Source organism: Pseudomonas bubulae (assembly GCF_037023725.1).
Taxonomy (GTDB): Bacteria; Pseudomonadota; Gammaproteobacteria; order Pseudomonadales; family Pseudomonadaceae; genus Aquipseudomonas; species Aquipseudomonas bubulae.
Window position 1 is genome coordinate 2,299,108 of record NZ_CP146077.1, and the last position, 115,343, is coordinate 2,414,450.

101 protein-coding genes (1 of these 101 running past the window's edge) are annotated in these 115,343 nt (G+C 58.4%); 39 read left to right on the top strand and 62 right to left on the bottom strand.

From position 1 onward, the window contains the following. Positions 1-35: 35 nt before the first annotated feature. The gene (locus V6L81_RS10740) at positions 36-317 is read left to right on the top strand and encodes a GNAT family N-acetyltransferase (RefSeq protein WP_019827604.1); all 282 of its coding nucleotides are present in this window, start codon (positions 36-38) and stop codon (positions 315-317) included. A 115-nt stretch (positions 318-432) separates the two neighbouring features. Here V6L81_RS10740 and V6L81_RS10745 read toward each other — a convergent pair whose 3' ends face one another. Further along, positions 433-1,509, bottom strand: coding sequence for a 3-deoxy-7-phosphoheptulonate synthase (locus tag V6L81_RS10745; RefSeq protein ID WP_095002271.1), 1,077 nt, complete (start codon positions 1,507-1,509; stop codon positions 433-435). Positions 1,510-1,640: 131 nt separating this feature from the next. Next, a complete protein-coding gene (locus V6L81_RS10750) occupies positions 1,641-2,087 on the bottom strand; it encodes a PilZ domain-containing protein (protein ID WP_095002147.1) in 447 nt (148 codons plus the stop codon). 57 nt (positions 2,088-2,144) lie between these two features. Between V6L81_RS10750 and V6L81_RS10755 the strand changes: the two genes are divergently transcribed. The 4 genes from V6L81_RS10755 (at position 2,145) to cysB (ending at position 5,110) form a co-directional block, all read left to right on the top strand. Next, on the top strand, positions 2,145-2,471 hold the full coding sequence (locus V6L81_RS10755; protein WP_095002146.1) for a thioredoxin: 327 nt from the start codon (positions 2,145-2,147) through the stop codon (positions 2,469-2,471). A gap of 38 nt (positions 2,472-2,509) precedes the next feature. Continuing rightward, complete coding sequence (locus V6L81_RS10760; protein ID WP_095002145.1) at positions 2,510-3,427, top strand: 5'-nucleotidase; 918 nt, start codon at positions 2,510-2,512, stop codon at positions 3,425-3,427. Positions 3,428-3,521: 94 nt separating this feature from the next. Then, a complete protein-coding gene (locus V6L81_RS10765; RefSeq protein WP_095002144.1) occupies positions 3,522-4,022 on the top strand; it encodes a universal stress protein in 501 nt (166 codons plus the stop codon). A 113-nt stretch (positions 4,023-4,135) separates the two neighbouring features. Continuing rightward, a complete protein-coding gene (gene cysB, locus V6L81_RS10770) occupies positions 4,136-5,110 on the top strand; it encodes an HTH-type transcriptional regulator CysB (protein ID WP_016780131.1) in 975 nt (324 codons plus the stop codon). Between the two features lie 140 nt (positions 5,111-5,250). On the opposite strand, the gene V6L81_RS10775 is transcribed toward cysB, so the two are convergent. Continuing rightward, on the bottom strand, positions 5,251-6,390 hold the full coding sequence (locus V6L81_RS10775; RefSeq protein WP_095002143.1) for a catalase family protein: 1,140 nt from the start codon (positions 6,388-6,390) through the stop codon (positions 5,251-5,253). Positions 6,391-6,433: 43 nt separating this feature from the next. Further along, entirely contained in the window at positions 6,434-8,248 is a 1,815-nt protein-coding gene (locus V6L81_RS10780; RefSeq protein ID WP_296302170.1) for a di-heme-cytochrome C peroxidase, read from the bottom strand. Between the two features lie 247 nt (positions 8,249-8,495). Here V6L81_RS10780 and V6L81_RS10785 point away from each other — a divergent pair, with 247 nt between their 5' ends. From V6L81_RS10785 to V6L81_RS10800, 4 genes are all read left to right on the top strand, one after another. Then, complete coding sequence (locus V6L81_RS10785) at positions 8,496-9,215, top strand: FKBP-type peptidyl-prolyl cis-trans isomerase (RefSeq protein WP_095002141.1); 720 nt, start codon at positions 8,496-8,498, stop codon at positions 9,213-9,215. A 415-nt stretch (positions 9,216-9,630) separates the two neighbouring features. Continuing rightward, on the top strand, positions 9,631-9,972 hold the full coding sequence (locus tag V6L81_RS10790) for a helix-turn-helix transcriptional regulator (protein WP_095019103.1): 342 nt from the start codon (positions 9,631-9,633) through the stop codon (positions 9,970-9,972). Continuing rightward, the gene (locus V6L81_RS10795) at positions 9,969-10,337 is read left to right on the top strand and encodes a hypothetical protein (RefSeq protein WP_095002139.1); all 369 of its coding nucleotides are present in this window, start codon (positions 9,969-9,971) and stop codon (positions 10,335-10,337) included. Before V6L81_RS10790 ends, V6L81_RS10795 begins: the two co-directional genes overlap by 4 nt. Continuing rightward, entirely contained in the window at positions 10,338-10,781 is a 444-nt protein-coding gene (locus V6L81_RS10800) for a tetratricopeptide repeat protein (RefSeq protein WP_095019105.1), read from the top strand. Between the two features lie 55 nt (positions 10,782-10,836). Here the strand turns inward: V6L81_RS10800 and V6L81_RS10805 are convergent, their stop codons facing one another. Beyond that, positions 10,837-12,918 carry a carboxy terminal-processing peptidase gene (locus tag V6L81_RS10805; RefSeq protein WP_169916690.1) on the bottom strand — a complete coding sequence of 694 codons (2,082 nt, stop codon included), beginning with the start codon at positions 12,916-12,918 and terminating at the stop codon, positions 10,837-10,839. Between the two features lie 139 nt (positions 12,919-13,057). Here V6L81_RS10805 and V6L81_RS10810 point away from each other — a divergent pair, with 139 nt between their 5' ends. Beyond that, a complete protein-coding gene (locus V6L81_RS10810) occupies positions 13,058-14,020 on the top strand; it encodes an NAD(P)H-quinone oxidoreductase (protein ID WP_095002136.1) in 963 nt (320 codons plus the stop codon). 989 nt (positions 14,021-15,009) lie between these two features. On the opposite strand, the gene V6L81_RS10815 is transcribed toward V6L81_RS10810, so the two are convergent. From V6L81_RS10815 to V6L81_RS10840, 6 genes are all read right to left on the bottom strand, one after another. Further along, complete coding sequence (locus tag V6L81_RS10815) at positions 15,010-15,663, bottom strand: HAD family phosphatase (protein ID WP_095002135.1); 654 nt, start codon at positions 15,661-15,663, stop codon at positions 15,010-15,012. 34 nt (positions 15,664-15,697) lie between these two features. Continuing rightward, a complete protein-coding gene (locus tag V6L81_RS10820) occupies positions 15,698-16,687 on the bottom strand; it encodes an ABC transporter ATP-binding protein (RefSeq protein ID WP_095002134.1) in 990 nt (329 codons plus the stop codon). Beyond that, positions 16,684-17,484, bottom strand: a complete 801-nt coding sequence (locus V6L81_RS10825; protein ID WP_095002133.1) for an ABC transporter permease — start codon at positions 17,482-17,484, stop codon at positions 16,684-16,686. The genes V6L81_RS10820 and V6L81_RS10825 overlap by 4 nt, the downstream gene beginning before the upstream one ends. Continuing rightward, positions 17,471-18,307 carry an ABC transporter permease subunit gene (locus V6L81_RS10830; RefSeq protein WP_095019107.1) on the bottom strand — a complete coding sequence of 279 codons (837 nt, stop codon included), beginning with the start codon at positions 18,305-18,307 and terminating at the stop codon, positions 17,471-17,473. Before V6L81_RS10830 ends, V6L81_RS10825 begins: the two co-directional genes overlap by 14 nt. Further along, complete coding sequence (locus V6L81_RS10835) at positions 18,304-19,119, bottom strand: alkaline phosphatase family protein (RefSeq protein WP_296302324.1); 816 nt, start codon at positions 19,117-19,119, stop codon at positions 18,304-18,306. The genes V6L81_RS10830 and V6L81_RS10835 overlap by 4 nt, the downstream gene beginning before the upstream one ends. Before the next feature lie 136 nt (positions 19,120-19,255). Next, positions 19,256-20,323 carry an ABC transporter substrate-binding protein gene (locus tag V6L81_RS10840; RefSeq protein ID WP_095020261.1) on the bottom strand — a complete coding sequence of 356 codons (1,068 nt, stop codon included), beginning with the start codon at positions 20,321-20,323 and terminating at the stop codon, positions 19,256-19,258. A gap of 346 nt (positions 20,324-20,669) precedes the next feature. Here V6L81_RS10840 and V6L81_RS10845 point away from each other — a divergent pair, with 346 nt between their 5' ends. Then, on the top strand, positions 20,670-21,389 hold the full coding sequence (locus V6L81_RS10845) for a UTRA domain-containing protein (protein ID WP_095002129.1): 720 nt from the start codon (positions 20,670-20,672) through the stop codon (positions 21,387-21,389). Positions 21,390-21,499: 110 nt separating this feature from the next. Here V6L81_RS10845 and V6L81_RS10850 read toward each other — a convergent pair whose 3' ends face one another. The 7 genes from V6L81_RS10850 to minC all read right to left on the bottom strand — a co-directional run bounded on the left by V6L81_RS10850 (position 21,500) and on the right by minC (position 28,363). Then, positions 21,500-23,659 (bottom strand): mechanosensitive ion channel domain-containing protein, encoded by a 2,160-nt coding sequence (locus tag V6L81_RS10850; RefSeq protein ID WP_095002270.1) that lies wholly within the window; start codon positions 23,657-23,659, stop codon positions 21,500-21,502. Between the two features lie 116 nt (positions 23,660-23,775). After that, a complete protein-coding gene (locus V6L81_RS10855; protein ID WP_095002128.1) occupies positions 23,776-23,958 on the bottom strand; it encodes a hypothetical protein in 183 nt (60 codons plus the stop codon). Positions 23,959-24,163: 205 nt separating this feature from the next. Next, complete coding sequence (locus tag V6L81_RS10860; RefSeq protein WP_095002127.1) at positions 24,164-25,453, bottom strand: M18 family aminopeptidase; 1,290 nt, start codon at positions 25,451-25,453, stop codon at positions 24,164-24,166. A 173-nt stretch (positions 25,454-25,626) separates the two neighbouring features. Further along, positions 25,627-26,262, bottom strand: coding sequence for an RluA family pseudouridine synthase (locus tag V6L81_RS10865; RefSeq protein WP_095002126.1), 636 nt, complete (start codon positions 26,260-26,262; stop codon positions 25,627-25,629). Between the two features lie 90 nt (positions 26,263-26,352). Next, positions 26,353-26,607: a cell division topological specificity factor MinE gene (gene minE / locus V6L81_RS10870; RefSeq protein WP_016780154.1), complete on the bottom strand. Its 255-nt coding sequence runs from the start codon at positions 26,605-26,607 to the stop codon at positions 26,353-26,355. 3 nt (positions 26,608-26,610) lie between these two features. Next, positions 26,611-27,423, bottom strand: coding sequence for a septum site-determining protein MinD (minD, locus tag V6L81_RS10875; RefSeq protein ID WP_029611321.1), 813 nt, complete (start codon positions 27,421-27,423; stop codon positions 26,611-26,613). A 199-nt stretch (positions 27,424-27,622) separates the two neighbouring features. Then, positions 27,623-28,363: a septum site-determining protein MinC gene (gene minC, locus V6L81_RS10880; RefSeq protein WP_095002125.1), complete on the bottom strand. Its 741-nt coding sequence runs from the start codon at positions 28,361-28,363 to the stop codon at positions 27,623-27,625. Between the two features lie 119 nt (positions 28,364-28,482). Between minC and V6L81_RS10885 the strand changes: the two genes are divergently transcribed. Both V6L81_RS10885 and V6L81_RS10890 read left to right on the top strand, forming a co-directional pair. Beyond that, on the top strand, positions 28,483-29,415 hold the full coding sequence (locus tag V6L81_RS10885; protein WP_095038538.1) for a lipid A biosynthesis lauroyl acyltransferase: 933 nt from the start codon (positions 28,483-28,485) through the stop codon (positions 29,413-29,415). A 15-nt stretch (positions 29,416-29,430) separates the two neighbouring features. Next, on the top strand, positions 29,431-30,576 hold the full coding sequence (locus tag V6L81_RS10890) for a patatin-like phospholipase family protein (protein WP_095002123.1): 1,146 nt from the start codon (positions 29,431-29,433) through the stop codon (positions 30,574-30,576). Positions 30,577-30,680: 104 nt separating this feature from the next. Here the strand turns inward: V6L81_RS10890 and V6L81_RS10895 are convergent, their stop codons facing one another. Together V6L81_RS10895 and V6L81_RS10900 are read right to left on the bottom strand one after the other, a co-directional pair. After that, positions 30,681-31,469 carry a VacJ family lipoprotein gene (locus V6L81_RS10895; RefSeq protein ID WP_095002122.1) on the bottom strand — a complete coding sequence of 263 codons (789 nt, stop codon included), beginning with the start codon at positions 31,467-31,469 and terminating at the stop codon, positions 30,681-30,683. After that, complete coding sequence (locus tag V6L81_RS10900) at positions 31,462-32,760, bottom strand: serine/threonine protein kinase (protein ID WP_095002121.1); 1,299 nt, start codon at positions 32,758-32,760, stop codon at positions 31,462-31,464. The genes V6L81_RS10895 and V6L81_RS10900 overlap by 8 nt, the downstream gene beginning before the upstream one ends. 231 nt (positions 32,761-32,991) lie before the next feature. On the opposite strand from V6L81_RS10900, the gene V6L81_RS10905 reads away from it, so the two are divergent. Continuing rightward, positions 32,992-33,354, top strand: a complete 363-nt coding sequence (locus V6L81_RS10905) for a hypothetical protein (RefSeq protein ID WP_095002120.1) — start codon at positions 32,992-32,994, stop codon at positions 33,352-33,354. 98 nt (positions 33,355-33,452) lie between these two features. Here V6L81_RS10905 and V6L81_RS10910 read toward each other — a convergent pair whose 3' ends face one another. Next, entirely contained in the window at positions 33,453-35,003 is a 1,551-nt protein-coding gene (locus V6L81_RS10910) for a glycosyl hydrolase family 17 protein (RefSeq protein ID WP_169916684.1), read from the bottom strand. Between the two features lie 291 nt (positions 35,004-35,294). On the opposite strand from V6L81_RS10910, the gene V6L81_RS10915 reads away from it, so the two are divergent. From V6L81_RS10915 to V6L81_RS10925, 3 genes are all read left to right on the top strand, one after another. Further along, on the top strand, positions 35,295-36,152 hold the full coding sequence (locus V6L81_RS10915; protein WP_095019110.1) for a glycine betaine ABC transporter substrate-binding protein: 858 nt from the start codon (positions 35,295-35,297) through the stop codon (positions 36,150-36,152). A 222-nt stretch (positions 36,153-36,374) separates the two neighbouring features. Then, entirely contained in the window at positions 36,375-36,686 is a 312-nt protein-coding gene (locus V6L81_RS10920; protein ID WP_095002117.1) for a DUF485 domain-containing protein, read from the top strand. After that, a complete protein-coding gene (locus V6L81_RS10925) occupies positions 36,683-38,341 on the top strand; it encodes a cation acetate symporter (protein WP_095002116.1) in 1,659 nt (552 codons plus the stop codon). Before V6L81_RS10920 ends, V6L81_RS10925 begins: the two co-directional genes overlap by 4 nt. Before the next feature lie 187 nt (positions 38,342-38,528). On the opposite strand, the gene gltA is transcribed toward V6L81_RS10925, so the two are convergent. After that, the gene (gltA, locus tag V6L81_RS10930) at positions 38,529-39,818 is read right to left on the bottom strand and encodes a citrate synthase (protein WP_095002115.1); all 1,290 of its coding nucleotides are present in this window, start codon (positions 39,816-39,818) and stop codon (positions 38,529-38,531) included. Positions 39,819-40,169: 351 nt separating this feature from the next. Between gltA and sdhC the strand changes: the two genes are divergently transcribed. The 10 genes from sdhC (at position 40,170) to brnQ (ending at position 53,346) form a co-directional block, all read left to right on the top strand. Then, positions 40,170-40,556, top strand: coding sequence for a succinate dehydrogenase, cytochrome b556 subunit (sdhC, locus tag V6L81_RS10935; protein WP_019828563.1), 387 nt, complete (start codon positions 40,170-40,172; stop codon positions 40,554-40,556). Then, on the top strand, positions 40,550-40,918 hold the full coding sequence (sdhD, locus tag V6L81_RS10940; RefSeq protein WP_003446906.1) for a succinate dehydrogenase, hydrophobic membrane anchor protein: 369 nt from the start codon (positions 40,550-40,552) through the stop codon (positions 40,916-40,918). The genes sdhC and sdhD overlap by 7 nt, the downstream gene beginning before the upstream one ends. Before the next feature lie 3 nt (positions 40,919-40,921). Then, on the top strand, positions 40,922-42,697 hold the full coding sequence (gene sdhA, locus V6L81_RS10945) for a succinate dehydrogenase flavoprotein subunit (RefSeq protein ID WP_016780168.1): 1,776 nt from the start codon (positions 40,922-40,924) through the stop codon (positions 42,695-42,697). 11 nt (positions 42,698-42,708) lie between these two features. Continuing rightward, complete coding sequence (locus V6L81_RS10950; RefSeq protein WP_016780169.1) at positions 42,709-43,413, top strand: succinate dehydrogenase iron-sulfur subunit; 705 nt, start codon at positions 42,709-42,711, stop codon at positions 43,411-43,413. A gap of 260 nt (positions 43,414-43,673) precedes the next feature. Further along, positions 43,674-46,505: a 2-oxoglutarate dehydrogenase E1 component gene (locus tag V6L81_RS10955; protein WP_020467780.1), complete on the top strand. Its 2,832-nt coding sequence runs from the start codon at positions 43,674-43,676 to the stop codon at positions 46,503-46,505. A 41-nt stretch (positions 46,506-46,546) separates the two neighbouring features. Beyond that, entirely contained in the window at positions 46,547-47,767 is a 1,221-nt protein-coding gene (gene odhB, locus V6L81_RS10960; RefSeq protein ID WP_083369842.1) for a 2-oxoglutarate dehydrogenase complex dihydrolipoyllysine-residue succinyltransferase, read from the top strand. Between the two features lie 105 nt (positions 47,768-47,872). Beyond that, on the top strand, positions 47,873-49,309 hold the full coding sequence (lpdA, locus tag V6L81_RS10965) for a dihydrolipoyl dehydrogenase (protein ID WP_016780172.1): 1,437 nt from the start codon (positions 47,873-47,875) through the stop codon (positions 49,307-49,309). A 226-nt stretch (positions 49,310-49,535) separates the two neighbouring features. Then, positions 49,536-50,702 (top strand): ADP-forming succinate--CoA ligase subunit beta, encoded by a 1,167-nt coding sequence (sucC, locus tag V6L81_RS10970; protein ID WP_016780173.1) that lies wholly within the window; start codon positions 49,536-49,538, stop codon positions 50,700-50,702. Beyond that, positions 50,702-51,583, top strand: a complete 882-nt coding sequence (gene sucD / locus V6L81_RS10975; RefSeq protein ID WP_095002114.1) for a succinate--CoA ligase subunit alpha — start codon at positions 50,702-50,704, stop codon at positions 51,581-51,583. The genes sucC and sucD overlap by 1 nt, the downstream gene beginning before the upstream one ends. A 449-nt stretch (positions 51,584-52,032) precedes the next feature. Beyond that, positions 52,033-53,346, top strand: coding sequence for a branched-chain amino acid transport system II carrier protein (gene brnQ, locus V6L81_RS10980; protein WP_095002113.1), 1,314 nt, complete (start codon positions 52,033-52,035; stop codon positions 53,344-53,346). Positions 53,347-53,517: 171 nt separating this feature from the next. On the opposite strand, the gene V6L81_RS10985 is transcribed toward brnQ, so the two are convergent. After that, positions 53,518-53,787, bottom strand: a complete 270-nt coding sequence (locus tag V6L81_RS10985) for a hypothetical protein (protein ID WP_095019112.1) — start codon at positions 53,785-53,787, stop codon at positions 53,518-53,520. Between the two features lie 232 nt (positions 53,788-54,019). Here V6L81_RS10985 and htpG point away from each other — a divergent pair, with 232 nt between their 5' ends. Beyond that, positions 54,020-55,924, top strand: a complete 1,905-nt coding sequence (gene htpG / locus V6L81_RS10990) for a molecular chaperone HtpG (RefSeq protein ID WP_016780177.1) — start codon at positions 54,020-54,022, stop codon at positions 55,922-55,924. A gap of 58 nt (positions 55,925-55,982) precedes the next feature. Next, positions 55,983-56,711 carry a dienelactone hydrolase family protein gene (locus V6L81_RS10995; protein WP_095019113.1) on the top strand — a complete coding sequence of 243 codons (729 nt, stop codon included), beginning with the start codon at positions 55,983-55,985 and terminating at the stop codon, positions 56,709-56,711. A gap of 108 nt (positions 56,712-56,819) precedes the next feature. On the opposite strand, the gene yegQ is transcribed toward V6L81_RS10995, so the two are convergent. The 8 genes from yegQ to V6L81_RS11035 form a co-directional block, all read right to left on the bottom strand. Then, positions 56,820-58,160, bottom strand: coding sequence for a tRNA 5-hydroxyuridine modification protein YegQ (yegQ, locus tag V6L81_RS11000; RefSeq protein ID WP_130871754.1), 1,341 nt, complete (start codon positions 58,158-58,160; stop codon positions 56,820-56,822). Positions 58,161-58,226: 66 nt separating this feature from the next. After that, positions 58,227-59,138, bottom strand: coding sequence for a DMT family transporter (locus V6L81_RS11005; RefSeq protein WP_095019115.1), 912 nt, complete (start codon positions 59,136-59,138; stop codon positions 58,227-58,229). 80 nt (positions 59,139-59,218) lie between these two features. Continuing rightward, positions 59,219-60,499, bottom strand: coding sequence for a TRAP transporter large permease (locus V6L81_RS11010; RefSeq protein WP_095002109.1), 1,281 nt, complete (start codon positions 60,497-60,499; stop codon positions 59,219-59,221). Then, the gene (locus V6L81_RS11015) at positions 60,500-61,027 is read right to left on the bottom strand and encodes a TRAP transporter small permease (protein WP_095002108.1); all 528 of its coding nucleotides are present in this window, start codon (positions 61,025-61,027) and stop codon (positions 60,500-60,502) included. Positions 61,028-61,088: 61 nt separating this feature from the next. Continuing rightward, entirely contained in the window at positions 61,089-62,072 is a 984-nt protein-coding gene (locus V6L81_RS11020) for a TRAP transporter substrate-binding protein (RefSeq protein WP_095002107.1), read from the bottom strand. Between the two features lie 49 nt (positions 62,073-62,121). Next, on the bottom strand, positions 62,122-63,009 hold the full coding sequence (locus V6L81_RS11025; RefSeq protein WP_095002106.1) for an SMP-30/gluconolactonase/LRE family protein: 888 nt from the start codon (positions 63,007-63,009) through the stop codon (positions 62,122-62,124). A gap of 44 nt (positions 63,010-63,053) precedes the next feature. Beyond that, positions 63,054-63,881 carry an NAD(P)-dependent oxidoreductase gene (locus V6L81_RS11030; protein WP_095031728.1) on the bottom strand — a complete coding sequence of 276 codons (828 nt, stop codon included), beginning with the start codon at positions 63,879-63,881 and terminating at the stop codon, positions 63,054-63,056. 244 nt (positions 63,882-64,125) lie between these two features. Beyond that, positions 64,126-65,421, bottom strand: coding sequence for an OprD family porin (locus tag V6L81_RS11035; RefSeq protein ID WP_095031729.1), 1,296 nt, complete (start codon positions 65,419-65,421; stop codon positions 64,126-64,128). 146 nt (positions 65,422-65,567) lie between these two features. Between V6L81_RS11035 and V6L81_RS11040 the strand changes: the two genes are divergently transcribed. Continuing rightward, positions 65,568-66,650 (top strand): AI-2E family transporter, encoded by a 1,083-nt coding sequence (locus tag V6L81_RS11040; RefSeq protein WP_095002103.1) that lies wholly within the window; start codon positions 65,568-65,570, stop codon positions 66,648-66,650. Here V6L81_RS11040 and V6L81_RS11045 read toward each other — a convergent pair. Then, positions 66,647-68,731, bottom strand: a complete 2,085-nt coding sequence (locus V6L81_RS11045; protein ID WP_307988259.1) for a TonB-dependent receptor domain-containing protein — start codon at positions 68,729-68,731, stop codon at positions 66,647-66,649. The two genes, V6L81_RS11040 and V6L81_RS11045, sit on opposite strands and share 4 nt — an antisense overlap. 429 nt (positions 68,732-69,160) lie before the next feature. Between V6L81_RS11045 and V6L81_RS11050 the strand changes: the two genes are divergently transcribed. Beyond that, positions 69,161-69,430 carry a short-chain dehydrogenase gene (locus tag V6L81_RS11050; RefSeq protein ID WP_095019118.1) on the top strand — a complete coding sequence of 90 codons (270 nt, stop codon included), beginning with the start codon at positions 69,161-69,163 and terminating at the stop codon, positions 69,428-69,430. 564 nt (positions 69,431-69,994) lie between these two features. Here V6L81_RS11050 and nuoN read toward each other — a convergent pair. The 23 genes from nuoN to V6L81_RS11165 form a co-directional block, all read right to left on the bottom strand. Further along, complete coding sequence (gene nuoN, locus V6L81_RS11055; RefSeq protein WP_095003304.1) at positions 69,995-71,464, bottom strand: NADH-quinone oxidoreductase subunit NuoN; 1,470 nt, start codon at positions 71,462-71,464, stop codon at positions 69,995-69,997. Positions 71,465-71,471: 7 nt separating this feature from the next. Further along, positions 71,472-73,004 (bottom strand): NADH-quinone oxidoreductase subunit M, encoded by a 1,533-nt coding sequence (gene nuoM, locus V6L81_RS11060; protein ID WP_095003303.1) that lies wholly within the window; start codon positions 73,002-73,004, stop codon positions 71,472-71,474. Between the two features lie 38 nt (positions 73,005-73,042). Further along, complete coding sequence (gene nuoL / locus V6L81_RS11065; protein WP_095003302.1) at positions 73,043-74,896, bottom strand: NADH-quinone oxidoreductase subunit L; 1,854 nt, start codon at positions 74,894-74,896, stop codon at positions 73,043-73,045. Beyond that, the gene (gene nuoK / locus V6L81_RS11070) at positions 74,893-75,201 is read right to left on the bottom strand and encodes an NADH-quinone oxidoreductase subunit NuoK (protein WP_019412103.1); all 309 of its coding nucleotides are present in this window, start codon (positions 75,199-75,201) and stop codon (positions 74,893-74,895) included. The genes nuoL and nuoK overlap by 4 nt, the downstream gene beginning before the upstream one ends. Before the next feature lies 1 nt (position 75,202). Then, positions 75,203-75,706 carry an NADH-quinone oxidoreductase subunit J gene (nuoJ, locus tag V6L81_RS11075; protein WP_019412102.1) on the bottom strand — a complete coding sequence of 168 codons (504 nt, stop codon included), beginning with the start codon at positions 75,704-75,706 and terminating at the stop codon, positions 75,203-75,205. Positions 75,707-75,715: 9 nt separating this feature from the next. Next, a complete protein-coding gene (nuoI, locus tag V6L81_RS11080) occupies positions 75,716-76,264 on the bottom strand; it encodes an NADH-quinone oxidoreductase subunit NuoI (RefSeq protein WP_016780194.1) in 549 nt (182 codons plus the stop codon). Between the two features lie 12 nt (positions 76,265-76,276). Next, positions 76,277-77,284, bottom strand: a complete 1,008-nt coding sequence (nuoH, locus tag V6L81_RS11085) for an NADH-quinone oxidoreductase subunit NuoH (protein WP_016780195.1) — start codon at positions 77,282-77,284, stop codon at positions 76,277-76,279. Continuing rightward, on the bottom strand, positions 77,281-79,995 hold the full coding sequence (nuoG, locus tag V6L81_RS11090; RefSeq protein WP_095024123.1) for an NADH-quinone oxidoreductase subunit NuoG: 2,715 nt from the start codon (positions 79,993-79,995) through the stop codon (positions 77,281-77,283). Before nuoG ends, nuoH begins: the two co-directional genes overlap by 4 nt. A 132-nt stretch (positions 79,996-80,127) precedes the next feature. Beyond that, entirely contained in the window at positions 80,128-81,483 is a 1,356-nt protein-coding gene (gene nuoF / locus V6L81_RS11095; RefSeq protein WP_086796175.1) for an NADH-quinone oxidoreductase subunit NuoF, read from the bottom strand. Further along, positions 81,480-81,977 carry an NADH-quinone oxidoreductase subunit NuoE gene (nuoE, locus tag V6L81_RS11100; protein ID WP_088379405.1) on the bottom strand — a complete coding sequence of 166 codons (498 nt, stop codon included), beginning with the start codon at positions 81,975-81,977 and terminating at the stop codon, positions 81,480-81,482. Before nuoE ends, nuoF begins: the two co-directional genes overlap by 4 nt. Before the next feature lie 2 nt (positions 81,978-81,979). Next, a complete protein-coding gene (nuoC, locus tag V6L81_RS11105) occupies positions 81,980-83,764 on the bottom strand; it encodes an NADH-quinone oxidoreductase subunit C/D (protein ID WP_095003300.1) in 1,785 nt (594 codons plus the stop codon). 74 nt (positions 83,765-83,838) lie between these two features. Further along, positions 83,839-84,513: an NADH-quinone oxidoreductase subunit B family protein gene (locus V6L81_RS11110; RefSeq protein WP_016780200.1), complete on the bottom strand. Its 675-nt coding sequence runs from the start codon at positions 84,511-84,513 to the stop codon at positions 83,839-83,841. Positions 84,514-84,523: 10 nt separating this feature from the next. Beyond that, on the bottom strand, positions 84,524-84,937 hold the full coding sequence (locus V6L81_RS11115) for an NADH-quinone oxidoreductase subunit A (protein ID WP_003446990.1): 414 nt from the start codon (positions 84,935-84,937) through the stop codon (positions 84,524-84,526). 636 nt (positions 84,938-85,573) lie between these two features. Then, positions 85,574-86,899: an isocitrate lyase gene (gene aceA / locus V6L81_RS11120; protein WP_048365296.1), complete on the bottom strand. Its 1,326-nt coding sequence runs from the start codon at positions 86,897-86,899 to the stop codon at positions 85,574-85,576. Between the two features lie 241 nt (positions 86,900-87,140). Next, positions 87,141-87,884, bottom strand: coding sequence for a secretin N-terminal domain-containing protein (locus V6L81_RS11125; RefSeq protein WP_338659926.1), 744 nt, complete (start codon positions 87,882-87,884; stop codon positions 87,141-87,143). Between the two features lie 190 nt (positions 87,885-88,074). Then, positions 88,075-88,497: a GNAT family N-acetyltransferase gene (locus V6L81_RS11130; protein WP_095003299.1), complete on the bottom strand. Its 423-nt coding sequence runs from the start codon at positions 88,495-88,497 to the stop codon at positions 88,075-88,077. Further along, positions 88,490-89,656: a cupin domain-containing protein gene (locus V6L81_RS11135; protein WP_095003298.1), complete on the bottom strand. Its 1,167-nt coding sequence runs from the start codon at positions 89,654-89,656 to the stop codon at positions 88,490-88,492. The genes V6L81_RS11130 and V6L81_RS11135 overlap by 8 nt, the downstream gene beginning before the upstream one ends. 83 nt (positions 89,657-89,739) lie before the next feature. Continuing rightward, positions 89,740-91,110, bottom strand: a complete 1,371-nt coding sequence (purB, locus tag V6L81_RS11140) for an adenylosuccinate lyase (RefSeq protein WP_271350297.1) — start codon at positions 91,108-91,110, stop codon at positions 89,740-89,742. 127 nt (positions 91,111-91,237) lie between these two features. Then, entirely contained in the window at positions 91,238-91,861 is a 624-nt protein-coding gene (hflD, locus tag V6L81_RS11145) for a high frequency lysogenization protein HflD (protein WP_095003297.1), read from the bottom strand. Continuing rightward, on the bottom strand, positions 91,858-92,991 hold the full coding sequence (gene mnmA / locus V6L81_RS11150) for a tRNA 2-thiouridine(34) synthase MnmA (protein WP_095003296.1): 1,134 nt from the start codon (positions 92,989-92,991) through the stop codon (positions 91,858-91,860). Before mnmA ends, hflD begins: the two co-directional genes overlap by 4 nt. Before the next feature lie 59 nt (positions 92,992-93,050). Next, positions 93,051-93,497, bottom strand: coding sequence for an NUDIX hydrolase (locus tag V6L81_RS11155; protein ID WP_095003295.1), 447 nt, complete (start codon positions 93,495-93,497; stop codon positions 93,051-93,053). Positions 93,498-93,691: 194 nt separating this feature from the next. Further along, positions 93,692-95,914, bottom strand: a complete 2,223-nt coding sequence (locus tag V6L81_RS11160) for an NADP-dependent isocitrate dehydrogenase (protein WP_322213231.1) — start codon at positions 95,912-95,914, stop codon at positions 93,692-93,694. Positions 95,915-96,354: 440 nt separating this feature from the next. After that, positions 96,355-96,633, bottom strand: coding sequence for a cold shock domain-containing protein (locus V6L81_RS11165; RefSeq protein ID WP_095019122.1), 279 nt, complete (start codon positions 96,631-96,633; stop codon positions 96,355-96,357). 230 nt (positions 96,634-96,863) lie between these two features. On the opposite strand from V6L81_RS11165, the gene clpS reads away from it, so the two are divergent. Together clpS and clpA are read left to right on the top strand one after the other, a co-directional pair. Further along, positions 96,864-97,226, top strand: a complete 363-nt coding sequence (clpS, locus tag V6L81_RS11170; RefSeq protein ID WP_016780211.1) for an ATP-dependent Clp protease adapter ClpS — start codon at positions 96,864-96,866, stop codon at positions 97,224-97,226. Positions 97,227-97,255: 29 nt separating this feature from the next. After that, positions 97,256-99,526: an ATP-dependent Clp protease ATP-binding subunit ClpA gene (gene clpA / locus V6L81_RS11175; RefSeq protein WP_095003293.1), complete on the top strand. Its 2,271-nt coding sequence runs from the start codon at positions 97,256-97,258 to the stop codon at positions 99,524-99,526. Between the two features lie 207 nt (positions 99,527-99,733). Here clpA and V6L81_RS11180 read toward each other — a convergent pair whose 3' ends face one another. The 6 genes from V6L81_RS11180 to aat form a co-directional block, all read right to left on the bottom strand. Next, the gene (locus V6L81_RS11180; RefSeq protein WP_095024122.1) at positions 99,734-101,362 is read right to left on the bottom strand and encodes a Na/Pi cotransporter family protein; all 1,629 of its coding nucleotides are present in this window, start codon (positions 101,360-101,362) and stop codon (positions 99,734-99,736) included. A gap of 78 nt (positions 101,363-101,440) precedes the next feature. Next, positions 101,441-104,155, bottom strand: coding sequence for a magnesium-translocating P-type ATPase (gene mgtA / locus V6L81_RS11185; protein WP_218722859.1), 2,715 nt, complete (start codon positions 104,153-104,155; stop codon positions 101,441-101,443). Positions 104,156-104,382: 227 nt separating this feature from the next. After that, positions 104,383-104,622 carry a hypothetical protein gene (locus tag V6L81_RS11190; protein WP_338659927.1) on the bottom strand — a complete coding sequence of 80 codons (240 nt, stop codon included), beginning with the start codon at positions 104,620-104,622 and terminating at the stop codon, positions 104,383-104,385. 516 nt (positions 104,623-105,138) lie between these two features. Further along, a complete protein-coding gene (infA, locus tag V6L81_RS11195) occupies positions 105,139-105,357 on the bottom strand; it encodes a translation initiation factor IF-1 (RefSeq protein ID WP_002553999.1) in 219 nt (72 codons plus the stop codon). 98 nt (positions 105,358-105,455) lie between these two features. Further along, positions 105,456-106,163 carry an arginyltransferase gene (locus V6L81_RS11200; RefSeq protein ID WP_095003289.1) on the bottom strand — a complete coding sequence of 236 codons (708 nt, stop codon included), beginning with the start codon at positions 106,161-106,163 and terminating at the stop codon, positions 105,456-105,458. Between the two features lie 57 nt (positions 106,164-106,220). After that, the gene (gene aat, locus V6L81_RS11205; protein WP_095003288.1) at positions 106,221-106,898 is read right to left on the bottom strand and encodes a leucyl/phenylalanyl-tRNA--protein transferase; all 678 of its coding nucleotides are present in this window, start codon (positions 106,896-106,898) and stop codon (positions 106,221-106,223) included. Between the two features lie 368 nt (positions 106,899-107,266). On the opposite strand from aat, the gene ftsK reads away from it, so the two are divergent. Genes ftsK through cysG form a run of 6 tightly spaced genes read left to right on the top strand, consistent with a single transcriptional unit; the run spans position 107,267 to position 114,745 of the window. Beyond that, positions 107,267-109,669, top strand: a complete 2,403-nt coding sequence (ftsK, locus tag V6L81_RS11210) for a DNA translocase FtsK (RefSeq protein ID WP_095003287.1) — start codon at positions 107,267-107,269, stop codon at positions 109,667-109,669. Between the two features lie 38 nt (positions 109,670-109,707). Further along, the gene (gene lolA, locus V6L81_RS11215) at positions 109,708-110,328 is read left to right on the top strand and encodes an outer membrane lipoprotein chaperone LolA (protein WP_046809214.1); all 621 of its coding nucleotides are present in this window, start codon (positions 109,708-109,710) and stop codon (positions 110,326-110,328) included. A gap of 28 nt (positions 110,329-110,356) precedes the next feature. Continuing rightward, entirely contained in the window at positions 110,357-111,682 is a 1,326-nt protein-coding gene (locus tag V6L81_RS11220; RefSeq protein ID WP_095019126.1) for a replication-associated recombination protein A, read from the top strand. Further along, positions 111,679-112,053: a fluoride efflux transporter CrcB gene (gene crcB / locus V6L81_RS11225; protein WP_095003285.1), complete on the top strand. Its 375-nt coding sequence runs from the start codon at positions 111,679-111,681 to the stop codon at positions 112,051-112,053. The genes V6L81_RS11220 and crcB overlap by 4 nt, the downstream gene beginning before the upstream one ends. A 16-nt stretch (positions 112,054-112,069) precedes the next feature. Next, positions 112,070-113,350: a serine--tRNA ligase gene (serS, locus tag V6L81_RS11230; protein ID WP_095019127.1), complete on the top strand. Its 1,281-nt coding sequence runs from the start codon at positions 112,070-112,072 to the stop codon at positions 113,348-113,350. Continuing rightward, positions 113,351-114,745 carry a siroheme synthase CysG gene (gene cysG / locus V6L81_RS11235; RefSeq protein WP_095003283.1) on the top strand — a complete coding sequence of 465 codons (1,395 nt, stop codon included), beginning with the start codon at positions 113,351-113,353 and terminating at the stop codon, positions 114,743-114,745. It begins immediately after the preceding gene. Between the two features lie 52 nt (positions 114,746-114,797). Here the strand turns inward: cysG and V6L81_RS11240 are convergent, their stop codons facing one another. Beyond that, on the bottom strand, positions 114,798-115,343 hold the 3' end of the coding sequence (locus V6L81_RS11240) for an osmoprotectant NAGGN system M42 family peptidase (protein ID WP_095003282.1). Its footprint extends 642 nt past the window's final position; 546 of the gene's 1,188 nt are visible here — the last part of the coding sequence; its start codon lies off the right edge, out of view; it ends in the stop codon at positions 114,798-114,800.

A 115,343-nucleotide genomic window follows, 5' to 3' on the forward strand; every position in this document is an offset into this window, starting at 1 on the left:
TAGGGGTCACACTACAAGACCCGCGAGGAGCAATGATGAGCGAGGCGTTGTCTATCCACCATGACCAGGCAGGTCACCAGTTTGAGACCACTGTCGACGGTCATCGTGCTTACCTGACCTACATGGATCTGGGCAAGCAGACTCTGGATATCTATCGCACGTTTGTGCCTAACGCCCTGCGTGGTCGGGGTATTGCGGCAGCCTTGACGGAGCAGGCGCTCGATTACGCAGACAAGATGGGCTATGAGGTGATTCCCTCGTGTTCATACGTTGAGCGCTATATGGAACGCCACAAGCGCCCTCAGGCCAATACCTGAAGAACACGCACACAAAAACGCCGGGCATGCCCGGCGTTTTTGTGTGCGTCTGCAACCGTGCGGAACTGGCGCCAAACTATTGTGGGAGCGAGCAAGCCCGCTCCCACATGGGGTGTTAGCCGCGGGTGCGCTTTGGCAACACATCCTTGAGCTTGGCATGCATGCTGCGCAAGGTGGTCTCGGTAGCCGACCAGTCGATGCAGGCATCAGTAATCGACACGCCGTACTGCAAGTCTTCAAGGTTTTTAGGAATTGCCTGGCAGCCCCAGTTCAAGTGACTCTCAACCATCAGGCCGATAATCGACTGGTTGCCCTCGACGATCTGGTTGGCCACGTTTTCCATGACCAGCGGCTGCAGGGCCGGGTCCTTGTTGGAATTGGCGTGGCTGCAATCGACCATGATGTTCGGGGTGATCCTGGCCTTGGTCAGTGCCTGCTCGCAGAGCGCAACGCTGACGGAGTCATAGTTCGGTTTGCCGTTGCCGCCGCGCAATACCACATGACCGTAGGCATTGCCCTTGGTGGTGACGATCGACACGCCGCCTTCCTGGTTGATACCCAGGAAACGATGCGGGCTTGAAACCGACTGCAAGGCATTGATCGCAACCGTCAGACCGCCATCGGTACCGTTCTTGAAGCCTACGGCCGAAGACAGGCCGGACGCCATTTCACGGTGAGTCTGGGACTCAGTGGTGCGTGCGCCGATGGCCGACCAGCTGATGAGGTCCTGCAAGTACTGCGGGGAAATCGGGTCGAGGGCTTCAGTTGCGGTTGGCAGGCCCATTTCGGCCAGGTCCAGCAGCAGCTTGCGACCAATATGCAGACCGTCCTGGATCTTGAACGAGTCGTCCAGATACGGGTCGTTGATAAGGCCTTTCCAGCCCACGGTGGTACGGGGCTTTTCGAAATAAACCCGCATGACCAGATACAGCGTATCGCTGACTTCAGCCGCAAGCACCTTCAGGCGCTCGGCGTATTCATGGGCAGCCTTGAGATCGTGAATCGAGCAAGGCCCGATGACAACGAACAGTCGATGGTCAGTGCCATCCAGGATGTTGCGAATCACCTCGCGCCCTTTGGTCACGGTCCGCAGCGCTGTTTCGCTGAGAGGAATCTCGCGTTTGAGCTGTTCAGGGGTGATCAGGGTTTCGTTGGAGGCAACGTTTAGGTCGTCGATCGGTAAATCAGCCATCGTGTTACTCGTCAGGTCACGGGTGCCGGCCGCCAGCGATCCCCGTGCGGCGGAGCACAGCTTGATTGAGCGCATCGGGGAGCCGAACCTTAACGCGTTATCCGGTAGGTCGACAATGGGCAGGTACAGCTTTAATCCAGCACGGCCTGCGCCATTGCGTGGTCCATGGTGGCTTGCGAGAACTCCACGGCGTGATGAGTGACCCATTCCAGAGCCAGGGCTTGCAGGTCCTGGGGGCAGGGGCTTTGTTGCTGCTGCAGGCGTGAGAAGTGTTCGATCTGACAGACCTGTTCGCCCATTCGCGCGCCAAACAGGGTTTGTTCATCAATCAAGGCAACGCCGATGCGGTAACCCTCCTTGCGCTTTTCGCACCAGGCTATATAGCCCGGATAACGTGCGTTTTCCCCCAGGGTAGGCATGGACATATCAACGGCGGTGCCGCATCGCCAGCTTCTGTCGCTGTTGCATGCCACGCCGCCGAGGCTGATAGAGTGCAGCTTCTGGCGCGGCAGTGAAGGTTGGTTGCGTAGCGTTATCTCAACGGGAATATCATCTGGGTGAGGTAAAAAACGACCCATGAATTCGGACTCCAGGTGCCATTAAATTAGTATTGTCTTATGAGTATAGTGACTGCGATGGAACTGACTGACTTTGATGCCGACCAGCTACTGCTGGCACTTCCCGGCACCTCGCTGGTCATCTTTACCGGTGCGGGCTGTTCGGCGTGCCGGGTGGCCCGGCGCATGCTGCCCGGCATGCAATTGCCCGTTGAACGGTTGTGCTGGATTGATGCCGGGAACAACGGCGGGTTGGTCGAGCGCTACGAAATTTTTCATCTGCCTAGCCTGTTTGTGGTGCACAACGGGGCCTTTTACGGTGAGTTGAAATCGCGCCTGAGCGAAGGTGAGCTGGCACATCATGTTCGGCTGGCCTTGATGCTTGAGCCTGACGAGCTACCGTGAAGCAACGTTTGAACCCGCTTTAGTGCTGTGGAGGCGATATGAGCAAAGGCTTAAAGGGCAAGCTGGTGCTGGCCATTTCTTCTCGGGCCCTGTTCGACTTGAGCGATAGCCATCAGGTGTACCTGGCCCAGGGGATCGAGGCGTACCGGCAATACCAGATCGAACATGAAGATGAAGTACTGGCCCCGGGGGATGCCTTTGCGCTGGTCAAGAAGCTCCTGAGCTTTAATGCCAGCCTTGGCCGGGAGCGGGTCGAGGTGGTGCTGGTCTCGCGTAACAGCGCCGATACCGGGCTGCGGGTGTTCAATTCGATCCAGCATTACGGCCTGAATATTTCCCGGGCAGCGTTCTCGGGCGGGCGCAACCCCCATCCCTATCTCAATGCTTTTGGTTGTGATCTGTTTTTGTCGACCCATGCCGAGGATGTGCGCAGTGCCCTGGATGCGGGTTTTGCAGCAGCAACCATTCTCTCGGGTGGCTCACTGCGTGCCGAAAGCAATGAGCTGCGGATTGCCTTTGACGGTGATGCGGTGCTGTTTTCCGACGAGTCGGAGCGGGTTTTCCAGTCTGGAGGCCTGGAGGCATTTCAGTCCCTTGAGCGCGAATCTGCGCGCAATCCGCTGCGGGGCGGGCCCTTCAAGGGCTTTCTGGAGGCTTTAAACCTGTTGCAACGTGAGTTCCCCGATGACAACTGCCCGATTCGCACTGCGCTGGTCACTGCCCGTTCGGCTCCTGCCCATGAACGGGTGATCCGCACGTTGCGTGACTGGGACATTCGTCTGGATGAATCGCTTTTTCTGGGCGGGCTGGATAAATCGGCCTTTCTCGAAGCCTTTGCTGCGGATGTATTTTTTGATGACCAGGCCGGTCATTGCGAGAGGGCGCGCCAGGTGGTGGCGACCGGCCATGTGCCTCACGGCATCAGCAATGAATCCAGGGATTTCGCCCCCGAATAAGCATTGCCGGCGAGTTGCCGAGCGGAGCATCGCACTTGTCCCGACGCTGCTAAGCTCAACTTACTTCGTATATTGACGCTGTCGGGAAGGTCGCATGATTCGCTCAATCCTGTACGCCACTGACCTCGGCATTTACGCGCCCGTTGTGATGCAGCATGCGCTTGGAATGGCCCGCAGTTTCAGCGCCGATCTGTTTGTGTTGCATGTGGTCGAGCCCATGGGCCTGTTTGCCGAGTCGGTACTGCAAAGCTATCTCGATGAGCAGGCGTTGAGCGAGTTGCACCAGCAGGGCATGAGCACAATGCTTTCCAATATCGAGTTGCGGGTATTGGAGAGTCTTCGCGAAGAGTTGGCGGGGTGGGAACAGGAACTGGCCTTGATTCGATCGGTCAAGGTTATTCAAGGGGAGCCTTCACACGTCATTCTGGAGCAGTCGCAAAAGCTTTCAGTAGACCTGCTCATACTGGGCAGTCATGCCCAGCCCTCGGGGGGCGAATCGCATTTGGGGCGAACGGCCGCCCGAGTTATCGAGCTGGCCAAGATACCGGTGTATCTGGTGCCCCTGATGCAGCGCCGGCGCAGTGCTGATGTGTAAGGCTGATGAATCAATAAAAATGATAAAAAAGTTCTAGATTTCTTATTCCAACCTTCCATATAGTTATATATCGCCGCCGATGCCTTGGCGCCTATCAGCTTTGAGGGATGCATATGAAGCTTCAACAATTGCGCTACATCTGGGAAGTGGCGCACCACGACCTCAACGTTTCGGCCACCGCGCAGAGTCTTTACACCTCACAGCCGGGTATCAGCAAACAGATCCGCCTGCTTGAAGACGAATTGGGCGTCGAGGTATTTGCCCGCAGCGGCAAACATCTGACTCGCGTCACTCCGGCTGGCGAGCGCATCATCACGACCGCTGGCGAGATCCTGCGCAAGGTCGAAAGCATCAAGCAGATCGCCCAGGAATTCTCCAACGAGAAAAAGGGTACGCTGTCGATTGCCACCACCCACACCCAGGCGCGTTATGCATTGCCGCCGGTGATCAGCAACTTTATCAAGCAGTATCCGGACGTAGCCCTGCATATGCACCAGGGTTCGCCCATGCAGATCGCCGAGATGGCCGCCGATGGCACTGTCGATTTTGCCATTGCCACTGAAGCCCTTGAGCTGTTCGGCGACCTGGTGATGATGCCGTGCTACCGCTGGAATCGCTGCGTCGTGGTGCCTCAGGGTCACCCGCTGACCAAACTGCCAAAGCTGACCCTCGAAGCGCTGGCCGAATACCCGATCGTGACCTATGTGTTCGGCTTTACCGGTCGCTCCAAGCTCGACGAGGCGTTCAGCCATCGTGGCCTGACCCCTAAAGTGGTATTTACCGCTGCCGACGCCGACGTGATCAAAACCTATGTGCGTTTGGGCCTGGGTGTTGGCATCGTGGCCAAAATGGCCGTCGACACCAATCTGGATAAAGATCTGGTGGTCCTTGATGCCAGCGAGCTGTTCGAGTCCAGTATCACCAAAATCGGTTTCCGTCGTGGCACTTTCCTGCGCGGATTCATGTGCGACTTTATCGAGAAATTTGCCCCGCACCTCACCCGTGAAGTGATGGCCAAAGCGATTGCCTGCCACAACAAGCAAGAGCTGGAAGAGCTGTTTGAAGGCGTGGAATTGCCGGTTCACTGATTCGCCGGCCCTGAACTACCCCTGTGGGAGCGGGCTTGCCCGCGATGGCATCGACGCGATCTGATTCAAGGATCGCGCCGTCTGCATCGCGAGCAAGCCCGCTCCCACATTTGGTTTGCACCCGTTGTCGAATGAGCGGGTTATTGCTGCTCGGCGTTGCGTGCGTGGCGGTAGTCGCTGACCGCGTCATACACCGCCTTGCGCAGGCGGTTGATCCCGCCAATCGGCCGGTGTTCCTCAATGCCATGCCATGGGCTGAACGACAGGTTGTCACAAGCCAGATTCTGGCCTGGTGTGTCAAAGTCCTGAGCTGGCACCTTGACCCGTGCGACGGTTTCAAAGGGCGCGTCCGATTCTTTCCACTCGATGCTGGTGTCTTCGATCGGCATAAAACGATTGGCGTCCTGACGCTGGATCTGCAGTACAAAGCAGGCGGGCACCCGATCCGTTGACAGTTGCTGATTCAAGGCGTTACGCAAAAAATTGGGCAGCGCCTCATTCTGCTTGGGCAGGCTGTAAGCCGGGCAACTGTCGGGGTCAGGGGCTACGCGGTACTTGGCATTGGCTGTGCCGAACTTGTAGGGCGACACAGAAAAATATGTCGTTTGTGTCGGGCTGGCCGGGGCAGGCGCCAGGGTAGCCAGGGCGATAAACAGATGGCGCACTTGCCAGCTGCGCGGGTCCCAGGACGGGAAAAACGCCAGGACCTTTTTGCCATCAGCCTGCGCGCCGATGTTCTGGCGGTATTCAGCGACATCGCTGACAAAGAAATTGGGATGGTTGAACATCACAAAGTCCTGCTCGGTGCGCCCTTGCTGGCCTGGCATCAGTTGAGTGCCGGGCACGTCCTGCAACTTGATGGCCATGCCGCGGGCATCGCGAATGCTGTCGAATTGTGGGTAGGCGTTGCCATTGGACAGGCGCATCACCGCTTGCCAGGTTTTGCCCGGCGTGGCAAACACACCCTGGCGCAGCGCCGGGTCGAGGTCGGCTAGTACCTCGACTTCGGCCTTGACGCAGCCGTGGGCCTTGGCATGGGCATCGCGCAAGTAGCGGGTGTTTTCGCGGTGCTGGTCGACGATGCGGATTGCGGTCTGGATGGTGTCCCGGGTCATGGCGGCTTCACCGTCCGGGATCTGCTCGCGCGCCGAAACCGGCCCGCGATGTTGCCAGGCGTACCAGCCGGAGGCCAGCGCCCAACCGAGCAAGCCCAGGGCAACGAGCAGTAAAAGCAGCTTGCCCAGCCATTTGCCGAGTCGAAGCCAGAAAGTGGTCAGCATGCAAACATCCTTTTAGCGATTTTTTTCAGATGACGGAGATCTTTCATGGCTGTGGCAATTCCTGCTCGAGAGGGCCGCCGAGCACTTTCAGGTACTCCAGCAATGCCCAGCGTTCTTCGGGTTGCAGCAGGCGCCCGATGACCCCGTTGCCGCGAGGGCCGGCGCGGAACTCGTGACCGCTGTTGTGGTTGCCGCTGATGCGGGTATCGAGTACAAAACCGCCGTCAAAGGCCTCGGTGCGATAGCCCAGGTGGCGCGGGTCATATTCAAAACTGCCGCGATAAAAGGTCTGATCACGCTCGGCCTGAGGCGAGAGCAATTGGTACACCGTAGGCACCGAACCATTGTGCAGGAAGGGTGCTGTGGCCCAGATCCCGTCCAGCGGCCGCGCCTTGTAGGCACGCACCTCCAATACGCCGATCGGCAAGCCAAAGCCGTTGAGGCGATCCTGTTCTTCGCGGCCGATATTGGCATCGTGATAGGCACGCTTTTCAACAAAGGCGGTGACATAGGCCAGGCCCTTGGCCACAGACAGCTTGCTCATGTCCAGAGGTGCGTCGGTCCTGGGGTACAGGTCGACGTTCATCCTGGCCAGCTCCTCTGCGTCCCATTGCAGCGCACTGAGGTCGTAGCGGTTGTCGGCGATATTATTGGCGGTATTGGGGTCGGTACCGATCACTTCCACAGGCAGCAACTTGAGTTGCTTGACCATCCGCCCGTTTTCTTCGACTTCAGGCGGTACATGGCAACCGGCGCAGTTTTCGCTGAACAGGGTTCGACCCTTGGCCGCCAGTGGGCGGTCAATTTTACCGAACAGCGCTTCAGGCCAGACCGGTGGTTTGAGCTTTTGCAGGGTTTCTTCGATCAGGTGCAGATCGTTGACGCGAACACTGGACGGATAACGGGCATCGCCCTGCAGGGGTTGGCCATGTTTGTCGAAAAAGTTCAGGGTCGCGCCCACGCCAAGCGCCTCACCGATGTTGCGTGCCATCGGCTGCTTGGCTGACCCGTTCCACTGCACCCAGTCGAAGGTCCACATGTCCCACAGATGCGGATAGTCTACCGGGGCATTGGCCACGCGATAGTTGTCGGGGGAAATCGCGTCGCCGAAACTGGCGTTGGCGATCCGGCCGAAGGCATCGGTACGGCCCGGGCCTTCGAGTGTCGGATAAAGGCCGCGATGGGTATCGTTCCAGGCCACGCCAAGGAAGGTGTCCAGCGATGCCTTGAAGTCCTTGCGCAGTTGCTGGTGCTGCGCATCATATTGATCGCCCAGTACGGTGCGGGCGAATCGTTCGAATTTCCACGGGTTGTAGTAGGTCGCTGCGAGGCTGGCGACCAGCGCCTGGCCGAAGCTGCCGCCGCGCAGGGTTGGCACGCTCGATGGCAGCACATGCTGTGCCGGAGCCCCGTCAATGCGCACCGCCTGGCCTTTGAAACGCAATTCGCCGGTGTGGCAGGCCGCGCAGGTGATATCCAGATACTCCACGTTGCTGCCGGGGTTCTGGTGGCGGGTAAAGCCTACTGGCAGGTTACCCGGGTTGGCAGCACTGGCCTGCTGCTTGGGGTCCACCAGAAAGCCGAAGCGCGCCAGGTACTCGGGGGCCGCGAAGGGTTGTTTGGAAAACGGCAGCTCCAGGGCGCTGAACCAGTCGTAATGCAGGCCTTTAACCTGAGTGCCCTGGGGGGTGTAGTAGTAGGTCTGGCGCTCAGCAGGACTCCACTGATCCAGGTAGTGCAGTTGCTGCACAGGCTGGTAGGCTGGCAGTTTTGGATTGGCGACAAAATAGATCACCAGGCCAAGGCCCATGGCTACAGCCACCAGCAGCCCCAGCAGAACACGGTAAAACAGACGCACAGTAACGCTCCTTGTAAAAATAATTACAGCCTTATGCCTCAGCTGCGGTCAGGCATCAAGAGAGCAGGGGGGTGCATTGCCGGGTTTACCGATGTGTTAACAAAAGTTGCGGCTAAAATGAATTGTTATTAATGCATGAACTTATCCACCAATTGCCTCTCTTATGCCGGTAGCCATTGGTCGCGGCCGCCTGATAAGCTCGCGGCTTTATTCGATTGCCCATTTGGCGCATGAACAAGGAAATAGCATGAAACAGCATCGGTTGGCGGCAGCTGTGGCCCTGGTAAGCCTGGTACTGGCGGGTTGTGATTCGCAGACCAGCGTAGAGCTGAAAACTCCGGCGCAAAAAGCCTCGTACGGCATTGGCCTGAACATGGGCAAGAGCCTGGCTCAAGAAGGCATGGATGATCTGGATTCCAAGGCCGTAGCCCAGGGCATCGAAGATGCCGTCGGCAAAAAAGAGCAAAAGCTCAAGGATGACGAACTGATCGAAGCGTTCGCAGCCCTGCAAAAACGTGCCGAAGAACGTCTGACCAAAATGAGTGAAGAAGCCTCTGCGGCAGGCAAAAAATTCCTCGAAGAAAATGGCAAGAAGGCCGGTGTTGTCACTACCGCTTCCGGCTTGCAGTACGAAGTTATCAAGAAAGCCGATGGCCCTCAGCCAAAAGCTACCGACGTAGTCACTGTTCACTACGAAGGCAAACTGATCGACGGCAAGGTGTTCGACAGCTCGGTTGAGCGCGGCAGCCCGATTGATCTGCCGGTTAGCGGCGTGATCCCGGGTTGGGTTGAAGGCCTGCAACTGATGCACGTTGGCGAGAAGTACAAGCTGTATATCCCTAGCGAACTGGCTTACGGCGCGCAAAGCCCGAGCCCGGCTATCCCGGCCAATTCGGTGCTGGTATTCGACCTGGAGCTGCTGGGCATCAAAGACCCTGCAAAACCGGCACAAGACGCTGCCCAGTAAGCAGCTTCTGGTACAGGCAACGCCCCGTCTCGACGGGGCGTTGTCGTTTATGTAGTCCACCTTTTGTTTCTGTAGGCTTTGTCCTGCAGTATTTTCAATACCCATAAGTTCTCTTGGCTAGTAGTTGCTGACTGCCAAGTCAATGAATTTATGGGTTTTTTTATGTGTGTAAAAAATGCCCGATCTGAGTACAGCCCTTATGGGACGGGCCTTTCAGGGTTGAAAAACAGCTCTGTTCACAAGGTTATCCACAATTTGTGTGGATAACATTTTCAGCAAATGACGGCTTTTTCGGTTGTTTTCACAAATTATTCACTTTTGAGTGAAAACCCCAGAGACCTTCGCGGCTGATAGGATTAAGCTCAAAGGGAAAGTTCTGACTCGATTTACGAAAAAAGTCTGACGGGGTTTAGTAATGGATCTTCAAATCATCAAGCGTAATGGTGAGCCTGAATACGCCGTTCTTTCATGGGAGAGTTATCAGGCACTGCTCAAGGCTGCTGGAGTCCAGGAGCCAGTTGCCGAGCCTGACAAGGATCTGCAGCCACCGGCACCCGAGCAGGTGCACCCCGGACTCGATCAGTTGCGTCACTTGCGCGAGAACAAGGGCCTGGCCCTTGAGGTGCTGGCACGCACGGTAGGCATTAGTCCGTCATATCTGGGAATGATCGAAACCGGCGAGCGTCTGCCAGACCTCGCTATCCGTCGCAGCTTGGCCTGGGAGCTTGGTATCGCAGGCTGGAGGGAAGCATCATGAACGTGCGCATCAGTCGTCAACACTGGGATGGGTTGTTGGCTGAACTCGATCAGGCGCGTCGACAGCGCCACTTGCTGACTTACCGTGCATTACTGGAACGGTTGCAATTGCCGAGCCCCGCCATGTTGACCCTCACCGCCGCACTTGAACATCTGGCGGCGATGGATGCCAAGGCCGATCAGCCATTGCGCAGTTCGCTGGTGATCAGCCAGGGTGCAAGCCGTCTGCCACGTACCGGTTTTTTCGAATGCGTGGAGCGCCTCGGGCGTTTCCCCGGCCCGCCGGACGGGATTGCCGCTGCGTCCTGGCATGCCTCTGAGGTGGTGCGGGTGTTCGAGTATGTTTACGAGCACGAGGAGGCTTGAGTGCTCTGGCGGCTCAAGGCGCGCCTGAGTTACTGGCTGGCGCGCAAGTTGTTTCACTGGCCATGGTGTGTCCGTCAGCCGCGTATCTGGCGCTGGATGGAGGGCCAGTTCGCACGCATGGCCAACCTCGGCAGCACCAGTGCCCAAAGTTTCTACGGGCATATCCTGGCCTTTCGCGGTCAAGGGATGGGCGCCAGGGAGGAGGGGGTGCGTTTGTTGCGTCTGGCGGCACTCAGTGGTGACGCCAAGGCAGCCTACCAGGTAGGCGTTTTCAGCCTGGCAGGGACGCTGAGCAAGACGCCTGACGCTGCCGAGGCTGCACGCTGGTGGACGATGGCGGCAAAAGCCGGGCACCCGCTGGCAGGGCACAAGCTGGCGGTGCTGTATCAACAGGGTGGCCCGGGGTTGATGGCTGACCCGCAGATGGCCAGGCTTTACCGTTAGCCAATAAAAAGGGCGGCCCGCATCATGCGGGCCGCCCTGTTTTTACCGATCTGACTTACTTCTTGGCCACCTGTGAGGTGAGCTTGAGGTAGTCCAGCAGAATCCGCCCGGTTTCACTCAGATAGGCGTCATCTTCCGGCTTGGTCTTTTCAGGCTCGACCGGCAGTGCATCTTCGTCTTCTTTCTTCATTTCCTTGAGCGGCGCTTCGCCCTTGGCCTGGCGGCGGGCGTTTTCCATCACCAACTGCTTGGCATCGATATCGGCGTGCTGGGCGCGACGCTCGGCTTCGTTGAGGCTGACGGTCTTTTCGGCCATCAGCTTCTCGGCCAGGGCCAGTTTGTCCCGGATAAAGATGAACTCGGCATCCTTGGCCACCCGGGCTTCGTGCTCGGCCTTGAGCTTGTCGATATAAGGCTTGAACGGGTCGACGGCGGGCTTGATCGCAGGACGGATAGTGTCCCACGGCATGGCTTCGGGCAGTGCGCTTTCGCCGATTTCCTTGGTGTCGATAATCGACGGGAAGGCGACGTCAGGCAGAACGCCCTGATGCTGGGTGCTCTGGCCGGAAACCCGGTAGAACTTGGCCAGGGTCAGTTTCAGCTCACCGTGATTCAGCGGCTGGATGGTTTGCACCGTGCCCTTGCCGAACGTCTGGCCGCCGATAATCAGCGCGCGGTGGTAGTCCTGCATGGCACCGGCGAAGATCTCCGAAGCCGAAGCCGACAGGCGGTTGACCAGCAATGCCATCGGGCCTTTGTAGAACGCCCCCGGGTTTTCGTCTTCAAGCACGTCGACCTTGCCGTCTGCATTACGCACCAGCACGGTCGGGCCTTTGTCGATAAACAGGCTGGTCAGTTCGGTGGCTTCCTGCAACGAGCCGCCACCGTTGTTGCGTAGGTCGATAATCACGCCATCGACTTTTTCTTTCTGCAACTCGGTCAGCAGTTTTTTAACGTCACGGGTGGTGCTCTTGTAGTTCGGGTCGCCAGCACGGAACGCCTTGAAGTCCAGGTAGAACGCCGGAATTTCAATCACGCCCAGCTTGTAGTTCTTGCCATCCTGCTTGAGGTTGAGGATCGACTTTTTCGCCGCCTGCTCTTCAAGCTTCACCGCTTCACGGGTGATGGACACGATCTTGCTGGTCTGGTCATTGGGTGCGTTGCTCGCCGGAATCACTTCCAGGCGCACCACGGAGCCTTTAGGGCCACGAATCAGCTTGACCACTTCATCCAGACGCCAGCCGATCACGTCGACCATCTCTTTGTCGCCCTGGGCAACGCCGATGATCTTGTCGGCCGGTGCGACCTGCTTGGTTTTATCGGCCGGGCCTGCCGGCACCAGACGGACAATTTTTACCTGGTCGTTATCGCTCTGCAACACGGCGCCTATGCCTTCCAGCGACAGGCTCATATTGATATCGAAGTTTTCCGCGTTATCTGGCGACAGATAGTTGGTGTGCGGATCGTAAGACATGGCGAAGGTGTTGATATACGCCTGGAAGATGTCTTCGCTGCGGGTCTGGTCAAGGCGCGACAATTGATTCTTGTAGCGCTTGGTCAACAGTTCCTGGATTTTCGCAGGCTCTTTGCCGGCGATTTTCAGACGCAGGACTTCATCCTTGATGCGTTTGCGCCACAGGTTGTTGAGTTCGGCTTCGGTCTTGAGCCATGGAGCGTCCTTGCGGTCGATCTCCAGGGTTTCCTTGGCATTGAAGTCCAGCGAGTCAACGCCCTTGTTCAACTCGGCAAGCGCAAAGTCCAGGCGCGATTTGACGCGATCCAGATAGCGTTTGTAGATAATGAAACCGGGGTTCAGATCGCCGCTTTTGAGGAAGTCGTCAAACTGGAATTTCCATTTGTCGAATTCGGCAATATCGCTGGCCAGAAAGTAACTGCGCGAAGGGTCGAGCAGCTTCAGATAGCTGTCATAGATGATTGCCGAGCGGGCATCATCCAGTGGCGGCTTGCTGTAATGATGGCGCTTGAGCAGCTCAACAACGTTAAGACTGGCAATTACCTCATCACGATCGGGCTGAAGGTTATCCCAACTGTTAGCGGCGAACGTATTGGCCGAAAACGGCAAAACGCCTAGGCCAATGAATAGGGCAAGTGCGGTGCTAGGGAATAAATGCTTCATGCTGATTCGACGCGGGGGCAATTGATAACGCATATTAGGCCGTCTTTGAAGTCGCCGGTTCCATCAAGGACCGGTCGCATAATGCAAAAAGCCCGGTGCAACAGCTCCGGGCTCAGTCCAGACTCACTATGGAGGCACTGTGAAAGCATTGCAAGGCGTTGAAGGTCAAGTGAAGTGGGTTGAAGAGCCAAGCCCCACCTGTGATGTAGGGCAAATCCGTATTCGTGTGGCGGCAGCCGGACTCAATCGGGCCGATCTGTTGCAAAGCGCCGGCTTGTATCCGCCGCCGCCGGGGGCCAGTGAGGTATTGGGCCTGGAGTGTTCAGGTGTGGTCAGCGAAGTAGGGCCAGGGTCGTCCTGGCAAGTGGGTGATCGCGTCTGTGCCTTGCTGGCCGGGGGTGGCATGGCCGAGGAAGTGGTGGTTGATGCCCGTCATGCACTGCCGGTGCCTGAAGGTTTGTCGCTGCTGGAGGCTGCGGCATTGCCCGAGGTGTACAGCACGGCATGGCTGAACCTGTTTCAACTGGCCGCGCTCAAGCCGGGCGAAAAAGTATTGCTGCACGCGGGGGCAAGTGGTGTTGGTTCAGCGGCCATTCAGCTGTGCAAAGCCTTTGGCAGCCCGTGCTGGGTGAGCGTGGGCTCGGCCGAGCGCCTGGCTTACTGCCAGGCGCTGGGTGCCCAGGGTGGCGTGGTGCGTACCGAGGGGCTGGACAGTCTCAAGGCGCTGGGGCCTTTCGACGTGGTGCTGGACCCTGTGGGGGCCAACTATGCCGAATCCAACCTCAAACTGCTGGCCCAGGACGGGCGCTGGGTGTTGATTGGCCTGATGGGCGGGCGCAAGGCCGAGCTGGATCTGGCGCTGGTCCTGGGCAAGCGTATTCAGTTGCTGGGCTCGACCCTGCGCAGCCGCAGCGATCAGTTCAAGGCGGATTTGCTCAGTGATCTGGGGCAGCAGGTATGGCCATTGTTTACCGAAGGCCGCCTGAGTCCACAACTGGCCAAGACCTTCCCGATTGAGGACGCGCAGGCAGCGTTTGCCGAACTGGCCAGCAACCAGGTGTCGGGCAAGCTGGTGCTGGTGATCGACAGCAGCTTAACCTGATCCTCTGTGGGAGCTGGCTTGCCTGCGATACAGGCGATAGGGTCTGGCAGGCAAATCGCGGTGATGCCATCGCGAGCAAGCCCGCTCCCACAGTTTCAGGGCGGCGTTTGCCGAGAGCTGGCCAGCATCAGGCCTTAAGGGCGCCACAAAACCTGTGGGAGCTGGCTTGCCTGCGATGCAGGCGATAGGATCTGGCAGGTCAATCGCGGTGATGCCATCGCGAGCAAGCCCGCTCCCACAGTTTCAGGGCGGCGTTTGCCGAGAGCTGGCCAGCATCAGGCCTTGAGGGCGCCACAAAACCTGTGGGAGCTGGCTTGCCTGCGATACAGGCGATAGGGTCTGGCAGGCAAATCGCGGTGATGCCATCGCGAGCAAGCCCGCTCCCACAGTTTCAGGGCGGCGTTTGCCGAGAGCTGGCCAGCATCAGGCCTTGAGGGCGCCACAAAACCTGTGGGAGCTGGCTTGCCTGCGATACAGGCGATAGGGTCTGGCAGGCAAATCGCGGTGATGCCATCGCGAGCAAGCCCGCTCCCACAGTTTCAGGGCGGCGTTTGCCGAGAGCTGGCCGGCATCAGGCCTTGAGGGCGCCACAAAACCTGTGGGAGCTGGCTTGCCTGCGATACAGGCGATAGGGTCTGGCAGGCAAATCGCGGTGATGCCATCGCAAGCAAGCCCGCACCCACAGTTTCAGGGCGGCGTTTGCCGAGCTGGCCGGCATCAGGTCTTTAGAGCGCCACAAAACCTGTGGGAGCTGGCTTGCCTGCGATGCAGGCGATAGGGTCTGGCAGGCAAATCGCGGTGATGCCATCGCAAGCAAGCCCGCTCCCACAGTTTCAGGGCGGCGTTTGCCGAGAGCTGGCCAGCATCAGGCCTTGAGGGCGCCACAAAACCTGTGGGAGCTGGCTTGCTTGCGATGCAGGCGATAGGGTCTGGCAGGTCAATCGCGGTGATGCCATCGCGAGCAAGCCCGCTCCCACAGTTTCAGGGGGTCATTTCCAGTGATGAATCGGCCACCCGGCCTTTTCAGCCTGTTCGCGCAGCACCGGGTCCGGGTTTACCACATGGGGGTGATCGACCTTGAGCAGCAGCGGCAAGTCGTTGCGCGAATCGGAGTAAAAGCTCGCGCCTTCCAGGTTTTCTTCCTGCTCATCCAGCCACTCCAGCAGGCGCGTAATCTTGCCTTCGCGGTAAGTCAAAGTGCCCACCGTGTGCCCGGTATAAAAGCCGTGAGCCACTTCCAGCTCAATGCCCAGCACTTCATCGATACCCAGGCGCTCGGCAATGGGTTTGACCAGATGGGTGCCCGAGGCCGAAATGACCAGGATCCGGTCGCCCGCCTTGCGGTGCGCGGCAATGGTTCTGGTTGCGTCACTGAAGATGATCGGTTCGATATAGTCTTCAACCCAGGGCTCGACCAGGTGCGCGACTTCTTCGGGGCTGCGGCCGATCAGCGGCTCCAGGCTGAAAGCCATATAGTCTTCCATGGCCAGCTCGCCCCGGCTGTAGGCGGCCATCAGTTCGTTGTTGCGCTGCATGAACGACACCGGGTCGACCCAGCCCAGGCGGCCCATCTGCTCGCTCCAGAGGGTGGCGCAGTCGCCATGAATCAGGGTTTCGTCCAGATCAAAAATTGCCAGGGCCATCAGCGCAACTCTCTCTTCAGTGAATTCAGGAACATCAGGCTACCTCACAAAGGGTGCTCGAATCGATGGATAGCGCAACGGCTTGGCCGTCCGGGTACAAATCGCCGGGCGCACGGTTGAGTACGTCGACGATCAATTGCACGCCACGCACCTCGACGCGATAGCGGATCACGTTACCCAACAAGCTGTGGCTGAGAATCACCCCGTCCGGCTCACCCTGCACACTCAACCCCAGGGTTTCCGGGCGAATGGCGATGCGGCTGCTGACCGGGCGCTGCAACAGGCGGCTGGCAGTTTGCGCGTCCAGCAGGTTGTAGTTGCCGATAAAACCTGCGGCGAAGGCATCTGCCGGGGCTGCATAGAGGGTCTGAGCATTGCCGCTCTGCACGATATGACCCTTGTTCATCAGGAAAATGCGGTCGCTCATCACCAGTGCTTCTTCCTGATCGTGGGTCACGAAGATAGTGGTCAGGCCCAGCTCGCGCTGGATGGTGCGGATCTGCTCGCGCAAGTGCTTGCGAATTCGCGCATCCAGCGCCGACAGCGGCTCATCCAGCAGCAGCAGGCGCGGACGCGTCACCAGTGAGCGGGCCAGGGCCACACGTTGGCACTGACCACCGGACAACTGGTGCGGATAGCGCTTGGCGAAGTCATTCAGCTCCACCAGTTGCAAGGCTTCGGCCACGCGTTTGTGGCTGTCATCGGCCTTGACCTTCTGCATGCGCAGGCCGAAGGCCACGTTTTGTTCGACAGTCATGTTGGGGAACAGCGCATAACTCTGAAACACCATACCGATGCCACGCTTTTGCGGGCTCACTGGCACGATGTCCTGGCCATCGAGCAGGATCTTGCCGCCATCTACCGGCGTCAACCCGGCGATACAGCGCAGCAGCGTGGACTTGCCGCAACCGGACGGGCCGAGCAGGGTGACGAATTCGCCCTTGGCGATGCTGCAGTTGATATCACTGAATACCGGGGTGCCGGAATAGGATTTTTGCAGGTGTTCAACGCTGACGAAGCTCATTGGCTTTTGTCCTTGTTCAGGAAGGTGGCAACCCAGGTCAGCACCAGTACAAAGAGGAAATAGGAAATGACCAGCGCGCTGGTGAAGTGGCCGCTGCTGTTGCGCATATTGTTCAGGAACACCTGCAAGGTCTCGTAGCGGGTGCCGACCAGGATATTGGCGAACACAAACTCGCCAAACAGGAACGAGAATGACAGCAGCAGGGCTACCATCAGGCCTTTACGCAAATTGGGCAGCACCACCAAAAATGCCGCCTGCCAGGTGCTGGCACCCAGCAGTTGGGCCGCGTCCATCAAGTCGCGCAGGTTGATCGCCTGCAAGTTGTTGGTGATCGCGCGGTACATGAACGGCAGTGCGACGGTGAAATAACAGCCGATCAGGATCCACGGCGTACCGACCATTTGCAGCGGGCCGGAACCATAAAGTTGCAGCAAGCCTACCGATGACACCACCGGCGGCACGGCGAAGGGCAGCAGGATCAGGATGTTCATCAGCGCATCCAGCTTGGGGAAGTGGTAATGCACCACAAACAGCAGCGGCAGGATCAGCACTACGGACAGCACCAGCGCCGCGACGCAGACCAGCAGCGACTGGCCGAAGGCCTTGAGGAAGCGCGGGTCGCTCCACAGCTGGTCATACCACTTGAAGGTAAAACCGCTGGGTAACACCGTGGCTGACCAGCTGCTGGCGATGGAGTAGATAAACGTGCCCAGCAGCGGTAGCAACAAAATCAGAAACAGCAGCCAGACCACACTGCGGTGGTACAGGCTGGCGGAAGTGGTTTCAGCGCGCGACATGGTAGCTCCTCTTTAACAGCCACTGATGCACCAGGGTTACCAGGGTCATCAGCCCCACCAGGATCACGGCCAGGGCGCTGGCCATGTTCGGGTCCAGGCTGATATCGCCTGACACCATCGCGGCAATGCGGATGGGTAGCACGTTGAAGTTGCCGGTGGTCAAGGCATATACCGTCGCATAGGCGCCCAGGGCGTTGGCCAGCAGGATAACGAAGGTGCCGAGCAGTGCCGGGGTCAGTACCGGCAGGCCGATAAACCGCCAGAACTGCCAGCTGTTGGCGCCCAGCAGGGAGGCCGATTCGCGCCAGTCCTCGCGCAGGGCATCGAAGGCAGGGTAAAGCAGCAGCACGCCGAGGGGGATCTGGAAGTAGGTGTACAGGATGATCAGGCCGGTTTTCGAGTAGAGGTTGAAATCCTCGATGATCCCTGCCTGTTTGAGCATGATCGTGATACTGCCGTTAAAGCCCAGCAAAATGATGAATGCGAAGGCCAGCGGCACACCGGAGAAGTTGCTGGTCATGTTGGCGAATGCGTTGACGAAATTGCGCAGCCGCGAATCCACCTTGCGCAGCGAATAGCTGCCCAGTATGGCAATGATGATGCCGAACAGGCTGGACCAGAAACTGATCTCCAGGCTGTGTTGGATGGCCTGCAGATAGAATTTGGAGTTGAAGATCTTGATGAAGTTGGCCAGGCCCCAGCCACTTTCTTCCGATTGCACACTGTGGATCAGCACCCACACCAGCGGGGCGATCTGAAACACGATAAAAAATACCGCGAAGGGCACCAGGCACAGAACTGCAAGCCATTTGCCCCGGGTCATGGCGCGGGCCTCAGCAGCTCGCGGCACAGCGGTTTGTCGTGAGCTACGCCAAGCAACTCGCAGATCGTGCCGCACAACTCGAGCTGTTTTGGCATGACATCCGGGTTCAGGCTGAACGCATCGCCCAGCACAAACAGTGGCACTTCACGCTCTTCGGGCAGCAAGCCGTTATGGGAGCGATCGTTGTTCATGCCGTGGTCAGCAGTGACCAGTACTTGGTAGCCGGCCTGCAGCCAGCCTTGCAGATAGTCGGCCAGGATAATGTCGGCCGAACGCGCACTGTTGCGATATTGCGCGGTATCGAGGCCGTGTTTGTGTCCGGCATCGTCGATATTCATGGGGTGGACCAGTAAAAAATTCGGCTTGTGCGCCAACCGCAGGCTTTCTGCGTCGGCGAACAGGTGGGAGTCAGGGTAATGATCACTCCAGTAGAAATGCCCGTATTGGATTGGCAAGTCCCCAGCCAGGGTATGGCGATCCCGGGCAATCACGAATGGCGAGCGGTTATAGAGCTCACTGATCCAGTGATAGGCCGCTGCCGCTGTGCTCAACCCGGCATCGCGAGCGTAATGGAACACGCTGCGCTGGTTGGACAGGCGCGAGACATTATTGTGGACAATGCCGCTTTCAATCGGCGGCACGCCGGTGAGGATGCACTCGTAGAGCGGGCGCGACAGGGCTGGCAACTCGCAGGTGAGCTTGTACAGTGCGGCCCGTTCTGCACTGACATAGGCCTGCAGATGGCCCATGGCAAGGCGGGCGACCTCAAAGTTCAAGCCGTCGAGCACTACCAGAATGACGTTGTGTTTCATGTAAGACTCCGCTGGCGCAGCGCAAAAGCTGTTGTTGGAGCGGGCTTGCTCGCGATGGGTACAACCCGGCACATCAGATGGATCGAGTCGATGGCATCGCGAGCAAGCCCGCTCCCACGCAGATCAAGGCGCAGGGTTACTGCATATTGATGATGACTTCTTCCTGCCACAGCTGCGGCAAGGCCTTGGAGGTCTTTTCCCAGGCGTCGGCGTCTTTGATCGGGGTGACATTTTTGTACTGGTCGTTGGACAGCAGCTTGGCCTGCACGTCAGCCGGCAGCTTCAGGTGCTCGGCACGAATCGGCCGTGCATTGCCCCGCGCCAGGTTGGTTTGCCCGGCATCGCTGAAGATGAATTCGCGAGTCAGCTTGGCGGCGTTCGGGTGTTTGGCGTATTTGTTGATGATGGTGGTGTAGCCCGAGATCACCGAACCGTCGGACGGGATCAGCACCACATAGTCATCCGGGTTGGCCATTTTGGCTTTGTAGCTCAAGCCGTTGAAATCCCAGACCACGCCGACTTCCACTTCACCTTTCTCCATCGTGGCGATGGTCGGGTTGGCCAGTGACAGGCGGCCTTGCTTGGCGATGTCGGCAAACATCAACAGGGCCGGTTGCACGTTCTTTTCATTGCCGCCATTGGCAATGGCTGCAGCCAGCACGCCATTGGTGGCCTGGGCCGCGGTGCTGACATCACCGATCGAGACCTTGTATTTACCCGACTTCAGGTCAGCCCATTTGGTCGGCACTTCAGAGCCGTGCAGCAGTTTCTTGTTGACGATAAACGCAATGGTGCCGGTGTAGGCCAGGGCCCAGTTGCCGTCTTTATCCTTGGCCCAGTCCGGGATCTGTTCCCAGGTGGTTGGCTTGTACGGCTGGGTTACGCCTTTGGCCACGGCAATCGGGCCAAAGGCGGCGCCCACGTCACCGATGTCGGCACTGGCGTTGTCTTTTTCCGCGGCAAACTTGGCCACTTCCTGGGCCGAACTCATATCAGTGTCGATGTGCTTGAGGCCGTAGAGCTTGTTCAGATCGGCCCAAGTGCCCTTCCAGTTGGCCCAGTCATCGGGCATGCCGACGCTGTTGACCGTGCCTTCAGCCTTTGCTGCGGCTTCCAGGGCTTTTAAATCGACATCGGCGGCCATGGCCGATGTGCACAGGGCAATGCTTGAACCTAACAGTGATGCGAGGAAAAACTGTTTCATCCGAAGCTCCTTGGGCGTTTTCAACGCTGGGTTTTATTGCTCTTTTGCGGTGGGTTGGTCTAGGTCAGCAATACCTGAGCCAATTTAAGCCCGGCAGATGACACTTTAATGTCGGCATTGGTTGTGCAAGGCATATCGCCAGCCAGCGTGTGTGTTCCGGCTAAGCGTAGACCATCGGGAAGGCCCCGGCTGGCAAGGGGTTTGGCGCATTTTGACGGGTATATGAGCGCCCTCTTGTCATCGAACAGTCATATGTTCTGCCTAGGCTGACAGGTTCAGGGAGTGACCGTTTGACGGCCATGTTTGCCCACTTTTGGTGCTGGACTAGTCCAGCCAGGTAACGTTGATGCGAGAAGGTGCACCCAAGGCGGTAACAGCGATAAGTCGCACGCTGCAAGAGCAGATTGAGCACGGTCTACTGGCGGGAGGCAGTCAGCTGCCGGCCGAGCGCAAACTCAGCGAGTTATTCGCCACCACCCGCGTCACCGTGCGCGAAGCGTTGTTACAGCTTGAATCCCTGGGGCTGGTGTATCGGGAGGAGCGGCGCGGCTGGTTTATTTCGCCGCCGCGTCTGGCGTACAACCTGATGCAGCGCAGCCACTTTCATGCCATGGTCACGGCCCAGGGGCGAGTGCCAACCACCGAGGTGATATCGGCGCGCCTGCTGCCGGCCACGGCTGCGGTGTGTGAGCGCTTGCAGCTACCAGCGTTATCCAGCGTGATCCAGATCTGCCGGGGCCGGCGGATTGACGGGCGGCTGGTGCTGTATGTGGAGCACTACCTGAATCCGCAGTACTTCCCGCAGATCCTTGACCTTGATCTGACGCAGTCGATTACTGAGCTGTATGCCCGGCATTACGATTTGCATTACGGCCGGGTGCGTTTTGAGATTGTGCCTACGGCGCTGCCGGTAGAGGCTGCAGCGACGCTCAAGGTATCAACCGGCAGCCCGGGTTTGCGCATTGCGCGGGTCAATTACGACCAGCACGAACGGCTGATCGACTGTGATCTGGAGTATTGGCGACATGATGCGATTCATGTCGGGGTGGATGTGCAGGAGCGTTGAACAAACCTGCTTTTGTGGGAGCGAGCCTGCTCGCGATGCATACTGCGCGGTCTGTCAGGAGAACCTGGCCGATATCATCGCGAGCAGGCTCGCTCCCACAAGTTATTGGCTCAATCCTTTTGCAGGATACCGCTGCCCGCCGTCACCACCTGCACACTCAAGCGCGGGGTGGCCAGGTCCAGCCCGGCCTCATCCAGGTGACGCTTGAGCGACAGGTTGAACGCCCGCGACACTTCCCATTGCTTGATCGGTGCCGTCTTGAAACGGGCACGCAAAATGGCGCTGCCGGACTCGAAACTCTCGACCCCCTGAATCTCCAGCGGCGACCAGATATTGCGCCGCTGCAGCGGGTCGGTACGCATCTTTTGCCCGACTTCACGCATCAGCTTGATGGCGTCGTCGATTTCCATGTTGTAGGGGATGGCGACGCGGAAGATGGCGTAGCCAAATTCCCGGGAGTAGTTTTTGATGCTTTTGATTTCACTGAACGGGATGGTATGCACGATGCCGTCGATATCGCGCAGGCGCACGGTACGAATGGTCAGCCCTTCAACCGTGCCCAGATGCCCGCCGACATCGACGTAGTCGTCGATGGCCAGGGAATCTTCGATGATGATAAACAGGCCCGTGATCAGGTCGGCAACCAGTGACTGAGCACCAAAACCGATGGCCAGACCGATTACGCCGGCACCCGCAAGCAGGGGGGTGACGTTCATGCCCATATTGGCCAGGGCGACGATCAGCGCAATGATGAAGATCGCGGCAAACAGGATGTTGCGAATCAGCGGCATCATGGTTTGCGCGCGGGCATTGGCCAGCCCCTTGCGCGAGCGGGTCAGGGCATGGTGGATGGCGGTGTCGGCGAGAATCCAGATCAGCCAGGCAAACAGCAGCGTACCGCCAAGGCCGAACAGCTTGACGCTGATCTCGTGACCCTCACCCTCGGTAAAGCCGATCAGCGACATACCCCACACCCGCAGCCCCAGCTCGATAAACACCAGCCACACAATCAGGTGGGCCAGGGTGTAGACGAAACTTTTCAGGCGCTCGGAATACAGCGCATGGCGCTTATGACCACGTTGCGGCTTTTGCGCATGACGGCGCACCAGCCCATTGATCACCATGCACAGCACCACCAGCACGGTACAGATCAGCGACTGGCGCAGCGCGGTGCTGGTGTCGCCTGCCGAGATAAACGTGGCCGCCAGCGAGATGCCCACCAGAATCAGCGCCGCGACATACCAGTAAGTGCCGAGGATCTCGATGCTGTCGCTCAGGGCGCGACGGGTCAGGCGGCGCGACAGGGGTTGATTGCGGATCAAGTGGGCGATAGGGCGGCGGAAACGGATGATAAACAGGCCGGTGGACAACGCCGCCATCACATTGGCAAAGGTCGCCGCGGTATGCGCCAGGTGAACCCCGAGGGTGGCAACCAGCCGCGGATCGCTCAGTGCTTCGCCAAAGGCTGCGAAGCTGCCGATCCACCACAGCGGGCGAAATGCCTGGTGCCGCAGGATATGCAAGGCGCGGTGCCGGTGGGGGCCATCGAGCAGCGAGAAAAGGATCACGCAGATGGCCGAGAAACAGGTGCCAATAACCAGCGCGTACGCCAGCACCATTGCCAGGTCCTTGCCCAGCGAAGACGGCAGGGAGTAACTCATGTACACCGTGATCATCAGCGCGACCATCCACGGCCCCAGCTTGCGCAAGGCAAAGCGCAGCATGTCGACGGCCTTGGGGTGTTGCGGCAATTCCTCGCTCAGGCCAAATCGCAATCGCACCCGGTGGCTGACCCAGATCAGCAGGGCGGCCAGCAGGCTCCAGATCATGATGACCAGGGCAAAGCCAAAAATGATCGGCAGCCATTCATTGGCTGGCAGCATCAATGCAGAAAGTTCTTCCTTGGCCTGGGAGATTTCCTTGGTCCAGCGATAGGTTGGACTGTCATCGCCGGAAAACTGCTTTTCGAGATCGGCCAGGGTGCTGCCGATCAACCCCAGAACGCCTATCTCGGCTTCGGGCTGGGCTTTTTTGGTGGCATCGCGAAGTTTTTTCAGGTCGGCCAACAGCTTGCTGCGCTGCTGATCGTTTTCGAGGTTCTTGATCACCTCGTCCAGCGATTGGCCCAGTGGCTCGGTAGGTTGTGCCTGGGTTTTGTCCGAACTGCCCAGCATGCCCGGCAAACCGACGGCCTGCGCAGAGGTCATGGGCAAGAGCGTCAGCAGGCAAACCAGCAGGAAACAGGGCAGGGCGACAAGACGGGAAAACACTGGGCGATCAACCTCGAGGGGGAGCGAATTGGCCGAGTGTACGCTAGGCCCCGTGATCATTCATTTCTTGTCACATAAATAAATGATCGCGGGCCCGGGGCGGGAAAATGTCGGGGCTATTCATTCAGTTTGGCGAGGATTTTGAAGATGATGGTGCCGAATATCAGCAGCATGCCAGCCCAGATCATCAGCACGCCGATGCCACTACTGCGTTCGCGAAAGTTGAAGCCAATGGTCAGCAGCAGCATGCCGCAGATAATTGGAATCATCATGGAGTGGAAGGCAGTGGTTTCAAACATGGTGAGAGGGACCTGTGCAAGTGAGTGCCCCAAGTCTAGGTCGGTTTGCGCAGATGTGTGGTGATGTGTATCAAAAATGAATCAGCCAGACGCAGAACCTTGAAGCCGCTGCCGCAGTCTGCGACGGGTTGCGCAGCGACCCTGCTTTATCGAAGGTCCTGCGGCCCTTATCGCAGCCTGCGGCAGCGGCTTCAAGGAATATGCCTTACGGCAACTGGTTGCTGGCGTAGAACGCGCTCAGCACTTTGACCAGGTGAGCCAGGTCATGGCTGCCGGCCAGTTCGCGGATCGAGTGCATGGCGAAGGTCGGCAGGCCGATATCCACGGTGCGCACGCCCAGGTGGCTGGCAGTGATCGGGCCAATGGTCGAACCGCAACCCATGTCGCTGCGCACCACAAAACTTTGCACCGGGACTTCCACGGCCATGCACAGGTGGCGGAAGAATCCGGCGGTTTCGCTGTTGGTGGCGTAGCGCTGGTTGCTATTGACCTTGATCACCGGCCCGGCATTGAGCTTGGGCCCGTGATTGGCATCGTGCTTGTCAGCATAGTTGGGGTGAACTCCGTGGGCGTTGTCTGCCGAGACCAGCAGAGATTTCTGGATCGTGCGTACGTACTCGTCGCCCTCAGGCAACAGGCGCTGCAGGATTTGCTCCAGCATCGGGCCATCGGCGCCGCAGGCCGAGCACGAGCCGACTTCTTCGTGGTCGTTGGCCACGAACAGACAGGTTTCTTCGGTCTCGGTGGTGAGCAGGGCTTGCAGGCCTGCGTAGCAGGACAGCAGGTTATCCAGGCGCGCACCGGCGATAAAGTCGCCGTTGAGGCCGATCACCGCAGCGCTTTGGGTGTCGTAGAAACTCAGCTCGTAGTCCAGCACCACGTCGGCATTGAGGCCGTGCTCGCGGGCCAACTGGTCGGTGAGCAACGCGCGGAAGTCAACGCGCTCATCACCGGCCACCTGGGCCAGGATCGGCGGCAGTTCGGTCTGCGGGTTGATCGCCCAACCTTCGTTGGCAGTACGGTTGAGGTGGATCGCCAGGTTGGGGATAGTCGCAATCGGCGCCTTGAAATCGATCAGCTGGCTTTCGACCTGGCCATCGCGGCGGAAAGTGACGCGCCCGGCCAGGGACAGGTCACGGTCGAACCAGGGCGCGAGCAATGCACCGCCGTAGACCTCGACGCCCAATTGCCAGAAGCCCTGGCGTTGCAGTTCGGGTTGTGGCTTAACCCGCAGGCAGGGGCTGTCTGTGTGGGCGCCAACCATGCGGATACCGCCGTGCAGGGGCGAATGGCGACCCAGCTTGAAGGCGACGATGGAAGAGTCATTACGGGTGACGTAATAGCGGCCATTGGCTTCGGTGAACCAGGTTTCGCGCTCGTCGAGGCGCTGGTAGCCGGCGGCCTCAAGGCGCTGAACAAGACTGGCAGTGGCATGAAAGGGGGTAGGGGAGGCCTTGAGGAAGTCGATCAGGCCTTGGTTCAACTCTTCGCGCATAAGTTACTCCAGACAGCAAGGCCGCGAGTTTAGCGCATTGATCGCAAGATTTGGCCCTCTAATGCAGCTCTTGTGGGAGCGGGCTTGCTCGCGATGGCATCAGTGCGATGTTCCTGCAAAACCGCGTCGCCTGTATCGCGAGCAAGCCCGCTCCCACAAGGGGGGGTAGGTATTTAGAACGGTGCCGGGCACTCAAAGCGCAGGCGTTCACCGGTTTGCGGGTGGGTGAAGCTCAGCATGCTCGCGTGCAGGCACAAACGCGGCCATGCGGCCAGGGCTTGCGGGTGCGCATACAGGCCATCACCGAGCAGCGGGTGGCCGATTGACAGCATGTGCACGCGCAACTGGTGCGAACGGCCGGTAATCGGTGTCAGCTCAACGCGGCAGTAATCGCCACACCGCTCCAGGATCTTCCAGAAGGTCAGTGCGTTTTTACCGAATTCATGGTCAACCACGTGCCGGGGTTTGGTCGGCGGGTCGTAGCGCAGGGGCAGATCGATGCTGCCGCTGTCCAGCTCGGGCTGGCCCCAGGCTAGTGCGGTGTAGGCCTTTTCGGTTTCGCGGTCGTGAAACTGGCGGGAAAGCTCACGGTGAGTGTCAGCATCCCGCGCCAGCAAAATAATCCCGGACGTTTCCCAATCCAGACGGTGGACAATGCGCGCCTCGGGGTAGCCGTTTTCTTGCAGGCGGGTAATCAAACAGTCCTTGTTGTCATCGGCCCGGCCCGGCACCGAAAGCAGCAAGGTCGGCTTGTTGACCACCAGAACGCCAGCGTCCTCATGGATAATGTGAATATTGGACAACGGCATTAAAACAGCCTCTTGAAAAACGCCAACGGCGACAAAGGAGCCTCCCCTGCAGGGAAGGCACCGAGGTCGCCGTGGTGCCCGCCGGATCGATTAACGATCTGGCAGTGTGATGTTGAGTTCCAGAATCGAGCAGCTACCTTCGTTTTCAAGGGCGATCTGTACCGAATCGTCGCCGATGTTGACGTATTTGCGGATCACCTCGACCAGCTCTTTTTGCAGGGCAGGCAGGTAGTCCGGGGTGCTGCGTTGGCCACGCTCGTGCGCCACGATGATCTGTAGACGCTCTTTCGCCACCGACGCGGTTGTTGGCGTTTTGCGGGTACGAAAGAAGTCAAAAATGTTCATTGTTTAGTTGCCTCCAAACAGGCGCTCGAAGAATCCCTTCTTCTGTACATCAAGGAACCGGTGCTCCACGGTTTTGCCCAGCAGGCGATCAACGGCATCGCTGTAGGCCTGACCGGCGTCGCTTTGATCGTCAAGGATCACTGGCACGCCCTGGTTGGATGCCTTGAGAACAGCCTGGGACTCCGGGATCACGCCCAGCAGGGCCACGGCCAGAATCTCTTTGACGTCTTCAACGCCGAGCATTTCGCCTTTGGAAACGCGATCAGGGTTGTAGCGGGTCAGCAGCAGGTGTTCCTTGATCGGATCCTGGCCCAGTTCGGCGCGGCGCGACTTGCTGGCCAGCAGGCCCAGCATGCGGTCCGAGTCACGTACCGAGGACACTTCCGGGTTGGTCACGACTACCGCTTCGTCAGCGAAGTACATGGCCAGGTGGGCACCGGTTTCGATACCGGCCGGGGAGTCGCAGACCACGTATTCGAAGGTTTCCTTAAGCTCCATAAGAACTTTTTCGACGCCTTCCTTGGTCAGCGCGTCCTTGTCACGGGTCTGGCTGGCGGCCAGCACGTAGAGGTTTTCCAGGCGCTTGTCTTTGATCAGCGCCTGCTGCAGGTTGGCTTCACCGTTGACCACGTTGACGAAGTCATACACCACGCGGCGCTCGCAACCCATGATCAGGTCGAGGTTACGCAAGCCGACGTCAAAGTCGACGATCACTGTTTTGTGGCCGCGCAGAGCGAGGCCGGTACCGATAGCGGCGCTGGTGGTGGTCTTACCCACACCACCCTTGCCGGATGTAACCACTAGAATCTTGGCCAAGGTGTTTCACCCCTAAGGAAAAAGGACTTTTTAGCCCCTGAATAACATCTCTATGAACGACTGCAGGTGAACAGCCTTGGCGGGTCATTGTTCAAGTCGCGTTTACGCTGTGTAAACACTGCCTGATTGCTTGTCCCTACAAGGAAAAGTCTGTTTTCACTACGATTTTGAGATGCTTGGAAAATGGCGAGAGTATCCGTTAAAGCCGGGTGATGTTCAACATGTCACTTGACAGACTGATCTGAACACCTGTTCCCCACAGAGGATCCCGACGCAGGTCTTCGGATACCTTGTACTTGCCCGCAATTGACACTAGCTCGGCGCTCAGCTGCTGGCAAAAAATCCGTGCCTTGGTGTTGCCCTTGTGCCCGGCCAGTGCGCGGCCCCGCATAGGCCCGTACACATGGATGTTGCCATCGGCCATAAGTTCCGCACCGGGGCTGACTGAAGCGATCACCACCAGGTCACAGCCTTCGGCATACACCGTCTGGCCGCCGCGTACCGGGCTGGTGATGATCCTGGTCGGCTTGATCGCCGGCTCTGGCGGTTTTTCCGGTTTTTTTGCCTCGACCACCACTTCAACCGGATCAATCGGCCGCTCACGGGCGCCGGAGGGTGGCAGTACAGGCAGGTCGATGGCAATGGCAGCAGCGATGTCCTCGATGCGGTTGGCGCGAATGGCCAGGGTGCGCAGGCCATGTTGGCGGCAGACGCGCATCAGCCCCGGCAAATCGATGGCGCCTTCACTGGCGGGCAGCTTGTCCAGCGCCAGTACCAGCGGGGTATTGCTGAAAAAATTCGGGGCCTGGGCCACTTTGGCGGCCAGTTGGCGGTCCAGGGCTTCAAGGTTGTTGTGCGCAAGTTCCAGCACCGTGATGGCGAGCATACTGCCCTTAAGCTGGAACACGGGGGCTTGGTCTAGCGATTCGGTTTGGCTCATGGTTGCTTAACGCGACTTGTCACTTAAAGTGCTGAGACTTATAACGAGAACGCCGGCAGGCCGCAAGCCGGGTCTAACGATGTAGAATGGCCGACCCTTGTGTCTGTCCGGAATCATTAATGGATCGCCCGCGTTTTCGTGCCGCTTTTTTTCATCCGCGTTTCTGGCTGCTATGGCTGGGTCTCGGCGTGCTGTGGCTGGTCGTGCAACTGCCTTATAAAGTACAACTGTGTATCGGCCGTGGTCTCGGCGCCCTGATGTATCGGGTGGCCGGTGATCGCCGACGTATTGCCACGCGCAACCTTGAATTGTGTTTCCCTGAAAAGACCCGCGCCGAGCGCAAGCAGTTGCTCAAGGACAACTTCGCCTCGACCGGTATCGCCTTCTTTGAAATGGCCATGAGCTGGTGGTGGTCAAAACCGCGTCTGGCCAAGCTGGCCCATGTCGAAGGGCTGGAGCACCTGAAGCGGGCTCAGCTTGAAGGCAAGGGGGTAATCCTGATGGCATTTCACTTTACCACCCTGGAAATCGGCGCTGCCTTGCTGGGTCAGCAACACACCATCGATGGCATGTACCGCGAACATAAAAACCCGCTGTTCGACTTTATCCAGCGTCGTGGCCGTGAGCGGCACAATGTAGATTCGCTGGCTGTCGAACGTGATGACGTGCGCGGCATGCTCAAGCTGCTGCGCTCAGGGCGGGCGATCTGGTATGCGCCCGACCAGGACTACGGCGCCAAGCAGAGCATCTTTGTGCCTTTGTTCGGCATCCAGGCGGCCACCGTTACCGCCACCAGCAAGTTCGCCAAACTGGGCAAAGCGCAGGTTGTGCCCTTTACTCAACAAAGACTGGCCGACGGCAGTGGTTACAAGCTGGTCATTCATCCGCCACTGAGGGATTTCCCCGGAGAAAGCGATGAGGCTGATTGCCTGCGAATCAATCAATGGGTTGAGCGGGCGGTGCGTGAATGCCCCGAGCAGTATCTGTGGGCCCATCGCCGCTTCAAGACCCGCCCGCCCGGCGAGCCGAAACTGTACGACAAACGCGGCTGAGGCGGCCGCACTGGCGTGACTGCGGTTGCGCCGGTGACGGGCCTGATACTGTCTGGTGGTGGTGCGCGGGCGGCCTATCAGGTCGGCGTGCTGGCGGCGATTGCCGAGTTGCTGCCTGCCGGTGCCATCAACCCGTTCCCGGTGATTGTCGGGACGTCAGCGGGCGCGATCAATGCGGTCAGCCTGGCTAGCGGGGCGATGGATTTCACCCGCGCGGTCGAGCACCTGACCCTGTTCTGGCAGGGTTTTGAAAGCAGGCGCGTGCTACGCAGCGACTGGTCGGGGGTTTTGCATCAGGCCACGCGTTTTTTTGCTCACAGTCTGCTCGGGCTAGGCTCGCATGTGCCGGTGGCGCTGCTCGACAGTTCGCCCTTGCGCGATCTGCTCCAGGACCGGATCAACTTCCCCGGTGTTGAACAGGCGATTGCCGGGCATCACCTACGGGCTGTCGCGGTTACTGCATTTGGCTATTCTTCCAGTCAGGCGGTGACCTTTTATCAAGGCAAGGGCACCATCAATGGCTGGTTGCGCCATCGGCGCATCGGCATGCCCACCGCTTTGACGGTTGAACATCTGCTGGCCAGTTCGGCCATCCCTCTTCTGTTTGCTCCGGTCAAAATCGGCGAAGAGTATTTTGGCGATGGCGCAGTGCGGCAGTCGGCGCCAATCAGTCCTGCGCTGCATCTGGGAGCCAACCGGGTGCTGGTGGTGGGGGTGAGCGGCAACCCGCGCGGGCCGGACCTTCAGGCCGGCCAGTCGCACTACTACAACGCTCAACAACCGACGCTGGCGCAAATTGGCGGGCATATGCTCAACAGTACGTTTATCGACAGCCTGGAAAGCGATATCGAGCTGCTTGAGCGGCTCAATCACTTCAGTCGCCTGCTGCCCAGGCAATCCGACAACCTCGGTTTGTCCCCCGTGGAGGTGCTGGTGATTGCGCCGAGCCAGCCTATAGACGAAATCGCGGCCCGCCATCGGCATGAGCTGCCGGCCGCGCTGCGCATGTTCCTGCGTGGCCCCGGTGCGACCAAAACCAGTGGTGCAGGGGTGCTCAGCTACCTGCTGTTCGAGGCGGGTTATTGTCGGGAGTTGATCGAGTTGGGGCGACGCGATGCGATGGCCAAGCGCGATGCGCTGTGCCAGTTTTTGCGGGTTTGAACTACTCGCTTTTGTAGCCGCTGCCGCAGGCTGCGATAAGGGCCGCCGGCCCTTCCTCGGGGTCGCTGCGCAACCCATCGCAATCTGTTGCAGCGGCTACAGGTTTACTCGGCAATCTGCAATTTGCGCGCTTCAGTGTAGATGTAACGCAGCTTGTCGTATTCGAATGGCGAGTCGAACTGACCATAACGGAAGCTGGTGGTATAGCGTTTGTCGACAGCGCCCAGCACCCAGATCTCGGGATGGCGAGTGCTCTCGTGCGGCACGTTCAGGAAGTTGATCTCCTGGTTGACGCCATAGTCGACCACCAGGCCCGTGGTGTCGCGCAGGTTCGACGGGCCAAGGATCGGCAGCATCAGGTATGCACCGCCGGGTACGCCATAAAAGCCCAGGGTCTGGCCGAAGTCTTCACTTTGACGGGGCAGGCCCATGGCTGTGGCCGGATCCCACAGCCCGCCGATGCCGATGGTCGTATTCAGCAACAAGCGCCCTGTGGTTTCCATCGAGCGATGGCCCTTGAGCTGCAGCAGGCTGTTGAACAGGTTGGGGACATCCCCCAGGTTGTTGAAGAAGTTGCTCACACCCGTGCGCAAAAAACTGGGCGTGACATAGCGATAGCCATTGACCACCGGGAGGAACACCCACTGGTCGAAGCGGTAGTTGAAATGGTAAATCCTGCGGTTGATCGGCTCCAGCGGGTCATAGATGCTCAGAGCGTTCATGGTGGCGCGCTCGAACTCACGCTGATCCAGGCCCGGATTGAACTTCAACAGTTTCAACGGCTGGGTAAACCCGTCGACATCGGGGGTCAGTTCCGTGTGAGCTTTGCTGTTGTCGGCTTGGGCGAAGCCGGCGCCGAGCAGGGCGGCGAGAAGCAATAATTGTTTAGCCACGGAAGAACTCCAGCATATCGTCAGCGTTGACTCGGTAATTGATGTTGCCGCAATGGCCGCCATAGGGGTAAACCGTCAGGCGATTACCGAAGGTTTTACGCAGGAATCCGAGGTCGCCAGGGCCCAGGATGATGTCGTCGGCGTTATGCATGACGGCAATCTTCGGGCTATTTTTCAGGTAATCCTGCAGGGCGTACAGGCTGACCTGATCGATCAACTGCAGCAGGCTGCCGCCATCGGTCTTGGCGCGCCACATGGGGATCACCTGCTCGGTCAGGTAGCAGTCAAAGTCACACTGCAGCGAACGCTTGAGGAAAGGTGTCAGGCTGGTGCCCTCGGTGATCGGGTAGTTCGGCGGGGTGATCAGGCCACGGCGGTTGATCAGGTCCGAGGTGAACACGATATCGGCTGACGAGAAACGAAACACCGTGCCGATCAGCATGGCCATTTGCTCGTTGGTCAGGCGCTCCTTGGAGTTTTGCAGGTCATACACCAGTGCCGCATTGAGGTCGACCCGGCCTTTATCCTGAAAGTAGCGGGTCAGCTTGCCCAGCACCAGTTCGTAGAACGTGGTGGAGTTGTTGATGCCTTTGACCTCGGTCTGCACCAGCTTGTCGAGGTTGCTGATGGAGGTAAAGAGATTGACCGGCGGGTTGAGCATCAACACTTTTTTGAAGTTGAAGCTTTTGCGTGTTTCATCCAGGTGGCTGACAAAGGCAGCATCCAGCGCACCCAGACTATAACCCGCGAGGTAGTAGTCGGTAACGGGCAATTTGGCCTGTTGGGCGCGTACAGCCTGCATCACATGATACAAATCCTCGGCGTCGTACTGGCTGATGCCGGGCGTGGCCAGGCGCGAGGCCGAACTCATGAAGTCATAGCTGGTGGGCGATGACAGCTGAACGACGTGATAGCCTTCCTGATAGAAGAGCTTTTTAAGGTATTCGTTGAGGCTGCTGTCGTAGGCAGCACCGGTGCCGGCAATCAGGAACATCAAGGGCGCCGGGTGATCCTGTTTGGCCATGCGGTAAGTGAGCTTTTTCACCGCCCAGAAATTGGCCGGCAGTATGTGCTCACGTTCAGGGCGCAGGTTGAGGGTGTAGTCCGACTGGTTGATATCATCTTCGTCGGGCAGCAGCGGGCGCATTTGCGGCGGAGTGGTGGCGATCGTAGCTTCAAACGGATTGGTTATCGGGTAGCCATACGTTGCGGGGTCGACATCGACCGCCTGCGCGGACGCACTCAAGATAAGGCCGCCCAGTAAGGCAGCGAAGGGCAGAGAACGGAGCATGGAGGCTATCCCTAAATAAGATGCGCAAAAGTTTCGCAGGCTATGACCACAGGGCTCGTACTGAAGTGCCATTCAATGGCACTAAATAATTCCCCAAACAGTCCCGAACAGGCAAAAAGTCACTCAAGATACACGCTGAATGACTTTAGTTAACAGATATCTGATTGCAAGGCTTGTATAGCTGTAGATGGGGATTAAGCTGGGCGCCGTTTTTGCCTATCGGAGTTTGTTATGCGACCTCGTTTGCCGTGGATCTTGCTGCTTATCGCTCTGCCTGTATGGTTGCTCGCCAGTTATGGGCTGCGATACGGCTTGATGGAGGACTCGCAGTGGGTGGGGACCTGTGTGGCAGAGGCTGCGCGCTGGGAATGCCAGTTGCGGGCAAACCTGGGCTTGTTGATTCATTTCCGGGTATTGGGCTGGGTCGCGCTGGTGCTGTCGATTATTGCTTTTTGCGTGCGTGGTCGTGTCGGCTGCGCACTGGCGGTGCTGGCCCTGCTGTTCGGCCTGCCCGCACTGGCGTTGTATAACGCCAGCCTCGCAGTGTTTGCCGTGGTGATCGCCGGGTTGCGCCTGGTGCGGGCCGCGAAGTAAGAGTTTGAAACATTTGTGGGAGCGAGCCTGCTCGCGAAAGGTCTTTGAGGCCTTCGCGAGCAGGCTCGCTCCCACAGGGGGATTGCACTAGAAAGGTGTCATGCGCGCTTGCGCACACTGCGCCACAGCGCCATCACCATCAGTACGCTGACCAGCGCCCACATCCAGGCCTGTTCATTGTGCAGGCCTTCGCGGTACAGCTGCACCGGTATGCCTGCCCCGATGATCAAGGCCAGCAGGCCGAACTCACGGCGCGGGCCGCCCACCGGGCGTAGCAGATAAACCAGTGCAGGCAGGAGCAGGGCGGCACTCGGGAAACTTCGATAGCGCGGTTCAAACACCAGCCCAAGCATCATCACCGCTGCGGCAAACCCGGCGGCTGCCAGCCACCAGCCCGCACGGCGCTCCAGTGCGTTGAACAGGCGTTCTCGCCAGCCGTCTTTCTGGCCCAGGGCCAATGCACCATGGGTCAGTACGATCAGGTTCAGGCCAACCAGCAAGCCAGCCCATAGCCACTCGCCAGCAAAGCGGCTGGTGACTGACGCCAGCTCGGCCCATGCCACGATGCTGCATCCCGCCACCGCACCCAGTGCTGGCAGTGTCAGAGCGGCGCGTTTTGTACGGATCCGGCCGCCAATCAGCAGTGTGCCCGCAAACAGGACGGCGCCAAAGCCCAGCCAGACCGGCCAGTGCGGCAGGTTGGATACCGGGCCGGCGAGGATACCCTTGTCCTGGCGATCGGCATCAAACAAACCCCAGTAACCGCCTACCGCCCCCTCGCTGCCACGCTTCCAGGGTTGGTCGAAGGCTTCGATCAGGTTGTACTTCCAGCCGTTTTGTTCGGCCATAGTGACAAATCCACGAATGAATTTTGCTTCGTTCACCCGGCTTGGCTGGGCAGTTTCCCGCTGGCGACCTTCGCTCGGCCAGCCGGTCTCGCCGATCAGGATATCTTTGGGGGCGAACTTGTTGCCGAATACCTGGCGAACCTGCGCTACATGTTGTACCGCCTGGTCAATGCCGGCAGGGTCATCTTCCCAGTAAGGCAGCAGGTGGATGGTCAGAAAGTCCACGGCCGGGGCAATTTCCGGGTGTTGCAGCCAGAACTCCCAAACGTCTGCATACGTCACCGGTTGCTTGACCTGGCTTTTCACCTTGTCGATCAGCCGGACCAGCTGCGGGGCAGTGACCTCCTTGCGCAGCAAGGCTTCGTTACCGACTATCACTGCGCTGACCACATCCGGGTTGGCATTGGCTGAAGCGATCAGGGCTTGCACTTCCTGCTCCGTGGCCACGGGGTCGCGGCTGACCCAGGCGCCTGCCATCAGCTTGAGCCCGTGTTTGCGTGCCAGCTCGGGCAGAGTTTCAAGGCCCGCCTGGGAATAGGTGCGGATGCATTGAAAGCGCGTGGCCAGCAACGCCAGATCGGCATCCAGACGCTCTGCCCGTGGCACAAAAGGCTGGTCGAACGGCGACTGGTCCTTATCGAACGGCGTATAGGATGCACATTGCAGTTTATGGGTCGGTGTTGCTGCATCGGGCAATATCACCGGTTGGCCCAGGCCGTACCAGAAGCCGGCAATGGCAAATGCGCCCAGCAGGCAGGCAAGGAGATAAGGCAGCACGGGGAAGCGGACAGTCGCAGACATGGTCGGGCCGTATGGGAGCAAAGCCGCGCATCTTACCTGCAATTGAGCAGGCGCAGCGCCTGTGTATGATTTTGACATCTAATGTTTGTCAGTCTGGCCGTCCAGCGTCCGCACGCATCAATTTGGCTGTGATCGCCATGTCGCTGCTGGTTGTATGGGGGTCGTCGTCAGAGCAGGACGCTAAACAGGCGCGGTTGATTATCCGGAGCAAGTGATACGAGGCTATAAAGCCTTGCAGGAATCTTGAAGTGGCCCGGCACTCGTCGGGCCCGGCACTGTGGGGAATCAAAGATGAAGATGCGACGAATTTTGAGCGCAGGAGCAGTCTTGGTGCTGGCGATGAGTGCGGGTTTGGCGAGCGCGCAGAACAAACCGACCCTGAATATAGGTTATGTGGATGGCTGGTCCGACAGCGTGGCCACCACCCATGTCGCAGCAGAGGTGATTAAACAGAAGCTGGGTTATGACGTGAAATTGATGCCGGTAGCCACCGGCATCATGTGGCAGGGGGTGGCCACGGGCAAACTCGATGCCATGTTGTCCGCCTGGTTGCCGGTGACCCACGGCGAATATTGGACCAAGAACAAGGACAAGGTGGTCGATTACGGGCCCAACTTCAAAGATGCAAAAATTGGCCTGATCGTGCCTGAATATGTAAAGGCACAGTCGATTGCTGACTTGAAGGGCAGCGATGAGTTTAAAAACAAAATTGTCGGTATCGATGCCGGGTCGGGTGTCATGCTTAAAACCGATGAGGCCATCAAGGATTACGACCTCAAGGGTTACAAGTTGCAGGCAAGTTCCGGGGCGGCCATGACCTCGGAGCTTGGGCGTGCCTATGCCAAGAACGAACCGATTGCCGTCACCGGCTGGGTGCCGCACTGGATGTTTGCCAAGTGGAAACTGCGTTTTCTTGAAGATCCCAAAGGCGTTTATGGTGCCGCAGAAACCGTTAACAGCATCGGCAGCAAGGAGCTGAATAAAAAAGCGCCGGAAGTTGCGGCATTTCTGGAGAAGTTTTCCTGGAATTCAAAAGACGAAATTGGTGAGGTGATGCTGGCCATTCAAGAAGGTGCCAAGCCTGAAGTGGCGGCCAAAGAGTGGGTTGCCAAACACCCGGAGCGTGTTGCCCAGTGGACCGATAAATAATCGCGAAGCGTCTAGCTCGCAGTACACAAGACCGCCTGGTGTTTTCGCCAGGCGGTTTTTGCATTTTCGGGCGGGGCAATGGTTGTCATCGTCCTTGCCGACTAGGTAAACCGGGGGCTGCAGCAAATCAGAGGCTCTACTACTAAAGTCGTCTGGAATAGAATTTGCGCCGCCCTAATAGTGAAAACGTTCCATCTCATCTGTGCTGCGAGGACAAAAATAATGAACGACAGCATTTATATCTCGATTCAAAACAGCCCGCGCTTCAAGGAGCTGGTAAAAAAGAGAGAGCGTTTTGCCTGGCTTCTTTCGGCAATCATGCTCGGGTTATATGCCGCTTTTATCCTGTTAATTGCTTATGGGTCGCACATCATGGGGACCAAACTGAGTCCCGATTCGTCCATTACCTGGGGTATTCCGATTGGTGTGGGGCTGATTGTTTCGGCCTTTATCCTGACCGGTATCTATGTACGCAGGGCCAATGGCGAGTTTGATGAGCTGAACAATGCAATTCTCAAGGAGGCTGGGCAATGATCGGGCGCTTATTGGCAACGCTGGGCGCTACAGCCCTTGCACCGGCAGTTTGGGCGGGGGAGGCCCTGACTGGGGAAGTGCAAAAACAACCGCTCAATATTTCGGCGATCATCATGTTCGTCGTCTTTGTGGGTGCGACCCTGTGCATTACTTACTGGGCATCGAAACGCAACAAGTCGGCAGCCGATTACTATGCAGCTGGCGGCAAGATTACCGGTTTCCAGAACGGTCTGGCGATTGCCGGCGACTATATGTCGGCAGCCTCCTTTCTGGGTATTTCCGCGCTGGTGTACACGTCCGGCTATGACGGCCTGATCTATTCGATCGGCTTTCTGGTGGGCTGGCCCATCATTCTGTTCCTGATTGCAGAGCGTCTGCGTAACCTGGGCAAATACACCTTTGCCGATGTGGCCTCGTACCGTTTGGGGCAAACCCAGATTCGCTCGTTGTCAGCCTGTGGTTCGCTGGTGGTGGTAGCGTTCTACCTGATTGCGCAAATGGTCGGTGCCGGCAAGCTGATCCAGTTGTTGTTTGGTCTGGATTACCACGTTGCGGTGATCCTGGTAGGTATCCTGATGTGCATGTATGTGTTGTTCGGCGGCATGCTGGCAACGACCTGGGTGCAGATCATCAAGGCGGTCATGTTGCTGTCGGGTGCCACGTTCATGGCCGTGATGGTCATGAAGCATGTGAACTTTGACTTCAACGCACTGTTCGCCGAAGCAGTGAAGATTCACCCTAAAGGTGAAGCAATCATGAGCCCGGGCGGGTTGGTCAAAGATCCTATCTCTGCATTCTCCCTCGGTTTGGCCCTGATGTTCGGTACTGCTGGCCTGCCACATATCCTGATGCGCTTCTTTACCGTGAGCGATGCCAAGGAAGCGCGCAAGAGCGTGTTCTACGCAACGGGCTTTATTGGCTACTTCTATATCCTGACCTTTATCATCGGTTTTGGCGCAATCATCCTGGTCAGTACCAACCCGGACTTCAAGGACGCGGCTGGCGCCTTGCTGGGTGGTAACAACATGGCGGCTGTGCACCTTGCGGACGCGGTTGGCGGCAGCATGTTCCTGGGCTTTATTTCGGCAGTGGCTTTCGCCACCATTCTGGCGGTTGTTGCGGGGCTGACCCTGGCGGGCGCTTCTGCGGTGTCCCATGACCTGTATGCCAGCGTGATCAAAAAGGGCAAGGCCAACGACAAGGAAGAGATTCGGGTCTCGAAGATCACCACTATTGCATTGGCGGTACTGGCAATTGGCTTGGGTATCTTGTTTGAAAGCCAGAACATCGCGTTTATGGTGGGCCTGGCGTTCTCCATTGCTGCGAGCTGCAACTTCCCGGTCTTGCTGCTATCCATGTACTGGAAAAACCTGACCACCCGTGGCGCCATGATAGGCGGCTGGATGGGGCTGGTAAGCGCGGTTGGCCTGATGATCCTGGGCCCGACCATCTGGGTGCAGATCCTGCATCATGAAAAGGCCATCTTCCCTTACGAGTACCCGGCGCTGTTCTCCATGATCATCGCGTTTGCGGGTATCTGGTTCTTCTCCATTACGGACAAGTCCAAATCGGCAGAGAAGGAGCGTGCGTTGTTCTTCCCGCAGTTTGTGCGTTCGCAGACGGGGTTGGGGGCGAGCGGTGCGGTGGATCATTAATCCGTAATAGACAGTATGTTTAATCGAATCCCCCTGTCGCAAGGCAGGGGGATTTTTTTGTGCCTATTCTCGCTGTGCAAGTGCGAAGTTCCGTAGCAGCTGCTACAAGACGCACACACAAAAAAATACGGCCTCTATAAATAGAGGCCGTATTGTCTGCAATCAGGGCACTATCGTGGGATATGCCTTACTTGCGGTCTTCCAGCTTGGTGATGTCACGCTGCTCGTAGCCGGTGTACAGCTGGCGCGGACGGCCAATCTTGTACGGGCTGGAGAGCATTTCTTTCCAGTGCGAGATCCAGCCCACTGTACGGGACAGGGCGAAGATCACCGTGAACATGCTGGTCGGAATGCCGATCGCCTTGAGGATGATCCCCGAGTAGAAGTCGACGTTCGGGTACAGCGAACGCTCGATGAAGTACGGGTCGGTCAGGGCGATCTCTTCCAGGCGCATGGCCAGTTCGAGTTGCGGATCGTTGGTGATGCCCAGTTCCTTGAGAACTTCGTCGCAGGTCTTTTTCATGACAGTGGCGCGTGGGTCACGGTTTTTGTAAACCCGGTGACCGAAGCCCATCAGCTTGAACGGATCGTTTTTGTCCTTGGCCTTGGCGATGAACTTGTCGATGTTGGACACATCGCCAATTTCGTCGAGCATGGTCAGCACGGCTTCGTTGGCGCCGCCGTGGGCAGGGCCCCACAGTGCAGCGATACCGGCAGCAATACAGGCGAACGGGTTGGCACCCGAAGAACCCGCCAGGCGCACGGTAGAGGTCGACGCATTCTGTTCGTGGTCGGCATGCAGGATAAAGATCTTGTCCATTGCCTTGGCCAGTACCGGGCTGATCGGTTTGATCTCGCACGGCGTGTTGAACATCATGTGCAGGAAGTTTTCGGCGTAGGTCAGGTCGTTACGCGGGTACATCATGGGTTGACCCATGGAGTACTTGTAAACCATCGCTGCAAGCGTCGGCATCTTGGCAACCAGGCGGATCGCGGAAATTTCGCGATGCTGCGGGTTATTGATGTCCAGGGAGTCGTGGTAGAAGGCCGAGAGGGCGCCGACTACACCGCACATGACCGCCATCGGGTGGGCGTCACGACGGAAGCCGTTGAAGAAAGTCTTCAACTGCTCGTGAACCATGGTGTGGTTCTTCACGGTGCTGACAAATTGAGCCTTCTGCTCTGCGGTCGGCAGTTCGCCGTTCAGCAGCAGGTAAGCGGTCTCAAGGTAGTCAGAGTGTTCAGCCAGCTGTTCGATCGGGTAGCCGCGGTGCAGCAGGATACCGTTGTCACCATCAATATAGGTGATCTTCGACTCGCAAGATGCGGTCGACATGAAGCCAGGGTCAAATGTGAATCGGCCCGTGGCCGTCAGGCCTCGCACATCGATTACATCGGGACCCACGGTGCCAGTTAAAATGGGCAGCTCGACGGGGGCTGCGCCCTCGATGATCAACTGCGCTTTTTTGTCAGCCATGTGGCCTCCTATTTATGCTTGAAATCATCAGACAGACCCCCCACGCAGGGCCCGCACCACTATAGTGAGATAAATTCGAATGTCAATTTGCCTAAAGTCTTGCTGTACAAGGCTTTGAGAAGCGTTTTTTCGCGAATATCTCAGCCGTTTACGCCTTTTATGCCAAGAGCGCAATGCGCTATTAGGGGGTGGGTGTTTGCGTTGTCATTAGTAACCTAACTGTCTATACTCGGCAGCCGACCGCCAGAGGCTTTTGGGCCTGTTTAGATGGGGGTCGTCACTCCCGGGTGGTGGGTACCTGACCAGTGCGCATCCCAACAAACTTGCCCTGATTGTTAGGGGCTCTTCAGTGTGAAAAAAGCCGTGAATAGCCAACGACCTGTAAACCTAGACCTAAGGACCATCAAACTCCCCATCACCGGCGTTACGTCATTTCTGCACCGTGTATCGGGCATCATTCTTTTTCTCGGCCTGGGCATCATGCTTTATGCATTGAGCAAATCCCTGGGTTCCGAAGAAGGTTATGCCGAGGTGAAGGCATGCTTGACCAGTCCGCTGGCCAAATTCGTTGCGTGGGGCCTGCTCTCTGCCTTGCTGTATCACCTGGTTGCCGGTGTGCGCCACTTGATCATGGACATGGGCATCGGTGAGACGCTTGAAGGCGGCCGACTGGGCTCGAAAATCGTAATCGTCATTTCCGTGGTGATGATTGTTCTGGCGGGAGTTTGGATATGGTAACCAGCGTTACGAACCTGTCGCGTTCGGGCCTCTATGACTGGATGGCACAACGTGTGTCTGCGGTTGTTCTAGCGGCTTATTTCATCTTCCTGATCGGGTACCTCGTTGCGAACCCTGGCATTGGCTACGCCCAATGGCATGAGCTGTTCGCAAGCAACTGGATGCGTATTTTCAGCCTGCTGGCCCTTGTTGCTCTGGGCGCACACGCCTGGGTCGGCATGTGGACCATCGCGACCGACTACCTGACGCCAATGGCGCTGGGCAAGTCCGCCACAGCAGTACGTTTCCTCTTCCAGGCAGTCTGCGGCGTTGCAATGTTCGCTTACTTCGTCTGGGGTGTGCAGATTCTTTGGGGTATCTGATTCATGGCTAACACAGTTAATACACTTTCGTTCGACGCCATCATCATTGGCGGCGGCGGTGCCGGCATGCGCGCTGCTCTGCAGCTGGCTCAAGGCGGTCACAAGACTGCTGTAATCACCAAGGTTTTCCCGACTCGTTCGCACACCGTATCGGCCCAGGGTGGCATCACCTGCGCGATCGCGTCTGCAGATCCAAACGATGACTGGCGCTGGCACATGTACGATACCGTCAAGGGTTCCGACTATATCGGTGACCAGGACGCTATCGAATACATGTGTTCCGTAGGTCCGGAAGCCGTGTTCGAGCTCGAGCACATGGGTCTGCCGTTCTCCCGTACCGAACAGGGTCGTATCTACCAGCGTCCTTTCGGCGGTCAGTCCAAGGACTTCGGCAAAGGCGGCCAGGCTGCCCGTACTTGCGCTGCAGCCGACCGTACCGGTCACGCGCTGTTGCACACCCTGTACCAGGCCAACCTCAAGGCCGGCACTGTATTCCTGAACGAATACTACGGTGTCGATCTGGTTAAGAACGAGGCTGGCGATTTCGTCGGCATGATCGTTATCTGCATCGAAACAGGTGAAACCTCTTACGTTCGCGCTAACGCGACCGTACTGGCGACTGGCGGTGCAGGCCGTATCTACTCGTCCACCACCAACGCCCTGATCAACACCGGCGACGGTATTGGCATGGCTCTGCGTGCTGGCGTGCCGGTACAGGACATCGAAATGTGGCAGTTCCACCCGACCGGTATTGCCGGCGCCGGTGTACTGGTTACCGAAGGTTGCCGTGGTGAAGGTGGCTACCTGATCAACAAGCATGGCGAGCGTTTCATGGAGCGTTATGCTCCGAACGCCAAAGACCTTGCTGGTCGTGACGTTGTTGCTCGCTCGATGGTTAAGGAAATCATCGCGGGCAACGGTTGCGGTCCTGATGGCGACCACGTAATGCTGAAGCTCGATCACCTCGGTGAAGAAGTGCTGCACAGCCGTCTGCCAGGTATCTGCGAACTGTCGAAAACGTTCGCACACGTTGACCCGGTATTGGCTCCGGTTCCAGTGGTTCCGACTTGCCATTATATGATGGGCGGCGTTGCCACCAACATTCATGGTCAGGCGATCACTCAGGACGCCGACGGCAACGACCAGATCATCCCTGGCCTGTTTGCAGTAGGTGAAGTGGCTTGCGTATCCGTACACGGTGCTAACCGTCTGGGCGGCAACTCGCTGCTCGACCTGGTGGTATTCGGTCGTGCTGCCGGCCTGTTCCTTGAACAGACCCTTAAAGAAGGCGTTGATTACGCTCGTCCACGCCAGTCCGACATCGACGCTGCCCTGGCACGTCTGGACGGCCTGAACTCGCGTACCGACGGCGAAGACGTGGCAACCCTGCGTAAAGAGCTGCAAAGCTGCATGCAGAACTACTTCGGTGTATTCCGTACCGGCGAATACATGCAGAAGGGTATTGCCCAGCTGGCTGATCTGCGCAAGCGCATCGCCAACGTGAAAATCAACGATAAGAGCCAGGCGTTCAACACGGCCCGTATCGAAGCCCTTGAGCTGCAAAACCTGCTCGAAGTGGCTGAAGCGACTGCAATCGCTGCTGAAGTTCGTAAGGAATCGCGCGGTGCTCACGCCCGTGAAGACTTCGAAGATCGTGACGACGTTAACTGGCTGTGCCACACCCTGTACTTCCCGGGTGACAAGCGCGTAGCCAAGCGTGCGGTGAACTTCTCGCCGAAAACCGTTCCGACCTTCGAGCCAATGGTTCGTACTTACTAAGGGTGGCCGATATGTTGAAAGTCAGTGTTTATCGTTACAACCCTGATCAGGACGCCGCTCCGTTCATGCAGGAATTCGAGGTCAATACCAACGGTAAAGACCTGATGGTGCTGGACGTACTGGCCCTGATCAAAGAGCAGGACGAGGGTTTCTCCTATCGTCGCTCTTGCCGTGAGGGCGTTTGCGGCTCCGACGGCATGAACATCAACGGCAAGAACGGCCTGGCGTGTGTAACGCCGCTGTCCGCTGTCGTTAAAGGCAACAAGCTGATCGTTCGTCCACTGCCAGGTTTGCCGGTTATCCGTGACCTGGTCGTCGATATGAGCATCTTCTACAAGCAATACGAGAAAGTTAAGCCGTTCCTGCAGAACGACACGCCGGCTCCGGCCATCGAACGTCTGCAATCACCAGAAGAGCGTGAAAAGCTCGACGGTCTGTACGAGTGCATCCTGTGCGCTTGCTGCTCGACCTCGTGCCCGTCCTTCTGGTGGAACCCGGACAAGTTCCTGGGCCCTGCTGCACTGCTGCAAGCCTATCGTTTCCTGGCTGACAGCCGTGACACCAAGACCAGTGAGCGCCTGGCTTCGCTGGATGACCCGTTCAGCGTATTCCGCTGCCGCGGGATCATGAACTGCGTAAACGTGTGTCCGAAGGGCCTGAACCCGACTAAGGCCATCGGTCACGTGCGTAGCATGCTGCTGCAAAGCGGCGTGTGATCCAAAGCAGTACCGCAGCACCGCTGTAACCGTAGATGCTACGGCGCAGGCTTCAACCGGCGCCGTAGTTTTAACCTGAGCAACAGCTCATAAAGCTGCGGCTCTTATTTTGAAGAAATGAGACCAGCAGGGGCATCCGGGCTGGTACCCGGACTATCAGCGTGATCCTAAGTGGCTTGTTTTAGTCGCTGTATTCGGACTTTCTCAAGCATGCTCTGGTGTTCTCGTCGATGGTGTCCCCTAACCGAGGGTGACCAAGCATGCAAGAAAGCGTGATGCAGCGCATGTGGAACAGCGGCTATCTTTCAGGTGGTAACGCTGCCTATGTGGAAGAGCTCTATGAGCTCTACCTGCACGACCCTAACGCTGTGCCAGAAGAATGGCGCACCAAATTTCAGACGTTGCCTGTTGAAGGCAACTCTGCCAACGATGTTTCGCACTCCACAATCCGCGACCATTTCGTGCTGCTGGCAAAGAACCAGCGCCGCGCTCAACCGGTTTCTGCCGGGAGCGTGAGCAGTGAGCACGAGAAGAAGCAGGTTGAAGTGCTGCGATTGATCCAGGCCTATCGGATGCGCGGCCACCAGGCAGCCCAGCTTGATCCGCTGGGGCTGTGGCAGCGTCCTGCACCTGCAGACCTGTCGATCAATCATTACGGCTTGACCAATGCCGATCTTGATACGACCTTCCGTGCCGGCGACCTGTATATCGGCAAAGAGGAAGCGAGCCTACGCGAAATTCTCGAAGCGTTGCAGCAGACATATTGCCGCACCATTGGCGCAGAGTTCACGCACATCGTCGATTCCGAGCAGCGCCACTGGTTTGAACAGCGCCTCGAAAGCGTACGCGGCCGCCCGACTTACTCGGCTGAAGTCAAAAGCCATCTGCTTGAGCGCGTGACTGCTGCTGAAGGTCTGGAAAAGTACCTGGGGACCAAATACCCGGGCACCAAGCGTTTCGGCCTGGAAGGCGGCGAAAGCCTGATTCCTTTGCTGGACGAGCTGATCCAGCGTTCGGGCAACTACGGCACCAAGGAAATCGTTATCGGCATGGCCCACCGTGGTCGCCTGAACGTATTGGTGAACACCTTCGGCAAAAACCCGCGCGAGCTGTTCGACGAGTTCGAAGGCAAGAAAAAGATCGAGTTGGGTTCCGGTGACGTTAAATACCACCAGGGCTTCTCCTCCAACGTCATGACTGCCGGTGGTGAAGTTCACCTGGCAATGGCGTTTAACCCCTCCCACCTGGAAATCGTTTCTCCAGTGGTTGAAGGGTCTGTACGCGCTCGCCAGGACCGTCGTAACGACAGCACCGGCGAAAAGGTACTGCCAATTTCCATCCACGGTGATGCTGCCTTCGCAGGTCAGGGCGTGGTCATGGAAACCTTCCAGATGTCGCAGACTCGCGGCTTCAAGACTGGCGGTACGGTTCACCTGGTGATCAACAACCAGGTCGGCTTCACCATCAGCAATCCGGAAGACTCCCGTTCTACCGAGTACTGCACTGACGTCGCGAAAATGATTCAGGCGCCGATCCTCCATGTCAATGGTGATGATCCGGAAGCCGTATTGTTCGTGACTCAGCTGGCTATCGACTACCGCATGCAGTTCAAGCGTGACGTCGTGATCGACCTGTTCTGCTACCGCCGTCGCGGTCACAACGAGGCCGATGAACCAAACGGTACCCAACCGCTGATGTATCAGCAGATCGCCAAGCAGCGCACCACCCGTGAGCTGTATGCCGAGCGCCTGACACAAGAGAAAGTGGTGGACGCAGAACGCGTTCAGGCCAAGATCGACGAATACCGCAACGCGCTGGACAACGGCCTGCATGTTGTGAAAAGTCTGGTCAAGGAACCGAACAAAGAGCTGTTCGTGGACTGGCGTCCGTATCTGGGCCACGCCTGGACTGCGCGTCACGACACCCGTTTCGATCTGAAAACCCTGCAAGAACTGTCTGCCAAGCTGCTGGAAATTCCAGAAGGCTTTGTGGTTCAGCGCCAGGTTGCGAAGATCTACGAAGATCGTCAAAAAATGCAAGCCGGCGGCCTGCCGATCAACTGGGGTTATGCCGAAACCATGGCATATGCAACCCTGCAGTTCGAAGGTCACCCGATTCGCATGACCGGTCAGGACATTGGTCGCGGTACGTTCTCGCACCGTCACGCCGTGTTGCACAACCAGAAAGATGCTGGCACCTATATTCCCCTGAAGCACCTGTTCGAAGGTCAGCCTCGCTTTGACCTGTACGACTCGCTGCTGTCCGAGGAAGCGGTCCTGGCGTTCGAATACGGCTATTCCACCACCACGCCTAACGCGCTGGTGATCTGGGAAGCCCAGTTCGGCGACTTCGCCAACGGCGCCCAGGTTGTAATCGACCAGTTCATCACCAGCGGTGAGCACAAGTGGGGCCGTCTGTGCGGTCTGACCATGCTGCTGCCACACGGTTATGAAGGTCAGGGCCCGGAGCACTCCTCTGCACGTCTTGAGCGTTACCTGCAATTGTGTGCCGAGCACAACATTCAGGTGTGCGTACCGACCACTCCGGCACAGATCTACCATCTGTTGCGCCGTCAGGTTATCCGTCCGCTGCGCAAGCCGCTGATCGTCCTGACACCGAAGTCGTTGCTGCGTCACAAACTGGCAATCTCGACCCTGGAAGATCTGGCCGAAGGTTCGTTCCAGACCGTTATTCCGGAAATCGATGCGCAGGATCCGGCGAACGTCGGTCGCATCGTGCTGTGTAGCGGCAAGGTCTACTACGACCTGTTGGAAAAACGCCGTGCCGAAGGTCGTGATGACATCGCTATCGTGCGTCTTGAGCAGCTGTACCCGTTCCCTGAGGACGACTTGATTGAAGTCCTGGCTCCGTACAAAAACGCCAAGCATATTGTCTGGTGTCAGGAAGAGCCGATGAACCAGGGTGCCTGGTACTGCAGCCAGCATCACATGCGCCGCATCATCAGCGGTCACGACAAGTCGCTCGTACTCGAGTACGCGGGCCGTGACGCTTCTGCTGCACCTGCTTGTGGTTACGCATCGATGCACGCTGAGCAACAGGCAAAACTGTTGCAAGACGCGTTCACTGTTTAACGCCTTCGCGCACTGAAACCGAATTTAAGGAACCAAAGAACATGGCTATCGAGATCAAAGCCCCAACATTTCCGGAATCGGTTGCCGATGGCACCGTTGCCACCTGGCACAAGCAACCGGGCGACGCTGTAAAGCGCGACGACCTGATTGTCGACATCGAAACCGACAAGGTAGTGCTGGAAGTACTGGCCACTGCTGACGGCGTGCTGGGCGCTATCGTCAAGAACGAAGGCGACACCGTTCTGTCCGACGAAGTGCTGGGCTCCATCGTTGAAGGCGGCGCTGCTGCTGCCGCTCCTGCTGCTGCCGCTGCACCGGCCGCCCAGGCTGCTGCTCCTGCTGCCGATGGCGAAGACGATCCTGTTGCTGCTCCGGCTGCACGCAAGATCGCTGAAGAAAACGGTATCAACATCGCTTCCGTTGCCGGTACTGGCAAAGGCGGTCGTGTGACCAAGGAAGACGTAGTTGCCGCAGTTGCTGCCAAAAAAGCCGCTCCTGCTGCTGCGCCGGCCAAGGCCGCTGCACCTGCCGCTGCCGCTCCGGTATTCGCTGCTGGCGACCGCGTAGAAAAACGCGTTCCGATGACCCGCGTTCGTGCCACCGTGGCCAAGCGTCTGGTTGAAGCTCAGTCGAACATGGCGATGCTGACCACTTTCAACGAAGTGGACATGACTGAAATCATGGCACTGCGTTCGAAGTACAAGGATCTGTTCGAGAAGTCCCACAACGGCGTACGCCTGGGCTTCATGTCGTTCTTCGTGAAAGCAGCTACCGAAGCACTGAAACGCTTCCCGGCCGTTAACGCCTCGATCGACGGTTCCGACATCGTTTACCACGGCTTCGCCGACATCGGTGTAGCTGTTTCCAGCGACCGTGGTCTGGTGGTTCCGGTTCTGCGTAACGCCGAACTGATGAGCCTGGCTGAAATCGAAGGCGGCATCGCTGCCTACGGTAAAAAAGCCCGTGACGGCAAACTGTCGATCGACGAAATGACCGGTGGTACTTTCACTATCACCAACGGTGGTACTTTCGGTTCGATGATGTCGACCCCGATCGTTAACCCGCCGCAAGCCGCGATCCTGGGCATGCACAACATCCTTCAGCGTCCAATGGCAGTCAACGGTCAGGTAGTTATCCGTCCGATGATGTATTTGGCTCTGTCTTACGATCACCGCTTGATCGATGGCAAAGAAGCTGTAAGTTTCCTGGTAGCAATCAAAAACCTGCTGGAAGACCCGGCTCGTCTGCTGCTGGATATCTAATAGAAGCTGCTGCAAGTTTCAGGTGCCAGGCTGCGGGAAAAAGCAGTCTGGCTTTGGCTTGCAGCTTGCTGCTGACAGCTTGTAGCTAATAGAGGATCTATTTTCATGTCTCAGAAATTTGACGTTGTAGTGATTGGTGCGGGCCCTGGCGGCTATGTTGCAGCCATCAAGGCCGCGCAACTGGGCCTTTCGACTGCTTGCATCGAAAAATACACCGACAAGGAAGGCAAACTGGCGCTGGGCGGTACTTGCCTGAACGTTGGCTGCATTCCATCCAAGGCGCTGCTGGACAGCTCCTGGAAGTACCACGAAGCCAAGGATGCATTCGCCATCCACGGCATCACCACCGGTGAAGTGAAGATGGACGTTGCTGCGATGGTTGGCCGTAAAGCCAACATCGTTAAAGGTCTGACTTCCGGCGTTGCGACCCTGTTCAAGGCCAACGGCGTTACTTCCCTGCAAGGCCACGGCAAACTGCTGGCCGGCAAGCGTGTTGAGCTGACCAAGCCAGACGGCAGCGTTGAAATCATCGAAGCCGAGAACGTGATTCTGGCTTCGGGCTCGCGTCCGATCGACATTCCACCTGCTCCAGTCGACAACAACGTGATCGTTGATTCGACCGGCGCCCTGGAATTCCAGTCCGTGCCAAAACGTCTGGGCGTTATCGGCGCTGGCGTGATCGGTCTGGAACTGGGTTCGGTATGGTCCCGTCTGGGCGCTGAAGTGACTGTTCTGGAAGCCCTGGACACCTTCTTGATGGCTGCTGACGCTGCCGTTTCGAAAGAAGCCTACAAAACCCTGACCAAACAAGGTCTGGACATCAAGCTGGGCGCTCGCGTCACCGGTTCCAAGGTCAACGGCGAAGAAGTCGTTGTGACCTACACCGACGCCAACGGCGAACAGACCATCACCTTCGACAAGCTGATCGTAGCCGTGGGTCGCCGTCCGGTGACTACCGAGTTGCTGGCAGCTGACAGCGGCGTGACCATCGACGAGCGCGGTTTCGTGTTTGTTGACGATCATTGCGCAACCAGCGTACCGGGCGTATTCGCCATTGGTGACGTGGTTCGCGGCATGATGCTGGCACACAAGGCTTCTGAAGAAGGCATCATGGTTGTCGAGCGCATCAAAGGTCACAAGACCGAGATGAACTACGACCTGATTCCATCGGTTATTTACACTCACCCGGAGATCGCGTGGGTTGGTAAAACCGAGCAGGCCTTGAAAGCTGAAGGCGTTGAGGTTAACGTCGGCACCTTCCCGTTCGCCGCCAGTGGCCGTGCCATGGCAGCAAACGACACCGGTGGCTTTGTCAAAGTCATTGCTGATGCCAAAACTGACCGCGTACTGGGCGTCCACGTGATTGGCCCGAGCGCTGCAGAGCTGGTACAGCAGGGCGCGATCGGTATGGAATTCGGCACCAGCGCTGAAGATCTGGGCATGATGGTTTTCTCCCATCCGACCCTGTCCGAAGCCTTGCACGAAGCAGCACTGGCTGTGAATGGCGGCGCCATCCACATTGCCAACCGTAAGAAACGTTAAGACCAGACAATAAGAAACCACGGCGGTTTGCCCGTCGTGAGCCTTGCTAGCAAGCCTCACCGCGGAACTTCCGCCGGACGCAGTCTTGTCTTGTTTTAACCGGGCCCGGCTCCGCTCAAGCGGATGTCGGGTTTGTTGAAACAGCACAAGCAGCAGTCACAGGTGGTGCGGCACTAATAGTAGTGCAGCGCCGAATGCGCAGTACCTAACGAAGACGGTAAAAAGCATGAATCTTCACGAGTATCAGGGTAAGCAGCTGTTCGCTGAATACGGCCTGCCAGTATCCAAGGGTTATGCAGTAGACACCCCGGAAGCAGCCGCAGAAGCTTGCGACAAAATCGGTGGGACCGAATGGGTTGTAAAAGCCCAGGTTCACGCAGGTGGTCGCGGTAAAGCGGGCGGCGTTAAGCTGGTTCGCAGCAAAGAAGACGCTAAAGCATTCGCACAACAGTGGTTGGGCAAGCGTCTGGTGACTTACCAGACTGACGCCAATGGTCAGCCGGTCACCAAGATCCTGGTTGAGTCGTGCACTGATATCGCTAAAGAGCTGTACCTGGGCGCTGTCGTTGACCGTTCGAGCCGTCGTATCGTGTTCATGGCTTCCACCGAAGGTGGCGTGGACATCGAGAAAATCGCTCACGACACTCCAGAAAAAATTCTGAAAGCAACGATCGATCCACTGGTTGGCGCACAGCCATTCCAGGGTCGCGAGTTGGCTTTCCAGCTGGGTCTGGAAGGCAAGCAAGTTGCTCAGTTCGCCAAGATCTTCGTAGGTCTGGCCAAACTGTTCAAGGATCACGATCTGGCCCTGCTGGAAGTGAACCCGCTGGTTATCAAGACTGACGGCGATCTGCACTGCCTCGATGCCAAAATCAACATCGACGCAAACGCCATGTACCGTCAGCCTAAGCTGAAAACTTTCCACGATCCGTCGCAAGACGATCCGCGCGAAGCGCACGCTGCCAAGTTCGAACTGAACTACGTAGCGCTGGAAGGCAACATCGGCTGCATGGTTAACGGCGCTGGTCTGGCCATGGGCACCATGGACATCGTTAACCTGCATGGCGGCAAGCCAGCCAACTTCCTCGACGTTGGCGGTGGTGCTACCAAAGAACGCGTTACCGAAGCGTTCAAAATCATCCTGTCCGATAGCAATGTCGCAGCAGTGCTGGTTAACATCTTCGGCGGCATCGTTCGTTGCGACATGATTGCCGAAGGCATCATCGGTGCAGTGAAAGAAGTCGGCGTGAAAATCCCGGTAGTTGTGCGCCTTGAAGGCAACAACGCTGATCTGGGCGCTAAAGTACTGGCAGAAAGCGGTTTGAACATCATCGCTGCTACCAGCTTGACCGACGCTGCTCAACAAGTTGTTAAAGCTGCGGAGGGCAAGTAATGAGCGTCCTGATCAATAAAGACACCAAAGTTATCTGCCAGGGCATCACCGGTTCGCAGGGCAGCTTCCACACCCAGCAAGCCATCGAATACGGCACCAAGATGGTTGGTGGCGTTACTCCGGGCAAAGGCGGCACCACTCACCTGGACCTGCCTGTTTTCAACACCGTGAAAGAAGCCGTAGAAGCAACTGGCGCAACCGCCAGCGTTATCTACGTACCGGCTCCTTTCTGCAAGGACTCGATCCTTGAAGCAGCGTTCGGCGGCATCAAGCTGATCGTGTGCATCACTGAAGGCATTCCTACCCTGGACATGCTGGACTGCAAAGTTAAGTGCGACGAACTGGGTGTTACCCTGATCGGCCCTAACTGCCCGGGCGTTATCACGCCAGGCGAATGCAAGATCGGCATCATGCCAGGTCACATTCACTTGCCAGGCAAAGTAGGCATCGTGTCGCGTTCCGGCACCCTGACTTACGAAGCTGTAAAGCAAACCACTGACGCCGGTTTCGGCCAGTCGACTTGCGTAGGCATCGGTGGTGACCCGATCCCTGGTTCCAACTTCATCGACATCCTGAAGCTGTTCCAGGAAGACCCGAAGACCGAAGCGATCGTTATGATCGGTGAGATCGGCGGTTCGGCTGAAGAAGAAGCGGCTGCCTACATCAAGGCAAACGTGACCAAGCCGGTTGTTTCCTACATCGCTGGTGTGACTGCCCCTCCAGGCAAGCGCATGGGCCACGCAGGCGCAATCATCTCTGGCGGCAAGGGTACTGCAGACGAGAAGTTTGCTGCCCTGGAAGACGCAGGCGTAAAAACCGTGCGTTCGCTGGCAGACATCGGCAAGGCTCTGTCCGAGCTGACTGGCTGGGCAATGAAGTAAGCCTCGCGCTTAACTGACTGCTCTACCAGGCAAAGGCCACCTTCGGGTGGCCTTTGTGCGTTTGGGGTCAAGCAAAACCCTTGTGGGAGCGGGCTTGCTCGCGATGCAGGCGCCGCGGTCATTCAGATAAATCGCGTCGTTACCATCGCGGGCAAGCCCGCTCCCACAACGTGCGGTTTTGAGCTATCCAGGGCAGGCAAAACCACACCAAAGCATTTTTCGATGTCGTCCAGGCGACAACTGCGTTCGTTCATCGGACAGTCCGCCCTCTAACAGTGCGCTGTAGGAAAAAACTCGGTAATCTTGCCAGCATTCCGCAGTTCTGCGTGTGCATCCCAAAAGGAAGCCACGCGCTAGAAGGGTTGGTCTTATACGGATCGACAGCATTTCCCACATCCGCACGGGAAATTCCCCTCTAAATCCCGATTCAGTAGTGTGGTATTTCCGTAATGAAAGTATTGAAAGGCCAGGACATCCTGGCACTTGGGTTTATGACTTTTGCCCTGTTCGTTGGGGCAGGCAACATCATTTTCCCGCCAATCGTTGGCCTGCAGGCCGGACCTAACGTCTGGATGGCTGCATTGGGCTTCCTGATCACCGCAGTCGGTCTGCCGGTAGTCACCGTTATTGCCCTGGCCAAGGTCGGTGGCGGCATGGACGCACTGAGCAGCCCGATCGGCAAGATCGCCGGGGGCTTGTTGGCAGCCGTGGCCTATCTGGCTGTTGGCCCGTTGTTCGCGACCCCGCGTACCGCCACCGTATCCTTTGAAGTCGGCCTGGCACCTTTGACCGGTGAAAGCCCACTGGCGCTGTTTCTGTACAGCTCGGTGTACTTCCTGATCGTGTTTTTCGTGTCGTTGTACCCGGGTCGCCTGCTGGACACGGTAGGGCGCTTCCTTGCTCCGTTGAAGATCATCGCCCTGGCCATTCTCGGCATTGCTGCCGTTGCCTTGCCTGCAGGTGATGTTGGCGTCGCGACCCCCGAGTACGTGGCCGCACCGTTCTCCCAGGGTTTTATCAATGGCTACTTGACCATGGATACCCTGGGTGCGCTGGTGTTCGGTATCGTGATCGTGAATGCCATCCGTTCCCGTGGTGTTGAATCACCCAAGCTGATTACCCGCTACGCCATCATTGCCGGCCTGATCGCCGGTGTCGGCCTGGCGCTGGTCTACATCAGCCTGTTCCGCCTGGGTGCGGGCAGCCATGAAGTGGCGGCGGGTGCAACCAATGGTGCGGCGGTACTGCATGCCTATGTACAACACACCTTCGGTTCGCTGGGCAGCGGTTTCCTTGCCGTACTGATTGCACTGGCTTGCCTGGTAACGGCCGTTGGCCTGACCTGTGCCTGCGCTGAATACTTCAGTACTGTGCTGCCACTGTCTTACAAGACGCTGGTGATCATCCTTGCGCTGTTTTCGCTGGCCGTGTCGAACCTTGGCTTGACCCAGTTGATTGCGTTTTCCATCCCGTTGCTGACGGCGATCTACCCGCCTTGCATCGTGTTGGTGGCGCTGAGTTTCTGCAAAGGCCTGTGGAATGCCCAGAGCCGGATCGTTGGTCCGGTCATGCTGGTGTCGTTCTTCTTTGGCTCGATCGACGCGCTTAAAGGTGCTGGCCTGGGTGAGTGGATTCCGGCCCAATTGGCCAATATGCCATTTAGCGAGCAGGGCCTGGCGTGGCTGGTGCCTAGTCTTGTGACCCTGCTGGGCGCAGTAATCTGCGACCGTCTGCTGGGCAAACGAGTTGAAGCAATGGCGTAATTACCCGGTTCGCCAAAAGCGTTGCCGAGTCAATAAAAAAGCCCTGCATCTTAATGGATGCAGGGCTTTTTTAATGGGCGTGTGTTCAAGCATGCAAACACTAGCCATTAACGTTCAGATACAACAAAGCCCGCACTTGGCGGGCTTGGTTTTATATCGCAGAAAGTCGTGTTACTTGCTTTCTGTAGTTGCCGCAGGTGCAACCGGAGCAGTCTGGCCGGCTTCTTCAGCAGCGGCTTTATTGGACTCGGCTTGTGCTTTTGCAGCTTCGGCGTTCTCTTTGGCCGCGTCGTTTACTTTGTCTTGTGCTTCAGACATTTTTTCTTGCGCTTGCTCAGAATGCTGGGCAGCGTCCTGGGCTTTGTCTTCGGATTTTTTGTCGCAGGCAGCCAGGCCAAGCGAAGCAGCCAGCATCAAGGCAACAGCAAAAGTATTACGCATGGGGTGTTTCTCCTTATGAGTAGATCTACGGGGCGTTTGAGCATGGGCTGATGGCTTAAGTTCCATGCTCGAACACATATATAAGTAAAGCAGCGCGGGCGGAAATATTGGTAAAAAACTTGAGCCACTGGTTCGGCCCTTGAAATTTGCATCATTGGCCCCAACTTTCATCACATCCCGCCGCTAACCCTTACGGGCGTGGCCACTGCCATCCAATCGGAGTTTGATAACAATGAGCGTGGAAACTCAAAAAGAAACCCTGGGCTTCCAGACCGAGGTCAAGCAACTGCTGCACCTCATGATCCATTCGCTGTACTCCAACAAGGAAATCTTCCTTCGCGAACTGATCTCGAACGCCTCTGATGCTGTCGACAAATTACGTTTTGAAGCACTGTCCAAGCCAGATCTGCTGGAGGGCGGTGCCGAGCTTAAAATCCGTGTGAGCTTCGACAAAGACGCCAACACCGTCACCCTCGAAGACAACGGTATCGGCATGAACCGCGATGACGTGATCACCCACCTGGGTACGATCGCCAAGTCCGGCACTGCCGACTTCATGAAAAACCTCACCGGCGACCAGAAAAAAGATTCGCACCTGATCGGTCAGTTCGGCGTGGGTTTCTACTCGGCCTTTATCGTTGCCGACAAGGTTGACGTGTACAGCCGCCGTGCCGGTACCCCGGCAAGCGAGGGCGTGCACTGGTCTTCGAAGGGCGAAGGCGAGTTTGAAGTGGCCACCGTCGAGAAGGCCGACCGCGGCACCAAAATCGTGCTGCACCTCAAGCCTGGCGAATCCGAATTCGCTGACGGCTGGCGCCTGCGCAACATCATCAAGAAGTACTCCGACCATATCGCCCTGCCTATCGAACTGCCTAAAGAGCAGACCGTTGCCGAAGGCGAAGAAGCGCCTGCACTGGAATGGGAAACCGTCAACCGGGCAAGTGCTCTGTGGACCCGTCCTCGTACTGAAGTAAAGGACGAGGAATATCAGGAGTTCTACAAGCACATTGCCCATGACTACGAGAACCCGCTGGCCTGGAGCCACAACAAGGTTGAGGGCAAGCTTGAATACAGCTCGCTGCTCTACGTTCCGGCCCGTGCACCGTTTGATCTGTACCAGCGTGAAGCGCCTAAAGGCCTGAAGCTGTATGTGCAGCGTGTCTTCGTGATGGATCAGGCCGAGTCGTTCCTGCCGCTGTACCTGCGCTTTATCAAGGGCGTGATCGACTCCAACGACCTGTCGCTGAACGTGTCGCGGGAAATCCTGCAAAAAGACCCGATCATCGACTCGATGAAGACGGCGCTGACCAAGCGTGTACTCGACATGCTGGAAAAACTGGCGAAGAACGAGCCTGAGAAATATCAGGGCTTCTGGAAAAACTTCGGGCAGGTGATGAAAGAAGGTCCGGCCGAAGATTTCGCCAACAAAGAAAAAATCGCCGGTCTGCTGCGTTTTGCTTCGACCCACGGCGACGACGGCGAACAGAATGTTTCCTTGACCGACTACCTGGCCCGCGCCAAGGAAGGTCAGGACAAGATTTACTACCTGACCGGCGAAACCTACGCGCAGGTTAAAAACAGCCCGCACCTCGAAGTCTTCCGCAAAAAAGGCATCGAAGTCCTGCTGCTGACCGACCGCATCGACGAGTGGCTGATGAGCTACCTCAGCGACTTCGACGGCAAGAGCTTTGTCGACGTGGCCCGTGGTGACCTCGACCTGGGCAATCTGGACTCGGAAGAGGACAAGAAAGCCGCAGAAGAAGTGGCCAAGGCCAAAGAAGGTCTGGTGGAGCGCATCAAGGCTGCCTTGGGTGAGAGCGTCAGCGAAGTGCGCGTGTCGCATCGTCTGACTGATTCCCCGGCGATTCTTGCCATTGGTGAGCAGGATCTGGGCATGCAAATGCGTCAGATCCTCGAAGCCAGCGGTCAAAAAGTGCCTGAGTCCAAGCCTATCTTCGAGTTCAACCCGGCTCACCCGCTGATCGAGAAACTCGATGCTGAGCAGAGTGAAGAGCGTTTTGGCGACCTGTCGCACATCCTCTTCGATCAGGCAGCCCTGGCAGCCGGTGACAGTTTGAAAGACCCTGCGGCCTATGTCCGTCGGCTAAACAAATTGTTAGTAGAGTTGTCGGTCTAACCGCGCTATAAAAACCCGCTTCGGCGGGTTTTTTTTGTTTCAAATTCAGGAGTTTTTGATGAAATCCATTTCGGTCAGCTCTGTGGCTTATCAAATCGACGGCCAACCTTACGAAGGCCGTTTGGCCTTTGATCCGAGCCGTGAAGACCCGTTGCCGGGTTTGCTGATGGCGCCCAACTGGATGGGCATCAGCGCAGGCGCCGAAGAGATTGCCAAGTCGGTGGCAGAACAGGGTTATGTGGTACTGATCGCCGATTTGTATGGCCAGGGCACCCGGCCCGGCAACGCCGACGAAGCCGGTGCGGCGATGATGCCGCTCAAGAATGACCGTGCCTTGCTGCGCAAGCGTATGTGGGCAGCGTATGACATGCTGAAAAATCAGGGCCTGGCCCAGGTCGACAGCAACAAGCTGGCAACCTTTGGTTTCTGTTTTGGCGGGTGCTGTTCACTGGAACTGGCACGCAGTGGTGCACCGTTGCAAGCTGCGGTGTCATTCCACGGCACCCTGGACACACCTAACCCGATCGATGCCCAGAGCATCAAGGGCTCGGTGCTGGTGTTGCACGGCGCGTCTGACCCGTTGGTGCCAAGCGAGCAGCTACCAGCGTTTGAGGCGGAGATGAACGCGGCGGGTGTGGACTGGCAACTGACCAGCTATGGCGGCGCAGTGCATTCGTTCACTGACCCCCACGCCAATGTGCCGGGCAAGATGATGTACGACGCCAAAACTGCGGGTCGGGCGTTCACCGCCATGCATAACTTGCTGGATGAAGTGTTTCGCGATTAATCGCAATCACGACAGTCTGTGGGAGCGGGCTTGCTCGCGATGCTGACGGCTCGGTCTGTCAGACAACACCGGGCGATGCTATCGCGAGCAAGCCCGCTCCCACAGTGGTCACGCCGAACGTTCCATCACCTCGCTCACCGTCAAATCCCGCATCAACAACCCGTAGTTCAAGTCCACCTGTTCGGGGATCGGCAGGTACACCGTGTGGCCATCACCCGGCGCCACTTGGGTCGGCAAGCCTGCACTGTTAAGCAAACGTTCCAGATCAAAGTGATAGTTGCCGTGGGGTGTCATCAGCTCCAGATGATCGCCCAAAGCAAATCGGTTTTTCACTTTGACTTCGGCCAGGCCATTGCGTCGTTCGCCGGTCAATTCCCCGACAAACTGCTGGCGATGGGACAATGAACTGCCATGCAGGTAGTTCTGGTATTCATCGTGGACATGGCGGCGCAAGAACCCTTCGGTATAGCCGCGCTGGGCCAGGGACTCCAGATCGGTCATCAGGCTGCGGTCAAACTCACGACCCGCCACCGCATCATCGATGGCCTTGCGATACACCTGGGTGGCCCGTGCGCAGTAAAAGTGCGACTTGGTGCGGCCCTCGATCTTCAGCGAATGCACGCCCATTTCCGCCAGCCGCGCCACATGCTGTACAGCACGCAGATCCTTGGAGTTCATGATGTAAGTACCGTGTTCGTCCTCGAACGCGGTCATCGGTTCATCGGCACGGTTGGCTTCGTTCAGCACAAACACTTCGTCAGTCGGCGCACCCACGCCCAGGGTTGGCTCGACCACATTGACGATATTGCCCAGCTCGTTTTCTGTACCCGGTTTGGCCTCGTACTTCCAGCGGCAGGCATTGGTGCAGCTGCCCTGGTTGGCATCTCGCTTGTTCATGTAGCCAGATAACAGGCAGCGCCCGGAGTAGGCCATGCATAGCGCGCCATGTACGAAAATCTCCAGCTCCATATCGGGTACTTGCTGACGGATTTCTTCGATCTCTTCCAGCGACAACTCCCGGGACAGGATGATGCGGCTCAGACCCTGCTGGCGCCAGAATTCAACACTGGCCCAGTTCACGGTATTGGCCTGAACCGACAAGTGAATCGGCACATGGGGGAAGTTTTTGCGCACCAGCATGATCAGGCCCGGGTCGGACATGATCAGCGCATCCGGTGCCATGGCAATCACCGGCTCCAGATCCTTGAGAAAGGTACGCAGCTTGGCGTTGTGCGGGGCGATATTGACCACCACGTAAAAACGTTTGCCCTGAGCCTGGGCTTCGGCGATGCCAATGGCCAGGTTGGTGTGGTCGAATTCGTTGTTGCGCACGCGCAAGCTGTAGCGTGGTTGGCCCGCATACACCGCGTCGGCGCCATACGCGAAGGCATAGCGCATATTTTTCAGGGTGCCGGCAGGGGCGAGGAGTTCGGGCGGAGCAAGGCGCATAGTCAGTTCGTTCGCAAAAAAGGCGCGATGGTAGTCGAGCCCTTGCTCCCGGCTATTGATCTGGATCTATGCTTTGCGCGGCCAGGTCAGCATCACAATGCCCGCGACCACAATCAGGCCGCCGATGATCTGGCCGCTGCTGAGCAACTGGTCAAGAATCAGCCAGCCAAACAGCAGGCTCGCCACCGGTTCGACGTTCATTACCGGTGCGTTGCGGGCCATGTTCAGCCGCGTCATGCAGATAAACAACAGGCAGAAGCCCAGCCCGTAAAGCGCAACCAGAAAGGCCAGGGCTGTCCAGCCGGTAGACGAGGAGGGCAGCGACACCCCGCCCGGCAGCACCCCGCTGACTCCGGCCAGGGCTGCCGCACAAAATACGATAAGCATGGTCAGCATGCTACGCACCGTACCGCGCAGGCTCGAGAGTTTGTGATCGGTGATCCATAGCGCACAGGCAAACACGCAAGCGGCAGCAAAGCCGAAGAGGATGCCTTCGAGCCACTGTGCCTCGGTACTGTGCTGGCTGGACAAACGTTCGGGCACGTCGAGGGCAAACACCAGGCCGCACATGATCAGCCCCATCAGCAGTGCCGCCCGCAGGGTGGGTGCCGCACCGCCCAGGGCCCAGGTCAGCAGTACCAGCAGGATCGGTGCCATATTGCCGATCAACAATGCCAGGGCCACGGGGATACGGGCCACGGCTGAATAAATGCAGAAGCTTTGTGCTGCGATCAGCAATCCCAACAGCAATTGCCAACGCCAGTTGGCGGGGGTTAGCCGAGGGCGCTCGCGTTGCCATAGCACCAGGCCGGTCAATACCAGCAAGGTCACGCCAGCACGACATAGAATCGCCAGCAGCAAACCGGTGTCGTGGTCGAAGGCAATCCGGGCGGCGATATGATTGCCCGCAAAAGCGCAGGCCAGCAGTACCAGAATCAATACTGCGATATGGCGGGGGAACAACGCAGGAGCAGACATAAGCAACCAGCCTCCTTGGCTGGAAATAGAGCCGCTTCAATATCCCTGTGGGAGCGAGCTCCCACAGGGGTAAGGCGGGGTTACAGCACCAGGTTTGGCAACCACAGCGAGATGGCCGGAACGTAGGTCACCAGCATCAGCACCATAAACAGTGCCAGGTAGAATGGCAGCAGCGCTTTAACGGTGTTTTCGATGGTGACCTTGCCCACGGCTGCACCCACGAACAGCACCGCGCCCACCGGCGGTGTGATCAGGCCGATGCCCAGGTTGACCAGCATGATCATGCCAAAATGTACCGGGTCGACACCGATACCGATAATCACCGGCAGCAGGATCGGGGTGAGGATAAGGATCAGCGGCGCCATGTCCATCACCGTGCCCAGCAACAACAACATGACGTTGATGCACATCAGGATCACGTAGCGGTTATCCGACAGGGTCAGGAACGCGGTGGTGATCTTCATCGGGATTTCCATCAGCGTCAGGATGTAACCGAAGCTGGCAGCAAAGCCGATCAGGATCATCACGATGGAAATGGTACGCACCGCCCGATGCATCAGCTTGGGCAGATCACGCCACTTGTAGTCGCGGTAAATGAACATGGTGACGAAGAACGACCACACCACCGCGACCGCCGCCGATTCGGTGGCAGTGAAGACGCCAGTGAGGATGCCGCCAAGGATGATGACCATGGCCATCAGGCCCCACATCGCTTCACCGGCGATTTTCAGCGCGGTGCGCAGCGGGATCACTTCACCCTTGGGGTAGTTACGTCTGCGCGCAAAGATCATGCACAGGCCCATCATCACTGCGCTGAGCAACAACCCCGGCATGATCCCGGCCATAAACAGCGAAGCGATCGATACCGTGCCGCCCGCTGCCAGCGAGTACAGCACCGAGTTGTGGCTGGGCGGGGTGAGCAAAGCCTGTACCGAGCCGCTGACCGTTACCGCCGTGGAGAACTCACGGGGGTAACCGGCGCGCTCCATTTCCGGAATCAGTACCGAGCCCACGGAAGCGGTGTCGGCGACGGAAGAGCCGGAAATCGCGCCAAAGAAGGTCGAGGCGACGATATTGACCAGCGACAGACCGCCGCGCACAAACCCTACCAGTACCCCGGCAAAGGCCACCAGCCGACGTGACATGCCGCCTTCGGCCATGATCGCCCCGGCCAGGACAAAAAACGGGATGGCCAGCAGCGAGAACTTGTTAACCCCGCCAGCGACTTGAATCATCAGGGCATCGAACGGGATATCGATCCACCAGGCGCCGACCAGTGCCGACAGACCCAGCGCGTAGGCGACCGGCATGCCGATAAGGATCAGGGCGATAAAACTGCCCAACAGTACGAAAGCGTCCATTTATACGGCCTCTTCGCTGGCTTCTACAATGTCGAACCGCACGGCACGGCGGTGGCTTTGGTCACCCAGGAAGAGTTTTTCCAGGACGAAGATCAGGGTCACGATGCCGCCCAGCGGGATAGGCAGATAGGAGATGCCTACGCGCAAACCCGGCATTTCGCCAAGAAACTGGTTCCAGGTGGTCGCGCACAGTTTGAAGCCCTTGACCGTCATGAACAGGCAGACGATGACCATCAGGATTTGCACCAGCACCGCGGCCAGTTTGCGGACATGGGCCGGCATGCGCTCGACCGCCATCGCCACTGCCATATGGGCACCGGCACGGTAGCTGGCGGCAGCGCCAAAGAAGGTAAACACCACCATCAGCAGAATGGCGGTGGGCTCGGGCCAGCTGGAGCCGCTGCCCAGCACGTAGCGGGCAAAAATGCCCCAGGGGATGATCAAGGTCATGGTCAGCACCGACAAACCGGCGATCCCGATGCAGGCCCTGTACAGCAAGTCATTAAAGCGCAGTACGGTATTTTTCATGGGGCTCACCACTACGCGGCAAACGGGCTTGCGCCCGTTGCGGCGGCGTTATCGGACTGGCTTATTGGACGGCTTCGATGCGCGAGATCAGATCTTTGTAGTTGGCACCGTACTTGTCGCGAACCGGCTGGGTGGCGTCGTAGAAGGCTTTTTTCTGCTCCGGGGTGAGGGTGATGAATTCCACGCCTGCGGTCTTGAGCTTGGTTTCGCTCTCCGCGGATTTTTTGTCCCAGATCACTCGCTCTTCCATTTGCGCTTCACGGGCCAGTTTTTGCACCAGGGCTTGTTGCTCGGGGCTGAGTTTGGCCCAGGTGGTCTTGGCGATCACGATCGGCTCGGGGAGGATCAGGTGGTCGGTCCAGGTGAAGTACTTGGCGTTCTGGTAGTGGTTGTGCTCAAGGAAGGTCGGCGGGTTGTTCTCTGCGCCATCGATCACGCCGGTCTGCAGGGCGCTGAAAATCTCGCCGGTGGCCATGGCGATGCCATTACCGCCCATGTCGTTGATGGTGTCGATAAACACCGGGTTGCCTTGTACGCGGATTTTCATGCCTTTGAGGTCGGCAATCTCACGTACCGGTTTTTTTGTGTACAGGTTGCGTGTGCCGCCATCCATCCAGGCCAGCGCGACCATATTGAAGTCGGAGTTGGTGATTTTATCCAGCATCTCCTGGCCGATTTCGCCGTCGATGATCTTGCGCATATGGGCCTGGTCGCGGAACACGAACGGCAGGTTGAAGGCATTGGTTTCCGGTACTACCGGACCAAGGATGCCGAGGCTGACCCGGGTCATCTGCACCGCGCCGGACTGCAATTGTTCGACCACTTCTTTCTCTGAACCCAGTACGCCACCAGCAAACATCTTGAAAGAAATATCGCCGTTGCTCTGTTCCTGAAGCTTTTTGCCCATTTCCTGTTCGGCCAGCACCGGCGGATAGCCAGTGGGATGAACCTCGGCGAACTTGATCTTGATTTCGGCCTGGGCCACGCCTGAGAGGCAGAAGGCCAGGGGGAGAGCAGCAATCAGCAGGGTGCGTTTGAAATCCATGGGTCACTCCAAATATTGTTTTTGTTATTTCAAGGTGTTGGATCGGTTGTCAGTTATTCAGTAGTGGCTCCGGCAAGCCCTTGACCCCGGGGCGGAGGGCAAACACGCCTCCTGCCAACGGCTGGTCGGCGAGATCGCCTGCAGGGCGGATCGAGGTCACAAACAGGGTGTCCAGATCAGCGCCGCCAAAAGCGCACATCGCCGGTTTTTTCACGGGTACGGTCAGGGAGCGGTCGAGCTTGCCTTGCGGGGTAAAGCGATGGATCAGCCCGGCATCGTTGCCGCAAATCCAGTAGCAGCCCTCGGCATCCACGGCGGCGCCATCGGGGCGACCCGGGTGCTCGCCCATGTCCACAAACAGGCGACGGTTGTGAGGGGTACCCGTGTCGGTGTCGTAGTCAAAAGCCCAGATTTTTTGCACGTCCGGGTGTGAGTCCGACAGGTACAGGGTTTTGCCATCGGGGCTGAACGCCAGGCCGTTGGGCACGATCAAGCCCTGCAGTTGCGCCTTGAGCGGCTCGGTCTGGCCTGCGTTGTAGCGGTACATGGCGCCCACCGGGGCGCCGGCGGCCATGTCCATCACCATGGTGCCCGCCCAGAAGCGGCCCTGGCGGTCGCAGCGGCCATCATTGAAGCGCATGCCTGGCAGGGCATGGGTCACGCTGGCCAGCAAACGACTGTCGAGGCTGCCATCGGCGTGAGGGGTGATAGCGAACAGACCGTTTTCCATCGCGGCGATCCAACTGCCATGACCTGTCTGAGCAATGCAGGCGAGCATTTGCGAGGCTTGCCAACTGTGCTCTTTACCATCGGCGGGGCTCCAGCGATGCAAGCGTTTTGCCGGGATATCCACCCAGTAAAGTGCCTGCTCCGCGATGCTCCAGACCGGGCTTTCGCCGGTGGCATTACGTGCATCGAGAATCAGTTCAGCTGTCATGATGCCTCGACCTCTGTGATCTTGTTTTGGTGGCAGGGGCGTATTTATTCGTCGCCAAACGGGCCGGCAGCCACGAAGGCACCGCCCTGGTAAACCATGCTCGGGTCATTGGCCGCAGGCATCGGCTGAGCTTCGATCTTGTCGCGAAACACTTCAGAGGTGTCCCTGGGCTCAAAACCCAGGTGGGCGGCATAGCGGTTGTCCCACCACACATTGAGGTTGTTGGAGGCGCCATAGACCACGGTGTGGCCGACATCCGGCGTGTACAGCGAGCGCTCGAGCAGCTGTGTAAGGTCAGCAAAGCTCAGCCAGGTGCTCATCATCCGGCGGTTTTGCGGCTCGGGGAACGAGGAACCGATGCGGATGCTGACGGTTTCGATGCCATAGCGATCGAAGTAGAAGGTGGCCATGTCTTCGCCATAAGACTTGGACAGCCCGTAGTAACTGTCAGGCCGGCGCGGGGAGTGGGCATCCAGGGTCTGGTCCTGTTTGTAGAACCCGATGACATGGTTGGAACTGGCGAAAATCACCCGTTTGACGCCATGCCGGCGTGCCGCTTCGTAGATATGGAAAATGCCGCTGATATTGGGGCCGAGGATCTCTTCGAACGGGCGCTCCACCGAGACACCGCCAAAGTGCAGGATGGCGTCTACCCCTTCAACCAGCTGGTGGACGGCCTGTTTGTCGGCAAGGTCGCACATGAGCACTTCCTCGCGGCTGTCGGCAGCGGGAGCCATTGCGGCGATATCTGAAAGTCGCAGCACCCTGGCGTAGGGCTTGAGGGTTTCGCGTAGCACCTTCCCCAGACCGCCAGCAGCACCGGTGAGGAGAAGGCGATTGAAGGGGGTTTGGACAGTGTGTGTGGTTGTCATCAAAGGGCCCTGTCGTACTTGTTATTGTCAGTTGTCGTATGACTTGGGTTGGATTATTCACAGTCATTGCGGTGGTTGTCAATGCACAAGTGATCTGGATTATTCACCAAAAGCACCCTCTCCCAAAGGGAGAGGGGACTAAAGGCAAAAGCAGTTCTGCGTAACACCACGCATCAGCCCCCTCTCCCTTTGGGAGAGGGCAGGGGTGAGGGTCGCAAGCGCCCCCCGATGGCACAGACATGACTTACAGCAACGACAACGGATAGCTGATAAAGATGCGGTTCTCGTCGAATTCGTGGGTGCTGTAGTCGCGTCGGATACTCGCATTGCGCCAGCGCAGGTTGAGGTCCTTGAACGTACCGGCCTGTACGGTGTAAGCCAGTTCCGATTCGCGGCCCCATTCCTTGCCATCGGTGATGCTGCCGGTGTGGATGTTATCGCCACTGATATAGCGGTTCATCATGGTCAGGCCGGGGACGCCGAGCACCGCGAAATCCAGGTCATGACGCACTTGCCAGGAGCGCTCCTTGGCCAGGTCATAGCTGGAGTTGTAGCTGTCGTTGGCCAGGGTTCCGCCGCTGGTGCCATTGACCCTGAACCAGCCATCGTCGCCACTGATTTTCTGCAGGCCCACATACAGAGTGTTGCCCTTGTATTTGGCCGACAGCAGGGCGTAGGCGGTTCTATTGTCCAGGTCCCCCGCCAGTTTGTTACCGTCTTCCTTGCCCCAGAAATAACCGAGGTTTGCGCCCAGCGTCACATCGCCAACAGGTTGGCTGTGCAACACGTTTAAAAATTGCTGCTGGTAGATGTCTTCCAGCTGGGCATACCACAGGCCGACCTGGGTACGCTTTTCATTGAAGCTGTAATCACCGCCGGCAAAGTTGAAGCGATCGGAGGTAAAGGCACCTTTGCCGTTGAGCGACATGTCTTCCATGCTTGCGTCGTTACGCGGGCTGTTGGCGCGGAACTGGCCACCGTAGAGGTTCAGCCCGGCGATTTCTTTTGAAGTGATCTGGCCGCCACGGAAGGTTTGCGGCAAGGAGCGGCCATCGTCCGAGCGCAGGATCGGCAGCACCGGCATCCACTCGCCGATTTTCAGTTCCGTATTGGAGATTTTGGCCTTGGCCGCAACACCCAAACGACCAAAGTTATCGGCGGGCTCACCATCGCTGTGGGTCGGTAACAGTTGAGTACCGACCGTGCCCTTGCCGCCGTCGAGTTTTTGCGAGTAAAGCCCCAGTACATCCACTCCGAAACCGACAGTGCCCTGGGTATAGCCGGACTTGACGTCGAGAATGAAGTTTTGCGTCCACTCTTCGGCCTTGCTTTGCGGGTAGTCAGGGTTGGTATAGTTGCGGTTGATGTAGGCGTTGCGCAGGTTCAATGTAGCCTTGGTGTCATCGATAAAGCCTTCGGCCATACCGCTGACGGGCAGCGCCAGACCCATGCTGCCAAGGCCCAGCAACACCAGCGAGCGGGTACCACGGGAGGTTCTTGAGCAAGTGAACAGGGAGGGGGCACAGGTAGGTGTGATCATCCGTAGAGCTCCTGAGTATTATTATTTTTGTTATCTGTCGTCGTACAACCAGGCAGATTATTTACAGACTGTCTAGGGAGTTGTCAATGTCAGCGGCTACACTGCGTGCACCAGATTCCTACTCGCATCACTGACATGGATGGCTCATGAACGAAACAAGTCTGCAACGTAAAACCCTGCTCCTGTTGCTGGCCTTGGTCACAATTGCATTCATCTGGATTTTATTGCCGTTTTATGGCGCGATTTTTTGGGCTGTTGCCCTGGGGATTCTGTTTGCACCCCTGCAACGCAAGCTGCTACTCAAGCTAAAAGGCCGACGCAACCTGGCAACTTTTACCACGCTGGGGGCCTGTACGGTGATCGCGATCATTCCGGTCATCATCACCACGACCTTGCTGGTGCAGGAAGTGGCAACGCTCTACAAGGATGTTGAAAGCGGCAGAATCAACGTCGCCAGCTATGTCATGCAGTTCAAGGATATCCTGCCGGCCACCGCCCAGGACTGGCTTGACCGTTTCGGCATGGGCAATATCGACGGGCTGAGCGAGAAAGTATCCAAGGGTGCACTCGAAGGCAGCCAGTTTTTTGCCACCCAGGTGTTCAGCTTTGGTCAGAGCACCTTTGATCTGGTGGTGAGCTTTTTCATCATGCTGTACCTGCTGTACTTCTTTATTCGTGATGGCCAGCAAATGGTGCGCACCATCCGCAACGCGGTACCGCTTGCCGAACAGCAAAAACGTCTGTTGCAGCTCAAATTGCGCCGTGTGGTCCGGGCCTCGGTCAAGGGCAACCTGGCGGTGGCCATTACCCAGGGGGCATTGGGCGGGGTGATTTTCTGGGTGTTGGGCATCCACAGCGCGCTGTTCTGGGCGGTGCTGATGATGTTCCTGTCGCTGTTGCCCGCCGTGGGTGCCGGCATCGTCTGGGCACCGGTCGCGGTTTACTTCGTAGTGACCGGCTCGGTCTGGCAGGGTGTGGTGCTGGCGCTGTATGGGGTCTTTGTGATCGGCATGGTGGACAACGTGCTGCGCCCCATCCTGGTGGGCAAGGACACGAAAATGCCGGACTTCCTGATTTTGATCTCGACCCTGGGCGGCATGGCGATCTTCGGCCTCAATGGCTTTGTGATCGGGCCATTGATTGCCGCCCTGTTCCTGTCCAGCTGGGGCCTGTTCAGTGGCACCCGGCGCAAGGTGCGGTTGCCAGCCGATATCCCGTCCGGCGATTAACGGAAGCTGTAGGAAACCCCCACGTAGGCGCCCCTGCCTTCACCGGGGGTGGAGCGCGCGGCGTCCAGTCCCTTGTCGTCATACCCTGGCGTAACCGTAGCGGCATAGCGCTCGCCACTCAGGTTGCGCAGGTCGAGCCAGGCTTGCCAGTCCTGCTTGGGGGCGTTGTAGCCCAGGGTTGCGCCCCAAAGCATATAGGACGAGGTGTAATACGAGTTGGCGTAATCCACCGCCATGCGTGAGGCAACCTGGGTGTTCACCCCGGCATAGAAGCCCTGCGGATGGTCATAGCGTACTTCGGCCTGGTAGTAGTGTTGCGGGATCCCCGGCAACTTGTTGTCGCCAAAGCGCTCGTCGTCACGGTAATGGAAGTCGCTGAAGGTGTAGGCCTGGCGCAGAGATACCTTGCCTGCGGCTCTCCCTTCCCACAGCAGACTGTTGAGCCCGGCTTCGATGCCTTGGTGCACGGTTGGGCTGGCGTTGTATTCACCGACGATGGGTGACTCGATCTCCACGGTCAGTAACTCATGGCGTACAGCCGAGTAATACCAGGCCAGATCCCATTTACCTACCCATGACTCGCCACGTGTGCCCAGCTCCAGCGTTGTAGCCGTCTGATTTTGCATGGCTATCGGTGTGCTTTGACGATCTGTTGCGGGGCCGCTGTCTTTGAAGCGGTACGGCGAACTCCAGATCATCGACCAAGGGTGCGGTGGTTCGACCGAGCGGCTCAGGTTGCCGTACACCTGCAGGCTCGGGTTGAACTCGTAGCGCAGGCCAACACGGGGTGCGTAGTCCCAATCATGCTGGCTGACCTTGCCGCCGCTCTCGGGGTAGCTCACATCACTTTCGCGGCGGGTGTAGATCAACGCCATACCGGTGGTCAGCCACAGATCGGGGATCAGCTCAAGGTCATTGCTGGCGTGCAACACGGTGTCTGAGCCTTGGTAGCTGAAGTCACGAGTCTTGGTGCCGACCGGGTATATAGTCGAAATACGTACAAATTCCGACGCACCGCTGTTAGGCAAATGCTTGGTGTTGCGCAGGCCCACGGTGGTGTTGCTTTCGAGGCCGAACAGGGTGTCGCGGCGCTTGTAGTTGAGCGTGCCGCTGACATCGGTATAGGCAACTTTCAAGCGGTTAGGGCCTTCTCGCAGATCCATCGGGTAGTCGTGATAGACCAGGCCCACTTCCAGCTGCGAATCGTCATCCAGGTACATCGTGGTCTTGTTGCCCAGCCAGGTACTGCCGGGTTGCGGGCGGCTGTAGTCCCCTGCCACATAGGCCGGGTTGGCTGCGCGGGGGTGATGCTTGATATTGTCTTTGGTCACGCGCCCGGCCAGTTCGTTATCGGTTTCGCGATAGCGCAGGTAGAAGCGGGTTTCCAGTTGTGGACTGAAGCGATAACCGACATTGGCTGCGATGCCTTTGCTGCTGCCAGCGGTATGGTGTTGATAGCCGTCGGTGTCTGAGTCGGTCAGGGCGACATAGTAGTCCAGATCTCCCAGCACCTGCCCGGAGCTGATCTGGCGTTTCTGATAGCCATAGCTGCCCGTTTCATAACGCACCTGCAATGGCGCGGCGTCGTAGCCGGTGTGGGTGACGTAGTTGATCGAGCCGCCCAGGGCCAGCGAGCCGGTGTCGAAGCCATTGGCGCCGCGCAGCACTTCGGCGCGGCTCAACCATAGCGGTTCGAACAGTTCGTAGGGCGTACCGCCGGGGCCGGTCAGGGGCAGGCCGTCGAACATGACATACAGCCCCGAGCCGTGGGCGCTAGGGGCGCGGTTGATACCCGAGCCACGCACCGAGACCTTGGCCCCGTCATTGCCCGCCGATTGCGCGTAGACCCCTGGCTGGTAGGCCAGTACATCGGCATTGCTGGCGGTGCGACCGTTTTCGACGCGGGCCATATTGATCAGGTTGCTGGCGCCGGGCACTTCATTGAGTGCGTTCTGGGCGGCTTCCAGTTCGCTGCTTTCTTCGCTGCGTACCTGCACCTCACCCAGTTCCAGGGCACTGCCGTAGGCGGGGGTGGCACTGAGGAGTGCCAAAGGTAAAAGCGAGGAGAACACGGATCGCATTAATGGAGCTTCCAGATCGATGGGCGGGCGGCGCGCCAGCCTATACAAGCCCGGAATCACTCGCAACTGTCACGGTTGCAATCCAGTTGTGGGAGCGAGCCTGCTCGCGAAGCTGCAAGCTCACGCTTTTTCGGGATTTATCGCACAGGTTTGGCAATTGCTGGAGGTCTGATGCGGGGCCTATAGTGGGTGCTCGCCGATAAGGCGACCGGGATTGGCGATCCGCAGTAACTTTAAATAAGTACATAATTGCTATTTACGGTTGAGCGTGTAATTTGCTCGAAATGTTTTATGGCAGTTGTACGTGGGAGATCTTCGGGTCTGCCGGGTTTTCTTAAAGTTACCGGTTCGCCAACCCACGTACAGCGGCCACCTTTTTTGTTTGGCGACAAAAATGGATGGCTAAATCCAACTTTAAGAGACTTTCTTATGACGAATTCACCGTATATCCCGTTAACAGCCATTGACTGCACCATCCCCGCCTTGCTGATCGATCGCAACGTCCCCCTCGATGTGCTCCATGCCAACGCAGTCGCCCGCGTTCTGGCTGTAACTCAACTGATGGAATCGTTCTCCAGCCGCGAAGTGCAGCAGGCCGATTCGGTTGATCTCAAACATCTGGCTACGGTTTCAGCGCAATTGCTGCGCGATGGTTGTGACCTGCTCGATGTGCTGGGCTGGCGCTTGCGGCCCGCTTGATCGTGTTTGTTTAACTGATACGTTGAGTACATATCCGGCATTTGTGTCTAACTTAAATAGTGGTTTCGCCCTTACGGCGAGTCCCTTTTTGAAGGACCAAAAAGGAACCAAAAAGTCCTCGCCCCATCGTACGGCCTTCGCTTCGCTCAGGTTCCCTCGCTCCGGCTCTGCTCCGTGGGCACGCCGCCACGGGCCATCCATGGCCCATCGCGGCTCTCCCGGCATCCATGCCGGGAGACCCACTCCACAGAACCTCCTCTCGGCCTCCCGGGAGGGCTGGCAGATCAAAAGCACTGCACCGCGAGGCGGCCGACCGGCCGGCCTGTTTGGCGGCGAGGTCTGCGAGCCCCGCACATCCCCTCTGTGGGAGCGGGCTTGCTCGCGATGGCATCGGCGCGCTTAGCCTGCCAGACCATGCCGTCTGCATCGCAGGCAAGCCAGCTCCCACAGGTTTAGCGTCGCATAGAAATCCTGAGTATTTACAACTTCCACATGATTTGTGGTGCAACAAAAAACCCCGTGAAGGCCAGGCCTCCACGGGGTTTTGGGTACAGCCGCTAACGCTTAGCCAACCAGGCCCAGGGTTGCCTGTTGCACCAGCTGCAGCATCGGCTGCGGGTAGACACCCAGGAAGAACACCAGTACCGAGACCGCCAGCAGCATCACGCCGCCCGCTTTCTGTTCCCAGTTCAGCGGTGCATCGTGGCGATGCAGTTTCGGCTCGACCAGGTACAGGGTCACCATCACACGCAGGTAGTAGAACACGCCAATGGCGCTACCCAGGATCAGGGAACCCACCAGCCACCATTGGTGAGCTTCAACACCGGTGGCAATGATGTAGAACTTGCCGATAAAGCCGGCGGTCAGCGGGATACCCGCCAGCGACAGCATCATCACGGTCATCACCGCAGTCAGGTACGGACGACGCCAGAACAGGCCGCGGTACTCGTACAGTGCGTCGGCGTCACGACCTTTGTACGGCGAGGACATCAACGTGATCACACCGAATGCACCCAGGCTGGTCAGCACATAGGTGATCAGGTACACGCCGATGGCTTCCATGGCCATGCCTTTGCTCGCCACCAGGGCGATCAGCAGGTAGCCAAAGTGAGCGATGGACGAGTAACCCAGCAGACGCTTGAGGTTGTTCTGGGTCAGGGCCAGCAGGTTACCGAACAGGATCGAGGCAATCGCGATCACGGTCAGGACATCGCTCATCACACCGGTGGTTGCCGATGGGGTGATCTGGAACAGACGCACCATCACGGCAAACACGGCAACTTTCGACGCGGTAGCCAGGAACGCGGCGACCGGCGCCGGAGCACCTTCGTATACGTCCGGCGTCCACAGGTGGAAAGGCACCAGCGACAGTTTGAAGGCCAGGCCCACCAGCATCATGCCCAGGCCCAGTTGGGCAATGGCGCTAGGAGCGCCAGTGGCCGCCAGGGCGTGACCGATACCGCTGAAGCTCAAGCTGCCGGCTTCGGCGTACAGCAAGGCCATGCCGAACAACAGGAACGCGGAACCGGCTGCCGACAGCACCATGTACTTGATGCCGGCTTCCAGGGAGCGCTTGTTGAAGAAGGCATAGGCCACGAGGCCGTAAACCGGTACCGAGAGCAGTTCCAGACCGATAAACAAACCGGCCAGGTGTTGCGCGCTGACCAGCACAATACCGCCGGTCGCTGCCAGCAGCATCAGCAGGTACAGCTCTTCGCGGTTGCCCGGATAGCCCGTGCCGCCTTCACCCAGGTAGGCGTGCGCCAGGGTGACGCAGGCCAGGGTCGCGACCAGGATCAGGCCGATATACAGATAGGCGAAGTTGTCCATCATCAACAGCGGGGTGACAGCCAGTGGAACAACTTTCAACGCCGGGAAGATCGACAACAGGGCCAGGTTAAGACCCGCCACCGAAAGCAGGAAGGTCTGTGAATGGTTGCGGCGCCACGCGATTGCCAGCATCACCACAACAACGGTGAGGCTGGTAATCAGCAGTGGAGCAAGCGCGATAAAGTGTTGGATCGTGAATTCCATAGCGCTCTTACCGGGCCGAAGCGAGTTGAGTGAAGGCGGTGCCGAGCCATTGCTGCACGCCATGCATGGTCGCAGCGGAGGTATCGAGGAACGGTTGTGGGTACACGCCGATAAACACCAGCAGTACCGCCAGACCGAGCACCATGATCAGTTCACGTGCATCCATACCGGCCAGTACATCGTCCGATTTGGATGGGCCGAAGTAGGCACGGTGAATCATGATCAGCGAGTAGACCGAACCAAACACCAGGCCGGTTGTGGCGATCGCGGTGACCCAAGGGAAGCTGGCAAACGAGCCAATCAGGATCAGGAACTCGCCGACAAAGTTGCCGGTGCCCGGCAAGCCCAGGGACGCCGCCGCGAAGAACAGGCTAATGGCCGGCAGGTAAGCGATCTTGGACCACAAACCACCCATTTCACGCATGTCACGGGTATGCAGACGCTCATACAACTGGCCGCTGAGGATAAACAGCGCAGCTGCCGAAACACCGTGGGCCAACATCTGGATCACGGCGCCTTGCAGGGCCAGCTGGCTGCCGGAGTAGATACCGATCAGCACGAAACCCATATGGGAAACGCTGGAGAACGCGATCAGACGCTTGATATCGGTTTGTGCGAACGCCAGGAAAGCACCGTAGAAAATCCCGATCAGACCCAGGGTCATGGCGATCGGCGCAAACTCGGCCGAGGCATTCGGGAACAGCGGCAAGGCGAAACGCAGCAAACCATACGCAGCGGTCTTCAACAGGATACCGGCCAGGTCCACAGAACCTGCGGTAGGTGCCTGTGCGTGAGCATCCGGCAGCCAGGAGTGGAACGGTACGACCGGCAGCTTCACGGCGAAAGCAATGAAGAAGCCCAGCATCAGGATGTACTCGGTGGTGAGCGACATCTTGGTTTTCAGCAACTCGGCGTAGCTGAAGGTAATCACGCCGGTGTTGTTGAAGTTGACCAGCACCAGACCCAGGATCGCCACCAGCATGATCAGGCCGGAAGCCTGAGTGAAGATGAAGAACTTGGTGGCGGCGTAGATACGGGTTTTCTTGCCGTCCGACGAGCTATGACCCCAGAGCGCGATGAGGAAATACATCGGCACCAGCATCATTTCCCAGAAGAAGAAGAACATGAACAGGTCGATGGCGAGGAACACGCCAACCACACCGCCCAGGATCCACATCAGGTTCAGGTGGAAGAAGCCCACGTGACGCTGAATTTCTTTCCACGAACACAGCACCGACAGCACACCGAGCAAGCCGGTGAGCAGGATCATCAGCAGCGACAGGCCGTCCAGCGCCAGGTGCACGCTGATACCGAAGCGGGCAATCCAGGTGTGCTGGAACTCAAGGGCCCAGGTCGGGTCGGCGCCAGGCGCCGGTGCAAATGAGTAGTTCCCCTGGGACCACAGCCAAAGGCCGAGGGCAAGCTCAAGGGACATGGTCAGCAACGCAATCCAGCGTGGCAGGGTAGAGCCGAAGCGCTCACCCAGCCAGCACAGCAGGCCGCCGATAAAGGGGATCAGGATTAGCCAAGGCAGAATCATGACGGGCTCAATTCCTTTCGCAAAGTCGAAGGTTCATATCAGACCGCTACCAGCACGATGGCGCCCATGACCAGTACAGCACCGGCGGCCATGGATGCAGCGTACCAACGCAGTTGACCGGTTTCGCTGCGGCTCAGGGCGTTATGCCCGGCCTTGGCCATCTTCGGGATCAAACCAATGGTCTGGTCCAGAGGATCTTTGGCCAGCAAGCGGCAGATCAACAGGTACGGTTTGACGAACAGTTTGTCGTACAGCCAGTCGAAGCCCCAGGCAGCGAACCACCAGGCTGACAGGAAGCGACCGATGCCGCTGTTGGCGACGGCGCTTACAAAGCGACGCTTGCCCAGGTACAGCAGGGCAGCCAGCAGGATACCGGCCAGGGCGATGGCACCCGAGGCGATTTCCAGGCTGTGCTTGGCTTCACCGCCAGCATGGCCAACGCTTTGTGGCAGTACACCGGCCAGTGGCGGGGTGATCATGGCGCCGATAAAAGTCGACAGTACGATCAGCACGCTCAGTGGCAGCCAGTAGGTCACGCCGTGGCCTGCATGGGCTTCAGTCTTGGCTTCACCGTGGAACGTGACGAAGATCAGGCGGAAGGTGTACAGCGAGGTCATGAACGCACCGACCAGACCGGCATACAACAGTTCGTTGTTACCGCTGGCGAAGGCTTCCCAGAGGATTTCGTCCTTGGAGTAGAAACCGGCCGTCAGCAATGGCAAGGCAGACAGCGCCGCGCCACCGACGATAAAGCTGGCGTAGGCCAATGGCAGTTTTTTCCACAGGCCGCCCATCTTGAAGATGTTCTGCTCGTGATGGCAGGCAACGATGACCGCACCGGAGGCAAGGAACAGCAGCGCCTTGAAGAAGGCGTGGGTCATCAGGTGGAAGATCGCGCCGTCCCAGGCACCCACGCCCAATGCCAGGAACATGTAGCCGATCTGGCTCATGGTCGAGTAGGCAAGGATACGTTTGATGTCGGTTTGTACCAGTGCGGCGAAACCGGCCAGTACCAGGGTCACACCGCCGACGATGCCCACCAGGTGCAGCACTTCAGGTGCCAGGGTGAACAGGCCGTGGGTACGGGCAATCAGGTACACACCGGCGGTTACCATGGTTGCGGCGTGGATCAGTGCCGAAACCGGGGTAGGGCCGGCCATCGCGTCTGCCAGCCAGGTTTGCAGCGGCAGTTGCGCGGATTTACCGACAGCACCACCCAGCAGCATCAGGGTTGCCAGCACGATCCAGAAATCACCGGCCTGGAACTTCTGCGGTGCCAGCACCAGCAGTTCCTTGATGTTCAGCGTGCCCAGTTGCTGGAACAGGATAAACAGGCCGATGGCCAGGAACACGTCGCCGACACGGGTCACGATAAAGGCTTTGAGTGCCGCGTTGCCGTTGTTGCGGTTGCTGTAGTAGAAACCGATCAACAGGTACGAGCACAGGCCCACGCCTTCCCAGCCGAAGTACACGAACAGCAGGTTATCGGCCAGGATCAGGAACAGCATGCTGGCGATAAACAGGTTGGTGTAGGCAAAGAAACGCGAGTAGCCGTCTTCACCGCGCATGTACCACGAGGCGAAGACATGGATCAGAAAGCCCACGCCGACCACGACACCGAGCATGGTGACCGACAGGCCGTCCAGGTGCAGGGCGAAGTTGGGCTTGAAGCCTTCTACCGAGATCCACTGCCACAGTACTTGTGTGTACTCGCCGCCGGGTGGCGGCGCGACATTGAATTGCCAGATCACAAACGCGGCCACGATGGCCGAAAGGCCAATGGAGCCGACGCCGATCAGCGCCGAGAGGTTTTCGCTGAAGCGTCCACGGGAGAACGACAGCAGCAAAAAGCCGATCAGGGGGAATACGAAAGTCAGAAAGAGAAGGTTCATCCGCGCATCTCACTGGCAGCATCGATATCAAGCGTATGGAAGCGGCGATACAGCTGCAGCAGGATCGCCAGGCCGATACTGGCCTCGGCGGCTGCCAGGGTGATCACCAGGATGAACATGACCTGTCCATCCGGCTGCGCCCAGCGTGCACCGGCAACGATGAAGGCCAGAGCAGCGGCGTTCATCATGATTTCCAGACTCATCAATACGAAGAGAATGTTGCGACGTACCATCAGGCCAACCAGACCGAGGCAGAACAGGATGCCGGCAACGGCCAAACCATGTTCGAGAGGTATTCCTGGCATGTTATTGCTCCTTCGCCTCAGTGCGGCCCAAGTGGAACGCCGTCACAGCTGCAGCAAGCAGCAGCATCGAGGCGAGTTCGACCACCAGCAGATACGGACCGAACAGGCTGATGCCCACGGCTTTTGCATCGATGGTGGTTTGACCGATTGCCGCACCGCTCGGGTGAGCGAACAGCACGTACAGCAATTCGGCCAGCAGGATGGCGGACAGAATGCTCGGCCCGATCCAGATGCCCGGCTTGAGCCAGTGGCGTTCTTGCGTCACCGAGGCGGGGCCCTGGTTGAGCATCATCACCACGAACACAAACAGCACCATGATGGCACCGGCGTAGGCGATCACTTCGAGCACACCGGCAAAGGGTGCGCCCAGGCTAAAGAACGTCATCGCCACGGCAATCAGCGAAATAATCAGGTAGAGCAGGGCGTGCACAGGGTTGGTGTTGGTGATCACGCGTAGCGTGGACACGACAGCGACACCCGATGCGAAATAGAAAGCGAATTCCATCGTTCTTCCTTAAGGCAGCAAGCTCTTCACGTTGATCGGCTCGGCTTCGTTCTGGGCAGCGCCTTTCGGCTTGCCTTCCACGGCCATACCCGCAACACGATAGAAGTTGTAATCAGGGTTCTTACCGGGACCGGAGATCAGCAGATCTTCTTTCTCGTACACCAGATCCTGACGTTTGAACTCGGCCATCTCGAAATCCGGTGTCAGCTGGATCGCGGTGGTCGGGCAGGCTTCCTCACACAGACCGCAAAAAATGCAGCGTGAGAAGTTGATGCGGAAGAACTCCGGGTACCAGCGGCCATCTTCGGTTTCGGCTTTTTGCAGCGAGATGCAGCCGACCGGGCACGCCACGGCGCACAGGTTGCAGGCTACACAGCGCTCTTCGCCGTCCGGGTCGCGGGTCAGGACAATCCGGCCACGGTAGCGCGGCGGCAAGTACACCGGTTCTTCCGGATACTGCAGCGTGTCACGCTTGCGGAAGGCATGGCCAAACACCATCACCAAGCTGCGAAGCTGGGTGTAGGTGCCATGCACGATGTCAAACAGATACTTGAACATGGGTCTCTATCCTCACTGAACCGCGCCGGCAGGCGTGTTCAACAACACGACTGCGGCGGTCACCAGCAGATTGATCAGGGTCAGCGGCAGGCAGAACTTCCAGCTGAAGTCCATCACTTGGTCATACCGTGGGCGCGGAATGGAAGCGCGCAGCAGGATGAAGATCATGATGAAAAACGCGGTCTTCAGAGCGAACCAGATAAACGGAATCTGGGGCAGCAGACCGAAAGGTCCGTGCCAGCCACCGAAGAACAAAGTCACCAGCAACGCCGAGATCAACACGATCCCGATGTACTCACCCACGAAGAACATGCCCCATTTCATGCCGGCGTATTCAATGTGGTAACCATCGGCCAGTTCCTGTTCCGCTTCCGGCTGGTCGAAGGGGTGACGGTGAGTCACGGCCACGCCAGCGATAAAGAAGGTCAGGAAACCGAAGATCTGCGGGATGATGAACCACAGGTTCTGCGCTTGATATTCAACGATGTCGCGCATGTTGAACGAGCCAACCTGCACCACGATGCCCATCAGCGCCAGGCCCATGAACACTTCGTAGGACACGGTTTGCGCCGAGGCACGCAAGGCACCCAGCAGGGCGAACTTGTTGTTGCTCGACCAGCCGGCGAACAGCACCGCATAGACCGACAGACCGGCCATGGCGAAGAAGAACAGGATACCGACGTTCAGATCCGCCACGCCCCAGGTCGGGGTGATCGGGATAATCGCAAAGGCGATCAGCAAGGCACTCATGGCCACAACCGGCGCCAGGGTGAAAATCGCCTTGTCGGCAAACGGTGGGGTCCAGTCTTCCTTGAAGAACATCTTGATCATGTCGGCTGCGATCTGGAACGCACCGAACGGGCCCACGCGGTTCGGACCGTAACGGTCCTGCCACAGGGCCAGCAGGCGACGTTCAACCCAGCTCAGCAGCGCGCCGCACACCACTACGGCGAGCAGGATTACCACGGCTTTGACCACCGAGATAATCACGTCGATCACTTCAGGCGTAAACCAGGTCATTGGGCTGCCTCCTGCAAACCGTCAACGGTAAGGCCAAAGATCGCTGGCGGGATACCGGCCAGGCCTGCTGGCAGTGCTACCAGGCCTGCACCCAGCTCTTCATTGATACGCAGTGGCAGACGCAGGGTCACACCGGCAACGTTGAGGCTGAGCAGGGCGCCATCGTTGACACCCAGGCGGTCGGCTTCGGATTTGGCCAGTGCGATATAAGCGGCTGGAATGCGTTCTTGCACCGGTGCGGCTTTCGAAGAGTTCTCTTCGCTGCCCAGCAGATGGTAGAACGGCACGACTTGCCAGGTGCCGCGAGCCGGGTTGAACGCGCCCGGAATATTGGCGAACCAATTCAGCGAGTCGCCCTTGCTTTCGATCAGGCGGATGCCCGGGTCGCCCGCACGGATATGACCACCCACTTCGTCCTGGAACTTGTTCCAGGCTTGTGGCGAGTTCCAGCCCGGCGACCAGGCGAACGGCACTTGTTGGCGCGGTTCGACGGAGCCCGAGTAACCTTCCATGGAGAAGGCGAACGCGGTGTCCGGGTCTTGCGGGGTGCGCGGTTCGTGCACGCTGATATTGGCGCGCATGGCAGTACGGCCGCTGTAGCGCAAAGGTTCGCGCGCCAGCTTCATGCCTTTGATACGGAATGCTGCCGACGGTGCCGCATCAACGATGCCGGCCAGTTCTGGCGTGCTTGCCGCTGTTTGCTGTGTCACGTGATCGAGCAGGGTCCAGTCAACCGCCTTGTTCAGCAGGGTGCTGCGCAGGGCGTGCAACCAGCGCCAGCCTTCGTGGATCAAGTTGCTCGAATCGAGGTAGCGCGGCTCGAACACCTGGAAGAAGCGTTGGGCACGACCTTCCTGACTCACCAGCGTACCGTCGCCTTCAGCAAAGCTTGCCGCTGGCAGAACCAGATCGGCACGGTCGGTGGTTGCGGTCTTCTGATGATCGGCAACGATCACCACTTTGGCCGCGTCCAGTGCTGCGTTGACCTTGACCGCATCGACACGGGTAAACAGATCGTTTTCCAGCACCACGATGGCGTCGGCTTTACCGTCGATCACAGCTTGCAACGCAGCGTCTACCGATTCGCCGCCGAGCATGGCCAGACCGAGGCTGTTGGCTTCCGGCACGACCAGGCTGATGGAGCCGGCTTTCTCACGCAGGTGCAGCGCCTTGGCGATGTTACCTGCGGCTTCGATCAGGGCCTTGGAGCCCAGGGAAGTACCGGCAATGATCAATGGGCGTTTGGCTGCCAGCAGGGCGTCGGCGATGCGCTTGGCCAGCTCCAGGGCTTCAGCGTCCAGGCCGGCAACGGCAGGGGCGCTGGCGTCGATGGCGTGAGCCACGGCGAAACCGATACGGGCCAGGTCATCCGGCGCAGCGTGTACGCATTCTTCAGCCACGTCGTCGAGCTTGGTTTCAGCCAGGCTGGCAATAAACAGCGGGTTCAGCGCGTGCTGACCGATGTTTTTCACCGCAGCGTCGAGCCAAGGCTGAACGCGCATGGCGTCGGCCATTTCTTCAGCTTTGCCCTTGACCGACTGACGCAGCGACAGCGCCATACGGGCGGCGGTCTGGGTCAGGTCTTCACCCAGTACGAAGATGGCGTCGTGATCTTCGATCTCGCGCATGTTCGGGACGGGCAGCGGGCTGTCTTTCAAGACTTGCAGCACCAGGCGGATGCGCTCCAGCTCACCGGCTTCGATACCCGAGTAGAAGTGCTCGGCACCGACCAGCTCGCGCAACGCGTAGTTGCTTTCGAGGCTGGCGCGCGGCGATCCGATACCGACGATGTTACGACCGCGCAACAGATCGGCGGCTTTATCCAGTGCAGCGTCAACGCTCAGTTTGCTGCCGTCGGCCAACAATGGCTGACGTGGGCGGTCGGTGCGGTTGACGTAGCCATAGCCAAAACGGCCACGGTCACACAGGAAGTACTGGTTAACCGAACCGTTGAAACGGTTTTCGATGCGACGCAGTTCACCGTAACGCTCGCCCGGGCTGATGTTGCAGCCGCTGGAACAACCGTGGCAGATGCTTGGTGCAAACTGCATGTCCCATTTGCGGTTGTAACGCTCGGAGTGAGTTTTGTCGGTGAACACACCGGTCGGGCAGACTTCTGTGAGGTTGCCCGAGAACTCGCTTTCGAGCACGCCGTCTTCAACGCGACCGAAGTACACGTTATCGTGGGCGCCGAATACACCGAGGTCAGTGCCGCCCGCGTAGTCTTTATAGAAACGCACACAGCGATAGCAGGCGATGCAGCGGTTCATTTCGTGGGAAATGAACGGGCCGAGTTCCTGGTTCTGGTGAGTACGCTTGGTGAAGCGATAACGGCGCTCGTTGTGGCCGGTCATCACGGTCATGTCTTGCAGATGGCAATGGCCGCCCTCTTCGCACACAGGACAGTCGTGCGGGTGGTTGGTCATCAGCCATTCAACAACGCTGGCGCGAAACACTTTCGCTTCTTCGTCGTCGATGGAAATCCAGCTACCGTCGGTGGCCGGAGTCATGCATGACATGACGATACGACCACGCTTGTCGTTCTCGTCGGTGTACTGCTTGACGGCGCATTGGCGGCAGGCGCCAACACTGCCCAGGGCAGGGTGCCAGCAGAAATACGGGATATCGAGGCCCAGCGACAGACATGCCTGTAACAGGTTGTCTGCCCCATCGACTTCGAGATCTTTGCCGTCTACGTGGATAGTGGCCATGGTTCAAAGGTCTTCGTTGGCCCGGTGTCAGCGGGCGTGGCTAATGGAATCTTGTTATGCGTTCGAAGCAACCCAGCCTTACGGCGTTATCGAACGATCAGAAGGGGGCACGGACCCCCTTCATTCAGAGCGTTACGCGCCGATAACAATCGGGCGTGCCAGAGGTGGAACACCGGGTTTTGCTTGCGCAATACCGGCTTCGAACTCTGGACGGAAGTACTTGATCGCGCTGCCCAACGGTTCCACGGCGCCCGGTGCGTGAGCACAGAACGTCTTGCCAGGGCCGAGGAAACCGACCAGACCCAGCAGGGTCTCGATATCGCCAGGCTGACCTTCGCCGTGTTCGATCGCCATCAGCAGCTTGACGCTCCACGGCAGACCATCACGGCAAGGGGTGCAGAAGCCGCACGACTCACGGGCAAAGAACTGTTCCATGTTGCGCAGCAAGGAGACCATGTTGACGCTGTCGTCCACGGCCATGGCCAGGCCAGTACCCATACGGGTGCCAACCTTGGCGATGCCGCCGGCATACATTTGTGCGTCCAGGTGCTCGGGCAACAGGAAGCCGGTACCGGCGCCGCCTGGCTGCCAGCACTTGAGCTTGAAGCCGTCGCGCATGCCGCCGGCGTAGTCTTCGAACAGCTCGCGAGCGGTCACGCCGAATGGCAGTTCCCACAGGCCAGGGTTCTTCACTTTGCCGGAGAAGCCCATCAGCTTGGTGCCGTGGTCTTCGCTGCCTTCGCGGGCGAGGGATTTGTACCAGTCAACGCCGTTGCCGATGATGGCCGGTACGTTGCACAGGGTTTCCACGTTGTTCACGCAGGTCGGCTTGCCCCATACGCCCACAGCGGCCGGGAACGGCGGCTTGGAGCGCGGGTTGGCGCGACGGCCTTCGAGGGAGTTGATCAGTGCGGTTTCTTCACCGCAGATGTAACGCCCGGCGCCGGTGTGCACGAACAGTTCGAAGTCGAAACCCGAACCGAGGATATTCTTGCCCAGCAGGCCTGCTGCCTTGGCTTCTTCGACGGCACGGCGCAGATGCACCGCTGCAGTGGTGTATTCGCCACGCAGGAAGATATAGCCACGGTAGGTTTTCAGTGCGCGGGCACTGATCAGCATGCCTTCGATCAGCAGATGGGGCAGTTGCTCCATCAGCATGCGGTCTTTCCAGGTGTTGGGTTCCATTTCATCGGCGTTACACAACAGGTAACGGATGTTCATGGATTCGTCTTTGGGCATCAGCCCCCACTTCACGCCCGTCGGGAAGCCGGCACCGCCGCGACCCTTGAGGCCTGCGTCTTTCACGGTCTGGACGATATCGTCCTGGGCCATGTCGGCGAAGGCCTTGCGCGCAGCGGCGTAGCCGTCCTTGGCCTGGTACTCGTCGAGCCACACGGGCTCGCCGTCGTCACGCAGGCGCCAGGTCAGCGGGTGGGTTTCTGCCGAACGCTTGATCAGGTTGGCAGGACCGAAAGAAGTCAGGCTCATGGGTAGGCCTCCAACAACGTGGCGACGCCAGCAGGCTGCACGTCACCGAATGTGTCGTCGTCGATCATCAACGCCGGCGCCTTGTCGCAGTTGCCCAGGCAGCACACCGGCAGCAGCGTAAAGCGGCCGTCCGGGGTAGTCTGACCGAGGCCGATGCCCAGCTTGTTCTGGATTTCGCCGACCACGGATTCGTGGCCACCGATGTAGCAGACCATGCTGTCGCACACGCGGATGATGTGGCGGCCGACCGGCTGACGGAAGATCTGGCTGTAGAACGTAGCCACGCCTTCAACGTCGCTGGCAGGGATGCCCAGCAGTTCGCCGATGGCGTAAATCGCGCCGTCCGGCACCCAGCCGCGTTCCTTCTGAACGATCTTCAGGGCTTCGATCGACGCCGCGCGCGGGTCTTCGTAGTGATGCATCTCATGCTCGATGGCCGAGCGCTCGGTTTCGCTCAGGGCGAAACGGTCTGTCTGGATAAGCGTGCTGTTCATGCTTAGCGGTCCACGTCGGCCATAACGAAATCGATACTACCCAGGTACGCAATCAAGTCCGCGACCATTTCACCTTTGATCACCGAAGGGATCTGTTGCAGGTGCGGGAAGCTTGGGGTGCGAATCCGGGTGCGGTAGCTCATGGTGCCGCCATCGCTCGTCAGGTAATAACTGTTGATGCCCTTGGTCGCTTCGATCATCTGGAAGGATTCGTTGGCCGGCATCACCGGGCCCCACGAAACTTGCAGGAAGTGCGTGATCAAGGTCTCGATATGCTGCAGCGTGCGTTCTTTAGGCGGCGGCGTGGTCAGTGGGTGATCCGCCTTGTACGGGCCGGCCGGCATGTTGCGCATGCACTGCTCGATGATTTTCAGGCTCTGGCGCATTTCTTCGACGCGCACGATGCAACGATCGTAGGCATCGCCGTTGGCTGCCAGCGGGACTTCGAATTCGAAGTTCTCGTAGCCGGAATACGGGCGCGCCTTGCGGATATCGAAGTCACAACCGGTGGAGCGCAGGCCGGCACCGGTGACGCCCCATTCCAGGGCCTCTTTGGTGTTGTAGGCGGCAACGCCGATGGTACGACCACGCAGGATGCTGTTGTCCAGAGCGGCTTTCTGGTACTCGTCCAGACGCTTGGGCATCCAGTCGATGAACTCCTTGACCAGGCGATCCCAGCCGTTCGGCAGGTCGTGGGCAACGCCGCCGATGCGGTACCAGGCCGGGTGCAGACGGAAACCGGTGATGGCCTCGATCACCTTGTAAGCGCGCTGACGGTCGGTGAACGTGAAGAACACCGGGGTCATGGCGCCCACGTCCTGGATATAGGTACCCAGGAACAGCAGGTGGCTGGTGATACGGAAGAATTCGGCCATCATGATGCGGATGGTGTCGACCCGGTCCGGCACTTTGATACCGGCCAGCTTCTCGACCGAGAGCACGTACGGCAGGTTGTTCATCACGCCGCCGAGGTAGTCGATACGGTCGGTGTACGGGATGAAGCTGTGCCAGGACTGGCGTTCGGCCATTTTCTCGGCGCCACGGTGGTGGTAACCGACGTCAGGCACGCAGTCGACGATCTCTTCACCGTCCAGCTGCAGGATGATGCGGAAGGCACCGTGAGCCGAAGGGTGGTTCGGCCCCAGGTTAAGGAACATGTAGTCCTCGTTTTCACCGGAGCGTTTCATGCCCCAGTCTTCCGGGCGGAAGCGCGCGGCTTCCTCTTCCAGCTGCACCTTGGCCAGGGTCAGGCTGTACGGATCGAACTCGGTAGCACGGGCCGGGAAGTCCTTGCGCAGCGGGTGACCTTCCCAGGTCGGCGGCATCATGATGCGCGACAGGTGCGGGTGGCCTTTGAAATCGATGCCGAACATGTCCCAGACTTCACGCTCGTACCAGTTGGCGTTCGGCCAGATACCGGTCACGGTAGGGACACTCAGGTCTTTTTCAGACAGGGCCACCTTGATCATGACGTCGCTGTTACGTTCCAGCGACATCAGGTGGTAGAAGACGGTGAAGTCTGCACCCGATGGCAGGCCCTGACGCTTGGTACGCAGACGTTCGTCCACACCGTGCAGGTCATAGAGCATGACGTAGGGTTTCGGCAGGTTGCGCAGGAAGGTCAGTACTTCGACCAGTTTTGCGCGGCTAACCCAAAGCACCGGCATGCCGGTGCGCGTGGCCTGGGCGGTGAACGCCTCAGGGCCAAAACGGGTGTTGAGTTCGACAACCACATCTTGGTCGTCAGCCTTGTAAGGCGGGATGTACAGAGCGGAGCCTGCAGTCATGGTTTTTTATCGCTTTCGGTCAACGTAAAGAATGAAGCCAGTGATTCGTTCTATTGAGTAGAAACGGCGCTGGATCAGACTTCGTCGGGGCTGCGCAGGTTGGTTACCTGAATACGCTGTTCGCGGCGCTGTTCCTTTTGCGATGGCATCTCGGCGCGGTACACGCCTTGTTCGCCAACGACCCAGGAAAGTGGGCGACGCTCCTGGCCAATCGACTCTTGCAAGAGCATCAAGCCTTGCAGAAAAGCCTCAGGGCGGGGCGGGCAGCCGGGTACGTAAACGTCCACAGGCAAGAACTTGTCGACCCCTTGAACCACGGAGTAGATGTCGTACATGCCACCGGAGTTGGCGCACGAACCCATGGAAATGACCCATTTAGGTTCAAGCATTTGCTCGTAGAGACGCTGGATGATCGGCGCCATCTTGATAAAGCAGGTCCCGGCAATAACCATGAAATCCGCCTGACGCGGCGAAGCCCGGATAACCTCGGCGCCAAAGCGCGCGATGTCGTGGGGCGCCGTGAAGGCGGTGGTCATTTCCACATAGCAGCACGACAGGCCGAAGTTGTACGGCCACAGGGAATTTTTACGTCCCCAGTTGACCGTGCCGTTCAGCACGTCTTCGAGCTTGCCCATGAAAATGTTTTTGTGGACTTGATCTTCTAACGGATCGGCAACGGTTTCCCGTGTGCCGATCGGGTATTGCTCGTTAGGAGCATCCGGGTCGATCCTGGTGAGTTCGTATTGCATCGCCAAAGCCTCATTGTTTCAGCTTGGCCTGCCGCTTACGACGAGCTTCCGGTGCCCAATCAAGAGCACCCACCCGAAATAGGTAGACAAGGCCTGCCAACAGAATTGCTATGAAAACGAGAGCTTCGACGAATCCGGTCCAGCCGCTTTCGCGAACAGACACAGACCAGGCAAAGAGAAAGAGGGCTTCGATATCGAAGATCACGAACAGCATCGCGACCAGATAGAATTTGGCTGAGAGCCGCAAGCGGGCGCCACCGGTAGGTAGCATGCCGGACTCGAACGGTTCATTTTTGCTGCGACCCCAGGCTTTTGACCCAAGGAGGCTGGAGACGCCAAGCATGAAGGCACAGAGGCCGACAACGCCGAGAAGGAAAATGGCAAAGCCCCAGTTGTGGGCTATGAGTCCTGTCGCTTCGGGCATGCTGGAAATCCTTAACAGAGAGCAAAGGTCTCTGAGCTAGAAAAGGTGATAAAGCAGTGACGTTATGTCGCAGTGCTATTGATTGCCGGGATTTTATGGCTAAACACCCAGCAAGTAAATTTTCTAAGATGAATTAATTCAGTCCTTTAGTTGTAGAACCTCCATCAATGTCTATGCAGGCCTTGAACTGTGGGCGTTACAGCGTTTTTCAGTGTTTGTTTTTCAGTGTTCATGTATTCAACAAAAGCAACTCGTAATGATAATTAATATCGTTTGAGTGGTTATTTGTTGTGTCGCTATGTCGCAGGCCTGTAGAACTTGGCTTATATAAGCGCTGTTAGCAAGTTTGGAACTTGGCTTTTTAACCCGGTCTGGCGATCGAAGCATGGATCTGGGTCAGTGTTTTGTCGGATGGGCAGGGCAGCGGGATGTCTTTCTGTGGGAGCGGGCTTGCTCGCGATGCTGATAACTCGGTCCTCCAGGCAGGCGCGGTGATGCCATCGCGAGCAAGCCCGCTCCCACAGGGGAGGGGTGTACAAGTCGCCGGGCAAAAAAACGCCCCGAACCAGTCGGGGCGTCATGGGCATGGCATTGCGTTTGTTCTTTACAGGCTGGGCAATGGCCGTGGTTCCATTATCAGTGGAACTGTTCTTCTTCTGTAGAGCCGGTCAGGGCGGTAACCGAAGACGAACCACCCTGGATCACGGTGGTCATGTCGTCGAAGTAGCCAGTGCCCACTTCCTGCTGGTGCGCCACAAAGGTGTAGCCTTTGGCTGCGTCAGCAAATTCCTGCTCTTGCAGTTTCACGTAGGCGGTCATGTCGTTGCGGGCGTAGTCGTGCGCCAGGTTGAACATGCTGTGCCACATGTTGTGGATACCCGCCAGGGTGATGAACTGGTGTTTGTAGCCCATTGCCGACAGCTCGCGCTGGAATTTGGCGATGGTCGCGTCGTCCAGGTTTTTCTTCCAGTTGAAGGAAGGCGAGCAGTTGTACGACAGCAACTGGTCCGGGTATTCCTTTTTGATTGCTTCGGCAAAGCGGCGCGCTTCTTCCAGGTCCGGCTTGGCGGTTTCGCACCAGATCAGGTCGGCATACGGCGCGTAAGCCAGGCCACGGGCAATGGCTTGATCAAGGCCGGCACGTACTTTATAGAAGCCTTCCTTGGTGCGCTCGCCAGTCACGAATGGCTGGTCGTACGGGTCGCAATCGGAAGTCAGCAGGTCAGCCGCGTTGGCGTCGGTACGAGCCAGAATGATGGTCGGCGTACCGGCAACGTCAGCTGCCAGACGTGCTGCTGTCAGTTTTTGCACAGCTTCCTGGGTCGGAACCAGTACCTTGCCGCCCATGTGACCGCATTTTTTCACCGAGGCCAGCTGGTCTTCGAAGTGAACGCCTGCAGCGCCCGCTTCGATCATGCTTTTCATCAGCTCGTAAGCGTTGAGTACGCCGCCGAAACCGGCTTCAGCGTCAGCCACGATCGGTGCGAAGTAGTCGATATAACCCTGGTCGCCCGGGTTTTTACCGGCTTTCCACTGAATCTGGTCGGCACGACGGAATGAGTTGTTGATGCGCTTGACCACGGTTGGAACGGAGTCCACCGGGTACAGCGACTGATCCGGGTACATGGATTCGGCAGAGTTGTTGTCTGCCGCCACTTGCCAACCCGACAGGTAGATAGCCTGGATACCGGCTTTAACCTGTTGTACCGCTTGGCCCCCGGTCAGGGCGCCCATGCAGTTGACGAAATCTTTCTCAGGACGGAAGGACGGGTGTGCGCCCTGTGTCACCAGTTTCCACAGCTTGTCGGCACCCATTTTTGCAAAGGTGTGCTCGGGTTGAACCGAGCCGCGCAGGCGGACCACGTCAGCAGCGGAGTAATCGCGAGTCACGCCTTTCCAGCGTGGGTTTTCGGCCCAGTCTTTCTCAAGGGCTGCAATTTGCTGTTCGCGTGTCAGTGCCATGGTGATAAACCTCGTCGCATAGGTCTGGGTTGAAAAATGGTTGCTCCACCAGGCACACAACACTGTTGTTTGTATAAGTGCGTGAATGGCGGCTCGCTACGGGCAGTACAGGCCCCAGGGCCTTTGCGGGGCCTCTGATCAGCGGGAGCGGGGCCATCATGCCTTTGCATTTTTGAGGCGTCAAATGTTTTGTAGTGCTTTTTTTATAACACTACATAATTTGCGAAAAACGACTCGTCGGTCAGTTTTGGCCCTTTTGGTCGAGTACATCGACTTTGACCCGAATGGTCATGTCATCCCGGCTTTGCGTAGAGTAGCTGCGGGTTTGCGGCGGATTGTCAGTCTGGTTAAGAGCGTTGTTGCCCGCCAAGGTTATCCATTGCCCCAGAGGGCCGCTGACTTGTGTGTCGGTACTTTGCGTGTTCACTACATCGGGTTGCTCCTGGCTCATGCGATCGCGAGTCGTACTGATCGCCAGGTGTACCGTTTCACCTGTGACGCTGGCGGTGACGTAAAAACCCCGGGTGACGTTGCGGTAGTCGGTCTGGGTGAGCAAGCGGCCGTAGGCGTCGGTCTGGGTGCTGGTCAGCGGTACGCTCTGGCCGGTTTGGATAAATGCCGGGGTGCCTTCGCTGGTCTGGATTTGCTGGGTGCCGCCGTCGCGGCTGGCGGTGCTGATCACCCGGGTGTCCGGATCATTAGTGGCCAGGTTGTTGTCACTGGTATCGACCGTGATCAGCAGGCGCCGGGCGGGTGTGTCGAGTTGCGCCAGCAGGTCTTCGAGGTTCTGGATTTTCGAGGCGCCTGCCTCGACGATCAGTTGGTTGCCATAGGCGCTGACTTTGCCTTTTTTGCCGATAAAGTTCTGCGCGATGGGCAGCAATTCTGCACTGGTGCGGTTTTGCAGGGTGATGACGCGGGTGTCGGCGATCGCGCTGAAGCTAGCGATCAGCAGCAGGCCAGCGATGAAGGGGCGTAGGGACATGTCCATTATCTCCGCAATGCTTGAAAGGGCTGGGTCTGAGTGTGCCAGATAGCAAAACGCCCTGCGATCCGGGGATGGCAGGGCGTTTTGCAAAACTGCTGTGGGAGCGAGCCTGCTCGCGAAATTCTCAAGAGTGCCGCGCTAGCAGCCTTCGCGAGCAGGCTCGCTCCCACAGAGATCGGCGTGGCAGTTAGCTCACCCGCACCATATCAACGTGGGGAATCCCTGCTTCGAGGAATTCATCGCTGACGATCTTGAAGCCAAGGCGCTCGTAGAAGGGTGTGGCATGCACTTGGGCACTGAGCATTTGTTGCTTGAGGCCACGTTTTTCGGCTTCAAGAATCGTGGCCTGCATCAGTGCGTCGCCAACCTTCAGGCCGCGCCAGTCCTTGAGAACCGATACGCGGCCGATATGGCCGTCCGGCAGGAGCCGGGCGGTACCAATCGGGAAGTCGCCTTCATAGGCCAGAAAATGCACGGCATCGGCATCGTCTGCATCCCACTCCAGTTCTGGAGGTACAGATTGTTCGGCAATAAATACCGCCTCACGAATGCGTCGAAGTTCGGCGTTGTCCTTTTGCCAGTCGGCGACACGTACGTGAATGCTATTCATCAGCGAACCCCAGGCTTCCTTGTTTAACCAGCTCGCAGAGCAGGTTGCGTCCATCTTCATCGGCCAGCCATGTGCCGAGGTTGTCACTGTGCAGCGCGTCGGCGGCACAGATCATTTTCAGCAGTTCGCGCAGCTTGCCCGGCAGCAGGCGGCTTTGGCCGCTGGCGAACAACAACAGGTCGTCATCGACCTCGGACCATGCCAGGCGTGCGCTCGGGTTGCGGATCAGGATCGCGCCCTGTTCCAGGCTACCCAACAGGTCTTCTTCTTCGAGTTCAGGGCCGACCACGAGTTCCGGATAACGTGGCTCGGTCATGAACTGGCCGAACCAGGTCAGCAGCATGCGCTCGTCGCTCATGTGCTCGGTCAGCAGGCTCTTGAGGCGATCAAGGGCGTCGTGCTGGATCTGGTGCGGGTCGCTGACCGGTTGCGCGTCAGCGTCGGTGTAGCGATCTTCGTCCGGCAGGTACTGGCTGAGGAAGTCGGTGAAGTGGGTCAGTACTTCAGCGGCGCTCGGTGCACGGAAGCCCACCGAGTAGGTCAGGCAGTCGTCTACGGCTACGCCACAGTGGGCCAGGCGCGGTGGCAGGTAGAGCATGTCGCCGGGCTCAAGGGTCCACTCGTCGGTGGCCTGGAAATCAGCGAGGATACGCAGGTCCGCGTGCTCCAGCAGCTTGCTGTCGGAGTCGCACATCTGGCCGATCTGCCAGTGACGCTTGCCATGACCCTGCAGCAGGAACACGTCGTAGTTGTCGAAGTGCGGACCAACACTGCCACCTGGGGCGGCGTAGCTGATCATCACGTCGTCGATACGCCAGCTCGGCAGGAAGCGGAAGTTTTCCAGCAGTTCATTGACTTCAGGCACGAACTGATCAACGGCCTGCACCAGCAGAGTCCACTCGCGCTCTGGCAGTTTGCCGAATTCGTCTTCGGCGAACGGACCGCGGCGCAGTTCCCATGGGCGCTCGCCGTGTTCGATGATCAGGCGCGATTCGACTTCTTCTTCAAGGGCCAGACCGGCCAGTTCGTCGGCGTCGATCGGGCTTTCGAAGTCAGGAATTGCCTGGCGCACCAGCAGCGGTTTTTTCTGCCAGTAGTCGCGCATGAACTCGCGCGCAGTGATGCCGCCCAGAAGTTGAAGAGGAATGTCAGGATTCATGTGTAACCTATTGAAAAATTGCACTTTGTAATCGGGAATAAAAACGCCCGGCACGGCCGGGCGTTAATAGGTCGTTGCAGCGATCAGATGCGCTTGGCTTGCTCGACGGCGTTGCCAATGTAGTTGGCCGGAGTCAGCAGCTTCAGCTCGGCTTTGGCCGCTTCCGGCATTTCAAGGCCGTCGATGAAAGTTTGCAGTGCTTCAGGGCTGATGCCCTTGCCGCGGGTCAGCTCTTTGAGCTTTTCGTACGGGTTTTCGATGTTGTAACGACGCATCACGGTCTGGATCGGCTCGGCCAGGACTTCCCAGCAGGCGTCCAGGTCAGCAGCGATTTTCTGTGCATTCAGTTCAAGCTTGCTGATGCCCTTGAGGCTGGCTTCGTACGCGATCACGCTGTGAGCAAAGCCCACGCCGAGGTTGCGCAGTACGGTGGAGTCGGTCAGGTCGCGCTGCCAGCGGGAGATTGGCAATTTGCTGGCCAGGTGCTGGAACAGGGCGTTGGCGATACCCAGGTTGCCTTCGGAGTTTTCGAAGTCGATCGGGTTGACCTTGTGCGGCATGGTCGAGGAACCGATTTCGCCGGCAATGGTGCGCTGCTTGAAGTAGCCCAGGGAGATGTAGCCCCAGATATCGCGATCGAAGTCGATCAGGATGGTGTTGAAGCGGGCGATGGCGTCGAACAGCTCGGCAATGTAGTCGTGCGGCTCGATCTGGGTGGTGTACGGGTTGAAACCCAGGCCCAGCTCGTCTTCGATAAAGGCGCGGGCGTTTTCTTCCCAGTCGATCTGCGGGTAGGCCGACAGGTGGGCGTTGTAGTTGCCCACGGCGCCGTTGATCTTGCCCAGCAACGGTACACCAGCGACTTGAGCGATTTGACGCTCCAGACGGTAGACCACGTTGGCCAGCTCTTTGCCCAGGGTGGTCGGCGAAGCCGGTTGACCGTGGGTGCGGGACAGCATGGGTACGTCGGCGAACTTGATCGCCAGTTCGCGGATGGCTTCTGCGGTTTGACGCATCAGCGGCAGCATCACGTCATCACGACCTTCACGCAGCATCAGGGCGTGGGACAGGTTGTTGATGTCCTCGCTGGTGCAGGCAAAGTGGATGAACTCACTGACGTTGGCCAGTTCAGGCAGCTTGGCGGCCTGTTCTTTGAGCAGGTACTCAATGGCTTTGACGTCGTGGTTGGTGGTGCGCTCGATCTCTTTGACGCGTTCGGCGTGCTCAAGAGAGAAGTTCTCGGCCAGTTCATTCAGAACGGCGTTGGCTTCGGCAGAGAAGGCCGGGACTTCAGGGATGGCAGCGTGGGCGGCCAGGCGCTGGAGCCAGCGAACTTCAACCAGAACGCGAGCACGGATCAAGCCGTATTCGCTGAAAATTGGGCGCAGGGCCTGGGTTTTGCCGGCGTAGCGGCCGTCAACAGGGGAAACCGCAGTGAGCGAAGAGAGCTTCATGGGGTGTTCTCGGACAGTCGGGCAACGAAATGGGGCGCGTATCATACATGAAAAAACGGCCGGTCCGTTGCCAAGTGACCGGCGTCATACGCGTATCGATTTTAAATTCTGTGCCTGCCGGCGTGTTTCAGTTGCCGCGCAGCATCGGGTAAAGCTCTTTGAGCAGCTTGCGTCGGCTGATGACCAGCTGCCAGCGGTGGCCGCCCAATTGGCGCCACAGCCTTGCGCAGCGGATACCGGCCAGCAGCAGGGCGCGAATTTTTGCCGCGTTGTTCGGTTGTTGCAGGTTGCGCATGTCGCCGTGTACCTGGATACGCTGGCGCAGGGTGCTCAGGGTGTCCTGGTACAACGCGCCACAGGCGGCCACCACGTTTTCATGGGCCGGGCCGAAATGCTCGACCTGGGACTGGATCTGCGGCAGGCGCTTGCCGATCAGCTCCAGCATGTCGTCCCGCTTGGCCAGTTGGCGCTCAAGGCCGAGCATCGACAGTGCGTAACGCAGGGGCTCGCGCTGCAGGGTGTTGGGATCGCGCTCAAGAGCACCGATCAGGGCACGATAGCCTTCGCGCAGGTTGATGTCGTCGCCGCCAAAGACTTCCAGGGTGTCCTTGGGGTCACGCACCAGCAGGCTGCCGAGCATGCAGCTCAGGTCGGCTTCGCTGACCTGGCCGGTCTTGGCAATTTTATCCACCAGCACTGCGGCCAGAAATACGCCGCCGAGGGCTACCAGTTGCTCCTGAGTGGCGTTCATGGGCGTTTGCCCTTGCTCGACCAGGGCTCGGCCACTTCGATCACGCCGCCGCCCAGGCAGACTTCGCCGTCGTAGAACACCACGGACTGGCCGGGGGTGACCGCGCGTTGCGGGTCGTCGAAGGTGGCGCGGTAGCCGTTGGCGGTTTTTTCCAGGGTGCAGGGCTGATCGCTCTGACGATAGCGAACCTTGGCCGTCAGGCGCAGCGGGGTGCTCAGGTCGATCGGATTGACCCAGTAGATCTCGGAGGCGAGCAGGGCGCCGGAGAACAGCCACGGGTGGTCGTTGCCCTGGCCGACGATCAGCTCGTTGTGCTCCAGATCCTTGACCAGCACGTACCACGGCTCGTCGCTGGCGTCCTTGAGGCCGCCAATGCCCAGGCCCTGGCGCTGTCCGATGGTGTGGTACATCAGGCCGTGATGGCGGCCGATCACTTCACCTTCTGTGGTCTTGATCTCACCCGGCTGTGCCGGCAGGTATTGCTTGAGGAAGTCGCTGAAGCGGCGTTCGCCGATAAAGCAGATCCCGGTGGAGTCTTTTTTCTTCGCGGTGGCCAGATCGTGTTTTTCCGCAATGCGGCGCACTTCCGGTTTTTCCAGCTCGCCTACCGGGAACAGGGTGCGGGCGATCTGTTCGCCGCCGACGGCGTGCAGGAAGTAGCTCTGGTCTTTGTTCGGGTCCAGGCCCTTGAGCAGCTCGGTACGGCCGTCAATGTCGCGACGGCGCACATAGTGGCCGGTAGCAATCAGGTCGGCGCCCAGCATCAGGGCGTAGTCCAGGAAAGCCTTGAACTTGATTTCGCGGTTGCACAGGATGTCCGGGTTCGGCGTGCGACCGGCCTTGTATTCGGCCAGGAAGTGCTCGAACACGTTGTCCCAGTACTCGGCGGCAAAGTTGGCGGTGTGCAGCTTGATGCCGATTTTGTCGCACACGGCCTGGGCGTCTGCCAGATCATCCATGGCGGTGCAGTAATCCGTTCCGTCGTCTTCCTCCCAGTTCTTCATGAACAGGCCCTCCACCTGGTAGCCCTGCTCCATAAGCAGAACGGCGGAAACGGAAGAGTCGACACCGCCGGACATGCCGACGATGACGCGCTGTTTTTCGGGGGCGACTAGGGCTGGATCACGCATAAGGATTCAATGAGTGTCTTGAAAAAGGACGCGATTCTAGCAGGCCCGAGCGCTCAAGGCTAAACCGAAGGGCGGATTAACGTCAGGTCGAACAGTTTGCCGCCCAGATAATCATCGATGCACTGCAGGGTCAGCTCGCTGCGCCAGCGTTCGCGCTGTGCAAGCAATTCGTCGCGAGTCAGCCACAGCGGGCCAATGATGCCGGTGTCCAGTTGGTAGTCGGGGTGGTGCTTGAGCGCCTTGCCGGCAAAGCAGATGCGCTGGTAGGTCACGCCGTTGCTGGGAGCGGTGTAGAGGTAAATGCCGATCACACCGGTCAGTTCGACGTCATAGCCGGTTTCTTCGAGGGTTTCGCGGATGGCGGCCTCGATCAGGCTTTCGTCGGGGTCCAGATGACCGGCCGGTTGATTGAGCACGGCGCGGTCGCGCTTGAGTTCTTCGACCATCAGGAAGCGGCCATTGTCTTCGACGACAGTGGCGACGGTGATGTGGGGTTTCCATTCCATGGGGTGGGTCTCGGTTTATAGGTGGATGCATATCCCCTGTGGGAGCGGGCTTGCTCGCGATGCAGGCGCTTCGGTCTGTGCTTTTTACGCGGTGATGCTATCGCGGGCAAGCCCGCTCCCACCGGGTTTGTGTAGGCCGTAAAAACACAAACCCCGGCGTCGTGGGCCGGGGTCTGTGGTGTTGCCTGTTGCCCTTACACCGAAGCGATGATCGCGTTCAGTGTGGCGCTAGGGCGCATTACTTTGCTTACCTTGTCGGCATCGGCGTGGTAGTAACCACCGATATCGACCGGCTTGCCCTGCACGGCGTTGAGTTCGGCAACGATTTTTGCCTCGTTCTCGGCCATGGCTTTTGCTACTGGAGCAAATTGGGCTTGCAGCTCTTTGTCTTCAGTCTGGGCAGCCAGGGCTTGTGCCCAGTACAGCGCCAGGTAGAAGTGGCTACCGCGGTTGTCGATGTTGCCGACTTTGCGCGATGGCGATTTGTTGTTGTCGAGGAACTGACCGGTAGCCTGGTCCAGGGTCTTGGCCAACACCAACGCTTTCGGGTTGTTGTAGGTTGTGCCCAGGTGCTCCAGGGAAGCCGCCAGTGCCAGGAACTCACCCAGCGAGTCCCAGCGCAGGAAGTTTTCTTCCAGCAACTGTTGAACGTGCTTCGGGGCCGAGCCGCCGGCGCCGGTTTCGAACAGGCCGCCGCCATTCATCAGCGGTACGATCGACAGCATTTTGGCGCTGGTGCCCAGTTCCATGATCGGGAACAGGTCGGTCAGGTAGTCACGCAGCACGTTGCCGGTTACCGAGATGGTATCCAGGCCAGCGCGGGTGCGCTCCAGAGTGAACTTCATGGCCTCTACCGGCGCCATGATGCGAATGTCCAGGCCGCTGGTGTCGTGATCTTTCAGGTAGGTTTCAACCTTTTTGATCATTTCGGCGTCGTGGCTACGCTTTGGATCGAGCCAGAACACGGCCGGAGTGTTGCTGGCGCGGGCACGGTTGACGGCCAGCTTGACCCAGTCGCGGATCGGCGCGTCTTTGGCCTGGCACATGCGCCAGATATCGCCTTCCTCGACGTTCTGTTCCATCAGCACGTTGCCGTTGCTGTCAGTTACCCGCACAACGCCCGAGGTCTTGATCTGGAAAGTCTTGTCGTGGGAACCGTACTCTTCGGCTTTTTGCGCCATCAGGCCAACGTTTGGCACGCTGCCCATGGTGGTCGGATCGAAGGCGCCGTGTTTCTTGCAGTCTTCGATGGTGGCCTGGTAGATGGTGGCGTAGCAGCGATCCGGGATCACGGCCTTGGTGTCTTGCAGCTGGCCTTCGGTGTTCCACATCTTGCCGGAATCACGAATCATGGCCGGCATCGAGGCGTCGACGATTACGTCGCTCGGCACGTGCAGGTTGGTGATGCCTTTGTCGGAGTTGACCATGGCCAGCGCAGGGCGGTTGGCGTACACGGCTTCGATGTCGGCTTCGATTTCAGCCTGCTTCTCGGCTGGCAGCGCCTTGATGCGGGCGTACAGGTCGCCGATGCCGTTGTTCAGGTTGAAACCGATTTCTTTGAGGACGTCAGCGTGTTTTTCCAGCGCATCCTTGTAGAACTCGGCCACGATCTGACCAAACATGATCGGGTCGGAAACCTTCATCATGGTGGCTTTCAGGTGAACCGAGAACAGTACGCCCTGCTTTTTGGCGTCTTCGATTTCGGCCGCTACGAACTCGCGCAGGGCTTTTTTGCTCATGACCGAGCAATCGATGATCTCACCAGCCTGGACGGCGGTTTTTTCTTTCAGGACGGTGGTGGTGCCGTCTTGAGCGATCAGTTCGATTTTAACGCTGCCCGGTGCTTCGATCAGGGCGGCTTTTTCGCTGCCGTAGAAGTCGCCTTCGCTCATGTGAGCAACGTGGGACTTGGAGTCTGCAGCCCAGGCGCCCATTTTGTGCGGGTGCTTGCGCGCGTAGTTCTTGACCGACAGCGGTGCGCGGCGGTCGGAGTTGCCTTCGCGCAGTACCGGGTTTACGGCACTGCCCATCACTTTGCTGTAACGCGCCTTGATTTCTTTTTCAGCGTCAGTGGTGACGGTTTCCGGGTAGTCCGGGATGTTGAAGCCCTGCGCTTGCAGTTCTTTGATCGCGGCCTGCAACTGCGGGACCGAGGCGCTGATATTGGGCAGCTTGATGATGTTGGCTTCAGGGGTAACGGCCAGGGCGCCCAGTTCGGCGAGGTGGTCTGCTACAGCCTTGTCACCCAATTGCTCGGGGAAGCTTGAGAGGATGCGGCCAGCCAGAGAGATGTCGCGCGTTTCAACGGCGATATCGGCGCTGGCGGTAAACGCCTCGATGATAGGCAGCAGTGAATAGGTGGCGAGCGCCGGAGCTTCGTCGGTGAAGGTATAGATGATCTTCGAACGGTTGGGCATTTCGGATTAACTCTCTTCTTTGCTGAGCGTGCTCAGATACTCGAGATGCGCAGGGTAGGCGCTTTCGTTCACAGTGAACAATGAGCCGAAAGTCGAGGTTCTTCGCGGTGATGTGAATGCATCAGTAGAGCGTCAAGCGGTCGGGCCGGGGTAACGGCCCAGCCTTTCTAGGCCTGAAAGACTCATTCCAGCATGTGTTTGCAGGTGACTCCATGGTCACCGGCGCAGTATACATAGGTCACCAAGGTTGCTGCGAGGGGGGCGGCCTAACACGAATCATCCATTGGTCTAAGTCCCTGCGGCAAAATGCCCTGATTTTTCGCGGTTTGCCCCGTGATTACGGGGTTTTTCGGCAACCTCAATTTTTCCTCGTGATGGCACGGGCATAAAAAAACCGGCCGATTCGCATGATCGAATCGGCCGGTTTCCTGGGCAGCGGGTCAGACCGGGAGGCTGGTCACCTCTTGCGCGGTCGCTGAAACGCTGGCTGGAACTTGAGCGTTGGTGATTGCAACAGCATGCAGGCCCTTGGGGCCCTGGATTATTTCGAAGCTCACGGGTTGGCCTGCCTTGAGCGTCTTGTAACCGTCCATCTGGATTGCCGAAAAATGCGCAAAAAAGTCGATCGGGTTTCCGTGTTCATCGATGCCTTCCTTGGCCTGCGTATTAATGAAGCCGAAGCCTTTGGCGTTGTTGAACCACTTGACCTTGCCTTGCATACTCATATCCCTCTGCTGCAAACAACTCCATCACTGGAGTATCATCCAGTCAACTCGCACAGAAACCAGTAAAAGTGGTTGACTGCGCGGACCATTTTTCCCCACTGTGGGTACTATATGGTTGTAACACCGTTTTACCGATAGTCAAGGTCACGCGGCGGCGGTGTTGAAATTTGACACCTTTGCCTCCATCACTGTAGTTGCACAACCAACGACGAACCTTTCTTTCCATGCATGCAATCAGCCAGACTCGACTAACATTTAATCAGGATCACCCCGATTTTGATGACGAAGACTCCGCTGGCTTGGCTGTGCAAGAGGCTAAGCCTGCGCTTCAGGCGCCGCCGATGTACAAGGTGGTTTTGTTTAATGATGACTACACGCCAATGGATTTCGTTGTAGAGATCCTTGAGGTGTTTTTTAACTTGAATCGCGAATTGGCGACCAAGGTCATGCTGGCCGTCCATACAGAAGGACGGGCTGTGTGCGGCATCTATACCCGCGACATTGCCGAGACCAAGGCAGCGCAGGTAAATCAGTACGCACGTGAAAGCCAGCATCCGCTACTCTGTGAAATCGAGAAGGACGGTTAACGCCGACCACTTGGGTATGAGGTGAAGCCATGTTAAATCGCGAGCTCGAAGTCACCCTCAATCTTGCCTTCAAGGAAGCCCGCTCCAAACGTCATGAATTCATGACGGTTGAGCACCTCCTTTTAGCGCTTCTGGATAATGAGGCGGCCGCAACCGTTCTACGCGCCTGTGGCGCAAACCTCGAAAAACTCAAGCATGACCTGCAAGAGTTTATTGATTCCACAACCCCCCTGATCCCCGTCCATGACGAAGACCGCGAAACGCAGCCAACCCTGGGTTTTCAGCGGGTCTTGCAGCGTGCCGTGTTCCACGTGCAGAGCTCCGGCAAGCGTGAAGTCACCGGCGCCAATGTGCTGGTAGCCATCTTCAGCGAACAGGAAAGCCAGGCCGTATTCCTGCTCAAGCAACAGAGCGTGGCGCGCATCGATGTGGTCAACTTTATTGCCCACGGCATCTCCAAGGTGCCCGGGCATGGCGAGCACAGCGACAGCGATCATGAGATGCAGGATGAAGAGGGCGGCGAATCGTCGTCTTCCAGCAATCCTCTGGACGCTTATGCCAGTAACCTGAATGAACTGGCCCGCCAGGGCCGGATCGATCCGCTGGTAGGTCGGGAAATGGAAGTTGAGCGTGTCGCCCAGATCCTGGCGCGTCGGCGCAAAAACAACCCGTTGCTGGTGGGTGAGGCAGGCGTGGGTAAAACCGCGATTGCCGAGGGTCTGGCCAAGCGCATCGTCGATAACCAGGTGCCTGACCTGCTGGCTAACAGCATCGTCTACTCCCTGGATCTTGGCGCCTTGCTGGCAGGTACCAAGTACCGTGGCGATTTCGAGAAGCGCTTCAAGGCGCTGCTGGGCGAGCTGAAGAAACGCCCGCAAGCGATCCTGTTTATCGACGAAATCCATACGATCATCGGTGCCGGTGCGGCTTCGGGCGGGGTGATGGATGCGTCCAACCTGCTCAAGCCGCTGCTGTCTTCGGGTGACATTCGCTGCATCGGTTCTACCACGTTCCAGGAATTTCGCGGCATCTTCGAAAAAGACCGTGCCCTGGCGCGCCGTTTCCAGAAAGTCGACGTATCCGAACCTTCGGTTGAAGATACCATCAGCATTCTGCGCGGGCTTAAAGGTCGTTTCGAGCAGCACCATGGCATCGAGTACAGCGATGAAGCCCTGCGCGCAGCGGCGGAGCTGGCCTCGCGCTATATCAATGACCGGCACATGCCCGACAAGGCCATTGACGTGATCGACGAGGCGGGTGCCTTCCAGCGTCTGCAACCGGTTGAAAGCCGGGTTAAACGCATTGAAGTCGCGCAGGTTGAAGATATCGTGGCGAAAATCGCCCGTATTCCGCCTAAACACGTCTCGGTCTCGGACAAGGAGCTGTTGCGCAACCTTGAGCGCGACCTGCGCCTGACCGTGTTCGGCCAGGATGCGGCGATCGATTCGTTGTCCACGGCAATCAAGTTGTCCCGTGCGGGGCTCAAGTCGCCGGACAAACCGGTCGGTTCGTTCCTGTTCGCAGGCCCCACCGGTGTCGGTAAAACCGAGGCAGCACGCCAGTTGGCCAAAGCTTTGGGTATCGAGCTGATTCGCTTCGACATGTCCGAGTACATGGAGCGCCACACCGTATCGCGTCTGATCGGTGCGCCTCCGGGCTATGTCGGTTTCGATCAGGGCGGTTTGCTGACCGAGGCCATCACCAAGCAACCTCACTGCGTACTGCTGCTCGATGAAATCGAGAAGGCGCACCCTGAAGTCTTCAACCTGCTGCTGCAGGTCATGGACCACGGCACGCTGACCGACAACAACGGGCGCAAGGCGGACTTCCGCAACGTGATCGTCATCATGACCACCAACGCCGGTGCCGAAACCGCCTCTCGGGCTTCGATGGGCTTTGCCCATCAGGATCATGCTTCCGATGCCATGGAAGCGATCAAGAAGAGCTTCACCCCCGAGTTCCGTAACCGTCTGGACACCATTATCCAGTTTGGTCGCCTCAGCCATGAGGTTATCAAGCATGTGGTGGACAAGTTCCTTACCGAACTGCAGGCGCAGCTGGAAGACAAGCACGTGCAGCTCGAGGTGTCGGATGCGGCGCGTGGCTGGCTTGCAGCGGGTGGTTATGACGCGCTGATGGGGGCACGGCCGATGGCCCGTTTGATCCAGGACAAGATCAAGCGTCCGTTGGCTGAGGAGATTCTCTTTGGTGAACTGGCCGATCATGGCGGTGTGGTACACATCGACCTGGAAAACGGCGAGTTGACCTTCGAGTTTGAAACCGCAGTCGAAATGGCTTGATGTAACACCCTAGTCATAAAAGGCGCCTTCGGGCCAGTGACGATCAGTTGGGCGGGATGCAAAATCCCTGTGGGAGCGGGCTTGCTCGCGATTGGAACAGCGCGGTTTGATAGTTGAACCGCGTCGTCTGTATCGCGGGCAAGCCCGCTCCCACAATGCCCATGACTGGTTTGCATTGGTGCTTGGGCGCCTTTTTGCTGTCTGCGATCAAGCGGCCTGGGCCGACGCGGTATTGCGCTCCAGTACCGTATAGCCGAGTGCGGCAATATGATGATGGACGCGTCGGTAGTCGCGCAGCACCCGCTGGAAGATATCCCCGGATTCGGCCCAGGCCGTCTTGTCGTTCTGCAGCTTGCGAAAGTGCTCGCGGCTGGCGCTGGCTTCCAGCTTGCGCACGGTCTCCTTGTGGCCGATCAGTGCCTTGGCAGCGCTCACGTCCTCACGCAAAAACGCGGTAATGGCCAGGTTCAGGCTGTCCAGCAGGGCCAGGTGCATGGCCTGGATCTGGATCAGTTCGAATGAGGAAAAGCGTTCGCCACGGCGTGTGCGGCGAACAGCCAGTTGCGCGAGGTTGCCGAGGATGTCGCCGGCGTGCTCAAGGTTGATCACGAACATCAGCACTTCCTGGGCGCGATCGGCATCGTCATCGCTCAGGCCATCCTGGCCAATGTCTGCAAGATAGGCGCGGATCGCGGCACTTAGCAGGTCGATGGAGTGATCCAGTTGGCGCACCTTGTCCGCTGTGTCCGGATCGGGTTTCTCGAACAGCTGCAACACCTGGTTGAGCATCAGCGAGGTCATGTCCGCCAGGCGCAGGGCTTCGCGTACGGCATTGGACAGGCCGATATTGGCCACTTCAAGCCCGGCCTCGTCCAGGTATTGCGGCATGCCGGGGTCTGCTGGTGGCTCCTGCTGGGGAAACAGGTAAGTCAGCAGGCGTGCGCAAGGTTCGGTCAGGCCGATAAACACCACGGCCAGCAGCAGATTGAACGCGGTATGCAGGTAAACCACCCAATGTGCCAGGCCGATATCGCTGCGAGCCAGCAAGTTGGCTATCAGCGGCAGGCAGGGCAGCAGCGCCAAGGAGCCCAGCAGGCGCGCCAGCAAGTTGCCCATAGGCAGACGTCGCGCCACTGGCGAACTGGCGCTCATCACGGAGGGCAAGGCGCCGCCGATATTGGCGCCGAGCATCAAGGCGATGGCGGTGGCGGGCGTCATCAGGCCAGCACCTGCCAGCGAGGCGATCAACAGCACCACCGCGACGCTGGAGTGGCAGATCCAGGTCAGCAGCACGGCAGCGACCACCGCGATGATCACATCGCCTTCCAGGCTTTGCATGATGGCGCGAAACACCGAGGTGGCTTCCATATGCCCCAGAGTGGCGCTGAGCAAGCCTAGGGCCAGCAACATCAGACCCAGGCCTATCAGTGCGCAGCCGACGCTTTCAAACCGCGAATCATCGCGCAGGCGAAAGACGATATAACCTGTCAGCAAAGTCACCGGCATTGCCAGCGAGGTATCAAAACTCAGCAGTTGTACCACCAGGGTCGAGCCGATATTGGCCCCCAGCATCACGGCCAGGGCGGGCGCCAGGCCCAGGGTGCCAGCTGCAGTAAAGGACGTGGCCATAAGGCTGACCGCCGTACTGCTTTGCAGTACGCCGGTAATGCCGATGCCGCTGATCAGTGCCATCCAGCGGTTATTCAGATTGCGCCCCATCCAGTTGCGCAGCTGGGTGCCAAACCCGCGCAGCAGGGCCGTGGAAATCATATGGGTGCCCCACAGCAAAAGTGCGATGGCGCCCGCGAGGTTGAGTAACAGAGTGGTTCCCGACATGAGGAATCTCCACAGAACACGCATTCATTTTTTGCGCGCGGGCTGGCGCGGTGTGGCGCCGGCCCGCGTTGTTTCAACTCAGTACCACTGCTTGAAACGGCGGATGTAGATCGTTTTCATCAGTTGCGCGACACAGCAATAGCTGAACAGGGTGGCCACCAGCCAAGGGAAATACGACAACGGCAGTGGTTCCAGGCCCACCATGGTGCCCAGGGGCGAGAACGGTACGTAGATACCCAGCACGATCACGATGAGGGTCATCATGATCACCGGCCATGCTGCAGTGCTCTGGAAGAACGGAATCTTGCGCGTGCGCAGCATGTGCACCACCAGGGTTTGTGACAGCAGTCCCTCGATAAACCAGCCGGACTGGAACAGGGTCTGCATTTCCACGCTGTTGGCCGAGAACACGTACCACATCAGGGCGAAGGTAGTGATGTCGAAGATCGACGACGTTGGCCCGATCCAGATCATGAAGCGGCCGATGTTCTTGGCGTCCCACTTGCGCGGTTTTTGCAGGTATTCCCTGTCCATCTTGTCCCACGGCAAGGCCAGCTGGGAGATGTCGTACATCAGGTTTTGCAGTAGCAGGTGGATCGACAGCATTGGCAGAAAAGGGATGAAGGCGCTGGCTACCAATACCGAGAACACGTTGCCGAAGTTGGAGCTGGCGGTCATGTTCAGGTACTTCATGATATTGCCGAAGGTCTCGCGCCCCTTGAGCACGCCTTCTTCGAGCACCATCAGGCTCTTTTCCAGGAGGATGATGTCAGCCGACTCCTTGGCGATATCCGTGCCGCTGTCTACCGAAATACCCACATCGGCATCGCGCAGGGCTGGCGCGTCATTGATACCGTCACCGAGAAAACCGACGGTATGGCCATTGGCTTGCAGCGCTTTCAGCACCCGGGATTTTTGCAGTGGGGTGAGCTTGGCAAACACCGTGCGCTGCTCAACCTCCAGTTGCAGTGCGGCGTCGTCCATTGTTTCGATTTGTGGCCCAAGCAGTGGCGTGCCTGGCTCCAGGCCCACCTGCCGGCAGATTTTGCCGGTGACTACAGCGTTGTCGCCGGTCAGCACCTTGATCGCTACGCCGATTTCTTGCAGGGCTGCAATCGCCGGCCCGGCAGTTTCCTTTGGTGGATCGAGGAAGGTGAGCATGCCGCGGATGACCAGGTCGCGCTCGTCTGCGGTGTTGTACTGCTTGTGCGCCTGTGCCTTGGGGATTTCGCGGGTGGCGACCAGCAGTACGCGGAAGCCGTCCTCGTTGTACTCGTTGGCCAGGGCCAGCAGTTGCTCGCGGCGTGTGGGGTCCAGAACCACGCGGGTGTCGCCTTCCATGACATGGGTGGCGATGCCGAGCATTTCTTCGACTGCGCCCTTGCACACCAGCAGGTGGTCGCCACGGTTGTCCTTGACGATGATCGACAGGCGCCGCCGTACGAAGTCAAAGGGCAGTTCATCGACCTTGCTGTAGTTGTGCGGCGCGTTGAATTTTGGGTCCTGCAGGGCAAACTGCACCACGGCCTGATCCATCAGGTTGCGGATGCCGCTTTGGTGATGGCTGTTGAGCCAGGCCAGGGCCAGTACCGACTCATCGCGCTGGCCACTGGCGTCGATGTGATGCTCGAGGATGATGTGATCCTGGGTCAGGGTGCCGGTCTTGTCGGTACACAGCACGTCCATCGAGCCCAGGTTCTGGATGGCATTGAGGCGTTTGACCACCACCTTGCGTTTGGCCATGGCGGTTGCGCCCTTGGCCAGGTTGGCGCTGACAATCATTGGCAGCATTTCCGGGGTCAGGCCCACGGCCACTGCCAGGGCAAACAGGAAGGCATCGCCCCAGTCGCCCTTGGAGAAACCATTGAGGAAAAACACAATGGGTACCATAACCAGCATAAAGCGGATCAACAGCCAGCTGACGCTGTTGACTCCGCGATCGAACGCGGTTTGCGTGCGCGAGCCGACGATGGCCTTGGCCAGCGAGCCAAAGTAGGTGCGCGGGCCGGTGGCCACGACTACGGCGCGAGCAGTGCCACTGACCACGTTGGTGCCCATAAAGCAGATATTGGGCAGATCCAGCAGGTTGCTCTGGTCGGCGGCGGTGCTGGAGGCGGACTTTTGTGTCACATCGCCCAGGGTGTCGTACTTCTCCACCGGCAAGGCTTCGCCGGTGAGCACGGCCTGGCTGATAAACAGATCGCGGGACTCGATCAGGCGAATATCCGCCGGGATCATATCGCCGGCCGACAGCTGCACGATATCGCCGGCCACCAGTTCGCGCATCGGTACTTCGTGCACCGAGGTGCGGGTACCGCTGTTGTCGCGCCGCACCACGGTCGCGGTGGTGCGGACCATGGCCTTGAGGGCTTCGGCGGACTTGGCCGAGCGGTGCTCCTGCCAGAACCGCAGCAGGCTGCTGAGGCCAACCATCAGGCCAATGATGATGACTTTGGTCAGGTCGCCTTCTTCGCCATCGCGTTCTGGCAGCCAGTAGTCAGTGAAAAAGCTGATCACACCCAGGGTCAGCAGCACATAGATAAAAGGGTTATGCAGGGCCAGCAGAAACTGCACCAGTGCGTGAGGCGGCTTGTCGTGAGCCACTTCGTTGTAGCCATCGCTTTGCAGGCGTTCAGTGGCTTCCTGCTCCGTCAGGCCTGCGGTAGTGGCGCGTACATTGGCCAGGGTGGCTGAAAGGCCGTTTTGTGCTTCCCTAGCGGCACGCATGGACAGTTTATTGCTGTCGCTGGCGCTGTTCTTGTCCCGAACTTTAGTATTTTTTACGGCGCTCATGATGAGTACTCCTGTCGCCAACTCTTGACCGGGCATATATTGAATGGCCTTTTAACAGGCGTGCCAATGTATGCCGAGTCGCAAACTTCGCAATCGGTTTAATTGAAGTGTTAAGTGCGCTTTAAAGTCCCGCTGCTGCGAAGTAATTAATACGCGGGCAGCGGGTGACTACTGGCTTCTTCCATAAGGAACTCCAGTGGGTTGGCAGGGTTTTAATTAATTATGAATCAGCGCAAGAACCGACTCTGCGGGTCCTGGGTGTCGGCCATGCTCCAGCGCTGCTCCAGTTGGCCTGTGGCAGGGCTGACGCGCCAATGCACCTGGCGGTGCGCAGGTTTTGCGTCGGCAACGGATGTGGAAAAGGGTGAGCGGGTCGAGCGGGTCAGGGTGGGCTCGCGTGAAAGTTTCACGCGCATGCTTGAGGCAAAGGCTTGAACGCCGGGTAGTACATGGGTTTTAAAGGTCATAACACACCTCGTGACCGGACTGTCGCCGGTGAGGTCGTTACGATGGAGCGTCAGGCTCTAGCGCAGTTGACCCCGCCGTGCAGGCGAGTCCTGTCAATGTCTGGATTTAGCGCCCGGATCGCCGTAGTGACGGTGACCGGACAGCGACTAGATACTGTGTCCATTGGCTTCTTTTGTGAAGTTTATAGGCGGCCTGAATGACCGGCCTGTGCAATCTACTCAGGCCGCGGGTGCAAGTCAATGTTTAAACCCGGCAAGTGTGGCTGGTACAGCCAGGGTTCAGGAAGTTTGGAAGTTAGGTTTGGGTATATAGCTAATAAGACAAAACAGTTACAGGAGTTCAAACTTTATATGTTTAGCCCTGATTGTGGGAGCGAGCCTGCTCGCGAAGGGATCACTGCGGTTTGCCCGAAAAATTGCGTCGTTTGCTTCGCGAGCAGGCTTGCTCCCACGGCAGGCTCAAATCGCAGACAAACAAAAACGCCCGGCAGAGCCGGGCGTTTTGTATTGACTTGCTTAGCGAGCGCGGTAAGTGATGCGCCCTTTGCTCAAGTCATAGGGCGTCAGCTCGACGCGCACTTTGTCACCGGTAAGAATACGAATGTAGTTCTTGCGCATCTTGCCGGAGATATGCGCGGTTACGACGTGCCCATTTTCCAACTCCACACGAAACATGGTGTTGGGCAGGGTGTCGACGACAGTGCCTTCCATTTCGAAGCTGTCTTCTTTCGACATGCAGTAAAGCCCTCGGTGTCCAATGAATGGCCCGGTGCAACTGCGCCAGGCAAAAGCGGCGTGCATTGTGCCCGAAAAATGGGGGTTAAGCCAAGGGTTCAATCAAGAGAGCTCCATCTCTGATTGATTAAGAGCTCAATGGGCCGATATTCGGTCTTGTAATTCATCTTCTTGCAGTTCTTGATCCAGTACCCCAGATACAGCGCATCCAGCTCCAGGCGGCGCGCTTCGGCGATTTGCCAGAGGATTGCATAGCGCCCCAGGCTGCGCCGCTCTTCGTCGGGATCGTAGAAGGTGTAGACCGCCGACAGGCCATTGGGCAGCACGTCCGTGACGGCGACCGCCAATAAACGGCCATCAAGGCGGAATTCGTAAAATCTGGAAAACGCCAGGTCGCGCACCAGGAAGGTCGAAAATTGATCGCGACTGGGCGGGTACATATCGCCATCGGCATGGCGCTGCTCGATATAGCGCTGGTAAAGATCAAAGTTCTCTTCACTGAACGCCGGTTTTACCGCCTCTACCTGCAAGTCGGCATTGCGCTTGAAAATGCGTTTTTGCTGGCGGTTGGGCAGGAAGCGGGCAACCGGGATGCGCGCCGGGGTGCAGGCATCGCACTTCAGGCAATGCGGGCGATAAAGATGGTCGCCACTGCGCCGGAAACCCATCTCGGACAAATCGGCATAAACCTGCACATCCATCGGCTGGCTGGGGTCGAGGAACAGCGTGGTGGCCTGTTCGCCAGGCAAGTAGCTGCATGCGTGAGGTTGAGTGGCATAAAACTTCAAGCGCGCCAACTCGGTCATGATGAACCCTCGGAAAATCTTTAAATTAAGTGTAAGCCAGCGCGCAAAAGTCGCCTACTAAACCCACTGCGCAGTTGTGGGAAGATCCAGATGTTTTTGCAAATACTCAGCAAATATCTGGCGCGGGATTGAACGCGCTCCCAGGCTTTGCAGGTGATCTGTGGGCATCTGGCAGTCAATCAGCACAAACCCCCAGGCCTGCAGCTGTCTGACCAGCGTGGCGAAGCCGAACTTTGAGGCGTTGTCGGCACGGCTGAACATGGACTCGCCAAAAAACAACTGGCCCATGGCCAGGCCATACAATCCGCCCACCAGCTCACCGTTGTCCCAGACTTCCACCGAATGGGCATGGCCGCGGGCATGCAGTTCGATATAGGCGTTTTGCATGTCGTCGGTAATCCAGGTGCCATCCGCATAGTCTCGTGGAGCGGCACAGGCCTGGATCACGGCTGCGAAGTCGCGGTCAAAACTCACCTGGTAGCGTTGCTTGCGCAGCAGCTTGCCCAAACTGCGGGAGATATGCAGCTCTTCGGGAAACAGCACCGTGCGCGGATCAGGCGACCACCACAGGATTGGCTGGCCCTCGCTGAACCACGGAAAACAGCCATGGCGATAGGCCTGGATCAGCCTGTCGGCGGACAGGTCACCGCCAGCGGCCAGCAGGCCGTTGGGTTCGCGCATGGCGTTGGCCAATGGCGGAAATGTCAGGGTGTCGCGTTTTAACCAGGTCAGCATGGCATTGAGTCTTGCACAAGAAGGGGAGGGCGGCTGCAACTCTGTCACGCAAGTGCGGTCTCAGTCGATCTGCCAGTTAATTACAAGCTGTGTTTTGGTGGTGGTATAAGTCTTTGTCACAAAAGGTAATACATGCTCAAATTGGCGCTTCCCGGCGAGTTATGGCCAGCATGGCATCAGCGGCTCAAACCCGTACAATGGCCTGCCTGTATGAGCTGATCTAAACTGCTCCACGTTGCAGCACGCAATAATAAGGGCAGGGCTCATTTCAAGTCCGAACTTGTCGTCTGCTCGCTATGAGCAGTATTTTGCAGTCACATTAGTCAATTAATAGTTGGGCGCGCCACAGGCGCAGGAAAAGACCCGTTTTGAAGAAATCCACAGCAGCACCCAAAGCAGTTCCTCTCTGGCGTCAGCAATTGCACTACCGGCTCAAGGAAGGTGCATTGATCGCTATCGGCGCCCTGTGCCTGTTCCTGATGATGGCCCTGCTGACCTATGGCAAGGATGACCCCGGCTGGAGCCATAACAGCCGGGTTGTCGATGTACAGAACTTCGGCGGGCCAGCCGGCTCCTACAGTGCCGACATCCTGTTTATGGTGCTGGGTTACTTTGCCTATATTTTTCCGCTGCTGCTGGCGGTCAAGGCCTACCAGATCTTCCGCGAGCGGCATCAGCCCTGGCAGTGGAGCGGCTGGCTGTTTTCGTGGCGGCTGGTCGGCCTGATTTTTCTGGTGCTCTCCGGTGCGGCGCTGGCCCATATCCATTTTCACTCTGCCTCGGGTCTGCCTGCGGGGGCGGGCGGTGCGCTGGGTGAAAGCCTGGGCGACCTGGCCAGGAATGCACTGAATATCCAGGGCAGTACCCTGCTATTGATTGCCTTGTTCCTGTTTGGCCTGACGGTGTTTACCGACCTGTCATGGTTCAAGGTCATGGACGTGACGGGCAAGATCACCCTCGACCTGTTCGAGCTGATCCAGGGCGCGGCCAACCGTTGGTGGGCCGAACGTAACGAGCGCAAGCAACTGCAGGCCAAGCTGCGCGAAGTGGATGCCCGGGTCAATGAAGTGGTCGCGCCAAGCGTTTCCGACAAGCGTGAGCAGGCCAAGGCCAAAGAGCGCCTGATCGAGCGCGAGCAGGCGTTGAGCAAGCACATGTCCGAGCGTGAAAAACACGTGCCGGCAGTGATTGCCCCGGCACCGCCCAAGGCGCCCGAGCCGAGCAAGCGCGTGCAAAAAGAGAAACAGGCGCCGTTGTTTGTGGACAGCGCGGTTGAAGGTACCTTGCCGCCGATCTCGATTCTGGATCCGGCCGAGAAAAAACAGCTCAATTATTCCCCCGAATCCCTGGCGGCCGTTGGCCACTTGCTGGAAATCAAGCTCAAGGAATTCGGCGTCGAAGTGACGGTGGACTCCATCCACCCGGGCCCGGTGATTACCCGTTACGAAATTCAACCTGCTGCTGGCGTAAAGGTCAGCCGCATTGCCAACCTGGCCAAGGACCTCGCGCGCTCGCTGGCCGTGACCAGTGTGCGGGTGGTTGAGGTCATTCCTGGCAAAACCACCGTCGGTATCGAGATTCCCAACGAAGACCGCCAGATCGTGCGCTTCTCCGAAGTGTTGTCGACCCCTGAGTACGATAACGCCAAGTCGCCGGTAGCTCTGGCCCTGGGCCATGACATTGGTGGGCGGCCGGTGATCACCGACCTGGCGAAAATGCCGCACTTGCTGGTAGCCGGTACTACCGGTTCTGGTAAGTCTGTAGGCGTTAACGCCATGATCCTGTCGATCCTGTTCAAGTCTGGCCCGGAAGACGCCAAGCTGATCATGATCGACCCGAAAATGCTTGAATTGTCGATCTACGAAGGCATCCCGCACCTGCTGTGCCCGGTTGTAACGGACATGAAGGACGCCGCCAACGCCCTGCGCTGGAGCGTTGCCGAGATGGAGCGCCGCTATAAGCTGATGGCCAAGATGGGCGTGCGTAACCTCGCCGGCTTCAACCAGAAGGTCAAGGACGCCCAGGATGCCGGCGAGCCACTTGTCGATCCGCTGTACAAGCGCGAAAGCATTCACGACGAAGCACCGTTGCTGGTGAAGTTGCCGACCATCGTGGTAGTGGTCGACGAATTTGCCGACATGATGATGATCGTCGGCAAGAAAGTTGAAGAATTGATCGCCCGTATTGCCCAGAAGGCTCGGGCTGCGGGCATCCACTTGATCCTCGCGACCCAGCGCCCGTCGGTGGACGTGATTACCGGCCTGATCAAGGCCAACATCCCGACCCGCATGGCGTTCCAGGTATCGAGCAAGATCGACTCGCGTACCATCATCGATCAGGGTGGCGCCGAGCAACTGCTGGGTCACGGTGACATGCTCTATATGCCGCCAGGTACCAGCTTGCCGATCCGGGTTCATGGCGCGTTTGTGTCCGACGATGAAGTTCACCGCGTGGTTGAAGCCTGGAAGCTGCGCGGCGCTCCGGACTACAACGAAGATATCCTCAACGGTGTTGAAGAGGCGGGCAGCGGCTTTGAAGGCGGTGGCAGCGAAGGCGGGGACGACCCTGAAACGGATGCCTTGTATGACGAAGCCGTACAGTTTGTACTGGAAAGCCGTCGTGCCTCCATTTCTGCTGTACAACGCAAATTGAAGATCGGTTACAACCGCGCTGCGCGAATGATTGAATCCATGGAAATGGCCGGGGTCGTAACCTCTATGAACACTAATGGCTCGCGCGAAGTACTGGCGCCGGCCCCGATGCGCGATTGATCAGCCCCAGGGCTTCTAACTAATCAATGAGGATGTCCATGCGTTTTGTCAGCATGCTGTTGCTACCGGTACTGGCCTTTTCCTCGCTGTCGGCCCATGCCGACGCCGAGAGTGTGAAGCGTCTTGGCCAACTGTTGGGCTCTGATACCATCACGGCCCGTTTTTCCCAGCTGACCCTCGACGGCAGTGGCACCCAGTTGCAGGAAACTGCCGGCGAAATGTCGGTAAAGCGTCCTGGGCTGTTCTACTGGCACACCGATGCTCCCCAGGAGCAACTGATGGTCTCCGATGGCCAGAAAGTCTCGCTGTGGGACCCGGACCTGGAGCAGGTTACGATCAAGAAACTCGATCAGCGCCTGACCCAGACCCCGGCCTTGTTGCTGTCCGGTGATGTATCAAAAATCAGCGAAAGTTTTGACATCACCTCCAAGCAGGCCGGTGACGTGATGGACTTCACCCTCAAGCCCAAGACCAAGGACACCTTGTTCGACTCCCTGCGCCTGTCGTTTCGCGGCGGCAAGATCAACGACATGCAGTTGATCGACAGCGTGGGTCAGCGCACCAACATCCTGTTCACCGGGGTAAAGGTCAACGAGCCGATCCCGGCTTCCAAGTTCAAGTTCGATATCCCGAAAGGGGCTGATGTCATCCAGGAATAAGCCCTGGAAGAGGTTTCAAACGCTGCCCATGGATCTGTTTCGAAGTGCCCCGATAGCCCAGCCACTGGCTGCCCGATTGCGGGCGGCCAACCTGGACGAATACGTCGGTCAGCAGCACCTGCTCGCCCGCGGCAAGCCCTTGCGTGAAGCGCTGGAGCAGGGTGCACTGCACTCCATGATCTTCTGGGGCCCGCCGGGCGTGGGCAAGACCACCCTGGCGCGGCTGCTGGCGGAAGTCTCGGATGCCCACTTTGAAACGGTCTCGGCGGTCCTGGCCGGGGTCAAGGAGATTCGCCAGGCCGTCGAAATCGCCAAGCAGCAGGCGGGCCAGTATGGGCGCCGCACCATCCTGTTTGTCGACGAAGTGCATCGCTTCAACAAGTCGCAGCAAGATGCCTTTTTGCCCTACGTCGAAGATGGCACCCTGATCTTTATCGGTGCCACCACGGAAAACCCCTCGTTCGAACTGAACAACGCCTTGCTCTCGCGGGCGCGGGTCTATGTGCTCAAAAGCCTGGACGAAGCGGCGCTACGCAAGCTGGTGCAGCGTGCGCTGACCGAAGACAAGGGCCTGGGCAAGCGCGGCCTGACCCTTGGCGAAGAAAGCTTTCAGATTTTGCTGCGGGCGACTGACGGCGATGGCCGGCGCATGCTCAATCTGCTGGAAAACGCTTCGGACCTCGCCGAAGACCACAGCGAAATCGGCACCGAGCTGCTGCACAACCTGCTGGGTGATACCCAGCGTCGTTTCGACAAAGGCGGCGAAGCCTTTTATGACCAGATCTCTGCCTTGCACAAGTCGGTGCGCGGCTCGAATCCTGACGGTGCCCTGTACTGGTTTGCACGCATGATCGACGGCGGCTGCGATCCGCTTTACATCGCCCGGCGCGTGGTACGCATGGCCAGTGAGGATATCGGCAACGCCGACCCGCGAGCTCTGAGCCTGTGCCTGTCGGCCTGGGATGTGCAAGAGCGGCTCGGCAGCCCGGAAGGCGAACTGGCAGTGGCCCAGGCCATCACTTACCTGGCCTGCGCACCGAAAAGCAACGCGGTGTACATGGGTTTCAAGGCCGCACTGCGCAGCGCGGCAGAACACGGCTCGCTGGAAGTGCCGCTGCATTTACGCAATGCGCCGACCAAGCTGATGAAGCAACTGGGTTATGGCGACGAGTATCGCTATGCCCATGACGAGCCTGACGCGTACGCGGCCGGGGAAGACTATTACCCGGACGAACTTGAACCCTTGAACCTGTATCAGCCGGTGCCACGGGGCCTTGAGCTCAAAATCGGCGAAAAGTTGAAATACCTCGCCGCACTGGACCGGGCCAGCCCCAAACAGCGGAGAAAACCGTGATTCCATTGATTGCAGCGGTCTCGGTGGGTGGCATTGCAGGTACATTGTTGCGCTTCGCTACGGGTAACTGGATCAACGCCAATTGGCCGCGGCACTTTTATACCGCGACATTGGCCGTTAATATCGTGGGCTGCCTGCTGATTGGCGTCCTGTACGGACTTTTTCTGATACGCCCGGAAGTACCGATTGAAGTCCGCGCCGGGCTGATGGTCGGTTTCCTGGGTGGCTTGACCACTTTTTCATCCTTTTCACTGGATACGGTGCGCCTGCTGGAAAGCGGGCAGGTGCCACTGGCATTGGGCTATGCGGCCCTCAGCGTATTCGGCGGGCTGCTCGCAACCTGGGCTGGCCTGTCCTTGACCAAACTTTGATAAACGAGAAACCGACATGCTTGATTCCAAACTGTTACGTAGCAACCTGCAGGACGTAGCGGATCGCCTGGCATCCCGTGGCTTCAAGCTGGACGTGGCGCGCATTGACGCGCTGGAAGCCAAGCGTAAAGAAGTCCAGACCCTGACCGAGAAGCTGCAGGCCGAGCGCAATGCCATCTCCAAAAGCATTGGCCAGGCCAAGGCTCGCGGTGAAGATATCGCGCCACTGATGGCCAGCGTCGAGACCATGGGCAGCGACCTGGCCAATGGCAAGGTTGAACTGGAAGCCATCCAGACTGAGCTGGACGCCATCCTGCTGGGCCTGCCGAACCTGCCGGATGCGTCCGTGCCGGTAGGCGCTGACGAAGACGGCAACGTCGAAATCCGTCGCTGGGGCACCCCGACTGCCTTTGATTTCGAGATCAAGGACCATGTCGCCCTGGGCGAGCAGCACGGCTGGCTGGACTTTGAAACCGCCGCCAAACTGTCCGGTGCCCGTTTTGCCTTGCTGCGCGGCCCGATTGCCCGTCTGCATCGTGCTCTGGCACAGTTCATGATCAACCTGCACACCGGTGAGCATGGCTACGAAGAGGCCTACACGCCTTATCTGGTACAGGCCCCGGCGCTGCAAGGCACTGGCCAGTTGCCAAAGTTCGAAGAAGAGCTGTTCAAGATCAGCCGTGAAGGCGAAGCCGATTTCTACCTGATCCCGACCGCTGAGGTCACCCTGACCAATATCGTTGCCGGCGAAATCGTTGAACACAAGGCCCTGCCGATCAAGCTGGTGGCGCACACGCCGTGCTTCCGCAGCGAGGCCGGTGCATCGGGGCGCGATACCCGCGGCATGATCCGTCAGCACCAGTTCGACAAGGTCGAGATGGTCCAGATCGTTGAACCGTCCACCTCGATGGACGCCCTTGAAGGCCTGGTCGGCAATGCCGAGAAGGTTCTGCAACTGCTGCAACTGCCTTACCGCACCCTGTCGCTGTGCACTGGTGACATGGGTTTCAGCGCAGTTAAAACCTACGATCTGGAAGTGTGGGTCCCGAGCCAGGACAAGTACCGCGAAATTTCGTCGTGCTCCAACTGCGGTGATTTCCAGGCCCGTCGCATGCAGGCGCGTTTCCGTAACCCGGAAACCGGCAAGCCGGAACTGGTTCACACCCTTAACGGTTCCGGTCTGGCGGTAGGCCGCACCCTGGTAGCCGTGTTGGAAAACTACCAGCAGGCTGACGGTTCGATCCGTGTGCCGGACGTGCTCAAGCCTTACATGGGCGGTATTGAGGTCATCGGCTAAATGGAGTTTCTGCCGCTGTTTCATAACCTGCGTGGCAGCCGTGTACTGGTGGTTGGCGGTGGGGAGATTGCCTTGCGCAAATCCCGCCTGCTGGCCGATGCCGGTGCCGTGCTGCGGGTGGTCGCACCCGCCATGGAGCCACAGTTGTGCGAGTTGATAAACAGCAGCGGTGGCGAACAGGTGCTGCGCGGATATGCCGAGGCCGACCTTGAAGGGTGCGTCCTGATCATCGCCGCCACCGACGATGAGCCACTTAACGCTCAGGTTTCCGCCGACGCCCATCGCCGTTGCGTACCGGTCAACGTGGTCGACGCGCCCGCCTTGTGCAGCGTGATCTTCCCGGCGATTGTCGACCGTTCGCCGCTGGTAATTGCCATTTCAAGTGGTGGTGATGCGCCCGTGCTGGCGCGGTTGATCCGGGCCAAGATCGAAACCTGGATTCCGTCGACCTACGGCCAGTTGGCGGGCCTTGCGGCGCGCTTCCGTAGCCGGGTCAAAGGCTTGTTTCCGGATGTGCAGCAGCGTCGCGGGTTTTGGGAAGATGTGTTCCAGGGCCCGATTGCCGACCGTTTGCTGGCCGGGCAGGGCGCTGAAGCCGAGCGCTTGCTGCTGGCCAAGATTGAAGGTCAGGCCGTCGAAACCACCGGTGAGGTGTATCTGGTGGGTGCCGGGCCGGGTGATCCCGATCTGCTGACCTTCCGTGCATTGCGCCTGATGCAACAGGCAGACGTGGTGCTCTACGACCGTCTGGTGGCCCCGGCGATTCTTGAACTGTGCCGTCGCGATGCCGAACGTATTTATGTGGGCAAGCGTCGCGCTGAGCATGCGGTGCCACAAGACCAGATCAACCAGCAACTGGTCGATCTGGCCAAGCAGGGCAAGCGCGTGGTGCGGCTCAAAGGTGGCGATCCGTTCATCTTTGGCCGTGGCGGTGAAGAAATCGAAGAGCTGGCCGCCCACGGGATTCCGTTCCAGGTGGTGCCGGGTATTACCGCCGCCAGTGGTTGCGCGGCGTATGCCGGTATTCCGTTGACCCATCGCGACTACGCGCAGTCTGTGCGCTTTGTTACCGGCCACCTGAAAGACGGCACCAGCAACCTGCCCTGGAGCGACCTGGTTGCTCCGGCGCAAACTCTGGTGTTCTACATGGGCCTGGTGGGCTTGCCGATCATCTGCGAGCAGTTGATCAAGCATGGTCGTTCGGCTGATACCCCGGCTGCGTTGATTCAGCAGGGCACTACGTCCAACCAGCGCGTGTTTACCGGTACCCTGGCCGACTTGCCGACATTGGTGGCGGAGCATGAAGTGCATGCGCCTACGCTGGTGATCGTGGGCGAAGTGGTTTTGCTGCGTGAGAAACTGGCATGGTTTGAAGGGGCTCAGGCTCAGGTCTGACGTCTGCCCTCACCCCAACCCTCTCCCTCTGGGAGAGGGTTAGGGCTTTGCTTCAGCTCCGATTTTCCCCCACCAGACTCTCTACCGACGGCACTCGCGTATCGCTTTCCATCTGCGCATCATGTTCGATCTGATGGCTGAAGCGGTCCAGTGAGCCCTGCGCCGGCTGGGCATCGCTGGCAAACACCGGCGGGCTGAGGATGTAGGCACCCAGCAAACGACTCAACGCCGCCAGGCTATCAATATGGGTGCGCTCATACCCGTGGGTGGCATCACAGCCAAACGCCAGTAACGCACAGCGAATATCATGCCCCGCCGTCACGGCCGAATGAGCATCGCTGAAGTAATAACGGAACATGTCCCGGCGCACCGGCAACTCATTGTCACTGGCCAGCCCCAGCAAATGCCGCGACAGGTGATAGTCATAGGGGCCGCCCGAATCCTGCATCGCCACACTGACCGCATGCTCGCTGGAATGTTGGCCCGGAGCCACCGGAGCAATATCAATCCCGACAAACTCGCTCACATCCCACGGCAAGGCCGCTGCCGCACCATTGCCGATTTCTTCGGTGATGGTAAACAGCGGATGACAGTCGAT

What these genes read in the sequence shown, in the direction of transcription:
- mnmA (WP_095003296.1), bottom strand. Translation starts at nt 92,991, where the DNA reads ATGCGTGATCCAGCCCTAGTCGCCCCCGAAAAACAGCGCGTCATCGTC.
- V6L81_RS11020 (WP_095002107.1), bottom strand. Translation starts at nt 62,072, where the DNA reads ATGGATTTCAAACGCACCCTGCTGATTGCTGCTCTCCCCCTGGCCTTC.
- htpG (WP_016780177.1), top strand. Translation starts at nt 54,020, where the DNA reads ATGAGCGTGGAAACTCAAAAAGAAACCCTGGGCTTCCAGACCGAGGTC.
- serS (WP_095019127.1), top strand. Translation starts at nt 112,070, where the DNA reads ATGCTTGATTCCAAACTGTTACGTAGCAACCTGCAGGACGTAGCGGAT.
- hflD (WP_095003297.1), bottom strand. Translation starts at nt 91,861, where the DNA reads ATGAACGCCACTCAGGAGCAACTGGTAGCCCTCGGCGGCGTATTTCTG.
- V6L81_RS10830 (WP_095019107.1), bottom strand. Translation starts at nt 18,307, where the DNA reads ATGACCCGGGGCAAATGGCTTGCAGTTCTGTGCCTGGTGCCCTTCGCG.
- lpdA (WP_016780172.1), top strand. Translation starts at nt 47,873, where the DNA reads ATGTCTCAGAAATTTGACGTTGTAGTGATTGGTGCGGGCCCTGGCGGC.
- V6L81_RS10925 (WP_095002116.1), top strand. Translation starts at nt 36,683, where the DNA reads ATGATCGGGCGCTTATTGGCAACGCTGGGCGCTACAGCCCTTGCACCG.
- V6L81_RS11160 (WP_322213231.1), bottom strand. Translation starts at nt 95,914, where the DNA reads ATGCCCAACCGTTCGAAGATCATCTATACCTTCACCGACGAAGCTCCG.
- nuoN (WP_095003304.1), bottom strand. Translation starts at nt 71,464, where the DNA reads ATGGAATTCACGATCCAACACTTTATCGCGCTTGCTCCACTGCTGATT.
- V6L81_RS10855 (WP_095002128.1), bottom strand. Translation starts at nt 23,958, where the DNA reads ATGTTTGAAACCACTGCCTTCCACTCCATGATGATTCCAATTATCTGC.
- lolA (WP_046809214.1), top strand. Translation starts at nt 109,708, where the DNA reads ATGCGTTTTGTCAGCATGCTGTTGCTACCGGTACTGGCCTTTTCCTCG.
- V6L81_RS10835 (WP_296302324.1), bottom strand. Translation starts at nt 19,119, where the DNA reads ATGAAACACAACGTCATTCTGGTAGTGCTCGACGGCTTGAACTTTGAG.
- V6L81_RS11010 (WP_095002109.1), bottom strand. Translation starts at nt 60,499, where the DNA reads ATGGACGCTTTCGTACTGTTGGGCAGTTTTATCGCCCTGATCCTTATC.
- nuoE (WP_088379405.1), bottom strand. Translation starts at nt 81,977, where the DNA reads ATGAACAGCACGCTTATCCAGACAGACCGTTTCGCCCTGAGCGAAACC.
- nuoF (WP_086796175.1), bottom strand. Translation starts at nt 81,483, where the DNA reads ATGAGCCTGACTTCTTTCGGTCCTGCCAACCTGATCAAGCGTTCGGCA.
- purB (WP_271350297.1), bottom strand. Translation starts at nt 91,110, where the DNA reads ATGAAGCTCTCTTCGCTCACTGCGGTTTCCCCTGTTGACGGCCGCTAC.
- V6L81_RS11190 (WP_338659927.1), bottom strand. Translation starts at nt 104,622, where the DNA reads ATGACCTTTAAAACCCATGTACTACCCGGCGTTCAAGCCTTTGCCTCA.
- V6L81_RS11015 (WP_095002108.1), bottom strand. Translation starts at nt 61,027, where the DNA reads ATGAAAAATACCGTACTGCGCTTTAATGACTTGCTGTACAGGGCCTGC.
- nuoL (WP_095003302.1), bottom strand. Translation starts at nt 74,896, where the DNA reads ATGAACCTTCTCTTTCTGACTTTCGTATTCCCCCTGATCGGCTTTTTG.
- cysB (WP_016780131.1), top strand. Translation starts at nt 4,136, where the DNA reads ATGAAGCTTCAACAATTGCGCTACATCTGGGAAGTGGCGCACCACGAC.
- V6L81_RS10915 (WP_095019110.1), top strand. Translation starts at nt 35,295, where the DNA reads ATGAAGATGCGACGAATTTTGAGCGCAGGAGCAGTCTTGGTGCTGGCG.
- sdhD (WP_003446906.1), top strand. Translation starts at nt 40,550, where the DNA reads ATGGTAACCAGCGTTACGAACCTGTCGCGTTCGGGCCTCTATGACTGG.
- V6L81_RS11050 (WP_095019118.1), top strand. Translation starts at nt 69,161, where the DNA reads ATGACGAATTCACCGTATATCCCGTTAACAGCCATTGACTGCACCATC.
- V6L81_RS10955 (WP_020467780.1), top strand. Translation starts at nt 43,674, where the DNA reads ATGCAAGAAAGCGTGATGCAGCGCATGTGGAACAGCGGCTATCTTTCA.
- sucD (WP_095002114.1), top strand. Translation starts at nt 50,702, where the DNA reads ATGAGCGTCCTGATCAATAAAGACACCAAAGTTATCTGCCAGGGCATC.
- odhB (WP_083369842.1), top strand. Translation starts at nt 46,547, where the DNA reads ATGGCTATCGAGATCAAAGCCCCAACATTTCCGGAATCGGTTGCCGAT.
- V6L81_RS11110 (WP_016780200.1), bottom strand. Translation starts at nt 84,513, where the DNA reads ATGCAATACGAACTCACCAGGATCGACCCGGATGCTCCTAACGAGCAA.
- yegQ (WP_130871754.1), bottom strand. Translation starts at nt 58,160, where the DNA reads ATGCGCCTTGCTCCGCCCGAACTCCTCGCCCCTGCCGGCACCCTGAAA.
- V6L81_RS10860 (WP_095002127.1), bottom strand. Translation starts at nt 25,453, where the DNA reads ATGCGCGAAGAGTTGAACCAAGGCCTGATCGACTTCCTCAAGGCCTCC.
- V6L81_RS10785 (WP_095002141.1), top strand. Translation starts at nt 8,496, where the DNA reads ATGAAACAGCATCGGTTGGCGGCAGCTGTGGCCCTGGTAAGCCTGGTA.
- gltA (WP_095002115.1), bottom strand. Translation starts at nt 39,818, where the DNA reads ATGGCTGACAAAAAAGCGCAGTTGATCATCGAGGGCGCAGCCCCCGTC.
- clpS (WP_016780211.1), top strand. Translation starts at nt 96,864, where the DNA reads ATGCATGCAATCAGCCAGACTCGACTAACATTTAATCAGGATCACCCC.
- V6L81_RS11130 (WP_095003299.1), bottom strand. Translation starts at nt 88,497, where the DNA reads ATGAATAGCATTCACGTACGTGTCGCCGACTGGCAAAAGGACAACGCC.
- V6L81_RS10910 (WP_169916684.1), bottom strand. Translation starts at nt 35,003, where the DNA reads ATGTCTGCGACTGTCCGCTTCCCCGTGCTGCCTTATCTCCTTGCCTGC.
- infA (WP_002553999.1), bottom strand. Translation starts at nt 105,357, where the DNA reads ATGTCGAAAGAAGACAGCTTCGAAATGGAAGGCACTGTCGTCGACACC.
- V6L81_RS11035 (WP_095031729.1), bottom strand. Translation starts at nt 65,421, where the DNA reads ATGATCACACCTACCTGTGCCCCCTCCCTGTTCACTTGCTCAAGAACC.
- nuoK (WP_019412103.1), bottom strand. Translation starts at nt 75,201, where the DNA reads ATGCCAGGAATACCTCTCGAACATGGTTTGGCCGTTGCCGGCATCCTG.
- V6L81_RS10865 (WP_095002126.1), bottom strand. Translation starts at nt 26,262, where the DNA reads ATGCCGTTGTCCAATATTCACATTATCCATGAGGACGCTGGCGTTCTG.
- V6L81_RS10950 (WP_016780169.1), top strand. Translation starts at nt 42,709, where the DNA reads ATGTTGAAAGTCAGTGTTTATCGTTACAACCCTGATCAGGACGCCGCT.
- V6L81_RS10745 (WP_095002271.1), bottom strand. Translation starts at nt 1,509, where the DNA reads ATGGCTGATTTACCGATCGACGACCTAAACGTTGCCTCCAACGAAACC.
- V6L81_RS10920 (WP_095002117.1), top strand. Translation starts at nt 36,375, where the DNA reads ATGAACGACAGCATTTATATCTCGATTCAAAACAGCCCGCGCTTCAAG.
- V6L81_RS10845 (WP_095002129.1), top strand. Translation starts at nt 20,670, where the DNA reads ATGCGAGAAGGTGCACCCAAGGCGGTAACAGCGATAAGTCGCACGCTG.
- cysG (WP_095003283.1), top strand. Translation starts at nt 113,351, where the DNA reads ATGGAGTTTCTGCCGCTGTTTCATAACCTGCGTGGCAGCCGTGTACTG.
- V6L81_RS10885 (WP_095038538.1), top strand. Translation starts at nt 28,483, where the DNA reads ATGGATCGCCCGCGTTTTCGTGCCGCTTTTTTTCATCCGCGTTTCTGG.
- V6L81_RS10790 (WP_095019103.1), top strand. Translation starts at nt 9,631, where the DNA reads ATGGATCTTCAAATCATCAAGCGTAATGGTGAGCCTGAATACGCCGTT.
- V6L81_RS11030 (WP_095031728.1), bottom strand. Translation starts at nt 63,881, where the DNA reads ATGACAACCACACACACTGTCCAAACCCCCTTCAATCGCCTTCTCCTC.
- V6L81_RS10820 (WP_095002134.1), bottom strand. Translation starts at nt 16,687, where the DNA reads ATGAGCTTCGTCAGCGTTGAACACCTGCAAAAATCCTATTCCGGCACC.
- nuoM (WP_095003303.1), bottom strand. Translation starts at nt 73,004, where the DNA reads ATGATTCTGCCTTGGCTAATCCTGATCCCCTTTATCGGCGGCCTGCTG.
- V6L81_RS10750 (WP_095002147.1), bottom strand. Translation starts at nt 2,087, where the DNA reads ATGGGTCGTTTTTTACCTCACCCAGATGATATTCCCGTTGAGATAACG.
- V6L81_RS10900 (WP_095002121.1), bottom strand. Translation starts at nt 32,760, where the DNA reads ATGCTCCGTTCTCTGCCCTTCGCTGCCTTACTGGGCGGCCTTATCTTG.
- sdhA (WP_016780168.1), top strand. Translation starts at nt 40,922, where the DNA reads ATGGCTAACACAGTTAATACACTTTCGTTCGACGCCATCATCATTGGC.
- V6L81_RS11115 (WP_003446990.1), bottom strand. Translation starts at nt 84,937, where the DNA reads ATGCCCGAAGCGACAGGACTCATAGCCCACAACTGGGGCTTTGCCATT.
- nuoH (WP_016780195.1), bottom strand. Translation starts at nt 77,284, where the DNA reads ATGACCTGGTTTACGCCTGAAGTGATCGACGTGATTATCTCGGTGGTC.
- V6L81_RS11180 (WP_095024122.1), bottom strand. Translation starts at nt 101,362, where the DNA reads ATGTCGGGAACCACTCTGTTACTCAACCTCGCGGGCGCCATCGCACTT.
- V6L81_RS10995 (WP_095019113.1), top strand. Translation starts at nt 55,983, where the DNA reads ATGAAATCCATTTCGGTCAGCTCTGTGGCTTATCAAATCGACGGCCAA.
- brnQ (WP_095002113.1), top strand. Translation starts at nt 52,033, where the DNA reads ATGAAAGTATTGAAAGGCCAGGACATCCTGGCACTTGGGTTTATGACT.
- V6L81_RS10795 (WP_095002139.1), top strand. Translation starts at nt 9,969, where the DNA reads ATGAACGTGCGCATCAGTCGTCAACACTGGGATGGGTTGTTGGCTGAA.
- V6L81_RS10765 (WP_095002144.1), top strand. Translation starts at nt 3,522, where the DNA reads ATGATTCGCTCAATCCTGTACGCCACTGACCTCGGCATTTACGCGCCC.
- mgtA (WP_218722859.1), bottom strand. Translation starts at nt 104,155, where the DNA reads ATGAGCGCCGTAAAAAATACTAAAGTTCGGGACAAGAACAGCGCCAGC.
- V6L81_RS11165 (WP_095019122.1), bottom strand. Translation starts at nt 96,633, where the DNA reads ATGCAAGGCAAGGTCAAGTGGTTCAACAACGCCAAAGGCTTCGGCTTC.
- V6L81_RS11125 (WP_338659926.1), bottom strand. Translation starts at nt 87,884, where the DNA reads ATGTCCCTACGCCCCTTCATCGCTGGCCTGCTGCTGATCGCTAGCTTC.
- nuoI (WP_016780194.1), bottom strand. Translation starts at nt 76,264, where the DNA reads ATGTTCAAGTATCTGTTTGACATCGTGCATGGCACCTACACCCAGCTT.
- V6L81_RS10740 (WP_019827604.1), top strand. Translation starts at nt 36, where the DNA reads ATGAGCGAGGCGTTGTCTATCCACCATGACCAGGCAGGTCACCAGTTT.
- V6L81_RS11135 (WP_095003298.1), bottom strand. Translation starts at nt 89,656, where the DNA reads ATGAATCCTGACATTCCTCTTCAACTTCTGGGCGGCATCACTGCGCGC.
- clpA (WP_095003293.1), top strand. Translation starts at nt 97,256, where the DNA reads ATGTTAAATCGCGAGCTCGAAGTCACCCTCAATCTTGCCTTCAAGGAA.
- minE (WP_016780154.1), bottom strand. Translation starts at nt 26,607, where the DNA reads ATGAACATTTTTGACTTCTTTCGTACCCGCAAAACGCCAACAACCGCG.
- V6L81_RS11025 (WP_095002106.1), bottom strand. Translation starts at nt 63,009, where the DNA reads ATGACAGCTGAACTGATTCTCGATGCACGTAATGCCACCGGCGAAAGC.
- V6L81_RS10760 (WP_095002145.1), top strand. Translation starts at nt 2,510, where the DNA reads ATGAGCAAAGGCTTAAAGGGCAAGCTGGTGCTGGCCATTTCTTCTCGG.
- V6L81_RS10775 (WP_095002143.1), bottom strand. Translation starts at nt 6,390, where the DNA reads ATGCTGACCACTTTCTGGCTTCGACTCGGCAAATGGCTGGGCAAGCTG.
- V6L81_RS11220 (WP_095019126.1), top strand. Translation starts at nt 110,357, where the DNA reads ATGGATCTGTTTCGAAGTGCCCCGATAGCCCAGCCACTGGCTGCCCGA.
- V6L81_RS11045 (WP_307988259.1), bottom strand. Translation starts at nt 68,731, where the DNA reads ATGCGATCCGTGTTCTCCTCGCTTTTACCTTTGGCACTCCTCAGTGCC.
- nuoC (WP_095003300.1), bottom strand. Translation starts at nt 83,764, where the DNA reads ATGACTGCAGGCTCCGCTCTGTACATCCCGCCTTACAAGGCTGACGAC.
- V6L81_RS11155 (WP_095003295.1), bottom strand. Translation starts at nt 93,497, where the DNA reads ATGGAATGGAAACCCCACATCACCGTCGCCACTGTCGTCGAAGACAAT.
- V6L81_RS10815 (WP_095002135.1), bottom strand. Translation starts at nt 15,663, where the DNA reads ATGGCCCTGGCAATTTTTGATCTGGACGAAACCCTGATTCATGGCGAC.
- V6L81_RS10805 (WP_169916690.1), bottom strand. Translation starts at nt 12,918, where the DNA reads ATGAAGCATTTATTCCCTAGCACCGCACTTGCCCTATTCATTGGCCTA.
- V6L81_RS10840 (WP_095020261.1), bottom strand. Translation starts at nt 20,323, where the DNA reads ATGAAACAGTTTTTCCTCGCATCACTGTTAGGTTCAAGCATTGCCCTG.
- aat (WP_095003288.1), bottom strand. Translation starts at nt 106,898, where the DNA reads ATGCTGACCTGGTTAAAACGCGACACCCTGACATTTCCGCCATTGGCC.
- V6L81_RS10825 (WP_095002133.1), bottom strand. Translation starts at nt 17,484, where the DNA reads ATGTCGCGCGCTGAAACCACTTCCGCCAGCCTGTACCACCGCAGTGTG.
- V6L81_RS10905 (WP_095002120.1), top strand. Translation starts at nt 32,992, where the DNA reads ATGCGACCTCGTTTGCCGTGGATCTTGCTGCTTATCGCTCTGCCTGTA.
- sucC (WP_016780173.1), top strand. Translation starts at nt 49,536, where the DNA reads ATGAATCTTCACGAGTATCAGGGTAAGCAGCTGTTCGCTGAATACGGC.
- aceA (WP_048365296.1), bottom strand. Translation starts at nt 86,899, where the DNA reads ATGGCACTGACACGCGAACAGCAAATTGCAGCCCTTGAGAAAGACTGG.
- V6L81_RS10985 (WP_095019112.1), bottom strand. Translation starts at nt 53,787, where the DNA reads ATGCGTAATACTTTTGCTGTTGCCTTGATGCTGGCTGCTTCGCTTGGC.
- nuoJ (WP_019412102.1), bottom strand. Translation starts at nt 75,706, where the DNA reads ATGGAATTCGCTTTCTATTTCGCATCGGGTGTCGCTGTCGTGTCCACG.
- V6L81_RS11200 (WP_095003289.1), bottom strand. Translation starts at nt 106,163, where the DNA reads ATGACCGAGTTGGCGCGCTTGAAGTTTTATGCCACTCAACCTCACGCA.
- V6L81_RS11040 (WP_095002103.1), top strand. Translation starts at nt 65,568, where the DNA reads ATGAACGAAACAAGTCTGCAACGTAAAACCCTGCTCCTGTTGCTGGCC.
- V6L81_RS10755 (WP_095002146.1), top strand. Translation starts at nt 2,145, where the DNA reads ATGGAACTGACTGACTTTGATGCCGACCAGCTACTGCTGGCACTTCCC.
- minC (WP_095002125.1), bottom strand. Translation starts at nt 28,363, where the DNA reads ATGAGCCAAACCGAATCGCTAGACCAAGCCCCCGTGTTCCAGCTTAAG.
- nuoG (WP_095024123.1), bottom strand. Translation starts at nt 79,995, where the DNA reads ATGGCCACTATCCACGTAGACGGCAAAGATCTCGAAGTCGATGGGGCA.
- V6L81_RS11005 (WP_095019115.1), bottom strand. Translation starts at nt 59,138, where the DNA reads ATGTCTGCTCCTGCGTTGTTCCCCCGCCATATCGCAGTATTGATTCTG.